This is a genomic window from Mesorhizobium argentiipisi (SeqCode), from assembly GCF_037179585.1.
GTDB classification, from domain to species: domain Bacteria; phylum Pseudomonadota; class Alphaproteobacteria; order Rhizobiales; family Rhizobiaceae; genus Mesorhizobium; species Mesorhizobium argentiipisi.
Genome location: NZ_JAPYKO010000018.1, coordinates 1 through 115,343, shown reverse-complemented (window position 1 = coordinate 115,343; position 115,343 = coordinate 1). Strand labels below are relative to the sequence as shown.

The window sequence follows — 115,343 nt, the reverse complement described above, 5'->3', positions numbered from 1 at the left end:
CGCGCAGATCATTGCGCTCAGTGAACAGCAGGCAGCGCTTTACCGCGGCTTCTGGCGAACCGAGGAATCGCGCGTTCACGTCGTCGGGCCGACGCTCGATCCGAAACGCCGCAGGCCGGACCTGCTGACTGTCGACCGCAATGAGATCCGCGATCGTTTCGGGCTTTCCCGCGAGGCGGTCATCGCCTTGACCATCGCCAATCGATTGAAGGTGAAGGGTCTCGACCGGGCGGTAAAGGCCCTTCAGCCGTTTCCGGATATCCATTGGCTGATTGCCGGCCTTCGAAAGAACAGCGAGGAAGAGACGCGGCTTCGTGGCCTGATTGCCAAATCCGGCATGTCGGAACGGGTTACGCTCCTGGGCATCCAGGAAGATATCCCGGCGATCGTGGTTGTGAGCGATTTCATGCTCCACGCGGCTCGCCTGGAAAATACCGGGACGGTGATCCTCGAGGCGCTCGCGAATGGCCTGCCGGTCGTCGCCTCGGACGCTTGCGGGTATGCAAAATACGTCGAGGCCAGCGGGGCGGGACTGGTCGTGGCCAATCGCGACGATCCCGAAATATGGCAGCAGGCAATCCGGAAAGCCGGCGATCCGGCGACCCGTGCGCAATGGCGCGAGGCGGCCATTGCCTATGGCGCGTCAAACCCGCTTACCGGCGGACTGGAAACGGCCTGCGACCTGATAGAGACGTCGCGCCGGAACCGGCGCGCCGCGTAGCATGAAATCTACACTGGCGGTTACCGTTTGCCAAAGGCCATGCCGCTGAAGAGCATCATCACCTAAAGACGATCGCCGCCGGCCGATCCGTCCGACATGGCCGCGCCGTGGTCGGACTTCTCTCCACATGTGGCCAGCGCATCCTGTCGTTGGGAAGGTATCCCCAAATGGCACCACGATCCTCGCTGCTATTGCAAAGATACGCTGAAGCTGGTGTCATCCCATTTTGCACGACTGTGAGGTACGGTGATGACGCGCTCCTCTGGGATTGCCCTGTTTTCCTCAACTTTCGTTCTGTGCGCTGCCGCTTCAGCGTCCGCTTCCGCAGCCCAGCCCGGCGATCCCCCGGACGGCATGTCAAAAATAGAAACGGTGGTTGTCATCTTCGCGGAGAACCGCGCCTTCGACAATCTTTACGGCCATTTTCCCGGTGCCGATGGCATCGACAAGGCAAGCAAGGAAAGTCTTGAGCAGCGTGACCGTGACGGTTCGGTGCTCTCCGAGCTTCCGCCGGTATGGGACGGGCTGACTGCCAAGGGCGTCACGCCGCCGGTGACGCAGGCGATGACCGAGCACCTTCCGAACGCGCCGTTCACTGTGAACGACGCGAAAGGTTTCAATGTGCCGCTCAACGCCACAACGCACGATCTCTGGCATCGCTATTACCAGAACCAGATGCAGATCAACGGCGGCAAGAATGACATGTTCGTCGCATGGGGCGATTCAGGCGCCATGCCGATGAGCAATTGGGACACTTCCAAGGGGGATATGTGGGCCGTTGCGCAGAAGTACGTCCTGGCCGACCATTTCTTCATGGGTGGCTTCGGCGGCTCTTTTTTCAACCATCAGTGGCTGATCTGCGCCTGCGCGCCTTACTACGCGGATGCCGACAAGAACCCGGCCAAGCCCTCGATCGCGGTGACGGATGACAGCGGCACGGCGCTGAAGGTCGCCGACAATTCACCGAAATCGGCGCGCGACGGCATCCCGAAATTCGTCTCCGATGGCAATCTGACGCCGGATTTCTACGCGGTGAACACGATGCAGCCGCCTTACCAGCCGAGCGGCAACGATCCGGCGCCGGGCGGCGATCCGCGCCTGGCGGATCCGGCCAAGCCGACGACCCTGCCACCGCAGACCGAGCCGACCATCGGCGACATGCTGAGCCTCAAGCACGTCAGCTGGGCCTGGTATTCGGGTGCCTGGCAGTACACGCTTGAACACGGCAACCATACGCCGATCCCGAATTTTCAGTACCACCACCAGCCGTTCAACTATTACGCCAGCTTCGCGCCGGGCACCGAAGCCAGGCGCGAACATCTGCGCGATGCCGGACTGGGCGGCGTGAGCTTCATCCAGGCGATCGACGATGGCGTCCTGCCGCAGGTTTCTTTCTACAAGCCTCAGGGCAATCTCAACGAGCATTCCGGCTATGCCGACATCCAGGCCGGCGACCGCCATATCGCCGATGTCATCGCGCATCTGGAGAGGAGCCCGCAATGGCCGCATATGCTGGTCGTCGTCACCTATGACGAGAATGGCGGCATCTGGGATCACGTCGCGCCGCCCAAGGGCGATCGCTGGGGTCCGGGCACGCGCATCCCGGCAATCATCGTTTCGCCCTTCGCCAAACACGACTATGTCGATCATACGCCCTATGACACGACCTCGATCCTTCGCCTCATTACCGAGCGCTTCGAACTGCCCGTGCTGCACGGCATAGTGGTTCGCGACCGAGCCGTTGCCGCGCATGGCGAGCCACCGCTCGGCGACCTTACCGGCGGGCTCGACCTGAATTGATGGCCCGTATCCGGAGGTCGAGGATGGACGCTGACAAGATTGTCGCGCTGGTCACCGCCGGCGGTATCGAACTCACCGACCGCCGGCGCAACGTCAGGAACGACGGCTGGTCACTGAGCTTCGCAAACGGTGCCACGGTGGAGGTGGGCGACGACGGCTCTGCGCGTATTGGCGGAAAGGGCACCAAGGCTGTAGCGAGGCTGCTGGATCTTCCGGTCGCGCCGCGCAGCACCTGATCCGGTAGCCGTTCTCATATTCGCAGCTGCCGTCCATGTTGCGGATTTTAAGTCAAATTTTACCGAGCGCACGGCATGGCTTGAGCGCTGGCGAGTGGTGCTGCCGGCGCGTTTCGCGTAAGGGGTGACGATGCGTATTGTCGGGAAGATTCCATTGGCTCTCGCCGTAGGTCTGTCCACCGCGCCTGTCGCTCAGGCAGGCGAAGGCGGCTGGATCTCCGGCGACTGGTATCTCACCCTCGGCGCCACGGGGCTCGTCGCGCCGAATTTCGAGGGTGGCAGGAAATACATGCTCAGCGCCCAGCCGATCATCTCGCTCGGAAAGGTCGGCCCCGAGGCGCGCTTCGCCTCGCGCAACGACAACATCTCGCTGGCGCTGATCGATGACGGTTCCGTTCGCGCCGGCTTGACCGGCAAGTTCCTATTCTCGCGCGAGAGTGACGACGAGCTGAAAGGCCTCGATCCGGTGCGCTGGGGCGGCGAGGTGGGTGGCTTCTTCGAATTCTATCCGCTCGACTGGGTGAGGGCACGGGCGGAGCTGCGGCACGGCATTCGAGCCCATAACGGTTTCGTCGCGGACATCGCCGCGGACGCCTTCTACGACGTCACGCCAACGGTCCGCATTTCTGGCGGCCCGCGCGTCTCCTTCGCCTCGTCCGACTATTTCGACGCCTATTACGGCGTCAACGCCAAGGAAGCGGCGGCTTCGGGCTTGAGCGAATACCATCCGGGCGGTGGTGTGAAGTCGACAGGCCTCGGCGGCGCGATCACCTGGAAGGTGACCGAGCCGATGACGGCGAGCGTCTTCACCGAATATTCGCGCCTGATGGGGCCGGCTGCCGATTCCAGCCTGGTCAAGGAACGGGGCGACCGCAACCAGTGGAACTTCGGTGTCTCGACCACTTATCGCTTCAATTTCACGATGTAGGTCGCGAAAGCGGCCTCATGCCTTGAAATCCGCGCTTTATTCCTGCCGCGCCATCCGCTAAAAGCCACGCCATGACGAGCTTTTCGCGCCTTTTCGCGATCGCGATACGAATTACGGGCCCGGTGTTCCGGGCGGCCTGAGCGCCGCTGGAGCCGCCGGGAGTTTTCGCGCGCGCCCCTCGCGTTTTTCATGAACATCAACGCATATCACCCGAAGGTGGCTTCGGTTTCGGGAAAACGATATGCGTCAAAGCAAGACTTGACGCCCCGGCTTTTATCGTCGGGTACCCTGAGATGGCAGATCAATGACCGACACCGTTGAAACGATCGACTATTCCAAAACGCTCTATTTGCCGCAGACGGATTTCCCCATGCGCGCCGGGCTGCCCGAGAAGGAGCCTGGCCTGGTCAAGCGCTGGCAGGACATGGATCTTTACAAAAAGCTGCGCGAGGAGGCCGCCGGCCGAGAGAAATTCGTGCTGCATGACGGCCCGCCCTACGCCAACGGCAACATCCATATCGGCCATGCGCTGAACAAGATCCTCAAGGATGTCATCAACCGCTCCTTCCAGATGCGCGGCTACGACGCCAACTACGTGCCGGGCTGGGACTGCCACGGTTTGCCGATCGAATGGAAGATCGAGGAGCAGTACCGCGCCAAGGGCAAGAACAAGGACGAGGTGCCGGTCAACGAGTTCCGCAGGGAATGCCGCGACTTCGCGGCTCATTGGATCAAGGTGCAGGGCGGCGAGTTCCAGCGCCTCGGCGTCATCGGCGATTTCGACAATCCCTATACGACCATGGCTTACCATGCCGAGTCGCGCATCGCCGGCGAGCTGTTGAAATTCGCCATGTCCGGTCAGCTCTACCGCGGCTCGAAGCCGGTGATGTGGAGCGTGGTCGAGCGCACCGCGCTCGCCGAGGCCGAGGTCGAGTATCAGGATTATGAGAGCGACACGGTCTGGGTGAAGTTTCCGGTCGCGAGCCTCGCCCGGCCGGTCGCCGGCGCCGCGCCGGCGCTGGACGAGGCCGCGCTCGATCTGGTCGAGGCCCACGTCGTCATCTGGACGACCACGCCCTGGACCATCCCCGGCAACCGCGCCGTGAGCTATTCGCCGCGCATCGCCTATGGCCTCTATGAGGTGACGGCGGCCGAGAACGCCTTTGGCCCGCAGCCCGGCGAGAAGCTGATCTTTGCCGACGCGCTGGCTGAGGAATGCGCCGCCAAGGCCAAGGTCACGTTCAACAGGCTTCACAGCGTCTCGGCCGAACAGCTTGGGAAGCTTACGCTTTCGCATCCTTTCAAGGGCTTCGGCGGCGGCTACGAATTCCCGGTGCCGATGGTTGCCGGCGAGCATGTCACTGACGATGCCGGCACGGGCTTCGTGCACACCGCGCCCGGCCATGGCCGCGAGGACTTCGACGCCTGGATGGAAGCTGCCGCTGACCTTCGGGCGCGCGGCGTCGACACCACGATCCCCTTCACGGTCGACGATGCCGGTTTCTTCACCAAGGACGCGCCTGGCTTCGGCCCAGGACGCGAAGGTGGACCGGCGCGCGTCATCGACGACAACGGCAAGAAGGGCAACGCCAACCAGGCGGTCATCGACGAGCTGATCAAGCGCAACGCGCTCTTCGCGCGCGGCCGGCTGAAGCACAGCTATCCGCATTCCTGGCGCTCCAAGAAGCCGGTCATCTTCCGCAACACGCCGCAATGGTTCGTCTACATGGACAAGGACCTTGGTGACGGCACGACGCTGCGCAGCCGCGCGCTGAAGGCGATCGACGACACGCGTTTCGTGCCGGCGGCGGGCCAGAACCGCATCCGCGCCATGATCGAGGAGCGCCCCGACTGGGTGCTGTCGCGCCAGCGCGCCTGGGGCGTGCCGATCGCCGTCTTTGCCGACGAAGACGGCAATGTGCTCAAGGACGAGGCGGTCAACCAGCGCATCATGGACGCTTTCGAGAAGGAAGGCGCCGACGCCTGGTTCGCCGAGGGCGCCAAGGCGCGCTTCCTTGGCAATCACGATGCCTCGAAATGGCACCAGGTGATGGATATCCTCGACGTCTGGTTCGATTCCGGCTCGACGCATGTGTTCACGCTGGAAGACCGTCCGGACCTCAAATGGCCGGCCGACGTCTATCTCGAAGGCTCGGACCAGCACCGCGGCTGGTTCCATTCCTCGCTGCTCGAAAGCTGCGGCACCAGGGGCAGGGCGCCCTACGACACGGTCATCACCCATGGCTTCACCATGGACGAGGAAGGCCGCAAAATGTCGAAGTCGCTCGGCAACACCGTCGTGCCGCAGGACGTCATCAAACAGTCCGGCGCCGATATCCTGCGGCTCTGGGTGGTGACGACCGATTATTGGGAAGACCAGCGCCTCGGCAAGAACGTGCTGCAGACCAATATCGACGCCTATCGCAAACTCAGGAACACCATCCGCTGGATGCTGGGCACGCTTGCCCATGACGACGGCCAGGATGTGCCGGTCGAGGCCATGCCGGAACTGGAGCGGCTGATGCTGCACCGGTTGTCGGAGCTGGACGAGGTGGTGCGCCAGGGCTACGACGCATTCGAGTTCAAGCGCATCACCCGTGCGCTGCTCGACTTCATGGTGGTGGAGCTTTCGGCCTTCTATTTCGACATCCGCAAGGACGCGCTTTACTGCGACGGACCGTCGAGCCTGCGCCGCAGAGCGGCCGTGCAGGTGGTGCGCCACCTCTTCGAATGCCTGGTGAAATGGCTCGCGCCGATGCTGCCCTTTACCACCGAGGAAGCCTGGCTCGACCGCCATCCGGAAGCCGTCTCGGTGCATCTCGATCAATTCCCGGCGATCCCGCAGAACTGGCGCGACGAGGCGCTGGCCGAGAAATGGCGCAAGGTGAGACAGGTGCGCCGCGTCGTCACCGGCGCGCTGGAGATCGCGCGCGCCGAGAAGCTGATCGGTTCGTCGCTCGAGGCCGTGCCGGTGGTCACCATTGACGACGCCGCGCTGGAGGCGGCGATCGCCGATGTCGACATGGCCGAGATGGCGATCACCAGCGATCTCGTCATCAGCCGCGGCAAGGCGCCGGAAGGCGCCTTCACGCTCGACGACGTCAAGGGCGTGGCGGTGGTGGTGGAGAAAGCCGAGGATCGCGGTCTGGTCAAATGCGCGCGCTCCTGGCGCTACACCGCCGATGTCGGCCAGGACCCGGAATTCCCGGACGTTTCGGCCCGCGATGCGGCGGTGCTGCACGAGCTGAAGGCGCTTGGCCGTTTATAAGCCGGTGCAAAAGTGCCACGCCGGGCGGCCCATAATCGCCCGCGCGTTGCCCTTAATAAGTGGTTGAGGTAAACACGCGACACTCCGGCAGACAAATTGTCGCCGGATTTCCATCGCAAGTGCGGGGAAGAAGGGGATCGTGCCGTTGGCCGGTGGCGACCGAAAGGCTGTTAGAGTGGGACTTTTTGGCATGACCGACAGAACGTTTGCGCGCGCCGCGCTGGTGGCGCCGCTGGTGGTATCGGCCATTGCAATGTCCGGCTGTGTGAGCTCGCCCACCTACGGGACCGGCAAGACCGCTGCCGCGCAGCTCTTCGATGATGTTTCCGGCGCGGCCGCGATCACGCCGAAGCGTCGCGATCCGATCGACTACAAGCCGCGTCCTGAACTGGTGAAGCCGGCTCCTGGGCAGAAGGAAAATCTGCCGGCGCCGCAGCAGAGCATCCAGACGGCGAGCGCCGACTGGCCCGAATCGCCGGAGGCGCGCCGCGCCCGCATCCGTGCCGACGCCACCGCACACCAGAACGATCCGAACTACCAGCCTGAAGCGGCCGAGGACGTGCAGACCGATCCCGAAGCGGTGAAGAGGGCGATGGCGGACTCGGGTTCCAGCCACCCACCACGTTGGTCGCCGGACGATTCCAGCGCCACGCGCCGCGCCGAGGTTCAGCGCCGGCTGGCCGAACAGAAGCAGGGCGATCCGACCACTCGCAAATATCTGAGCGAGCCGCCGCTTGCCTATCGCCAGGCGGCCGCCACCGCGCCGCAGAACGAACTCGGCGAAGACGAGTACAAGAAGGAGCGCCGCCTCAAGGCGCAGGCCGAAGGCAAGAAGGGCGGCTGGTTCGACTGGCTCGGCCTGTGAGTAGTCAGTAGTCAGTAGTCAGTAGTCAGTAGTCAGTAGTCAGTAGTCAGTAGTCAGTAGTCAGTAGTCAGTAGTCAGTAGTCAGTAGTCAGTAGTCAGTAGTCAGTAGTCAGTAGTGACCTGCTTCACTACTCACTACTCACTTCACCCGCCATTCCGTCTCTCGCGAAAAAAGTCCTTGAGTATGAGGGCGGCGTCGCTCTCGCCCATTCCCGGATAGATGTCTGGCGTGTGGTGGCAGGTGGGCGAAGCGAAGAAGCGCACGCCGTTTATCACCGCGCCGCCTTTCTCGTCGGCGGCGCCGAAATAGAGCCGCCGCAGCCGGGCGAAGGAGATCGCGCCGGCGCACATCATGCAAGGCTCTAGCGTCACATAGAGGTCGTGGCCCGTCAGCCGCTCGCTGGCGAGCTTCCGGCAGGCCTCGCGGATCGCCAGCATCTCGGCATGCGCGGTCGGGTCCGAGAGTTCGCGCGTGCGGTTTCCGGCTTTCGCGATCACCGTGCCGCCATCGGCGATCACGGCGCCGACCGGCACTTCGCCGCGGCCGGCGGCCGCCACGGCCTCTTCAAGCGCCATGGCCATGAAATCCGGTCGTTTCACGCGGTCTCCATTCCGATTACTTCTCGCCACCCGAGAGTGATCCTGTTATCTAGCGCGAGACCCTGAAAACCGGAATCGGTTTTTGCCGCGCAGCTGGATGCGCAAAATCAAGAATGACACTGCCTGCGTTGGGCGTCCGCAAGGGCGCGCGGCGTCGTAGCAGGCGAAGACGAGCAAAGTAATGAACGACGACAAGAAATCTCCACGCGGGCCGCGCAAAGGCGGCTCGAAACCGGCGGGCCAGCGAAGCCGCGGCGGCAAGCCGGGCTTTGGTCCCAAGAAACCGTTCGTGAAGCGCGAGCGTCCTATGGCCGCCGAAGGCGAGCGCCGCGATGCCGACGGCCAACGCCGCGACTTCAAGCGCAGCTACAAGCCACGCGGAGCGGGCGAGGGCGCCGAGCGCGGCGAAAGGCCTTTCCGCAAAGGCCCGCGCCCGGAAGGCAAGCCGTTTGAGAAGCGCGAGGGCCACAAGCCCTACGCACCGCGCGGCGACCGGCCGGCGGCTGCCGACGGCGAGCGCCCGGCCCGGGATTTCAAGCGCAGCCACAGGCCGCGTGAAATGGGGGAAGGCGGGGAGCGCGGCGACAGGCCGTTCCGCAAAGGTCCGCCGCGCGACGGCAAGCCCTTCGAGAAGAGCCGCAAGCCTTCCACACCGCGTGGCGAGCGGCCGATGGCCGCCGACAGCGAGCGGGGCGAAAGACGTTTCGACCGTCCCAAGCGCGAATTCGGTGATCGCCCGGCACGCGAGTTCGCCGACCGGCCGAAGCGCGACTTCAGCGATCGCCCGCCGCGCGACGGCACCGCAAGAAAGCCGGAAGGCGGCTTCAAGCCGCGGCCGCGTCCCTCGGAAGCCGCGCCGGAGAGCGGCGAGCGCATCGCCAAGCGGCTGGCGCGCGCCGGCATCGCTTCGCGCCGCGACGCCGAGGAATTGATCGCCGCCGGCCGCGTCAAGGTGAACGGTCAGGTGCTGGACTCGCCGGCCTTCAATGTCGGCGCCAACGATGTCATCCATCTCGACGGCACCGAGATCCCGCCGATCGAGCGCACGCGCCTCTTCCTGTTCCACAAGCCGGCGGGCGTCGTCACCACCAACCGCGATCCGGAAGGCCGCAAGACCGTCTTCGACGTGCTGCCGTCCGACCTGCCGCGGCTGATGACGATCGGCCGGCTCGACATCAACACCGAGGGCCTTTTGCTGCTCACCAATGACGGCGGTCTGTCGCGCGTGCTCGAATTGCCGGCCACCGGATGGCTGCGGCGCTATCGTGTGCGCGTTCACGGCAAGGTCGAGGAGAGTGCGCTCGCCGGCCTGCGCGAAGGCATCGCCGTCGACGGCGTCTTCTACGGTTCCATCGAGGCCTCGCTCGACCGCGAGCAGGGCACCAATGCCTGGCTGACCATTGGGCTCCGCGAAGGCAAGAATCGCGAGGTGAAGAACATCCTCGGCGCGCTCGGCCTCGATGTGACGCGGCTGATCCGCATCTCCTACGGGCCGTTCCAGCTCGAGGATCTGCCGGAGGGCCATGTGCTCGAGATCAAGGGCCGTGTGCTGCGCGAACAGCTCGGCGAACGGCTGATCGAGGAATCCGGCGCCAATTTCGATGCCGAGATCCAAAAGCCGTTTTCCAACAAGCCGGTGCGCGGCGGCGGGCCGCGCCGCGAAGAGGCCGACCGGCCAAAATTCACGCGCGACGGCGACCGCCGGCCGATCGGCGAGGGCGGGCTGATCAAGGCGCGCAAGCGCCGCGAAGGCAGCCGCGACGAGGCGCTGAGCAAGCTCTCGACGAAACCGGACCGGCCGTTTGGCGAGCGTGGCGCGCAGCCTGACCGCGGCGGTTTCGGCGACAAGCCTCGCGGTGGGTTCGGCGACAAGCCTCGTTTCGGCGGCAAGAAATCCGAACGCGAGCAGCGGCCGATCGAACCGCCGGGCCAGCGCAAGGCCAATGTCTGGATGGCGCCGGGCGCCAGGCCGATCGGCAAGGGCAGGGCAGAAGCCGATGCCGCCAAGGCCGCCGACGCCAAGGCGCGCAAGGCGTCGTTCAAACCGGGCGGCAAGGGCAAGCCAGGCGCAAAACCGTTCGGCAAGCCCCGCGGCGAGCGCCCTGAAGGCGATGGCGGCGACAGGCCGCGCGGTCCGAAGAGGGGCGGCGATGCGGATCGTCGGCGGTGAGTTTCGCGGGCGTCCGCTGGCGACACCGAAAAGCAATGCCATCCGCCCGACCACCGACCGCACCCGCGAGGCGGTATTCAACGTCCTGGCGCATCGCTACGCGGAAAGACTCGAAGGCGGCCGCGTGCTCGATCTCTTCGCCGGCACGGGCGCGCTCGGGCTTGAGGCGCTGTCGCGCGGCGCCTCCTACTGCGTCTTCATCGAGGAATCGACGGAAGGGCGAGGCCTGATCCGCGAAAACGTCGAGGCCTATGGGCTCACCGGTCGCACCAAGATCTTCCGCCGCGACGCCACGCATCTCGGCGAAGCCGGCACGATCTCGCCCTTCGGGCTGGTCTTTGCCGATCCGCCCTATGGCAAAGGGCTCGGCGAGCGCGCGCTACGCTCGGCCAAGGGCGGCGGCTGGCTTCTGCCTGGCGCGCTCTGCGTCGTCGAGGAGGCGGCGTCGGCGCCATTCGAACCGGGCGCCGGTTTTTCGGTGATGGATGAGCGCAATTACGGCGAAACCGTTATTCGGTTTATCGTCGTTGGCTGAGCCTGACGCTTGCTCTTCTTCCGCGGGGGAAGAAGGAAATGGTGCAAGCGCCTCGAAAATGCCGAACAATTCACTTTGCCTCGCCGGCGAACCTTGCCTATCGTCGCGCAACCGGAACCGGAGACCTTGATGACAGCAACGGGGATTGGGCTGCGAGCGGCGCTTCTCGCCGGTACGCTGGCGCTCGCGGCAGTTCCGGCCCGCGCGGCCGATGACGGCGCGGTCAAGGATTTCCTGCTCGACAACGGCATGGAAGTGGTCGTCATCCCGGACCACCGCGCCCCGATCGTCACCCACATGGTCTGGTACAAGATCGGCAGCGCTGACGAGCCGCCCGGCAAATCCGGCATCGCGCATTTCTTCGAGCACTTGATGTTCAAGGCCACGACCAAACACGCCGCCGGCGAGTTCGATCGTGCCGTGGCTGAAATCGGCGGCTCAAACAACGCCTTCACCTCCTACGATTACACCGCCTTCCACGAGACGGTGCCGCCTTCCGCTCTCGAAGAGATGATGGGCTTCGAGGCCGATCGCATGCGCAACCTCATCCTGACCGATGATGTCATCAAGACCGAACGCGACGTGATCCTGGAGGAGCGCCGCTCGCGCATCGACGGCAGTCCGCAGGCGGTGCTCGACGAGGAGGTCGATGCGACGCTCTGGCAGAACCAGCCATACCGCATTCCGGTCATTGGCTGGATGCAGGAGATGGAGCAGTTGAACCGTCCGGACGCGAAAGCCTTCTACGACGCCTATTATCGGCCGAACAACGCCGTGCTGGTGGTGGTGGGCGACGTCGATCCCGACGCGGTGAAGGCGATGGCCGAAAGGACCTATGGCAAGGTCGCCCGCGGCCCGGACCTGCGGCCGCGCATCCGTCCCGTCGAGCCCGAGCAGAACACGAAGCGCACGGTGACGCTCACCGACGCGCGCGTTTCGGTGCCGAGCTTTTCGACGCAATGGGTGGTGCCATCCTATCATACGGCCAAGCCCGGCGAAGCCGAGGCGCTCGACCTGCTTGCCGAGATCCTCGGCGGCGACAACCGCAGCAGGTTGTACCAGCAGCTCGTCGTCAAGCAGGGTATCGCTTCCGAGGCCGGCGCCTACTTCCAGGGCACCATGCTCGACGCCACCAACTTCACGGTCTATGGCGCCCCGCTCGGCGACGCCAAGCTTGTCGATATCGAGGCGGCGGTCGATGCCGAGATCGCCCGAATCGTCAAGGACGGCGTGAGCGAGGATGAGCTGGAGCGGGCCAAGACCCGCTATGTGCGCTCCATGATCTTTGCGCGCGACAAGCAGGAAGACATGGCCAACATGTACGGCTCGACGCTTGCCACGGGCGGCAATGTCAAGGACGTCCAGGAATGGCCGGACCGCATCCGCAAGGTAACCGCCGCTGAGGTCAAGGCGGTCGCCGCCCGCTATCTGGTGCTCGATCGCTCCACCAGCGGCTATCTCTTGCCGCAGCAGCAGGCGGGGAATTGATGATGAGCATGGTTCTTGGCCGTACGATCGCTTCTCCTTCCCTGGCGAGAGAGGAAGGCAAGCTCTACCGCGCCGTCGCCACCCTTTGCTTTGCCCTGTTCTTCCTGCTTTTGCCGGTGCTTGCCGCGCGCGCCGAGATGAACATCCAGGAGGTGAAGTCGAAGAAGGGCGTCACCGCCTGGCTGGTGGAAGACCATTCGATCCCGCTGATTGCGATCCGTTTCGTCTTCGACGGCGGCACGGCGCAGGACCCTGCCGGCAAGGAAGGCCTGGTCAACCTGATGACCGGGCTGTTCGACGAGGGCGCCGGCGGCCTCGACAGCGAGGCTTTCCAGGTGAAGCTCGACGATGCCGGCGCCGAGATGAGTTTTCAGGCCGCCCGCGATGGCACCTATGGCTCGATGCGCATGCTGTCCGATCAGAAGGACGAGGCTTTTGGCCTGCTGAAGCTGGCGGTGAACAGCCCGCGCTTCGATCAGGCGCCGATCGACCGCATCCGCGCCCAGATACTGTCCGGCATCCTCGCCAATGAGCGGGACCCCAACACGATCGGCCAGCAGCGCTGGCTGCGCGCGATTTATGGCCAGCATCCCTATGCGCGGCCGGACGAGGGCGACAAAGACAGCCTCGCCACCATCACTGCCGACGACCTCAGGGCCTTCCACAAAGCGAATTTCGCCCGCGGCGGCCTGCATGTGGCCGTGGTGGGCGATATCGACGCCGCGACGTTAAGCAGCAGGCTTGACGAGGTGTTCGGCGACCTGCCGGACAGGCAGACGCTGGCGCCGGTTGCCGACGTCAAGCCCAAGCTCGGCCAGCAGCTCGAAGTGAATTACGACTTGCCGCAGACCTCCCTGCAGCTTGCCTGGCCGGGCGTGAAGCGCAGCGATCCCGATTTCTACGCCGCCGTGCTGATGAACGAGATTCTCGGCGGCTCGACATTCACCTCGCGGCTTTACGAGCAGGTGCGCGAGAAGCGCGGCCTTGCCTATAGCGTCAGCTCCGATCTCGTCGATCACGAGCATTCAAATGCGCTGCTGGTGACGACGGCGACGCGTTCGGACCGCGCGGCCGAAACGCTTGTCATCGTGCGCCAGGTGGTAAAGGACATGGCTGAGAACGGCCCGACCGAGGAGGAGCTCGCGGCGACCAAGAAATATATGGTCGGCGCCTACGCCATAAACAATCTGGATTCCTCCAGTTCCATCGCCACGACGCTGGTGGAACTGCAGATCGATCATCTCGGCATCGACTATATCAAGCGGCGCGCGGCTCTCATCAACGCGGTGACGCTGGCCGACGTCAAGGCGGCGGCGAAAAAGCTCCTGTCGTCCGACCCCGCGGTGATGGTCATCGGGCCGCCGCTGGTTCAGGTGGCGGGAGGCCGCAAGGGATGAGCCCAACCTTCGGGGTGGCCTTCGGCGGCGGTGGCGCGCGCGGTCTTGCGCACATCCATATCATCGAGGCCCTCGACGAGCTTGGCATCAAACCGGCGGCGATTGCCGGCTCGTCGATCGGCGCCATCATGGGCGCCGGCATGGCGTCGGGCACGAAGGGTGCCGAGATTCACGATTACGCCCGGTCGGTCCTCGGCAGCCGGGCCGAAGTGGCGGCGCGCATGTGGCGCTCGCGGCCGGGCACGATCGCCGAGGCCATGCAGGGCGGCATCCGCGTCAGCCAGTTCAACATCGAGCGCATCCTGAAAGCTTTCCTGCCCGAGGCGATCCCGCAGACATTCGAGGCGCTGAAAATCCCGCTCAAGGTGACGGCGACCGATTATTTTGGGCACAGCCTTGCGGTGTTCACCGAAGGCGACCTGCATTCGGCGCTTGCCGCTTCGGCGGCCATCCCGGCGGTCTTCCGTCCGGTGACGCGCGAGGGCCGCGTGCTGATCGATGGCGGCATCTACAACCCCGTGCCTTTCGACCTCATCGAAAATGACGCTGACATCATTATCGCCGTCGACGTCGTCGGCGCGCCGAGCGAGGCCGAGCGCAGGCATCCGACCACCGTCGACCTGATGTATGGCGCCACGCAACTGATGATGCAGTCGATCATCGCCAACAAGCTCAGGCAGCACCCGCCGGACATTCTGATCCGGCCGAATGTCTCGAAATACCGCGTGCTCGAATTCCTCAAGATCGAGGCGCTGATGGCCGAGACGGCGGAGATCAAGGACGAGCTGAAGCGCGCCGTGGAGAAGGCCGTGGAAGCGCATGACGGCCGGCGGGGCAAGAAGGTGGTGAAGACGTTCTAGGCCCGTGCATCGCGGTACCCCATGGCTCCCCGTGACTTTTGGGGAAGCTCCTTTTTGCCCACTAGCCCGGAGCTGGCCACACATCATATTGTCGCGACCCGTTGGAAACGCGCGAATCCGCATGAGCAAACTCCTGTTTACCCGAGTTCCTTTCAACCCGGTCTCTCTCGGGCTCGTCTGCAATTTCATTGCGCACTATCCGCCCTTTGACGGCTACGAGTTTGGACAGATGGTGAAGTCCTTGCGCTACCAGATCGAGCAGCAGACGCACCTTATCGGTTCCATCGACGATGCGATCGTCGCTTACGTCGGCTGGATCGTGACCAACCGCGAAATTGCCGAAACGTGGGTTGCAAACAAGGGGCCGCTCAATCCCGACCCCGGCGGCACCGCCATTGCCGCGACGATTATGGCCACGCGCTCGTCCTCGCACATCCTGCCGCTGATCAAGGAGGCGAAACTGCTCAACCTCGATAAGTCGGTCTACTGGAAGCGCGATTTCATCGACGCCCGTGGTGCGATGAAACGCGCCGTCCGCAAGCGGGACGCCTGATGGACAAGGCCAGCCACGCCAAGGTGTTGACGCAGGAAATCCTCATCCGTCTTGGCGATCGTTATGCCTCGATGTTTGTGCGCATCTGGCAGCCGACCGGACCATCGCGCGGCACCGTGTTCTGCCTGCATGGCTTTGCCGGCAATGGCTCCGATTTCGATTATCTCGCGGCGTTCCTTTGCCGCAACGGCTATCTGGTGATCTGCCCCGACCTGCTCGGACGGGGTCGCAGCGCCTATCTCGGCTCCGGCTACGATATTGATATCTATTCCAGGTGCCTGCGCGCGCTCAGTCAGTTTTCCGGCAAGGAGAACCATTTCGTCGGCACGTCATGGGGCGGGCTGATCCTCGTTCTGTTCCTTTATGCGAACCGCAGCCGCGTCGACAGGATTGTCCTCAACGATGTTCCCCTGGTTGGCGGGCCGAAGGTCGATGCTTTGCGAAACGAGGCCATCCGCGAAGCAGCGCTTGTATTCCAGACGCGCGCCCAGGCAGGGGAATATCTGCGTGCGGCAAATCCGGGCATGGGGCGGGTGGAGACGCGGGTCCTCGACCGGTTTATCGATAGCAGAATTACCGCGGGGGCTGGCGGGTTTCGTTTGGCTTACGATCCGGCCACGACCGGGAATTTCGAAGCCATGACCGGCCGCAAATATGACCTGTTCCCAATGGTCGCCAAGCTCGAGGCCCACGTCATGCTCATGTACGACCGCGAGAGCGGGTTCATCGACAGGCAGGCCTTCGAACAATCACGCCGCGCCCGACCCGATCTTTGTATCGTCGACAACATCGGTGCCGGCAACCCGCCGTCGCTGATGACGCCCGATCAGGCTTTCCTGATCCTCGGCTTTCTATCCGCCATATGAGCAGTCCGTCACGGCGGGATCGCACTTCGATAAAAATATATGCTCCCAGCCGATCTCGTCCCAACGAGGCGGCCGGGAGATTGATATAGCGGCTTTCGGACTTGGTTGAATATCGGTCGAAACAGGCAAGCGCCCGTTAGCGTCTTGATACCGTGACCGACATGCCGCTCGCCGGGCGCAGCGCCAGCCCATAGTCGAAGCGGATAACGTCGTCGGCGCGGGTAAAGGCGAACTGGCGCACGACCGCGCGAACCGCCTGCTCCACCTCGAGTCGGCCCAGGCGTGCGCCTCCGCACATACGCGGCCCAGTCAGGAAGGGGATGAAGGCGCGGCGGTCGAAACTGTTGTTGATGAACTCCTTGCGGCTGGCATCGAAAGTCCTCGGGTTTTCCCAGAAGGCCGGATGTTGGTGAACGCCGACGATCGACAGCATGATAAGCTGTCCGGCCCTCAGTGCGGTGCCATCGATGACCGTATCGGTGCCCACCTCGCGGGTCAGGAACGGGATCGGCGGAAAATAGCGCATCGTCTCGTTGATGAAGCAGTCGGTGAACGGTGTTTCTTTTTCGTCCCCCGCGATCTCCTCATGGACGCGCTCCTGGGCCTTATGGTTGGCGCCGAGCCGGTCGATAACCCATAGCACCGTCGTCACGGTGGTCTCGACGCCGGCAAAGAGGTTCATCACAAACTCTTCGATTGGCGAAAAACCGCCAATCCCGCCAGCCTTCTCCGAGAAGCGGGCCATTTCGGCCACCGTGCGTGGGTCTGCCGTAAGCTGCGAGCCGAAATCGGCGATGATCGCGCGGGCATCGTGAATGGCGCTGTTGCGCTCGGCATCGGTGGGCGTAACCCAGGAATAATATTGCAGGCGCCGCAGCACCTCGCGCGTGCGGTCAAGCAGCGTGGCCGTCGGCCCCGCCTGCGCGACAAGGCCGAACGCCTGGTAAAAAATCGTCATGGCACCAGCGAAAAGCGCCTGCTGGATGCCGGCGAGCGAGGTCTCGCAACCGGCAAGACAGTTGCCGAAGACTTCAGCCACGCCTTGCTCATGGGCGGGCTTCGCCGCCGCCAGGTAGCGGTCTTGGGTGATCGCGCGCCTGGTAGCCCATTCCTCGTCATTGGTGTTGAAGCGGCTGAAGCCGAGCGCCGAGATCAGAGAGAAATTCTTGCGAAAAAGGGCGGGAGTCTTGGCGATCCTGTCCACGGCCTCCGGGTGGTCGAAGACGACGAGATTGCCGATTTCTCTGGGAACTTTCCCAAGCTCGCCCTCGTCTTGCAGGCCGCTCCGCGTGAACAGAGCGTACACGAGGTTATTGAGCATGCCGTCGATTTGCGCCGGGCTGTTCACCCTACCCCCCATGTCGGAAAACACCCGACGCTTGCAACGTTCAAATACACGTGCCGGTTACTGTTGCAAAGACGTGACACCGGTCCGGCAAAGTTGCTGACACGGCGTAGCGGCAATATGCCTTTATGAAAGCGTCTGCAATATTGCGCCGGGCTGGATTCTAGGGCGGGGCAGGAAATGCAAGGCAAGGGTAAACTATTGGCGACCGTGGCGGCCTCGGCCGCCTCGGTTACTTCCGTCGGCGTGGCGACAGCTCACGCGACAGAGGCGCAGCCTTCGGATCAGACGGTCATCGATTCGCGCGTCAAGCTCGCATTTGAAGGCGCGTACTTTTGGAACAATGTCCACAACGACGACAAGCTCAGCAGCGATAAGCTGGGCAACAGCAACGGCGATATCTCCGGATCGGTAGCGCTGACCAAGCAGATTTCTCCGGACCTCGATTGGCGACTTGCCGGCGCCTTCCATGTCGGCAAGGACCGGTCGGTCCTTCTCGGCGAGGAACCTGTGACTAGTCCTTCAAACGGTATGGTGAGCTTTAATTTCGGCGACGGTTACAGCTTCCAGGCTTTCGATTTCGACATCGGCAAGCACGTCAAGGTGCAACAGACCGATATCCGTTTCTTCGGCGGCCTGCGGCTTGTGCATTCCGACGAAACATTGGGCGAGTTTTCAGAGAAGTTCACGCCTACCAATCCTGCCGACAAGGGCATCGCCGCTGACAAGATCGGTACGGCCGAGTACTGGGGCATCGGCCCGCGCGTTGGTGCGGAAGCTTACTATCCGGTCGGCGAAAACTGGGGCCTGACGGGTTCGGCTTCAGGCGCCGTCATGTGGGGCCGCCGCACCGAGCGTCTCGGTTTCAATATCTCCTCCACAAACCCTGACGAACACTTTTCCGAATCGCTGGCCAGTCAGGGCTCGAACGAGACGGTCTCGAATCTCGACGCATCGCTCGGCCTGAGCTGGACGCCGATAACGAACACTACCTTCACCGCTGGTTACAAGGTCGAAGCGTGGCACAATCTGCTTGTGAACGCAGACCACAAGAATCAGGTGTTCCAAGGCCCGTTCCTGCGCCTCGAAGTCAAGATGTGATCGCGGCGGCCGGTCAGGGTGACTCCGAAGACAGGTTTCGAGACCAGGTTCGCATCGAACAGAAACGTCAAACTGCACTACGTCGCGGCGGGCTCCGGCCCGCCGCTTCTTTTCCTGCACGGCTTTCCCGATCATAGCCTTGGTTGGCGCCGGCAGATGGAGGCTCTGTGCGGCAGTTTCAGGGTGCTGGCGCCGGATTTGCGCGGGTTCGGGCGAAGCGACGCGCCGCGGGGGCATGCCCACTACACACTGCTGCCGCATCTGGTCGAGGACGTGCTTTCAGTGCTCGTGGCCGAACAACTCTCCCAGGCCTCGATCGTCGGTCACGACTGGGGTGGTACCATTGCCTGGTGGCTGGCTATGCGGGTGCCGCAGGTGGTTCGCCATCTGGTCGTCCTTTCCACCCCTCATCCGCGCAACTACCTGCGCGCCATCGCCGATCCGACCAACGCCCGGTATTTCGCCTATATGCGCCTCTTCCAGGAGGCAGGAGCGTCCGCCATGCCCGCGCCGGAGAAGCTTGCTGAATGGGTCGACGATGAAGCCGACAGGCAGGCGCTTGCAGAGTCGCTCCGGCTTTCCGATCCGGAGGCGATGCTGGGTTACTACAGAGCCAACATTCCGCTCGGCAGGGTGCCGGATATCGGCCAATTGCCCCTGGTCAAGGCGCCGACTTTGGTCATGTTCGGCGCCCACGATCCCTATGTTCCGACCAACGCCTATGACGGCACCTTCCGTGAAGTCGATAACGTCACGTCGTTTGTAGTCATCCCTGACGCGGGGCATTTCATCCATCACCAAGCCGCCGGTTTGGTAAGCCGCGAGATAGAGGCGTGGGTGTCGCGGCCGCCGTCCAGCTTTCGCTCTTTGGGGTAGGCCTGTCCGGTTGGAAGGTGCGCGCTAGCTATCGCGGGTGCGTCAGTCGTTTGCCCATTCTGTTCAAAGTGGTTGATCTGCGACGTTCCGGAGCCCCGTCCGCCTGATGCCCTTCGCGGGACCGATTGTCACAAAAAATTCTTGCCTTCATGCTCATCTTCGCCCTACTCTCCGCTTGAGAAAACCTTTTCCCAAACGGTTGCTTTGGACATCCGCCCACGGTTCGAATGCTGCAGGCCGTTGTGAGCAAAGGTTTTCTCAACTGGGAGGTCCTGCGCCGAAAAATGGTTTCTGACGCCGAATTAGCGCCTGTCTTTGCCAAGCCGCCGGTCACCCTGCGCGAGGTCGCCGCCGCGGCCGGCGTCAGCGTGGCGACGGCGTCCAAGGCGCTGAACGGGCAGGGCCGCATGACGGCGGAGACGCGCGAGCGCATCCGCGAGACGGCGCGGCTGCTCGGCTTCCGGCCGAATAACCTGGCGCAGAGCCTGTTGCGCAAGCGCTCCTTCACCGTCGGCCTGCTCACCAACGATACCTATGGCCGCTTCTCGCTGCCGCTGATGGCCGGCGTTTCGGATGCGCTGGTCGACAAGGGCGTGTCGGTCTTCCTATGCAATGTCGAGGACGACCAGCGGCTCGCTCAGCTGCATGTCGAGGCCATGCTCGACAAGCGCGTCGACGGCATCGTCGCCACCGGAAAACGCATCGACCGCCACCTGCCGGTCGATCTCTCCAACCTGCGCATTCCGGTCGTCTACGCCTTCACTCAGCCGGATCCCGGCGCGGTCGGGCTCGTTTCCGATGACGCCGGCGGCGCGCGGCTGGCGGTGGAGCAGTTCTTGCGGCTCGGGCGCCGCCGCATCGCCCATGTCAGCGGCCCGGCGAGTTTCGCCGTGGTGCACACGCGGGCAGGGGCCTACCGCGACGTCCTGAGGGAGAACGGCTTGCCCGCAGCCGAGCCGCTGCTCGGCGCCTGGTCGGAAGCCTGGGGCCACGATGCGGTGGCAAAATTGTTCGACAAGGCGGGCAGGGAAGGATGGCCGGACTGCGTCTTCTGCGGCAACGACCAGATCGCCCGCGGCGTCATTGACGCGCTGCGCGAGCGCGGCATCCGCGTGCCCGACGATGTCGGCGTCATCGGCTTCGACAATTGGGAGATCGTGGCCGAGGCGACGCGCCCGCCGCTGACCTCGATCGACATGAACCTGGCAAGCCTCGGCCGCGAGGCCGGGCTTGCCCTGCTTTCGCTCGTCGACGGCCAGCCGGCCGCGCCGGGCATCAGGAAACTGCCGTGCCGGCTGGTGGTGCGTCAGTCGTGCGGCAGTCCGCCGCAATGAAGCAACAAGGCTACGCGCCCGAACAAGCCGGGCGGCGTGGCCAAAACAGGGAGGAGAACCATGAGGAGGAGTAAAATGAAGACCATGTTTGCCAAGCTGGCTTTAGCCGCGGCCGTCATCGGCGGCGGCCTGCAGGCGGCGTCCGCCGAGACCGCCAACATCTGGGTGCGCGCCGACGGCTCGAACTTCATGCCGCGCATCGTCGACGCCTTCAACAAGGCGCACAAGGACCAGATCAAGCTCGACATCATTCCCAACGCCGAGATCATCCCGAAATATGGCGCGGCAGCGGCCGGCGGCACCGCGCCCGACGCGCTCTCGCTCGACCTGATTTACGCGCCGTCCTTCGCCGCCGCCGGCCAGTTGGAGGACATCACCGACTGGGCGAAATCCTTGCCCTATTTCGCCAGCCTGTCGCCGGCGCATGTGAAGACCGGCACCTACAAGGACCGCATCTACGGCCTGCCGTTCTCGGCGGACGCCTCGGTGCTGATCTGGAACAAGAAGCTGTTCAAGCAGGCTGGGCTCGATCCTGAGAAGGGCCCGGCCAACTGGGCCGAGATCGAGGCCGACGCCGAAAAGGTCAACGCGCTCGGCGGCGACATCAAGGGCTTCTACTTCTCCGGCAATTGCGGCGGCTGCAACATCTTCACTTTCACGCCGCTGATCTGGGCCTCGGGCGGCGACATCCTCTCGGAGGACGGCTCGAAGGCGACGCTGGACAGCCCGCAGCTGCGCGGCGCCATCGACCTTTACCGCTCGATGATCAAGAAGGGACTGGTGCCCGAGGGTGCGCAGACCGATACCGGCGCCAACTTCTTCGCCGCCTTTGCCGGCGGCAAGATCGGTCTCTCGCCGTCCGGCGCTTTCGCCATCGGCGCGCTCAACACGCAGTATCCCGATATCGACTACGGCATCACCTTCCTGCCGGGCAAGGATGGCGGCTGGTCGTCCTTCGCCGGCGGCGACAATTTTGTCGTCACCAAGGGCACCAAGAAGATTGCTGTGGTGAAGGAGTTTTTGGACTTCGCCTATTCGCTCGAGGGCCAGACCATCCTCGCCAAATATGGCAGCCTGCCGGTGCGCAACGACATCGCCAAGGACGCGTTGAAGGACCTCGACCCGCGCTACCAGGTGGCTGCCGAGGCGATGGCCAAGGGCAAGACGCCCTATTCGGTGGTGTTCAACGACCTGATCAACTCGGCCAACGGTCCCTGGACGCAGATGATCAACGAGGTGTTCTTCGGCGACGACGTCGACGGCGCCATCAAGAACGCGCAGGACACGATGCAGTCGATCATCGACCAGGCGCCGAACAAGTAGATACCAGGGCCAGCCGGCTGCGAGGATCGCGCAACGCCTCGCCGCCAAGGCTCTGACCGGCCGCCCGCCCCGTCTCCCTGGCCGGGCGGCCGGGGACCGTATCGCTGAATAGACTGGGACTGACGCGTTGAGAAAAGACCCCCTCATCCGGCCGCTACGCGGCCACCTTCTCCCCGGTGGGGAGAAGAGGTTAGCGCCGACGCTGGCGATCTCCTCTCCCCTTGGGGAGAGGTCGGATTGCCCCGGATTGCCCTTCGCAATCCGGTCGGCAATCCGGGTGAGGGGGCGCCGGCGAGCTGGCTCCTCCTTCTCCCCTTGTGGGAGAAGGTGGCCGAGCGAAGCTCGGTCGGATGAGGGGTGTTCCAGCGGAGTGAGGCGTTGGCGTTCCCTGGAACACCCCTCATCCGTCTCGGCGCTACGCGCCGATCCATCCCCGGCCGGGTCCCCGCTTCGCAGCGTCCCGGCGTTCGCCGGCCTTTCATCGTGCCACTGGCACGATGAATTCACCTACGGTGAACCGGCTGCTCACCCCACAAGGGGAGAAGGGGGAGCCAAGCCATGACCGCCATCACAGCCGCCTCCCCACCCGCCCGCTCGCGCACCGGCGTCAACCGCCGGCAATTGGTGGGGCTGCTCTATGTCCTGCCGGCCGTCGCCCTGGTCACCGTCTTCTTCGTCATTCCGCTCGGCATGACCGCCTGGATGTCACTGCACAATTGGCCGCTGATGGGCGAGCATGCCTTCATCGGCCTCGATAACTACTTTGCTATCCTGCGCGACACGCGATTCTGGAACGCGCTGAAATTCACCTTCTACTACACGGTCATGGTCACGATCGCGATCTTCGCCGTCGCCTTTCCGCTGGCGATCTTCATCGAAAAGCCGCGCCCGCTCACCAATTTCTACCGCACCGCCTTCTTCATGCCGGCCGTGGTCGGCTTCGCCTCGGCGAGCCTGCTCTGGTCCTGGCTCTTGAATGTCGATTCCGGCCTGTTCAGCCCGGCCGCTTACGACCTCGGCCTGACCGAAAAGAAGGTCAATCTTCTCGCCACCTTCCAGCCGGCCTTCTGGTCGATCATCGCCATGGTGGTGTGGAAGGTCGCCGGCTTCACAATGGTCATCCTGATGACCGGCCTGCAGTCAATCCCGCAGGACCTACAGGAGGCCGCCGTCATCGATGGCGCCGGCCCGTTCGCCAGGTTCCGGGCCATCACCTTGCCGCTGATGCGCCGCACGCTGGCGCTGGCGCTGATCCTGTCGGTCGCGGGCTCGATCCTTGCCTTCGACCAATTCTACATCATCCTGCGCGGCGGCCCGCGCAACCAGACGCTGACGGCGGTCTACTGGATCTTCAACCAGTCCTTCGTCTCGTTCAAGCTCGGCTACGGCGCGGCGCTCTCCATGGTGCTGCTGGTGATCCTGGTGGCGCTCAGCCTCATCCAGCTCTGGCTGCTGCGCAAACCCGAGGGGCTGGACTGATGGCCGGCGCGATGTCGCAAAAGCGGAAAGTCGGCTTCAGCCTGGCCAGGCATTCCACCGGCATCATCGCCTCGATGTTGTTCCTGGCGCCGATCGTGTGGACGGTGCTGTCGACCTTCAAGCCGGCGCAGGAAGCGCGCCAGCCGCCGCTGCCGCCTTGGCCGACCACCGGCTTCTCGATCGAGAATTATGAGACGCTGAACTCCTTTGGCGACGGGCTCTGGGCCTCGGCGCAGAACAGCATCTATGTCTCGGTGATGACGGTGCTGCTCTCGGTGCTGGTCAGCGTGCTCGCCGGCTACGGCTTCTCGCGCTTCCGCTTTCCCTTCCGGGATTTCTTCTTCGTCCTGATCCTGTCGACGATCATGATCCCGTTCCAGTCGATCCTGACGCCAATCTTCCTTGTGCTGACGAAGCTCGGCCTGCACAACACGCTGACCGGCCTGGTCTGCGTCTATGTCACGCTGCAGCTGCCGTTCTCGATCTTCATGATGCGCAACGCGTTCGACGCCGTGCCGCGCGAGATCGAGGAAGCCGCGCGCATGGACGGCGCCAACAACGTCACCATGCTCGTCAAGGTGATGCTGCCGCTGGTCTGGCCCGGCGTCGTCACCATTGCGCTGTTCGCCTTCCTCGGCGCCTGGAACGAGTTCCTGGCGGCGCTGGTGCTGATGACCGACCAGTCCAAATTCACCCTGCCGGTGATGATGACGGCGCTTCAGTCCGGCCGCTTCGGCGCCATCGACTGGGGCGCCGTGCAGGCCGGCGTCACGGTGATGATGGTGCCCTGCCTGATCCTGTTCCTGGCGCTGCAGCGCTTCTACATCCGCGGCCTCATGGCCGGGGCCGTCAAATGATTTCGAATGGAGTGAAGTTCATGACCGCATCGCGACCCGCCGCGCAGACCGGCACCTCCGCCAGGCCGAAGCTCGCCTTTCGCCCGCTGCCCGTGCCGCAGGTCGATGTCCGCGGCTTCTGGGGCGACCGTGTCGACGCGGTCGCCGCCAAGACCGCCGGCATCCTCTACGACCGTTGCGTCGAGGCGCGCATGCTGGAGCAGATCGATCCGGACGTGCCGTCGCCGGGCGTGGTCATCCCCTTCCACGTCAGCGACGGCTTCACCGCGCGCACCGTGACGACGCAGATGTTCTGGGATTCCGATTGGGGCAAGACCATCGAAACCGCGGCCTATTCGCTCTACCGCCGCCGCAATCCCGATCTGGAAAAGAAGATCGACACCGTCATCGGCATGTACGAAAAACTGCAGCAGGAGGACGGCTACCTCTCCAGCTGGTACCAGCGCATTCAGCCCGGTCTGCGCTGGACCAATCTGCGCGACTGCCACGAGCTCTATTGCGCCGGCCATCTGATCGAGGGCGCGGTCGCCTACTACCAAGCGACCGGTAAGCGCAAGCTGCTCGACATCATGAGCCGCTATGCCGACCACATCGCCGACACTTTCGGTCCCGAGCCCGGCAAGCGGAAGGGCTATTGCGGCCATGAGGAGATCGAGCTGGCGCTGGTGAGGCTCGCGCGTGCGACCGGCAACGACAAATATATGAAGCTGGCTAAGTATTTCATCGACCAGCGCGGCCAGCAGCCGCATTATTTCGACGAGGAGGCGCTGGCGCGCGGCGCCGACCCCAAGGATTTCCACTTCAAGACCTATGAATACAACCAGTCGCACAAGCCGGTGCGCGAGCAGGACAAGGTCGTCGGCCATGCGGTGAGAGCCATGTATCTCTATTCCGGCATGGCCGATATCGCGACGGAGTATGGCGACGACACGCTCAAGCTGGCGCTCGAGCGGCTCTGGGACGATCTCACCACCAAAAGCCTCTACGTCACCGGCGGCCTTGGCCCATCGGCCGACAATGAAGGCTTCACCAACGACTACGACCTGCCCAACGAGACCGCCTATGCCGAGACCTGCGCCTCGGTCGGCCTGGTGTTCTGGGCAAGCCGCATGCTGGGCATGGGCCCGAACGCCCGGTACGCCGACATGATGGAGCGCGCTTTATACAACGGCTCGATCTCGGGCCTATCGCTCGACGGCTCGCTGTTCTTCTACGAGAACCCGCTGGAGAGCCGCGGCGGCCATCACCGCTGGAAATGGCACCGCTGCCCGTGCTGCCCGCCCAATATCGGCCGCATGGTGGCCTCCATCGGCAGCTATTTCTACGGCCTCGCCGAGGATGCGCTGGCGGTGCACCTCTATGGCGATTCGACTGCGCGCTTCGAGATCGCCGGCCGGCAGGTGACGCTCGTCCAGACCAGCAGCTATCCCTGGGACGGCGCGATTGCGATCGAGATCGGGCCGGAGGCGCCCGTAGAGTTCACGCTTCACTTGCGCATACCCGCCTGGTGCCGCAAGGCGGCTTTGCGTGTCAACGGCAAGCTCGTCGATCTGGAAGCGGCGACGGTCGACGGCTATGCCGCGATCCGCCGCGAATGGCGCCAGGGCGACAAGGTTGAGCTCGACCTCGAAATGTCGATGGCCCGTCTCTTCGCCAACCCGCAGGTGCGCCAGGACATCGGCCGCGTGGCGCTCGCGCGCGGCCCGCTGATCTACTGCGTCGAGGAGACCGACAATGGCGGCGGGCTGCATCGCATCGCCCTGCCGCGCGAGGCAAGGCTCGAGGCGCACAAAGAGCCGAACCTGCTCGGCGGCGTCGTCACCCTTTCGGCCATCGGCAACAGGGCCGATGCGGAAAACTGGGGCGCCGATCTCTACCGCCCCGAACCTCCGGCGACGCGGGAATCGAAACTCAAGGCCGTTCCCTATTTCGCTTGGGACAATCGCGATCCCGGCGAGATGCTGGTCTGGCTGCGGGAAGGGTGAGGGCGGCCTGTCTCAAAGATGCACGAAGGCCGTCAGCGGGAGGTGGTCGGAAGCAACGCGCGACAGCGGCGTGTCATGCGCCTCGACGCCTGAAACCAGATCGTGCCGGTTGCCCATGATGCGGTCGAGCGCCAGCACTGGCAGGCCGGATGGGAAAGTTGGCACCGCCGGCGTCGGGCCGAAGGTCGTGTGCAGCGTGTTCAGCGCCGAGCGGTTGCCGAGCCGCCATTCGTTGAGGTCGCCCAGAAGCAGCGTCGGCCTTTCGTCGGCGCTGCTCATGATGTCGAGCACGACCCGGGCCTGTTCCGAACGCGAGCGACGCAGCAAGCCGAGATGGGCGGCAATGACGCGCAGCGATCGTTTCTCGTCGAGATCGATCTCGGCGACCAGCGCGCCGCGCGGCTCCAGCCCCGGCAGCTTGATCTGGTGGACGTCGCGCACGGTGCCGCGCTTGAACAACAGCACATTGCCGCGCCAGCCATGCCCCTTGCCGTTGCCCCTGACCGGCACCGGCACCAGCCCCGTCTCCAGCTCCAGGCGGGCAAGGTCGAGCAGCCCGGCGCGGTCCCCGAAGCGGTTGTCGGCCTCCTGCAGCGCGATCACGTCGGGGCTGATTTCGCGGATGACGCGCGCCGTCCTTTCAGGGTCGAATTTGCGGTCGGTGCCGATGCATTTGTGGACGTTGTAGGAGGCAACGACGATTTCCGTGTCGTTGACGCGCTTGCGCGGCGTCGCCTTCGCCTTGCGCGCGCTTCTGCTGCGGATCGAGAGCAGCACGGTCTCGGGTAGGCTGCGTCCTTTGATGTCGTCTATCTCCATGATCCCGATGCTCGATTTCCTGCTCTAAAGATAGGGCGATCCCAGCCACAGCAAACGGTCGAAGACGCGGATCGCGAACGGCCTTGCCTTCAGCGTCTGCAGCGTCACCGGCTGAGCGGTCGAGATGGCGGCCGCGATGCGGGCGTCGATCTCAGCGGCGAAGTTTATATCCAGGACTTCCAGGTCGATCTCGAAATTCAGCCTCAGCGAGCGGGCGTCCAGATTGGAAGAGCCGACATAGGCCCACACGCCGTCGATTGCCATCAGCTTCGAATGGTCGAACGAGCCTTCATGGCGCCAGACGCGGCAATAGTGCTTCAAAACCTGGTCGAACTGCGCCGTCATCGCATGGTCGACGAGGAAAAGATTGTTCACCGCCGGCACGACGATGTCGATTTCGACGCCGCGCCGGCCGGCGGTGGTCAATGCGCTGATGAACTCCCGGTCCGGCAGGAAATAGGGCGACATGATGCGGATCGACTTGCGGGCGACCGAGAACGCGCCCATCAGCAGCTTCAGGTTGGTTTCGTTGGCCGCGTCCGGCCCGGTCGCCACCGCGCGCACCAGCATCGGCTGCCCTGGCGGCGGCACCATGCGCTCGACCTGCCAGGGTCCGTCCTTCAGGGCCTCGTTGCCGGCGAAGCGCCAATCCTCGGCGGCAACCGAGAACAGATCGGCCACCACCGGCCCGGTGACCTCGAAATGGGTGTCGCGCGAACTGTCGGAACCGGCGAATTCGGCCGAGAAACCCTTGCGGATGTTCATGCCTCCCGTGAACGCCACCGTGCCGTCGACGATCAGGATCTTCCTGTGGGTCCTGAGATTGGCATAGGGAAGTCTCAGGCCCATGACGATGTTGCCGTTGAAGAGATCAACGGTGACGTCGGCTTCCCTGAGCTGTTTCAGGATGCTAGGCACCGAGTAGCGCACGCCGACGGCGTCGATCAGCACGCGCACGGTGACGCCGCGCTTGACGGCATTGCCGAGCGACTGGACGAAAAGCGCCCCGACCGCGTCGTTGTCGAAGATATAGGTTTCCAGAAGCACGCTCCGTTGCGCCGCGTCGATCGCACGGCACATCGCCATATAGGCCTCGTCGCCGGTCTTGAGCACGGCGATGGTGTTTCCCGAGGTGAGCGGGCGCCGCGTGACCCTGTCGCCAAGCGTCTTCAGCCCGGTGAAACGCTGGCCGAATTCGGCGTTGATCAAGGCTTCCAGCGCGACGTCCCGGTCATGCCTGGCGGCGGCGGCCTCGGACGAGACCGGCCGCATGGCGCTGATCGTCGCACGGCGGATGCGGTTGATCCCGGCAATGGCGTAGATGATCGCGCCGAGGAAAGGCGACAAGAGCATCACGCCGACCCAGCCGGTGGCAGCGCGCACGTCTTCCTTCGTCATGATGGCATGCACGATGCCCACCGCCGCCATCGCCAGCGACAGGATCAGGATAAGCGTCGACCAGTGACTCGCAATCGCCTCGAACATTGGCCCGACTATTGTGCGAGCCGGCGCGGAAGGCAATGCGGACGGATCATTCCCGCGCTCATTCGGAGGTCTGAAATCGGGCGGCAAGAACCGCCGTCATCCGTTCGGCCAATTCCGCGACCGGCCTCGTCGTTCCCAGGCGTAGAGGGAGACACCATAGAGGGCGCGGCGCCAAACCGCGTATAGGGTCTCACTGGACGTAGGGTTTGACCCAACCGTCCAACTCCGGCTTTGCCGTTTGTGGATATGCTGTCAGCCATCGGTCGAGATGGTCACAGCCCTCCAGGCTTCGATCTCTTGCTGGAGGCGCTCGATACGCTCGGACACGAGCTTGAGAGCGTCGCTGCCAAGCAGGAGCTGCGGCGGCGGAGCTTCGGATTCCACCAGAGCCAATACGGCCGTCGCGAGCTTGTCCGGGTCGCCAAGCTGCTTGCCGCTTTTCGCCTGCCGGGCTTCCCGGATCGGATCGAACAGCGCATCGTAATCCGCGATGGACCTTTCGGTTCGAACCATGGAGCGCCCGGCCCAGGCCGTCCGGAAGGAGCCGGGGCATATCGCCGTAACGCGTACGCCGAACGGGGCCATTTCCGAACGCATCACTTCCGATATGCCCTGGAGCGCGAACTTGCTGCCGCAATAGTAAGCAATGCCCGGCATCGTGATCATGCCGCCCATCGAGGTGACATTGACGATGAAGCCACGGCATCGCTCGCGGAACCTCGGAAGAAATGCCTTGGCGACCGCCACGGCGCCGAAGACGTTCACGTCGAACTGACGCCGCATCTCTTCGAGCGGCGACTCTTCAAGCACGCCTTCGTGGCCATAGCCGGCATTGTTGATCAGGACATCGACGGGCCCGTGCTCTTCTTCTGCCTGCGCGACGACGTCCGGCACGCGGTCGAACTCCGTGACATCGCACATGACCGTCCGGATCGCGGGGAGGGATCTGCCGAGTGCCGCGCGTGACGTCTCGGACCGTACGGTGCCAATGACCGTATGGCCTGCTTGGATGGCGGCGGAAGCGATGGCGAGGCCAAAGCCGGAATTGGCGCCGGTGATGAAAAAGGTCTTTTTCGCCATGGTCTGCGGTCCTTTGTTGATGGAGTGCGCCTTGGCAAATAGTATGGGGCGATGGGTGTCTTCGATTGCGATTTCTATGAATGGCTTGCCAAATCCTATTGGAACCGACGCCGGACGAAGACGGGAACTGGTCAATCTGGCCGGAGCTCTCGCCGAACGCATTGGATACAACGCGACCGCGCTTGAGAGCGTGCGGGTGCTCCGGACGGAGGCCGTGTTCCATGACGTCCCAGTGCTCTATGAACCGGGCGCGGTGTTCGTCCTGCAGGGGAGCAAGCGAGGCATCCTCGAACGGGAGGTCTATCTCTACGATGAAGACCATTATCTGGCGGTGTCGGTCCCTGTTCCGTTTCGAATGGAGTCGACGGCCAGCCCCGATCGTCCTCTGCTTGCGGTCTATGTCGAGTTCGACATGCGGATGGCGGCCGACATTGCCGCGCAGCTGGAGATGCATTCGGCTGTGAGAAGCGACCGGCCGCGAAGTCTCGTATCGAGCAGAATGGGCTCCGATGTCGAGGATGTCCTGCTGCGCCTGCTGACGGCGCTTCGCAATCCTGCCGAGACCGCTATTCTTGGATCAAGCCTTCTGCGCGAGCTGCATTACCGTGTCCTGATTGGCCCGCAAGGCGGCGCAATGATCGCGGCCTTGCGGCAAAGAGGCAGATCGGGAAGGATCGTGCGGAGCCTCGCATGGCTGCGGGAAAACTACAGCGCTGAAATCTCGGTCGCCGATCTCGCGGGAGAAGCAGGCATGAGCGTGCCTTCTTACCACGTTCACTTCAAGGAAATGACCGGAAGCAGCCCGATGCAGTACGTGAAAGCCATGCGGCTGCACGAGGCAAGACTGATGATCGCACGCAAGGGAACGATCGCTCAGGTCGCGGCTTCGGTCGGATATGCGAGCGCGGCTCAGTTCAGCCGCGACTTCAAGCGGCATTTTGGACGCACGGCTTCTGAGGAGATGAGCTGGGTCCGTCGCCATCTGGGCGAGCTCGCCTCGGAAGAGTAGTCCGCTATTGCCGCTCAGCGGGTCACGCGTCGGCACAGTGTCGCGGCGAGCTAGAGCCGATCGGCAGGGCCGCCGGCCTACGGCTTCCTGAAGAAGCCCGACAGAACGTTCGGACCCGCTTCGCCGGGCCGCAGTCTGATCCCGTCCTCGAAGCAATTCAGCGTCACGCATTCGAAGCCGCTATGCGCCAGGAGCGCTACCAGCGAGTCACGGTCGAAATGGTGCAGATGCTCGTTGGGCAGGCGCATGCGCCACGTCCGGAACCACGCGTCGCCGTCGGCGCCGAGCTCGCGCCAACGGCAATAAGGAACGGCGACAGCCAGGTGGCGGGTCCGAAGGCTGGAAAGGAAACTGAGGTCCGGGATGTGCTCCAGCACGTCGAACATGGCGACGAGGTCCCAGGTGCCGGCGAGCGCCTCATCCCAATCGACAAAGCGGACACCCTTGGGCAGGGGAAATTCGGCGATATCGCAGCCGGCGCAGTCGGCGACTCCGGTTATTTTCGCCGCTTCGATGAACGTGCCCGTGCCGTATCCGATTTCCAGTACCGAGCGAGGAATCTCGCCGGTGATGCCGAGTACCCAGCCAAGCCGCTGATAGCCGAGCTTGATGGTCCGATCGCTCAGGTCCTCATAATAGGATATGTATTTCTTGTCGTATTTGATCGGTGTGAAGTCGATCTGGTGGATCACGCCGAACCTGTCCACCTCGTAATTGTCCAACATTTGCCCGAGCGGCCTCCGGTGCCGAATCCCTTACATGGTCAATAACAAGCAGCCACGGTCCTAAGCGCTTCGGCGCGGGAAGGTGCGGGCAAATTCCCGATCCGCCGAACGGAAGCATAGAATCTTGGATAATCGCCGGAGCATAGGCTGAACAAGCGGAGAAACGTCGGAACCTCTTCGCCGTAGACAGCAGTCGCCGCGAGCTTCGCGTTGTTGATGGGGCTGTCGAACCAGGCGTCGTATCCACGGTATCCCGCCCATCGCCTATCGCGCATTTGCCGATAGCGCACCCGCAGCCTGTCGATCGTGGCTGCCTTGGCCGCGGCCATCTGTTCCGGACTGCGCGGGCTCCCGTAGACCTGCCTCAGTTCGTCCCGGGTTTTCGATATCAGTTCGAGAAAATCTGCCTTGCGCTTGCGGTCAATTTCGTAGCTGCGCAATCCGGGGCGGTTGCCGGTGGCGCGGAGCCATTTCCTCGTACCGGTGGTTTCGACGGAAACCGCGAAAGCCTCGTTGAACGCGGAGTCGCCGTTCACATAGACTTTCTGATGCGCCAGCTCGTGGAAGATAAGACTTGCGAGATAGGTGTCGTTCTGACGCAGCATGGTGCTGAGCAGCGGATCGCTGAACCAGCCCAGCGTGGAATAGGCTGTTATGCCCGTCACATAGACGTCCAGCCCCTGCCGCTGCAGCTCAGCGGCATTGTCGAGCGCGTCTTTGCGCGAAAAATAACCCTTGTAGGGAACGCAGCCGAACACCGGAAAGCACCATGTTATCGGCGCGAGCGAGAATTGCGGCGCGGCGAAGACCGCCAACGTCACATCGTTCCGACCGACGTCGACATAACTGCGGTAGCTATTGTTATCGGGCAGCGCCAGTTCGTCCGTGGCAAAGCGGCGTATGGCGCTGGCCGACGTCAACTTGGCGCGCAATGGTTCCGGCGTCGAAGGATCACGGATCAGTTTTCCGACATTCTTGCGCGCCGCCATGATCTCAACATGGCCCTCCAATGACTGCGCATAATAGGAAATGCTCGTGCATCCGGTCACGCCGGACGCCAGGATCGCCGCGGCAAGCAATCGAAAAACGCGCTTCACAGCCTGCCCACCGCCTGCTCGTCTCCCATGGAGCAAATGTCTCCATTTGCTCCATGTCTCAAACAGGCGCGCCTATTTTCGTCAAGACCCGGAGGGGGCGGCGGCCTGACTTTCGATTTGGCAGGATCGGCACCCGCCTATTCGTCATGCGGCGCTCAACGAAGATATCGCCGCCCATTAATTGGAACCGAAATACGGTTCGCGCGTTGTGGCCCTCGCGGGAGTGTGTCCGCGAGGGGAATCTTTCATTCGCGATAAAGTCTTCATCGTTATCAGCCAGGGCTGTGAGGGGGCGCTGTGACTACGTTGAAATCCAAGCCGCAGTTGGACCGCCGCCAGATTTTGAATGCCCTCAAGGCCTTCCGGCGGGGCGACTTCTCTGTACGCATCGACAATGTCTATGAAGGGCTCGATTCCGATATCGCAGACACCTTCAACCAGATCGTGGAGATCAACGATCAGGTCACGCGCGAGTTCGAGCGGCTGAGCAGGATGGTCGGCAAGGATGGGCGGATCGGTGAGCGCGGCCATGTACGCAATGCCACAGGCAGCTGGGAAAAAAGCGTCCGCTCCGTCAACGATCTGATCGAGGACATGGTCCAACCGACCACGGAGGTGGCTCGCGTCATTGGTGCGGTTGCCAAGGGCGATCTGTCGCAAACCATGATGGTGGAGATCGACGGTCGGCCTCTGCGAGGCGAGTTTCTCCGTATCGGCAAGGTCGTCAACACGATGGTCGGGCAGTTGGGATCCTTCGCTTCGGAGGTTACGCGCGTTGCCCGCGAGGTGGGTACCGAAGGCAAGCTGGGCGGCCAGGCACGGGTGAAGGGCGTGGCCGGCACCTGGAAAGACCTGACCGACAACGTCAATGCCATGGCGACCAATCTCACAGGGCAGGTCCGCAATATCGCCGAGGTCACCACGGCTGTCGCCTCGGGCGACTTGTCGAAGAAAATCACCGTCGACGTGAAGGGCGAGATCCTGGAGCTCAAGAACACCATCAACACCATGGTGGACCAGCTCAATTCATTCGCCTCGGAAGTGACGCGCGTGGCGCGCGAGGTCGGCACCGAAGGCAAGCTCGGCGGCCAGGCGCGCGTGGAGGGTGTCGGTGGCACCTGGAAGGACCTTACCGACAACGTCAATTCGATGGCCGAAAATCTGACCGGACAGGTTCGCAACATTGCCGAGGTGACGACGGCCGTCGCTCTCGGCGACCTGTCGAAGAAGATCGCCGTCGATGTGAAGGGTGAAATTCTCGAACTGAAGAACACCATCAACACGATGGTGGACCAGCTCAACTCGTTTGCTTCGGAAGTGACGCGCGTGGCGCGCGAAGTCGGTTCCGAGGGCAAGCTGGGCGGCCAGGCCCAGGTACGTGGCGTCGCCGGCACGTGGAAGGATCTGACGGACAATGTGAACTCGATGGCCGAAAATCTGACCGGGCAGGTTCGCAACATCGCCGAAGTGACGACGGCGGTCGCGTCTGGTGATTTGTCGAAGAAGATCACCGTGGCCGTCCAGGGCGAGATCCTGGAGCTCAAGGACACCATCAACACCATGGTGGATCAGCTCAATTCTTTTGCATCGGAGGTGACGCGCGTTGCCCGCGAAGTTGGCACCGAAGGCAAGCTTGGCGGCCAAGCCGACGTGAAAGGCGTCGGCGGTACCTGGAAGGACCTGACCGACAGCGTCAACCTGATGGCTGCCAATCTTACAGGCCAGGTGCGCAATATCGCCGAAGTGACCACGGCCGTCGCGCGCGGCGACCTGTCGAAGAAGATCACCGTCGACGTCAAGGGCGAAATTCTGGAATTGAAAGACACCGTCAACACGATGGTGGATCAGCTCAACTCATTCGCCTCGGAAGTGACGCGCGTGGCGCGCGAAGTCGGCTCGGAAGGCAAGCTTGGCGGACAGGCCCACGTCGAAGGCGTCGGCGGCACCTGGAAGGATTTGACCGACAATGTGAATGCAATGGCCGGCAATCTGACGGTCCAACTGCGTGACGTCTCCAAGGTCGCGACCGCGATCGCCACCGGCGACCTGACTCAGAAGATCACGGTCGATGCGCTGGGCGAGATCCTGCAGATCAAGGACGTCATCAACACGATGGTCGACCAGCTCAACTCGTTTGCGTCGGAAGTGACGCGTGTTGCGCGCGAGGTCGGCTCGGATGGCAAGCTGGGCGGGCAAGCGCAGGTTCGCGGCGTAGCCGGCACCTGGAAGGATCTGACCGACAATGTGAATGCCATGGCCGCGAATTTGACCGGTCAGGTGCGCAACATCGCCGAGGTGACCACCGCCGTCGCCCTTGGTGATCTTTCCAAGAAGATCACGGTCGACGTCAAAGGCGAAATCCTGGAGCTGAAGTCGACGATCAACACCATGGTCGACCAGTTGAACTCATTCGCCGGAGAGGTGACCCGCGTCGCCCGAGAGGTCGGCACCGAGGGCAAATTGGGCGGCCAGGCCCAGGTCCGCGGCGTCGCCGGCACATGGAAAGACCTTACCGATAACGTGAATTCCATGGCCGAAAACCTCACCGGCCAGGTGCGTAACATCGCTGAAGTGACCACGGCCGTCGCGCGCGGCGATCTGTCGAAAAAGATTACCGTGGACGTCAAGGGCGAGATTTTGGAGCTGAAGTCGACGATCAACACCATGGTCGATCAGCTGAACTCTTTCGCCGGGGAGGTGACGCGCGTGGCGCGCGAGGTCGGCACCGAGGGCAAGCTCGGCGGCCAGGCTCGCGTCGAGGGCGTTGCCGGCACCTGGAAGGACCTTACCGACAACGTCAACCTGATGGCCACTAACCTCACGAACCAGGTGCGCGGCATCGCGGATGTCGTGACCGCGGTGGCGCAGGGAAATCTGCGCCGCAAGCTCACTGTCGATGCCAAGGGCGAGATCGCCTCGCTGGCCGATACCATAAACGGCATGATCGAGACGCTCGCTACCTTTGCCGACCAGGTGACCAACGTCGCGCGTGAGGTCGGCATCGAAGGCAAGCTTGGCGGCCAGGCCCGCGTGCCGGGCGCGGCCGGCCTCTGGCGCGACCTGACGGACAATGTCAATCAGCTCGCAGCCAATCTCACGACCCAGGTGCGTGCCATCGCTGAAGTGTCGACCGCCGTGACCAAGGGTGATCTGACGCGCTCGATCAGCGTCCAGGCGTCAGGCGAGGTGGCGGCGCTTAAGGACAACATCAACGAGATGATCCGCAACCTCAAGGATCAGACGCTCAAGAATGCCGAACAGGACTGGCTGAAGACCAATCTGGCGCGGTTCTCGCGCATGCTGCAGGGCGAGCGCGATCTGGCGACGGTGTCGCGTCTGATCATGTCGGAGCTGGCGCCATTGGTGAATGCGCAATACGGCGTGTTCTACGTAACCAATCGGGAAGAAGACGAGTCCTATCTCGAGCTTGCGGCGTCCTATGGCGCCGAGAGCAAGGCCTCGATGAAACAGCGGCTTGACCTGCGCGAGGGGCTTATCGGCCAAAGCGCCGCCGACAAGCGTGCGATCGTCCTCGACAATGTGCCGCCGGAATTCCTGCGCATCACAACCGGCCTCGGCAACGCCGCGCCGGCCAATGTCATCATCCTGCCCGCGCTCTTCGAAGACGAGGTCAAGGCGGTGATCGAGCTCGCCTCCTTCAGCGAATTTCGCGACACGCACCAGTCGTTCCTCAATCAGCTGATGGAATCGGTCGGCATCGTGCTCAACACGATCGCGGCGACGATGCGCACCGAAGGTCTGCTCAAACAGTCGCAGCTTCTGACCTCCGAATTGCAGGCGCGCCAGACGGAATTGACCAAGAAGCAGGAGGAACTGCACGCCACCAACGAAGAGCTCCAGGAAAAGGCCCAGCTGCTCGAAAACGAAAAGAAGCAGGTGGAAAACAAGAATCTGGAAATCGAAATGGCTCGGCGGGCGCTCGAGGAGAAAGCCGAACAGCTCGCGCTGACCTCCAAGTACAAATCCGAATTTCTGGCCAATATGAGCCACGAGCTGCGCACGCCGCTGAACTCGCTGCTCATCCTCTCGAATCTGCTGGCCAGCAATCAGCAGGGCAATCTCAACGACAAGCAAGTCGAATTTGCCCGGACCATCAATTCGGCAGGGACAGACCTGCTCAGCCTCATCAACGACATTCTCGATCTGTCGAAGATCGAGTCCGGTACTGTTTCCGTCGAGATCAATGATATGCCGCTGGCGCATCTTCGCCAGCACATGGAACGCACATTCCGTCAGTTGGCGGCCGACAAGGGACTGGGCTTCACCATAGAACTTGACCCGGGCCTTCCGGAGACGGTGCGCACCGACGAAAAGCGGCTGCAGCAAATCGTGCTCAACCTGTTGTCGAACGCATTCAAATTCACGTCGATGGGCGAGGTCAGCCTCACCTTCAGGCCCGAGAGGACCGGGCGGCGCAACGGTGTCCATGCGCCCAAGGCAGTGGCCATCGCGGTCACGGATACCGGCATCGGCATTCCCGAGGACAAGCAGAAGCTGATTTTCGAGGCTTTCCAACAAGCCGACGGCACCACCAGCCGAAAATACGGCGGTACCGGGCTCGGCCTGTCCATCAGCCGTGAGATCGCGCGGCTGCTGGGAGGCGAACTGAGGGTTGAGAGCACGCCCGGCAAGGGTTCGACATTCACGCTCGTGATCCCCATCGAAGGTCCGCGGGCGGTTCCGCAACCCGTGATCATCGAACAGGACGTGATGGTTCCCACGGGCGGTGTTTCGGTTCCCGAACTGATCGACGACCGGGATGCGCTCTCTCCCGAAGACCGGGTCGTGCTGATCGTCGAGGACGATCCCACCTTTGCGGGATTGCTATTGGGCATGGCGCGCTCGGCAGGTCTCAAGGGCGTCTTGTCCACCGCGGGATCCGGGACGGTGGCGCTGGCGAGGAAGCTGGTTCCGGACGCAATCACTCTGGATCTCGGCCTTTCGGATATAGATGGCTGGGTGCTGTTCGATCTTCTGCGGCACGACCCCAAGACCGCAGGCATCCCGATACATGTCATCTCGGGCGCGGAAGATACGGCTGGCCTGTTGCGCAATGGCGCCGCCAGCGTCTCAACAAAGCCGGCATCGTCGGACGACCTCATGAAGGTGTTCGAGGACATTCATTCGAGCAAGTTGCGCCTGCAGCGCAATGTCCTGATCGTGGATGCCGATCCCGAGCGGCGGCTTGCCTTGGTCGAAGCGATCCGCGATGGCGTCACTTCCGTCACGCCTGTCGGTCGGATCGCCGCAAATGGCCGCGGAATAGACTTCGACACCTATGACGCGATCGTGCTGGGCTTCGGGAGATCGGGCAAGGACAACGCCAAGATGATCGAGGAGATCGCGGCCTCGCTCGAGAGCCTGTCATCCAAGCTTGTGTTCTTCGCACCCTATCCGGAGGCACTGGAGCAACTGATCGGGCTGAGACCGGAGTTGGCGGATCTTGCCCGTGCCGAGAATTTTGGCCAGTTGGCGCTGCTGATGTCGGCAACCCTGCCGCGGGATAGTCGTACCAACGGGGCCGGGGTCTCCGAACGATCGGATAAGTCCGATCTTGCCGGCGCCAAAGTTCTCATCGTCGACGACGACATTCGCAACATCTATTCGCTGACCAGCGTGCTCGAAACGTATGGCATCCAGGTTTTGCATGCCGAGCGGGGTCGCGACGGCATCGCGCTGCTCGAGCAAAATCCAGACATGGACGTTGCGCTCATCGACATCATGATGCCTGAGATGGACGGTTATGAAACCATGCGGCAGATACGCGGCATGCCGCCAATCGCGCACGTTCCCCTGATCTCGGTGACTGCCAAGGCCATGAAGGGCGACCGGCAAAAGTGCCTTGATGCGGGTGCTTCAGATTACATAGCCAAGCCCGTGGATCTTGACCTTCTGCTCGCGCTGCTCCGGGTCTGGATCGGGCGGTCGAGACAACACGCGCAGCCTTCAGAAAAGCTCCTGGCGGTCATGTGACGGTTCGTCGATGCAAAGAATTCTGAAGACCGAACCCGAGCACCAGCCAGGCTTGCCGGAGGTCACAGAAGGCGCCCGGATCCTCGCCGTTGACGATGACGATCGCAATCTCATGGCGATCAGCGAAGTCTTGGCCGGTGTGGGCGAAGTCGTCTGTGCGCACACTGGCGAGGAGGCGCTGCGGTTTCTTCTGAAAGAAGACTTCGCCGTCATTCTGCTGGATGTGCTGATGCCGGGGCTGGACGGATACGAGACTGCCTCATTGATCCGCCAACGAGAGCAGTCGAGACGCACCCCCATCATCTTCCTGACCGCGATCAACAAGGAAGAAGCGCACATGCTGCGCGGCTATGGCGCCGGTGCGGTCGACTTCGTCTTCAAGCCCTTCGATTCGGTCATGCTGCGCTCGAAGGTGGCCGTGTTCGTCGAGTTGCACGAGAAGACCCTCGAAATCCAGCGCAAGGCGATTGTGGAGCAGAAACTGCTGGAGCGGGCCCTGGAGTCGCAAAAGTCGAGGCTCGAGGCGGAACGAGCCTTGCGCGCCGCCGAGCAGCGCCAGGAGGCCATCCTGCAATCGGTGCCGGTATGTTTTCATGCGCGGTCGCTCGAACCGCCTTTTGACGCCCGCTTCGTCACCAGCGGGATCGAGCGGTTGACCGGATTTTCTCCCGAGCGGCTAACATCGGAACCCGGCTTTGGTCTTAGCCGTGTGCATCCGGACGACTTGCCCGATGTCGAGGCCGCGCTGCTTGGCGCCAAAGTGGCCGGCTCCTATAGCTGCGAATTCCGATGGCAGTGCGCGGATGGCAAATACCGAAGCTTCCTGGACCAGGGCGTAATCTTGCATAATCCCGTGGAAAATACGGACGAAATTGTTGGCACGCTGCTCGACATCACCGAGCGGCGCGAGCTTGAAGACAGGCTGCTCAAGGCGCAGCGTCTTGACGCCATCGGCAAGCTTACCGGCGGACTTGCCCATGATTTCAACAACCTGCTTGCGGCAATCCTCAGCGGGCTCGGGCTGCTCGAGCGCAGCACCGCGCTCGACGAGCAGGGAAAAAAAGTGCTTGACCTTACAAGGCGTTCGGCCAAACAAGGCGCCGACCTGGTCAATCGCATGCTCGCCTTTTCCCGGCGTCAGCATCTGAAGCCCGAACCATTGCAACTGGCAACGCTGGTAGAGCCGCTGTACGGGCTCGTCGGGCCGGTGCTAGGAGGCCTGGTTCGTTTCGAATGGCAAATCGACAATTCGGTTTGGCCGGTGCTGGTGGACGCAGGCCAGCTCGAGCTCGCCCTCATGAACCTAGTTTTCAACGCGCGCGACGCGATGCCCACAGGTGGCTCGATCACGATACGCGCTGAAAATCGCACGACCGACGGTCGCTCCGACGAACTGGGGGCGGGCGACTATGTCGTCATCTCGGTCATCGATACCGGCTCGGGCATTCCGGCCGATCTCGTGGCGAAGGTCATTGAGCCCTTCTTCACGACGAAAGCCGTCGGCAAGGGCACCGGCCTTGGCCTGAGTACCGTCTACGGGTTTGCGAAGCAGTCGGGCGGCACGCTTCGGATCGAGAGCGTTGTCGGGCGAGGCACGGCGATGCACCTGTGGTTGCCGCGATCATTGAAGCAACCGGTCCGATCGGTCGAGCAGGGCCAGGTCAGCCAACCTCGCATGAACGGCAACGGCGCCCAGCCGTCTATCCTGTTGGTCGACGACAGCGATGCCTTGCGCGAGTTGACCGCGGCGTCGTTGAGGCAAAGCGGCTTCGATGTGACATGCGCAGCCGGCGGCGCCGAGGCGCTGGCCAGGATCGAGAAGGCGCCGCAGGATTTCGACGTGATCGTCACCGATTTTGCCATGCCGCTCGTTTCAGGTCTGGACGTGATCCGATTTGCGCGCAACCTGAAGGCGGATTGGCCAGCGGTCATCATTACCGGTTACGCCGACACCAAGGCAATCGGCGACCTGCCGGCGGATGTTCCTTTGCTCGCGAAACCCTACAAAGACCAGGAGCTGGTCAACTCTATCCTACTGGCGAAACAGACGTTTGGCCGGAGCTGAGATGGAGACCCGCGATATCGTCGATTTCACCCCCGCCTCGCCACCAGCCGCAGCCATGGCGCAAGATGAAAGGCCGCCATCAACAGATACATCGGTGCCATGCCGCTGAGCACCGAGGCGCCCGGCATGCACATCATGTCGTGGCCGTCATAGGCAACTGTCAGCAGGGCCATCGCTGCGAAGGTCGGCGCCGCGGCGAGGCAAAGCCAGTCGGCGAGGCGGAAGCCGCTCAGGCGAGGGGCGGGATTGTCGATGCTCATGGTGTCCACCTTCTGAAGCGGTCAGGTTTGCAAGCGCCGGAGAGAGGGAAGGGCTTGGCGAGATCGGCTCCGGCGGCGCGGGTCGCGCCACCGGAGTCGCTTCACGCTCAGGCGTTCTTGTTGCGGAACGCCGCTTCGCCGACATCCGATACCTCGACCCACCTCTGGTCGGGCGCGGCGCCTTCCTCGTAATTGTCGTGCCAATTCCACCATTTGTAGGTCTGGGTCTGCGGATAGCCCTCGGGCGAATCCTCCCACACCTCCTGGCGGCCGAGCGGCGTGACGTCGAGATAGCTCCAGACGGTGCCAAAGGCTTCGTCGCCGCGGTTGTTGACGAAATAGGTGCGGAAGATGCGCTTGCCGTCATGGATGAAGACGTTGTGGCCGTGCCATTCGTCGACGCCGAAATCCTTATCCCAGCTGTCGGTGATGGTGTACCAGGGCATCTTCCAGTCCATCCGCTGCTTCAGCCGCTGGATGTCGGCCTGCGGCGCACGCGAGGCATAGGCAAGCGTGGTGTCGCGGGCATTGAGATGGGCGAGGTTGCCGACCTGGTCGGCGCCGAGCGAGCAGCCGCGGCAGGCGTGTTCGGGCCAGCCATAGACGCCCGGCTCGAAAAAGGCGCGGTAGACGACGAGCTGGCGGCGGCCTTCGAAGAGGTCGAGCAGGCTCGCCTTGCCGTTCGGGCCTTCGAACACATAGTCCTTCTTGACTTCCATCCACGGCATGCGGCGGCGTTCGGCGGCCAAAGCGTCGCGGGCGCGGGTGAGCGCCTTTTCCTTCACCAGCATCTCTTCATAGGCGCCTTCCCACGCTTCCTGCGAAACGACCGGCGGTGTCTTCATGTGTTGGGTCATTGCTCTTGTCCCGTTCTTGGGTTTGGTTGGGGGTGACGAGGACAGACATAGGGCCGCATCCGGCGATGGTGAGAGTTACAAGTGTGACGCGATTTGCTGCGGCGGGCGCTGAGGCGATGGCATGGATTCGCTGATCAACGCCGCCGGCCGCGCGCTTGCGGCGGGCGATCCGCTCGGCGCCTTGAAGCGCGTCGCGCTGCGCGACGATGCGCCGGCGCTGGCCCTGCGCGGCATAGCGATGGCGCAGCTCGGCGATTTCGCCAAGGCCAAGGCGCTGCTGAAGGACGCCGCCCGCGCCTTTAGTTCGAGGGAGACTGTCGCCCGCGCGCGCTGCGTCGTCGCCGAGGCCGAGATCGCGCTGGTCTCGCGCGACCTTGGCTGGCCGGAGAAGGCGCTGCGGTCCGCAAGGGCGACGCTTCAATCGCATGGTGATCGCTTGAATGCCGCTTATGCGGGCAGCCTCGAGGCGCGCCGCCTCATCCTGATCGGCCGCCTCGACGAGGCCGAGCGTCTGCTGGCGGACTTCGATCCGGCGCCGCTGCCGCCGGTGGCGCGCGTCGCGCATGAACTGGCCGCGGCCGGTATCGCCGTCCGGCGCCTCAGGACAAAGGCGGCGCGCTCGGCGTTCGGCCGGGCGTCGCTTGCCGCCTATCAAGCCAACATCCCGGCATTGAAGGCCGAAGTCGAAGCGGCGTCCCTGGTGCTGAACACGCCGGTGGGCCGGCTGATCGCGCGCGGCATCGAAAAAGAGCTGCTGCTCGATGAGGTGGAGGCGCTGCTGCGTTCGGGCGCGCTGGTCATCGATGCTTGCCGCCACGTCGTGCGTGAAGGCGGCACCTTGGTCTCGCTGGCGACCCGGCCGGTGCTGTTCGCGCTGGCGCGCACGCTCGCCGAAACCTGGCCGGCGGATGCCTCGCGCGAGACATTGCTTCGGCGCGCCTTCCGAGCGAGGCATGCCGACGAGTCGCACCGCGCGCGGCTCAGGGTCGAAATGGGGCGGCTTCGCGCCGAGCTCGCCGGGTTGGTCGAGATCAATGCGACAACGGGTGGCTTTGCGTTGACGCCGCTGAACGCCGCCGAGATCGTCGTGCTGGCGCCGCCGGTCGAGGACGAGCATGGCGCGGTACTTGCCTTCCTGACCGATGGCGAATCCTGGTCGAGCTCGGCGCTGGCGATCGCGCTTGGCGCCAGCGCGCGCACCGTGCAGCGGGCGCTGGAGCAGTTGTCGGCCGAGCACAAGGTGCAGGCGGTCGGCCGCGGCCGGGCGCGCCGCTGGATGATGCCGCCGGTCACCGGATTCCCGACTGTCTTGTTACTCCCTGGTCCGTTGCCGAGCGACTAGTCTGCCGGTACTCGGAATCGAGGGACAGACGTCATGAAACTGATCAGATTAAGAGCGCCTGGCGGCCTGGAAAAACTCTCGCTGGTCGAGGAGGATCGGCCCGAGCCCGGACCGGGCGAGTTGCTGGTCCGAATACGGGCATGCTCGCTGAATTTCCACGACAGCATGGTTGCAACGGGCAAGAAGCCCTGCGCCGACGGCCGCATTCCGCTGTCCGATGGTGCTGGCGAGGTGATTGCTGTCGGGGAGGGCGTCGACGCATTCGAGACCGGCGATGCTGTCGTCAGCTGCTATTGGCCCAATTGGCTGGGAGGCGAGGCTACGCCCGCCACCAAGCAGGGCGAACTGGGCGATGATGTCGATGGCTATGCAAGGGAATATGCCTCGATGCCGCTGTATGCTTTCACGAAAGCGCCGGCGGGTTACACCCATGTGGAGGCGGCTACACTCGGTTGCGCCGGGGTAACCGCCTGGAGGGCTCTGGTGGTGTGCGGTCAGGTGAGGCCTGGCGATACGGTGCTGGTCCTCGGCGCGGGCAGCGTGTCGTTGTTCGCGCTGCAGTTCGCCAAGATGGCGGGCGCCCATGTCATCGCGACATCTTCGTCCGATGACAAGCTCGAAAAGCTCAGACGGCTCGGTGCCGATCATCTTATCAACTACAAGGCCGTACCCGACTGGGGGCGGAAGGCCAGGGACCTGACCGATGGGCGCGGTGTCGATCACGTGGTCGAGGTCGGCGGCCCCGGCACGCTGGCGCAGTCGATAACGGCCTGCAGGATGGGCGGCCACATCGCGCTGATCGGGGTGTTGACCGGCTTTGCCGCAGAAGTGTCGATCCCGGCGCTGTTTTCCAATCAGATACGCATCAATGCAATTTCCATCGGCAGCAGAACTGACCAGGAAAATATGATCCGGGCGATAACGGCCAAGGGCCTGAGGCCCGTTATCGGCCGTAGCTTTCCGCTGCGCGAGATTGCCTCGGCTTTCAGGGCGTATGAGAGCCGGAAGCATTTCGGCAAGGTCTGCATCGAGCTTTGAGGCGCCAATAAATTCCCGACTGCGTTGTTGCTCCCAGGTTTGCGGCAGAGCGGCTAAAGTCGAAGCTGACACAAGAGACCGATGAGGATTGGAAGATGAAAAGAGCCGCCGCCGAGATCCTGCGCGAATATGGACCCTTTCCGGACGCCGAGCGCGTCAATGGCGTCACCTATGATGGCAAGAATGTGTGGTTCGCCACCGGCGACAAGCTGAAGGCCCTCGACCCGGAGAGCGGCACGATCGTGCAATCGATCGACGTCGCCTCGCATGCCGGAACCGCTTTCGACGGCGAGCACCTCTACCAGATCGCTGAGGACCGCATTCACAAGGTTGATCCAAAGACCGGCAAGGTCGTCGCCACCATTCCCGCGCCGGGCAATGGCGGCGATTCAGGCATGGCCTGGGCCGAAGGTTCGCTCTGGGTCGGCGAATACAGGGCACATAAGATCCACCAGATCGATCCTGAAACGGGCAGGGTGATCCGCAGTATTGAGTCGAAACGCGTCGTCACCGGTGTCACCTGGATCGACGGCGAACTCTGGCATGCCACCTGGGAAAGTGAGGAGGGCGATCTGCTGCGCATCGATCCCGAGACGGGCGATGTGCTGCAGGAGATAGCGATGCCCTCCGGTGTGTCGGGACTGGAATCCGATGGTGAGGGCTGCTTCTTCTGCGGCGGCGGCAGCAGCGGCAAGATCAGGGCCGTACGTCGGCCGGGATATCGCGCTGGCAAATAACGGATAACCGGAACGGGCGGCCCGATCAGGCCGCCTCGCGTGCCGGCCGCGTCATAGGCTTGCTGGAGGCCTTCGCGGCGTTCGGCCCGTCGACATGCGCCCAGGCCGGCCGCTCGAACAGGAAGGTGCCGAAGCCGATGCGCTTGACGATGAAGTAGAGCACCACCGGGCTGATGACCGAGACGAGCAGCACTGCAAGGCTTAGCATGCCGGTGTCGGTCAGAAGGCCGCTCGCCAGCATGAGCCCGCGGAAGATCGACATCGGGATGGTGAAGGCGACATAGACGACCAGCGAATGCTCGCCGAGCCAGCGCAGCCATTCCATCGAGGCGAATCTCGACAGGAAACCGCCGGCAACGCAGAGCGCCACGGCGCCGGCGACGGCCAGCGCCAGATGCAGCGGCGGCCATGCCGCCAGACCCATCTGCATGCCGACCGGTTGCATCGCATAGCCCGGCGAATAGACGAGCAGACCGTTGACGAGGGCCCAGGCGAGCAGGCCCGCCACGGCGATCGCCGGCCGCGCCTGCGTCCATTCCACCAACCGGAAGATCAGCGGCGCCAGCACGAAGCCGAGATAGAAGAACACGAAATACGCCGCGAACTGCTCGAGCGCGTAGCTGTCCGGCTTCGGCGCCCACATTTGCAGCGCGGCGGCAGCCAAGATGACGATCCAGTGCGGCACGCGAAGCTCGCGCAGCACGCGGATGGCGATCCCGAAGACCGCAAGCATGTAGATGAACCACAAGACGCCATAGGGCTGGACGACAGCCATTGCGAGGTCGTGCAGCATGCCGGCGGGATCGCCGCTGAAGATGCCGATCTTCAGCCCGATCGAGATGACCGCCCAAAGCACGTAGAAATAGAGGTAATGGACGACGCGCCGGTCGACATAGCGCCGCCATGGCCGGTCGATCACCTGCGACAGGAACAGGCCCGAGATCAGGAAGAATTCCGGCATGCGGAAAGGCGTCGCGAAGCCGATGACATAATGCAGGAAGCCAACGCCGCCGGTATATTCGCCGGTGTTGTAGGCCGAATACATCATCACCACCAGGATGATGGAAAGGCCTTTTGCCATGTCCACCCACGGCATGCGGTTCGGATTGCTCATGAACGATCTCGAGGAAATGTACCTGTCAGACTGTAGCCGACAGGCACATCCCGCGCAGCATCAAGCTTCGGATATCGTAAACGCGGCGCTGCCAGTGGTGAACGCCTGACGCTTGGTACCGAAGGCGAATCCCTGCAATGGGCGGCGAACTGCCGTTGCGTGCCGCTGCCCCAACGACTTGGTAGCGCCGAGTGCCGTCAAAGATGTTCGATGACCGGTGACCCGTTCATCGGCCTGCGATGCTCGCTGGGCCGGTGGCCTTCCTGGGACACCAAAGGGCGGCTATTTGAACAAATCTGAGTTGGGGCACGAGACGACGCAGCCCAGTAGCGGTGGTTGCGCAAGAGATTATCGACTCAAGGTAGCGCGGTCGGCTTGTCACTGAGTGTGCGCAAGTACGCGATCAGGTCGACTCGTTCGGTCTCGTCCGGAACACCAGGCATCTCCATCTTAACACCCGGCGTGGTGAGCATAGGCCCAAAGAGAAATCTGTTCAGGTCCTCGTACGTCCACACGCCTTCCCAGCTCAGCAAGGCGTCAGAATAATCCATATTTGCCATAGCTGCCTTGTCGCGGCCGACGACGCCCCACAAGTTCGGTCCCGCTTTGGTACCTCCCTTTGGCTTGGCGTTGTGGCAACCGTCACACGCGTGGGTGAAGTATGTTCGGCCTTTCTCGACATCGGCAGAAGCCAACTTCATCGAGATTGGGGCTGGTGTTGGCAAGACGACGCCGTGCGACATGAGATAGTCGGCAACTTCGCGCTGGCCCTTGCGTTTTGCCAGATGGAGCGGCGTCTTGCCGTCCTTTGTCTTCGCATTTACGTCCGCGCCTGCCTCGACCAGTGCCTTCACGCAGTCGAGACAACCGAGAGTGACGGCGACATGAAGGGCGGGTTAGCCGCCACGGTCGGAATTTGGATTTGCGCCCGCGTCCAGCAACAGATTGATCAAATCGATCCTGCGTTTTGCCAAAGCTGGCATGAGGGCAGGACCTAAGAGCGATGTCGGGGTGGCGTTGACGTCGGCACCGCGTTCTATGAGCAGTTTTGCCGCCGCAAGATGCCCACCCCTGATTGCAAGATAGAGTGGTGTCGCCTGCCCATCGCTCTCATCGACGCCGGCACCTGCGTCGAGCGCTGCTGTAATCGCCGCGACATCGCCGTTCTTCGCGGCGTCGTGAATGGCGGCGGCGCGCAATTCAATTGGGAAATATACAGGCAGCAGCGCGATAAAAAGCAGGAGCCCGCGCATTTGGCACCTCCTCAAGGCAAACCGGAGGATGCAGCACGCGTTTAAGGTGACAAGCATACCTCAAATGCCCCGTGAGAACGAGAGTTTTCAGGGCGACCGGCCATGGGCCTTGCTGGCCGTCTGTCTACGGGCTGTGAGGCCCCATCCGGGTCAACTCGTGCCGTGGCGCCAGCAAAGGTGGGCTCTTCTACGCGGGTCCAAGCGTCAGGCTTTCGCTACTAGCCGTCGCTGCGCGCCGGCGTCGACGCTGTCGTTTCCCGCATCGCCACCGCCACGATCGCGCCGGACAGGAAGGTCAGCGCCGCGATTGATCCGATCGCCGCGACGAAGCCGAAGAAGTCGGCGATCAGGCCGGCGGACAGCGCCCCAATCGCGTAGCCGAGGTCGCGCCAGAAGCGATAGACGCTGAGCGAGCGCGCCCGCCAGGAGGGATGCGATGCGTCCGACACGGCCGCGATCAGGCTCGGATAGACCATCGCCGTGCCGAGACCGAGCAGAAGGCTGGCCAGCAGCCACCAGCCGAATTCGCTCGTCATGGCGGTGGTGAGAAGCCCCGCCGCCTGCACCCACATGCCGGCGACGATCAGCCCTTTGCGGCCCCAGCGGTCGCTCAATGGCCCGGTGGCGACCTGGAAGATGCCCCACACCGCCGGATAGACCGCCTTGAGGACACCGATGCGCTCGATGCCGAGGCCGTTGGCAACGAAGAAGAGCGGCAACAGGCCCCAACTCATGCCGTCGTTCAGGTTGTTGACCAGGCCGGCCTGCGAGGCTGCGAACAAATTGCGGTCGCTGAACGAGGTCAGCATGAAGATCTCTCGGAAGCTCAGCGGCGAGGTTGCTTTCGGATGGTTCGCCAGCTCCAGCCGCACATGCTCGCGCGTGTCGCGCACGAGCAGGATCGACAGCGCCGCACCTAGGATCGCATAGCCGACACCGAGATAGATCGGCACGGGGCGCAGACCGTAGCGGCTCGCCAGATAGCCGGTGAGGAAGGCCGTGATGCCGACGGCGAGGTAGCCCGCGAACTCGTTGAGGCCGATGGCGAGCCCGCGCGACTTCGGCCCGACCAGATCGACCTTCATGATCACGGTCATCGACCAGGCGAAGCCCTGGTTGATGCCGAGCAGCGCGTTGGCGGCGACGATCCAGCCCCAGCTCGGCGCCCAGATGATGATGAACGGCACCGGCAGGCCGAACAGCCAGCCGAGGATCAGCACGCGCTTGCGGCCCCATCTGTCGGCAAGCTGGCCGGAGACGAGATTGGCGCAGGCCTTCACCACGCCGAAGCTCACGATGAAGGACACGACCAGCGTGGTGGAAGCGACCCCGAATTCCTCCGCGCCGATCAGCGGCACGACGGTCCGTTCGGTTCCGACCATGCCGCCGACGAAGGCGTTGATCAGCACGAGGAGCGAAAACTGCTTCCAGTTGGCCTTGAGGCCGAGCGCGACGGCGGACGCCGCTGTGCTCAAGGTTTCGCTCCGGCGTTGACGGACCGGGTCCGGGCGGCCTCCGGCGGCGGGGGAGGGACGTCGGCGGTCATGGCGTCGACGAACTCACCCTCATCCTCGATCCGGAAGGCCTTGTTGAAGCGCCGCTCGAAACCGATGGTCGATGTCGGCTTGCCGCTTAGCGAACGACCGCACACGGAGCCTGAATAGGCGCCGGGCAGCACCTCGATATGGTCGGGCAATTCCTTCAGCCGCCGCACGCTGGCATAGAGCGCACGTGCCCCGTCCTCGGCGCTTGACGCAAGCTCGGTGCGGCCGAGATCGCCGACCATCAGCGTGTGTCCGGTGAGCACGAACCAGGGTTCGGCCGACCGCGTGCGATCGGTGACCAAAAGGCTCAGGTGCTCAGGCGTATGGCCGGGCGTGTGCATCACCGTCGCCGTGACATTGCCGAGCTCCAGCACCTCGCCGTCCCTGACACGCCGGAACGGGAAGTCGGCTTCGGCGCCCTCGAACAGCACGTATTCGGCACCGGTCGCCTCGGCAAGCGCACGCCCCGCCGAGATATGGTCGGCATGGATATGTGTGTCGACGACATAGAGGATGCGCATGCCGGTCGAACGCGTCGCATCGACATAGGGCGCGATGTCGCCGAGCGGATCGACGACTGCCGCGGACGCCTTGCCGCCGCAGCCGAACAGATAGGAAGCCGCCACCGGGTCGGTGTGCAGGAACTGCCTGAGAATCATCGCTTTTCCTCCCCGCAGGCTCGGCTTGACAGCAATGGTCGAAACCGTCATTCAATTATTCCATTGAATGACGGCAGAAAGGCCGATGTCAATCCGCAATCCGAAACAGGCGCTGTACGAACAGTTCGCGATCGTCGCCAAGGCGCTCGGTCACCCGCTGCGCCTGGAGTTGATCGAGCACATCGCGCAAGGTGCCCGCAGCGTCGAGGCGCTCGCCGCGAAGCTCAGCCAGCCGGTCGCCAACATCTCCCAGCATCTGCAGGCGCTTCGCCGCGCCGGCATCGTCTCGGCCGAGCGCGGCGGCAAATTCGTGCACTATTCGCTCGCCGATGCGAGCGTGCTTTCCGCCTTCGCCGCCGTGCGCGGCGTCGCCGAGCGGCAACTCGCCGAGGTCGACCGCATCGTGCGCGGCTATTTCGACGCGCGCGACGATATGCGACCGGTCACGCGCGAGGAGCTTCAGACGCTGATGCGCGATGGGCTGGTGACGCTGATCGACGTCCGCCCGGCGGACGAGTTCGCGCTCGGCCATGTGCCGGGCGCCATCAATGTTCCACTGGGAGAAATCAAGGTCTGGTCGGCCGACATCGCTGTCGGCCGTGAAATCGTCGCCTATTGCCGTGGACCGTGGTGCGTGATGTCCTTCGAAGCGGTGGCCGCGCTGCGCTCAGTTGGACTCGCCGCACGTCGGTTAGAGGACGGCATGCCGGAATGGAAGGCCGCCGGCCTGCCGGTGGAAATGGCGGGCTGATGGTGTGGCTGATTAGGCGGGCGGAACGGAAAGGCCGGTGAGCGCCATTGCAGGCGCTTGGTGACAATATGATGTCGTGGGCGGGGCCGAAGCGGACCGGCGGCTCCGAGGGTGGAATGTGGGAAGCGGACATTTAGGCGCCCCCGTGCATCGACGTGAACTGACCCAACTCCGACGATGGGACCGCTCACATCGAACGACCGTTTGACGTCGCTAAAGAGTCCTTCCGTCACAGCAGAAATGCCATCTCGAATCCTTGCCACTTGCAGGTTTGACCTTACGGAAGCCGAGAGCTACAGATAGATTTATATTAGTGGATCATATATTAGAGGTACGAGGGACGCGAGGGGTCGCTAGTGTACTCGGATGGCCGTCCTTTCCTTAGATTGATTGGGCCATTCGCGATTGAGCGCGCGGATGGCGCGGACGTTACGCCGCATGGCAGACGGTCCAAGGCGCTCTTGGCCATGCTCGCCCTGGCACCCAACGGTAAGCGGAGCAGAAAATGGCTGCAAAGCAAGCTCTGGAGCACTCGCGGCGAGGAGCAGGGTGCAGCAAGCTTGCGGCAGGAACTGTCCGAGGTTCGGAAGTCGCTCCGCAACGCTGGCCTTGATCTAATCTCGACCGATCGTGATGTGGTTCGACTCGACGTCGCTTCGATCGGCATCGATTTGAACGATCCGCCCGAAGGCTCTGCCACGCGTGATCTGCTTGAGGGCCTCGATATTCGCGACCCAGAGTTCGAGGATTGGCTTCGTGAGCAAAGAAGCCAATGGCCCCGACCTCGCACAGTGCCAGCAAACGTCTATCCTGTTGGCGCGGCAGATCAGTTGTCCGGACAGCGAAGCGCCTCACTTCTGAATTCGTCGCGGCTATGCTTGGGCCTGGTTCGCGACGCCAGGTGGACGGAGGGCTCCGCTAACAGGGCCGTCGGCGACCTTGTCCTGGATCTGGTGGTTCGATCGATCCTGAATTTCGAAGTGGTCGACGTCGTGGATTTTCAAGCGCAGGGACCGCTGACCCAAGCGCCTGACACTGCGTTACCGGACTGGCTGTTGCAAACCAGGGCAACGGTGGTGGGCGACAGAGTAGGCCTGACATTTGGATTAATTGCGCCCGGTGACAGCCGGCTCTTGTGGTCGCATACGGATTTTCTCGAGCTTGCCGACCTGACTGGCCCGGCGAGCCTGAAGCTGATGTCGCTGGTCAATCAGACCGTGTTTTCGATCCTCGAATTCGTTCTCAATCCTAAGTCCATCCGCGACGAGCCCCGACACCGGGCGTCTCGGCTTGCATTGACAGCGCTGCGACAGGTGTTCCGTATGCGCGATACGGACCTGGATTCGGCGGAGCGCATGCTCGCCGAAGCATATGAGCTCGACCCGCGTAGCACATATCTGGGGTGGCAGCTGTTTGTGTTTGTCACCCGCTTTGGCGAGAGACGGGTCGGCCGTTCGGGCACCTTTCACGATCAGGTTCGGGAATGCGCCAGTCGCGCCGTCGAAGTGGCCCCCTTCAATCCTATCACGCTGGCGTTGGCCGCTCATGCCCATTCGTTCGTCTTTCGTGAATACGCACAGGCACTGGAACTCGCCGATCGAGCGATAGCCGCTAACCCGCTGCAAGCCATTTGCTGGGACATGCGGGCCTTGACGCTCGGCTATCTCGGCGAGGTGAAGCGTGGATATGAGGATGCGATGCGCGCACGTGCACTGGGCGGGCCTCCCCTGTATCGTTACTGCATCGATACCACGTGCTGCATCTTGGCAACTTTGAACGGGCGCTTCGAGGAGGGGATACGTCACGGCGAGCGTGTCCTTGCGCAGCAACCCACATACCTACCCGCTTTGAGATACTCGGCTGCCTGCCACGGGCATCTGGGGCAGACTGTGGAAGCAGTTAGAACTGTCGAACGTCTGCGCGCCTCGGAGCCGGATTTCTCGCTCGAGCTGCTTTCGGACGAGAATTATCCAATTGCAGGCATACTCGGAGTTTCGGTTATCCAGAGCGGGCTGTCGCGGATAACGCTGCCAAGGTACGCGCCCTAGCGTTGCGCACCGCAGGCGTTACGTCGAGGCTCCGACCACCAGGTGGCGCGGATCGAATTTAGAAGCTTTAGTTGAGGGGTGGACATGATGTCGATAATTGATCTTGACAAAAAGTTGTTTAACGCCCGCTTCCTGGTCAGAGGATCGGACATAAGACAATATCCGCTGATATTGGGTGACGCAAAACCTGAAAAGGCTCTTGAGGAATACATCAAAAATAGAGGCGGCGAAAAACTGCATCCTTTCGTGTCTATGATGACCAAGAGCAGCGTTCTTTCGATTCAAGAAGAGCAGATCGTGATAACGATTTCTGACGACCCTATGGAGGGTGTCATGCGCCTTTCGCCGGCCTTCCGGGCGGGGCCGAGCGCAGGTCGAGGTCGAGGCAGGGGCAGAGGACGCGGACGAGGACGGGGACGCGGCAGGGGGCAAACGGCTTTCGAAACTGGCGAGGAGGCTTTGCCGGCGTGGCACGACAAGCGTGCCTTGCACACGATCGGACTAAGCGTCGCCAACAAATATCTCGGCGCGATCTGGGAGGACATTCTTATCGATCCCCCGCCCGGACCTTCAGAGAGCCTCAGGGAGACAGAAGCGCTTCTCGATCTGCAGAAGAGGAGGGAAGGTGACCCGGTGCGGCGCGAGGAGATCGTCGGCCAGGCATCGTTCGGGATTTTGGACTACACGGCACCGCTCGGAATAGACACTCTCGCGGGCTTCGAGGGGACATGCGCATTGATTGTTGCGATCCTCGAACTTACGGAGGAGATCGGGCTCAACTACAAAGATCGATTCAACCGGCCGCGACCCAACATCATTGAGCAGAGGCTGCGGCCGGCGCTTCCGGTTCCTTCGCACGCTTCCTACCCGTCCAACCATTCATTTCAGTCATTTGCGGTGGCGAACGTTCTGCAACGGATGTTGCCCGAGCACGCAGGTGTAACCGCGCTTTATGCGCGCGCCCGCCGGGTGGCCGAGAACAGGGAATGGGCCGGGCTGCACTATGCCAGCGACACCGATGCCGGCGAGGAACTGGCTGCGCGCATTTCTCCGTACTTGGTGGACGCGATGGATGAAACGATCCGGCGCGCCCAGAGCGAATGGTAGGAGGGTGCCATGACGGACGACATCAAGAAGGGCGAAGGCCATCTTTGTTATGACTGGTATCACTACCTGTGGCACCTGATTGCAATCGGCGCCTTGCGCGATCGTCCGCGCATCCCTGAAACGCGGTTGCCGCACGAGGCCGCATACCTGCTGGAGGCCGACGCCTGGGATTTGTTGGGTACTGACAAGCCCGGTTACGGCGAGGTCATTGCCCAGATCGATACGGGGGTGAACTCAAGCCATCCCAATCTCGACCCTCGTATCCGTCCTGCGGTCAGCTTCGCCGCTCACCCATTCGGGTTGAATTACGTCATACCCAAGCAGCAACCGCTCGTCTTGCGAGGGCCGGAAAAAAAGCAGAGCAAGAGCTTTGTGGGCGACGATACCTGGGCATGGGCGGCAGGCCTGATCAAATCGAGAAACAATGCGCAGGAAGTCGAGGTTCAGAAATCGCTGCTTCGAGCACTGAAAGATGGGCGCGGCGTAATTCAGGAGACTGCTGAGACCTCGCGTATGCGCTACTCAGCGCACGGGACCGCCTGCGCCGGGCTGATGGTCGGCGCCCCTGCGGCCTCGCCCGTGAAGTTGAGGCAATTTAGCAACGGTGAAGGGGCAATACCTTATTGGGGCGTCGCCCCAGGCGCTGAACTCCTGCCGATCGAGATTTCCGCACGGCCCGACGCAGCGCAGCTCATTATGGCGTTCCTCTATGCCCGCGACCAGAAGGTTTCAGTCATACACTTTCCCCGGGAAGTACCCGATCCATGGCGAGCGCACCGTTCCTATCCCGGATATGGCGACAGCAGATATACTTCGGTCGAACAGGCAAAGCCAATTTGGGATTATTTCGAGAAGCTTTTCGAGGCGATCAGCGAGGAAATCCCCATCATCTGCGCAGCCGGTAACGATGGCTACGACCATCTGATTTACCCGGCGAGCAAGGCCGGCGAAAGCAACGGCGTGATTGCGGTGGCGGCCGTCACTTATCGGGCGATACGTTCAGCATATTCCAACTACAGCGGCGATCCGACCGACAATTCCGTCACCATTTCCGCGCCATCCGACGACCAGGAGGTGTGCACGCGCTGCCAAATACGACTGGACAGGGAGTCGCCGCGTTCACGTGACCACAATTTCGATATCTACGAGAAGCTCCCCCAGGTTGAATACGCGCCGCAGGGCGTGCTCACCACCGACATCCCGGGCTACCACGGCTATTCCGGCGGACAGCTGGAAGGAATCCAGCCCCCGAGCGTCGAAAGCAGAGACCGCGCCGGGCTCTACACGGTATTTGGCGGCACATCTGCAGCCTCGGCCATCGTCGCGGGAGCAGCCGCTTTGTTGCAGTCGAAACATCGCTCCACCGGTAGGCCGCTCAACGGCATAGAGGTTAAGGCGAAGATGACCCAGTCGGGCGCAAAGGAGGTTTCATGGCCTTGGCTTGAAAAAGCTAATGTTCCGATTCTACCGGACAGCCCTAATTGCGAGAGCAGGGTGCCTTCGTTCGATCAGCAGTTTGGAGCGGGGCTGCTTGACCTCCGTAAGTTGCTACGCTGAGGGTCCCGCCGAATTTGACTAAAAAGGTCAGCTGCAAGCCGCTAAAGCCGGCCCGAATGGATTTCTGACGTAATTCTGACGTGCCCCCCACGGCGGGCTTACGATCCGCCTACGCCGTCCAGTCATATTCGAGCGACGTTTGAAACCGCTCGGGGCCGGACTCGAATGCATCCGATCACTGCCTATACGAATTCACAGACTGACCGCGCGCTCCCGTCATTCGGCATGGGTGACACGAAATTCCAGCGCGCCATCGCCACCATCATGTTTACCGACGTGGAGGACTCGACCGGCTTGGCGAACGCGCTTGGCCTCGTCGAAACCACGCGGTTCATGATCGAGCACTTCACGTTGACCCGCCAGGTCGTGATGGCCCATGGGGGGATCGTTCAAAACTTTACCGGCGACGGCGTGCTAGCTCTCTGGCCGGGGAGCGAAATGACGCCTAGCGAAACGGCGCTAAAGGCGCTGGCCGCCGTCGCGGAACTGGTACCGGAAATCTCCCTCGGCAACGCTTGGAAGCGTTCAATGGGCTCCCTGTCACGCCGCATTAGGATCGGCTTACACTCCGGCGAGGTGATGTTCATCAACGATCGCCAGTGGGATTTCTCATTTCTGGTCGGTTCGGAGGTAAATTTCGCCCGCCGCGTCGAGCAGGCTGGCAAGAGGGAGAATGGTGCAGGCGTCGACGCGTTGGTGATGGTCAGCGGTGCGACCCTCCATCTTGCTGGCCTGGCGACTGCATCGATCGACCCCTACGAGCTTGTGCGGCTAACCCCCGCCGAACTGGCTCATCGCCAGTCGGTCGACTGGCGTCGACCGTGTTCGCGAAGCAGAATTATTATGGCGCGTGCAAATGTCGGCCTTTGAGGCGTTAGCTAACGTTTGAACCTACTTCGACCAAATGCGGCTCCTGGCGCACCTGCGACCTCCAGCGCCGTCGCCGGCAATGTCCGCTTTAAGGCAGTGGCACCGCTAACTTTAATGACCGAGATGCGGCGCAAAGCAGACCAGCAAAACATGCCGATCATCGTCCCGCCTGGTCGCAGACGAGCCGTGTCAACCGGAGTGATGTGGAAACGTCAGTCCTTGGCGCGCTCGACATAGGAGCCGTCGGCGGTCATCACCACCACGCGCGTGCCGGCGGAGATGTGCGGCGGCACGGCGGTACGCACGCCGTTGGAGAGCACGGCCGGCTTGTAGGAAGAAGATGCCGTCTGGCCCTTGGTGACCGGCTCGGTCTCCACCACCTCGAAGGTGGCGCGCTGCGGCAGCACCAGCGAGATCGGCACGCCGTTGAACTGCGCGAGCTGCACGGCCATGCCTTCCTGGAGATAGGGCGCCATGTCGCCGACCACGGCTTCGGAAGCCACGACCTGGTCGTAGCTTTCCGGGTTCATGAAGTGAAAACCTTCGCCGTCGGAATAGAGGAAGGTGTGCTCGCGTTCCTCGACATAGGCGCGCTCGACCATTTCGGTCGTGCGGTAGCGTTCCGACACTTTCACCCCGTCGCCGATGCGGCGCATGTCGAGCTGGGTCACCGGCGTGCCCTTGCCAGGGTGGATGTTTTCGGCAAAGAGGATGACATAGAGCTTGCCGTCCTTATCGACGACGTTGCCTTTGCGTAAGGAACTGGCGATGACCTTGACCACGATATTCGATCCCGTTCGAGTTTTTTGGCCTGCAAGCGTCGATTTCCGCGAAGCGGCGACGGCGGCCATCGCGTGCGCCCTAGCGCATCTTGCGCCGTACCGCCAGCCTTCGGCGCGATTTTCCCGCTCATGACAGCCGCTTCGCCCTGGTGGACGCCTGATATCCATGCCGACCGCCGGCCCCGGCTGATGGCGCGCAACGCCATCGCCGCCGCGCTTCGCGGCTGGTTCGGGGAGCGCGATTTCATCGAGGTGACGACCTCGGCGCTGCAGGTTTCGCCGGGCAACGAGGCACATCTCGCCGCCTTCGCCACCGAAGCGATCGGACCCGACGCGTCGCGCCGGCCGCTCTATCTCCACACCTCGCCGGAATTCGCCTGCAAGAAACTGCTTGCCGCCGGCGAGGAGCGTATCTTCAGCCTCGGCCCCGTCTGGCGCAACCGCGAGCGCGGGCCGCTGCATCATCCTGAATTCACCATGCTCGAATGGTATCGCGTCGGCGAGAGCTATGAACGCCTGATGGACGACTGCGCCGAATTCCTGGCGCTCGCTGCGGAAAAGGCAGGCGCCAAGAGTTTCCGCTTCCGCAGCCGCGAGGCCGATCCGTTTGCCGAGCCGGAGCGGCTGAGCGTGGCCGAAGCCTTCGCCCGCCATGCCGGTATCGATCTGCTCGCGACAGTTTCAGTCGACGGCAGCACCGACCGGGACGCGCTTCACGAGGCGCTGGCCGGAGCCGGCCTGCGCACCGCGCCCGACGACAGCTGGGCCGACCTGTTCAGCCGGGTGATGGTGGAAAAGATCGAGCCGGCGCTGGGGCAGGGCCGGGCCACCATCCTTTACGGCTATCCGATCTCGGAGGCGGCGCTCGCCCGGCCGAGCGCTGAAGATCCGCGCATCGCCGAGCGCTTCGAGCTTTATTGCTGCGGTGTTGAGCTCGCCAACGCCTTCGGCGAACTCACCGACGCGGCTGAGCAGCGCCGCCGCTTTGCAGCCGAGATGGACGAGAAAGAGCGCGTCTATGGCGAGCGCTATCCGCTGGACGAGGATTTCCTCGCGGCTTTGGCCGTCATGCCGCAGGCAAGCGGCTCGGCCCTGGGCTTCGACCGGTTGGTGATGCTGGCGACGGGGGCAACCAGGATCGATGACGTGATCTGGGCGCCGGTGGCCGGCCGACGCTCTTCGTGACGCTGCGGCAAAGCATCCCGCGTGAACCACGGCGCGATTGCCTTGAGATTGCCGCATCCGCCATTGCACAAGCGCCGGTGGAACAATAGATGGTGCAAATGCATCCATGATGGTGCGCAAGCATCCATAGCCGGCGGGGTTCGCCTGACGGATTGCGTGAACAAACAGGAACAACCTTATGACCGATAAGCTCGACGCAGCGAAATTGACCGATCGTGTCGCGGCGCTCGTCGAGGCGGCCAAGCGCGCCGGCGCTGACGCCGCCGACGCGGTAGCGGTGCGCGGCCGCTCGACCGGCGTCTCGGTTCGGTTGGGCAAGGTCGAAGGCACCGAATCGTCGGAGAGCGAGGATGTCTCGCTGCGCGTCTTCGTCGGCCAGCGCGTGGCGAGCGTCTCGGCGACCGCCGCATCCGATCCGAAGGCGCTTGCCGAACGCGCGGTGGCGATGGCGAAGGTCTCGCCTGAGGACCCATTCCAGGGTCTTGCCGATCCCGCGCTGCTCGCCCGGAATTTGCGCGATCTCGACCTTTTCGACCCGACCGAGGTGTCGGCAGATCAGCTGAAGGAGGCAGCGCTTGCCGCCGAGGCGGCGGCATTGGCGGTCAAAGGCGTCACCAATTCCGCCGGCAGCAGCGCCAGTGCCGGTTTTGGCGGTATGGTTCTCGCCACCTCGCATGGCTTTGTCGGCCAGTATGTCGCCTCGCGTTTCTCGCGTTCGACCAGCGTCATTGCGGGTGAGGGAACCGCAATGGAACGTGACTACGAGTTTTCGTCACGCCAGCATTTCGCCGACCTCGACGCGCCGGAAGAGATCGGCCGCAAGGCGGGCGAACGCGCGGTGCGCCGCCTCGGCGCCCGTAAGGCGGCGACCGGCCCAGTCGACGTGGTGTTCGATCCACGCGTGGCGCGCGGCATAGCCGGCCATCTCGCCGGCGCCATCAATGGCGCCGCGGTCGCCCGCAAGACCAGCTTCCTGCGCGACATGATGGGCAAGCAGGTGGCGACGGCCGGAATCACCGTCACCGACGAGCCTTTGCGGCGGCGCGGCCAGGCCTCGCGCCCCTTCGATGGCGAAGGCGTGGAGGGCGAAAAGCTGCTGATGGTCGAGAAGGGCATCTTGAATCACTGGTTCCTGTCGACCTCGGCCGCGCGTGAGCTCGGCCTTGTCACCAATGGACGCGGCTCGCGCAGCGGCTCGTCCGTATCACCGTCTTCGACCAACCTTGCCATCGAGCCCGGCGAGCGTTCGCCGGAAGATTTGATCGCGTCGTTGAAGCGCGGCTTCTATGTCACCGAGGTGTTCGGCCAGGGCGTCGACATGGTGACCGGCGAATACAGCCGGGGCGCCTCCGGCTACTGGATCGAGAACGGCGCGGTGGCCTATCCGGTAGCCGAGGTGACGATCGCGTCGAACTTGAAAACCATGTTCCTCAACATGGTGCCTGCGAACGATCTCGACCGCAATTTCGGCACGGCGGCGCCGACGCTCCTGATCGAAGGGATGACCCTTGCCGGCGCTTGACCAATGGACCTCGAGCGCTGCCCGCGACGATCTCGCTTTGCTGCGCGAGGCCGCCCGCGAAGCCGGCGCCATCGCCATGCGCTATTTCGGCAACAACCCGCAGGTGTGGATGAAGGGCGGCACCTCGCCGGTCAGCGAGGCCGACCATGCGGCGGACGCCTATCTGCGCGAGACCCTGCTCAGGGCGCGGCCGGATTATGGCTGGCTGTCGGAGGAGACCGCCGACGATCATGCCAGGCTGTCGGCCCGCCGCACCTTCGTCGTCGACCCGATCGACGGCACGCGCGGCTTTCTCGATGGCCTGCATGCCTGGTGTGTCAGCGTCGCCGTGGTCGAGGACGGGCGCTCGCTTGCCGGCGTGCTCGAATGCCCGGCCAAACGCGAGACCTATTGGGCGCTGCCGGGCGAGGGCGCCTATCTCAACGACAAGCGCATCCATGTGCGTCCGCTGGGCGAAAGCGTCGATATCGGCGGACCCAAGCCGCTGGTCGACCTGATGCCGCAAGCCTGGCACGGCAGGCTGCGGCGGACGGCCTACATTCCCTCGCTTGCCTATCGGCTGGCGATGATCGCCGCCGGCAAGCTCGACGCGACCTTCGTCAAGCCTAACGCGCATGACTGGGACATCGCCGCCGCCGATCTCATCCTCACCGAGGCCGGCGGCGCATTGCTCGACCGCACCGGCAAGCCGCCGCGCTATGCCGGCGAGGTGATCAACCATGGTGCGCTTGCCGCCGGCAGCGGCGAACTGCTCGGCGTGCTCGCCAGGGTCATCGCGGGGATTGACCACGGGTGAGTCGGCCCGCAGTTCCAAAATCGGCTGCTTTGGGCTAAACGTTTCACAAAACTCATGAATCTGCGAAGGATCGGCATGGCCGCGGAAGACGGAAAGAAGCAGCTTTTGCACCTGGTGTTCGGTGGCGAGCTGAAAAAGCTGGGTGGAACCGAGTTTCGCGACCTGGACGCGCTCGACATCGTCGGCATCTACCCCGACTATCAATCGGCGCACGCCGCTTGGAAGGCGAAGGCGCAAGCCAGTGTCGACAATGCCCACATGCGTTATTTCGTTGTTCATCTGCACCGTTTGCTCGATCCAGAATCGAAGGTCGGCATTTGACGTCGATGGAGCATGAAGCGGTGAAAGGGACGACCGGGCGGCGCGCCGCCAGGCGCGGCGGAACGCGCACGCTGTGGCGGCGCATCCGCGAGCCATTGGCGCAGTCGAGTTTCGTCAAGAACTTCATCGCCAGCCTGTTCGCCTGGTTCGTTCGTCTGATTCGCGTCACCAGCCCGCTGGTCGAGGGCTCGACCCAGGTTGCGGGCGGGGCTTATGCGCATCTTGAGCCCGGCATCATCGCGCTCTGGCACGGTCAGCATCTTCTCACCCCTGCCTATTATCCCAAGGGCCGGCCGCTGGTCGCCATGGTCTCGCGCAGCGCCGATGCGGAGCTCCAGGCGCTGATGATCGAGAAATTCGGCATCGAGGCGGTGCGCGGTTCCGGCGGCCGCGACAGTTCGAGGCATCTCGACAAGGGCGGCGCCAAGGCCCTGATCGCGCTGAAGAGGTCCCTCGTGGCCGGCAAGAACGTCGCCATGATCGCCGACATTCCGAACGGCACGCCGCGCGATGCCGGGCTCGGCGTCGTCCTTCTGGCAAGGCTTTCCGGTCGGCCGATCCTGCCCTCGGCCATCGCCACCAGCCGCCGCAAGGTGCTGGAGAAGAGCTGGGACAAGACCACCATCAACCTGCCTTTCGGCCGCTCGGCGGTCATCGTGGGCCCGCCTGTCTTCGTGCCGGCCGATGCCGATGATGCCGAGATGGAGCGCAAGCGGCAGGAGGTCACGGCCTCCCTCAACGCCGCGACGGCCGAGGCCTATCGCCTCGTGGATGGCGGCAAATGAGCGAGCGTTGGGCGCGCGCTGCCCTCACGGCCTACCGCTATGCGGGGGCGGTCGCCTATCCGCTGATCGGTCCCTATGTCGCTTGGCGCGCCTCGCGCGGCAAGGAGGATCGCGCCCGCCGGCGCGAGCGCTATGGTGTTGCCGGCCGTCCGCGGCCGGAAGGGCCGGTGATCTGGATCCATGCGGCAAGCGTCGGTGAGACGATCGCGGTGGTGCCGCTGGTCGAGAGCATCCTCGACTATGGCGTCAACATCGTTCTGACCACCGGCACCGTGACCTCGGCCAAGGTTGCCGAAGAGCGCCTCGGCAGCCGCATCATCCACCAATATGTACCGCTCGATCTCAAGCCCGCGGTAAGCCGTTTTCTTGATCACTGGCGGCCGGAACTGGCGATCATCGCCGAATCGGAAATCTGGCCGATGACCATCCTGGAACTTGGCGCCCGCAACGTGCCGCAGGTTCTGGTCAACGGCCGGCTGTCGGACCGCTCCTTCATGTCCTGGAAGAAGCGCGCCGGCGTTGCCGAGGCGCTGTTCGAGAATCTCGCCCATGTCATCGCCCAGTCGGATGTCGACGGCGAGCGGTTCCGCGCGCTGGGCGCCCGGCCGGTCACCGTTTCTGGCAACCTCAAGGTGGACACCAACCCGCCTCCGGTCGACGAGCGGGCCTTAGCCACCCTGCAGCGCCAGATCGGCGGCCGTCCGACCTGGGCTGCGATCTCGACCCATGATGGCGAGGAGGTCGTGGCCGCGGAGGTCCATGCAAGCCTGCATAGGCGCCATCATGGTCTCTTGACCATCATCGTGCCGCGTCACCCCGATCGCGCCGATGCGCTGGCCGCGCAGATTTCCGGCATGGGCCTGTCCGTGGCACGGCGCAGCAAGGGCGACCGCATCTCCCACGATACCGACATCCTTCTTGGCGACACGATCGGTGAAATGGGTCTTTACCTGAGGCTGACCGAGATCGCTTTCGTCGGCCGCTCGCTGACTTCGCAAGGCGGCCAGAACCCTCTCGAGCCGGCGATGCTCGAAACCGCCGTGCTGGCCGGCCGCAACGTGCAGAATTTCCGCGAGGCCTATCAGCGCCTGCTCGACAGCGGCGGCGCGAAGCTGGTGCGCGACCGCGACATGTTGACCGGCGCCGTCAATTTCCTTTTGACCAACGAAGCGGCGCGCCACGAAATGATGGCGGCGGGTGCCGCCACCGTCGACGAGATGCGCGGCGCGCTCGCCCGCACCCTGAAATCGCTGGAGCCTTATATCCAGCCGCTGGTCGTCAAGGCGCGCCTGAAAGGCGCAAACGGGCGTTAGCGTATGACCAAAGGATCATGCGCAAAATCAAATTGCGCGGAACCCACGCGATGACCAGCGAAGCGCCACCCTTCTGGTGGGAAAAGCCGGACTGGCGGGTGCTTGCGCTGTCACCCGCATCGGCGATCTATGGGCTGGTCGCCGGCCGCCGCATGCGCCATGCTCCGCGCGAGAAGGTCGCAGCACCGGTGCTGTGCGTCGGCAACCTTACCGTCGGCGGCAGCGGCAAGACGCCGGTCGCCATCGCCTTGGCCAAGCAGGCCAAGCGCATGCAGCTCACGCCAGGCTTCCTGTCGCGCGGCCATGGCGGCTCGTTTGCCAAGCCGCATGTCGTCGACGCGCATCACGACGCCGCCAAGCATGTCGGCGACGAGCCGCTGCTTCTGGCCGAACATGCCCCGGTTGCGGTGACGGCGAACCGCGCTGCCGGCGCGAAGCTGCTCATCGAAAAACATGGCTGCGACTTTCTGATCATGGATGACGGCTTCCAGTCTGCGCGCGTCCATATCGACTACGCGCTGGTGGTGGTCGACGCCCGCTTCGGCATCGGCAACGGCCGCGTCATCCCGGGCGGGCCGCTGCGCGCCAAGGTCGTCGACCAATTGGTGTTCACCAGCGGCTTGCTGAAGATGGGCGAGGGGGCCGCCGCCGACGGCGTCGTGCGCCAGGCGGCGCGCGCCGGGCGGCCGATATTCCTGGCGCATGTCGAGCCGGCGAACCCGTCGCGCTTCGCAGGTGGCCGCTTCCTTGCCTTCGCCGGCATCGGCCATCCGGAGAAATTCTTCGACACGGTGCGCGGCGCGGGCGGCGAAGTGGCTCAGTCGCGCGCCTTTCCGGACCATCATTTCTACGCCCAGGACGAGCTAGCCGATCTCCTGACGCTTGCCCGGCAGGAGGGGCTGCGGCTCGTCACCACGGCCAAGGACGCAGCACGGCTTCGCCACGGCGAGACGCCCGCCGGTTTCCTTGATCGACTGGATGTGCTCGATATCGAGGCCGTCTTCGAGCTCGATCATGTGCCCGAACGCATCGTCGACGAGACGCTCGACGCCTGGCGCCAGCGCAAGATGCGGGGCTGAGTTTCGAGAATGATGGGGGCGAAGAGGCGGCCGCGGCTATCCTGCGCGCTGCATAGCCTTCAGGATCGCGTCGTCGCTCTCGACATTGAGCTTGCTTTCGAAGGCGACATGCCAATCCCTGTCGCGTAGAGCGGACGTCGAGGCGTCGCCGCGCCGGATTTTCTGGTCGAGGTCGGCGAGCGATCGCGACCAATAGTGATTGATCCTCAATATATCGAGCTTGGGGGGCATGCCGGGGACAATGGTCCGTCGATGGGTGTCCAATCCTTCCCCTGACAGGAATTTCGACTGATGGACGCCCACCCTGTAGACCATGCGGGGGTTGAGGATTGTCTTGACCGTCGTGATGTCTGCCCCGGCTCGCATCGTATAGGCCTCGACCACCGGCCGTTCCGGTCGCTCGACATGGCCGGAGGATCCATAGAAAGCTTGCCAGACGCAAACGCCTGGCAGGTCGCGATAGTCGCTCAGAACCGACGGTACGTCACGTCCGTCGGGCGCGAAAAGAAACTCATCGATGTCGAAGAATCCGATCCACAACGCTTCACGCCAGCGCCTGCGGATGCAGTCCCTATAAGCCGACAGTTGCCCCACCGGCCGCGGCCAGTCGACCAGCGTAACCAGCCCCTCCTGGATGAACGGGTTCAATACGGCTTTGAAGTCGTCGGTCGAGAAGTTGTTGTAGAGATAGAAATGCTCAAATCCCACATTCTGGTGGAACCTGATCCATTCGGCCAGGAACGGCGCTTCCTCGCGGAAGATGGCGCAGGCCGTCAGCTTGAATCTGGGCGACCTCGACACCGCCCGATCACGCCATCTCGCGCGCATGATAAGCGGCATGCGAATAAGAGTCTTGAGAGATTTCCTGAATTTTTTCAACGCAGTACCCTAAGCGGTCGAGCTTGGCCGCCACGGCGCCATGGGCTCGCAAGGCCTATCCCCGCTTGCGCAGTTCCGGATGCATCTCGATCTCGCGGGCAAGCGAGACCGCCGCGTTCACATAGGGCTCCTGCCGGGCGACGCTCCAATATTTGAGCTCGTCGAGCGGAATGTTCTCGCCCGTCACCGCGCAGCGCACGAAGGAACCGGGACTGGTGACCTGGAAGTCGCCGTCGAGATAGCGGATCCGGGCTTCCCTGCCGCCCGGGCCTTCGAAACGGTTCATCATGAAAGGGCGCTTGCGTTCATCGGGTTTCAATCGCCACAAATCGCCGACAACGTCAAGCTTGACGCAATGCTCATGCAGTATGGCTGAAGCGGAAAATTGGTTTCCGGAAGCCGGCATGGATATCACCTCGACCCGCTTGAATGCACTGATCGGTGAAGCGCTCACCCCGCAGCCGGTGCCATCGCCCAAGGCCGATCGGGCGACGGCGGCTTTGATCAGGACGCTGATCCAGCCGCCGGCACCCTCGACGGGGCAGGCGGCGCAAATCGCGGCCCAGTCGCTGCAAAGTGCGCAGCCGCGCCCTGCCGCCCAAGCATCGCAACGCCTGTCGTCCTCCGAGGTCGAGGATGCCTACCGCGCCGTCATGGAGCTCGATGCCGCCCCCGACGACGCGTCGGCAAGACCCTCGACGGGCAGGGCGGCGACGGATATCGATCAGGCTCCGCGCGGCTTCGCCTCACCGCATGCAGCGGTCGCCGACAATACGCCCAGGCCCGCCGTTGCGCCGGCATTGTCCACATTTTCGCCGGCCGTCGCTTCCGCCGCTATGCTGATCGCGGCCAACGCCAATGCCCCGCAGCCTCGTGGTGCCGCCGTTCCTCCGGCTGGTCACGCGCCGCGCTCCGATTCCGTCGCGGTGTCGCTCTGGACGATATCGGTCGTCACGGCAATCGTCTCGGCCGTGACCGCGACGATCATGGTGCTGTTGCTTCGCTAATTCCGCTCAGAGGTCGTCCTGAAGGAAAGCCTCGAGCTTTTCCGGAGCAAGCCCAGCCTGTTCTGCGATGCGCCTAGCAAGGTCAGCCGCCGCCGCGCGCGGCCGGCCGACCGGGCGGTCCATCCAGTAAGACACCGGATTGAGCGTAACGCGCTCATCGACGCCAACGATACGGCCGGATTGAAGCTGATCTGCCGTCAGCGGCGGCCGCGCCAGCGCGATGCCCAGCCCGTGCGCCGCTGCGTCCAACACCAGATTGTAGTCTTCGAAACGCCTGTCCTGCGGACGGGGGCGGTAATCGACGTCTTGTGCGGCGAACCAGGCGCGCCATGCGGACGCGTCGGAATCGTTGATCAGCGAGAACTTCAGCAGCCGTGCAGGATCGCCTCGTCCGATCTCCTTCGCCAACTCGGGCGAGGCGATCGGGAAAATATGCTCCTCGAAAAGCTGTACCGAGATGCGGCCGGGAATACGGCCGCGCCCGCAGCGCACCGAAAGATCTATCCCTTCGTCGGCGAGATCGGCCTGGCGGTTGTCGACGTCGAGCACGATGCGCAGCTTGGTCGGATGGTTCTCCAGCGCGGCCATGCGCGGCATCAGCCACAGCCCGCTGACCGATGGGATGGAGGCCAGCCGCACCACGGCGGTGCCGCGCGGCTCGATCCAGCGGTCGGAGTTGAACGAGATCAGCGCGAAGGCCTCGGCGGTCCTCAAATGCAGGCGGTTGCCCTCGATCGTCAGCGTCACGCCGCGCGCGTTGCGCTCGAACACTTTCAAGCCAAGCCAGTCCTCCAGCTTGGCGATCTGGCGGCTCACCGCGCCATGGGTGAGGTTGAGCTTTTCAGCCGCCGCGGAAAAACTCCCCGTGCGCGCCGCCGCGTCGAAGGCGCGCAGGGTTTCCAGCGGCAGTATCTGGTCAGAGCTGTGATCCATGCTCACAGCTGACCCTCGAATTGGTCGTTTGTCAATTGGCCCGCGATGGCGTTCTCTGCATCCATGACGCAGAAGGACGACGCTACGGCAATGAGCGCGTACACCGGCACGTTGAATGAGACACAGCGCATGGACACGACCGCTGCGGTCGCGGTGACGTTGACGGTCATCGGCTGGGCCTCGGCTTTCCCGGCAATCCGCGCCGGCCTTGCCGCCTTCCAGCCGCTGGAGCTCGGCGCGCTGCGCTTTGCCATTGCGGCGCTCCCAGCCGCCATCTTCCTCGCCGTGAAGCGCCCGGCGCTGCCCAGGATCGACGAGCTGTGGCGCTTTGGCTTCGGCGGCGCCATCTTCGTCGCGCTCTATACCGCCATGCTCAATTTCGGCGAGCTGACCGTCTCGGCGGGCGCGGCCGGCTTTATCATCAATGTCAGCCCGATCTTCACCGCCATCATGGCGATGGCGCTGCTTGGCGAGCGCTTCTCGGTGCTTGCCTGGCTGGGCACCGTCATTTCCTTCGCCGGCATCGGCATCATCGCGGTCGCCGACGGGAACGGCCTGCATTTCAACGCCGGCGCACTGCTGGTGCTGGGCTCAGCGCTTTGTTCCGCCGTCAACACCATCGTCCAGAAGCCGCTCTTTGCCCGCCATCATCCGCTGACGATCTCCGCTTCCAACATGGTGCTCGGCGCGCTCTGCCTGTCGCCCTTTCTGCCGGAAGCGTTTTCGCAGGCGGCGGTCGCCGACACCGCCGGTCTCGGCGCCGTCATCTACCTCGGCATCGTTCCCTCGTTGATCGCTTATGCCGCCTGGGCGACCGCACTGTCCCGCCTGCCTGCCGCGCGCGCCTCGAACTTCCTCTACCTCGTCTCGCCGACCTCCGCCTTGATCGGCTTCTTCTGGCTGGGCGAAGTGCCGTCGCTGCTCGGCATCCTCGGCGGCGCGCTGGCGCTGGGTGGCGTGATCGTTGTGAATTTGAAACGCTAAATCAACGGGTTGCGATCGTTTCCAGACTTGAATTGACAAGTTGGGCTCGGTAACCGGGCGCCCCCCTGTGATGCGGACGTGAGGCAAGCTATCCTGATCCGCCTTTGATGGAGGGGATCGGGATGGGAAGAGGCTTCATTGCCACGGTTTTCTGCTTGCTGATGCTGAGCGGGAAAGCCTTCGCGGGCTGGTACCAGGTGGAAAACTACGAAGGCTCCATCGGACCGAACCCGGTTCACGTCTCCCTGCAGCGCTATGCCAGCTTCGGCAGCGGCATCAGTGTCAAGGGAAGCTATTTCTACGACGCCAAGCAAAGCCCAATCGCGATCTACGGCAAGGCGGAGGGCTCAAAGCTCACGCTGTGCGAGATCGCGGACGACCAGGAATTTCAACGCGTCCTCGTCATGGGGTCGAAAACACCCGTCGACACCACCGGATGTCCTTTCTCTATCGAGATCAGTGAAAGCGGCGCGGCGGGAAGCTGGAGCAAAGGCGTGGACAAATTTCCCGTTACGCTCAGGAAGGTCGCGAGTCTTGACAATACAGGCGACCTGAAGATCGACGGGACCGTCGAAATTCCCTTTTGGGCTGAGACGACCCGCGACAGATTTGCGGGGATTTACACGAAGTCCGACGCCGGCATCTGCATGACGAAAATGCTGGTGATCAACAAGAAGAAAAAGACGGCCGTTCAGGAGATCGGCTTCGACGATGAGGACTGCAACGCCGGTATGTCGACGACGCCCATTTATATGAACGTGCAAAAATGGGTGGAGGCAGGCAAGGATATCATTTCGGTGGAATTTGGAGGCGGCAAATTCGCAGGCGCGAACGACTATGTTCTCAACCCGAAGACAGGAAAATACCACCTCAAGAAATGATATTCAGCGTATGGCGCCGACCCTTGCTGTTGCAACGAGCCAGGGGACGCTCACCGCCGCCCGAACAGCCTTTCGATATCGGCGAGCTTGAGCTCGATATAGGTCGGGCGGCCGTGGTTGCAGGTGCCGGATCCGGGCGTCGCCTCCATCTGGCGCAGCAGCGCGTTCATCTCCTCGGCCTTGAGCAGCCGGCCCGAGCGCACGGAACCATGGCAGGCCATGGTCGCCGCGATCTTGTCCAGCCGCTCCTTCAGCGTCTCGACCGTGTCGTTGTCGGCGATCTCGTCAGCTAGGTCGCGCACCAGTTGCTGCACATTGGTCTCGCCCAGCATCGACGGCGTCTCGCGCACCGCCACCGCGCCGGGACCGAAGCGCTCGAGGCCTAGGCCGAATTTGGCGAGCGTCTCGGAATGCATCGCCAACCGCTCGGCATCCTCTTCCGGCAGGTCGACGATCTCGGGCAAAAGCAGCATCTGCGACGGCACGGCGCGCGAGTGCAGCGCATTCTTCAGCGCCTCGTAGACCAGCCGCTCATGCGCGGCATGCTGGTCGACGATGACGAGCGAATCCCTCGTCTGGGCGACGATATAGTTCTCATGCACCTGCGCGCGCGCCGCGCCCAGCACCATGCCGAGCAGCGCCTCGGTCGGCTCGGCCATGCCGGCGCGGACATCGGCGCTGGCGAGCGGGCCGGTGTCGAAGGCCGCCTGCTCGTTCTCGTCGAAGCCGTTTCGTGGCGCCAGTGCTTCGCCCATGTCGAGCGGCCGCTGCGCCGAGCGCAACGGATCGAAGCCTCCCGGGCCGGAAGCGTGATAAGCGGCCTCGTAGCTGCGATGGCCGTTGGCCGGGCCGGGATGCAAGTAGGGCGCCGCGCCCGGCCGGAATGCCGCCATCATGCCGGCGGCACCCGTCGTCGCCGCGCGGATGCCGGCGCCGGCCAGCGCCTCGCGGATGGCGCCGACGATCAGCCCGCGCACCAGGCCGGGATCCCGGAAACGCACATCGGCCTTGGCGGGATGGACGTTGACGTCGACCGTCGAGGGGTCGAGCGACAGGAAGAGCGCTGTCACCGCATGGCGGTCTCGCGGCAGCACGTCGGCGAAGGCGCCGCGGATCGCGCCGGCGATCAGCTTGTCGCGCACCGGCCGTCCATTGACATAGGCATATTGCTGCAGCGCATTGGCGCGCGTGTAGGACGGGATCGAGACGTGGCCGGCAAGGTGCACGCCATCGCGCATGGCATCGATGGCGATGGCATTCTCCGGGAAATCCTTGCCCATCACCTGCGCGACGCGGGCGAGCCGGCCTTCCGGCGTGTCGCTGGTTGCCGGCAGTTCCAGCGTCGAGCGGTCGGCGCCGGCCAGCGTGAAGCGGACAGCAGGAAAGGCGATGGCGATGCGCTTCACCACGTCGCTGGTGGCCGAGCTTTCGGCGCGCTCGCCCTTCATGAATTTCAGCCTGGCCGGCGTGGCGAAGAAGAGGTCGCGCACCTCGACCGTGGTGCCGCGGTTCGCCGCCGCCGGCTTCACCGCCGAGACGCGGCCGCCATCGATGCCGATCTCGGCCGCGCTGTCGCCGCCGGCCGTGCGCGACCGGATCGACAGCCGCGCCACCGAACCGATCGAGGGCAGCGCCTCGCCGCGGAAGCCGAGGGAACGGATATCGTGGATGTCGTCGGAGAGCTTCGAGGTGCAGTGCCGCGCGATCGCCAGTGCAAGTTCAGGCTCGGGAATGCCCGAGCCGTCATCGGTGACGCGGATCAGGTTCAGCCCGCCGCCGGCGGTGACGATCTCCACGCGCGATGCGCCGGCATCAAGCGCATTCTCGACCAGTTCCTTCACCACGCTCGCCGGACGCTCGATGACTTCGCCGGCGGCGATCTGGTTGATCATCGTTTCGGAAAGCTGGCGGATGGGCATGAGGCGATTATAGGCGGATTCGAACGGCGTAGGGGAGGGGTCAGTTCACGCCTGCGCCACCAGCCAGTCCCTGACCCTGCGGGCATTCTCGCTCAGATCGCGGTTCTTAGGCCAGATGACATGGAAGCCGATGCCGGTCCGCATCACATGATCGGTCACCGGCACCAGCAGTCCTGATGCCACCAGACGCTCCACCAGGTGCCGCCACCCGAGCGAGATGCCTTGTCCCTCCATTACCGCCTGGATCACCAGGGCATAGTCGTTGATGCGCAGGCCGCGCTCGGCATTGCGCAGGCTGGTTCCGGCGGATGCGAACCATTCGTCCCAGTTCGGCGCCTCGCGATAGGGCTCCTCGAGATGGATCAGCCGGTGCGTCGCCAGTTCCTCGACCGTCTTCGGCTTGCCGAATTTGGCGAGATAGCTCGGGCCTGCGACCGGGAAGATCTCTTCGTCGGAAAGCGACAGCGAGTGATAATCCGGCCAGTCGCGCGGCACGCCGCCGCGCACGCCGAGCGGAATCCCCTCGGCGATGATGTCGAGGTCGCGGTCGGCGGTCTGGATACGCAGGTCGATACCCGGCAGTTCGTCGCGGAACTGCTGCAGGCGCGGCATCATCCAGAACGACCCGAAGGCGGTCGAGGCGGCTAACGTCACATGCCCGCCGGTCGCCTGCAGGCGCAGGTCCTCCGCCGACTTGCGGATATGCGACAGGCCGAGCGAGACGTCGGCATGGAAGCGCTCGCCGGCTTCCGTCAGAAGCACCTGGCGGTGGCGCCGCTGGAAGAGCTTGGCGCCGAGCTGCTCCTCCAGCCCGCGCACGGCATAGGAAACGGCGGCCTGTGTCATGCCGAGCTCGCGCCCGGCGGCGGTGAAGCTCGACAGCCGTCCGGCGGCTTCGAAGACGATGAGGCTGCCGGCGGAGGGCAGGAGGTGGCGCAAGCTTCGCATAAGGTGAACTTATACAGAAGATCAGGATTTTCCAGCGTCACAGCCATATTTTGCCTCGCTAACGTGAGTGGCGGGAAGAAGGAGCCTCCATGAACGCACCGGCCGTTGAATTGACCGAACAGACCCACCGCCGCGGCGGTGGCCGTCTTGGCCGCAAGGCGCTGAGAAGCGCGCCGATCGCGTCCTTCCCGACCCTCGTGCGCAAGATCCCCGCTTACGAGATCGTGCCCGACGAGGCGGTGGAGCTGATCCACGAGGAATCGCTCAAGATCCTCGAGGAGGTGGGTTGCGAATTCCGCGACGACGGGGCGATCGAGCTCTGGAAGGCCGCCGGCGCCGATGTCAGGCAAACGCGCGTCCGCATCGACCGCGCGCTCTTGATGGAACTCGTCTCGAAAGTTCCGCCTGAGTTCACGCTCAACGCGCGCAATCCGGAGCGCACCGTGCGGGTCGGCGGCAAGAACTCGATTTTCGTGCCGATGTATGGCGCGCCCTATGTCCGCGACCTCGACAACAAGCGGCGTTACGGTACGCTCGCCGACCTCAACAATTTCCACAAGCTCGCCTACATGGCGCCGGCGCTGCATTCGTCGAGCTCGGTCATCTGCGAGCCGATGGAAATCGCGGTGCCGAAGCGGCACCTACATATCATCCACTCGGCGCTGAAACATTCAGACAAGCCGTTCATGGGCATCGTGACGTCCAAGGAGCGCGCCGAGGACACGATGGCGATGGCCGGCATCGTCTTCGGCGAGGAGTTCGTGCGCGACAACCCCGTGCTGGTGGCGATTACCAACTGCAATTCGCCGCTGGTGTGGGATGCCACCATGATCGACGCCATGCGGGTCTATGCGAGCCACAACCAGCCGTTGATCCTGGCGCCTTTCGCGCTCTGCGGCGCCTCGACCTCAGCCTCCGCCGTCGGCGCGGTGGCGCAGGTCAACGCCGAGGCGCTCGCCGGCGTGGCTTTGACCCAGCTCATCCGGCCCGGCTCGCCGCAGCTCTACGGCCAGTTCATGGTCACCGTCGACATGAAGACCGGCGCGCCGATGGGCGGCACGCCCGAAGCGGCACAGATGATGTATCTGATGGGCGCGCTGGCCAGGAAATACAAGCTCCCGTGGCGCACCTCCGGCTTCCATGTCGGCTCCAAGCTCAACGACGCCCAGGCCGGCTATGAGGCGAACATGCTGATGCATGCCGCGATCCTTTCCGGCGCCAATTACATCTGGCATTCGGCCGGCTGGCTGGAGGCGGGCCTCACCTGCGGCTATTCGAAATTCGCCACCGACAGCGAGCAGCTGGTCGGCTGGTACAAATATGCCGGCGGCGTTCCCTTCGACGATTTCAAGGAAGCGATGGCGGCAATCCGCGAGGTCGGCCCGCAAGGGCATTTCCTCGGCACACAGCATACGCTCGAGCATTTCGAGAGCGCCTTCTTCATGCCCAACATCATGGACTTCAATTCCTTCGAGCAGTGGAGCGCCGAAGGCGCCAAGGACCACGACACGCGCGGCCTCGAAAAGGCGCGCGCCATGCTCGCCGACTACCAGGAGCCGAAGCTCGACGAGGGCATCGCCGAAGGTCTAAGGGATTTGATCGCCCGGCGTGAGGAAAAGCTGCCGGACAGCGTTAGTTAATAGACGATAGTTCAAGCAAAAGGGCAAAAGACCCGCTCAAACCAATGGGAGAAAGAGAATGACACTGTTCAGAAGCAATGGCGACCGGGTTCCGGCCGCTATCGAAGCAATGGCCGAGGAGGCGCGGGCAGGGCGTGTCGACCGGCGCGAATTCCTGGCTCTGGCAAGCGCTTTCGGTGCATCGACGGCTTTCGCCTATGGCATGCTCGGCCTTGCCGCGCCGACCAAGGCGCTGGCCGACGAGCCCAAGAAGGGCGGAACGCTGCATGTCGCGATGTCGGTCAAGGCGCAGAAGGACCCGCGCACCTATGACTGGACGGAGATGGCGAACGTCACCCGCACGTGGCTGGAGCCGCTGGTGCGCTACACGCACCAGTTCACTTTCGAGCCGGTGCTGCTCGAAAGCTGGGACGTCAATGACGACGCCACCGAATACACGCTGCATCTGCGCAAGGGCGTCACCTGGAACAATGGCGATGCCTTCAACGCCGATGATGTGGTCGCCAATCTGAACCGCTGGTGCGAGAAGGGGGCTTCCGGCAACTCCATGGCCGCCCGTGTCGGCGCGCTGATCGACACCAAGACCGGCAAGGCCAAGGACGGCGCGATCACCAAGGTCGATGACCACACGGTCAAGCTGAAGCTCAACGAAGCCGATATCGCCATCATCCCCAGCTTCACGGACTATCCGGCCCTGGTCGTGCACCGCGACTTCGACAAGGATGGCGCCGATCCGATCAAGAAGCCGATCGGCACCGGAGCTTTCGAGCTGGTGTCCTATTCGGTTGGTCAGAAGGCGGTCGTCAAGCGTCGCGAGAACGGCAAGTGGTGGGGCGGCGAAGCGCCGCTCGACGGGGTCGAATTCATCGACTACGGCACCGACTTCAACGCCACGCTGAATGCCTTCGATTCCGGCGAGATCGACCTCGATTTCGAAACGCCGGCCGATTTCATCGACCCGCTCGACAAGATGGACCTGGTGAAGTCGGAGGTCGCGACGGCGACCACGCTCGTTGCCCGCACCAACATCACGCATAAGCCCTATGACGACAAGCGGGTGCGCAACGCGCTGCAGATGGCAGTCGACAACAACCAGGTGATGCAGCTCGGCTATAGTGGCCGCGGCACAGTCGGCGAGAACCATCATGTCGCCCCGATCCATCCCGAATACTACCCGCTGCCCAAGAAGGAGCGCGATGCCGCCGGCGCCAAGAAGCTGATGGCGGAGGCAGGCCAAGCCGACTTCGAGCATGAGCTGATCACCGTCGAGGACGAATGGCAGAAGAACACCGGCGATGCGATTGCCGGCCAGTTGCGCGACGCCGGTATCAAGGTGAAGCGCACGGTGCTGCCGGGTTCGACCTTCTGGAACGACTGGACGAAATATCCCTATTCCATGACCATCTGGTACATGCGCCCGCTCGGCGTGCAGGTGCTGGCGCTCGGTTACCGCACCGGCGAGGCCTGGAACGAGACGGCCTACTCCAACCCGGAGTTCGACGCCAAGCTCAAGGAGGCGCTGTCGCAGATCGATGTCGCCAAGCGCAAGGAGGTGATGAAGGACGTCGAGGCGATCCTGCAGGACTCCGGCGTCATCGTCCAGCCCTTCTGGCAGAAGCTCTACTGCCACATGAACAAGAAGGTGAAGAACTATTCGATGCACCAGACCTACGAAATGGACTTCCAGAACGTCTGGCTGGATGCCTGAGCGCGCCTGGACTTCATGAGCCGCAAAAAAGGCGATATGCAGGATGCATGGCGGCGAGCTTGCCGCCACGCACCGAACCCCGGAGATCCTGCATGAAGCTGGTAGTGCTTGCCGCTGTCCTTTCGATTGCCTTGCCCGGCGCCGCGCTTGCCGGGCCGGCTTCCAACACCGTGAAGTTCTTCTATGTGCCTGCAGTGAAGTTCGAGGCGGACGCCAAATACCGTGACCGTTTCACTGAGCCGGTCACCAGGCTGTTCGAAGCCAACGACAAGGCGCAGAAGGAGAAGCCCGACGAGGTGTCCTGCATCGACTTCGACCCCGGCCTCGACGCGCAAGATTTCGATCAGAAGACCCTATCGAAGACGCTGAAGCTCACCGAGGCCGTCAATGGCGACACCGCGGAGGTGACGGCAAGCTTCAATCTTTTCCCGGAAGGCGATGACTCCAAACGCGAAATGGTGTGGTCGCTGAAGAAAGTGGACGGCAAGTGGAAGATCGCCGACATCAGCTCCAAGACCAACGACTGGAAGCTCAGCGCGCTGGAATGCGGCGCCTCGACGGAGTGATGCCGTGCTTCGCCTTCTCGTCCTCGCGCTGTCGAGCTTGTCGATGCTGGCCGCGGGGCTGAGCGGCGGAGCCTCGGCGCAGCTCTTCGGCCCGCCGCCGCCAAAAGCCTCACCCGACGACAATGCGCCGGCGGATGGTGCGGCGCCGCCTGCCACAACACCGGCGCCGCAAACCGCGCCGGCCGAACCGGTGCCTGCCGCGCCCGTCCTGCCCGGATCGCCGACAGCGGTGGTCAAGCCGTTCTACGAGCATCTTGGTCTCGAAGTCGATCCCGCGCAGCGTAAGAACTTCATCGATCCGGCGAAAACCGTGATCGACAAAAGCGATGCGCTGCGCGTCTCGGGGCAGGGCGAGTGCCTCGACCCCAACATGGCGCTCGACAATGCAGATTACGACAAGCTCGCCATCGACCGGAGCCTGCGCACCATCGAGGCGGTCAATGGCGACGAGGCCAAGGTGGTGGTCGCCTTTGTCGTGGAGGGCCACCAGCACCGGCTGGAATGGAAGCTGAAGAAGGTCGGCGGCGCCTGGAAGGTCTCCGATCTTCTGTCGGTCACCGGCGAATGGGCGCTCAGCCAGTATCAGTGCGAGTGATGGTGGTGATTGAAGATCAGGGCTGGCGATCTTTCGCGCCCCCCTCTGTCCTGCCGGCCATCTCCCCCGCTTGGGGGGAGATCAGATGCCGCGCCGGCTTTCGCCAATCTCCGACGTTGCAGGATAGACCGGGCGCCGAAGCTGCCAATCTCCCCCCTTGCGGGGGAGATGTCCGGCAGGACAGAGGGGGGCGCTGTCCCGCCAGCCTTTCGCAACAAATCTCAACCGCGCCCGCGATAGGGCGCAACGCCGGTGTCGGGCAGCCATACATCCTTGGGCGGCGCGCCGGTCTGCCAGAAGACGTCGATCGGGATGCCGCCGCGCGGGAACCAGTAGCCGCCGACGCGCAGCCAGAGCGGTTTCGTGGCCTCCACGATGCGGCGGCCGATCATCACCGTGCACTCCTCATGGAAGGCGCCATGGTTGCGGAACGAGGTCATGAACAGCTTCAGCGACTTCGATTCCACCAGCGTCTTATCGGGCGCGTAGTCGATGACGATGTGGGCGAAATCCGGCTGGCCGGTGACCGGACACAGCGAGGTGAATTCCGGGCAGGTGAAGCGCACGATCGCCGGCGGGCCGTCACCGCGATTGAAAGGCACGGTTTCCAGGACCGCCTGTTCGGGGCTCTGTGGCGTCTCGACGTGCTTGCCGAGCTGGGTGAGGTTTTTGGCGTCGGTCATGGGCGGGCTCCTTGCTCCCGGCCGTTGGAAGCGCAGTTCAATGCGGCGGGCGCGAAACGAAGGTTGAAAGAAGCGTTGCAGTCCTCACGGGCGCAGCGCGTTTGACCGCTCATTAGCACAATTTGAAACGGCAGGAAGACAATGACCAGCAACGACCCGCTTCTCCAACCCTATCAGCTCAAGCACCTGACGCTGAAGAACCGGGTGATGTCGACCAGCCATGAGCCGGCCTATTCCGAGGACGGCATGCCGAAGGAGCGCTACCGGCTCTACCATGCCGAGAAGGCCAAGGGCGGCATGGCGCTGACCATGACGGCGGGCTCGGCGATCGTCTCGCGCGACAGCCCGGCCGCCTTCGGCAATCTGCATGTCTATGACGATCGCATCGTTCCGTGGCTCGCCGAACTGGCGGACGCCTGCCATGAACATGACTGCAAGGTGATGATCCAGATCACCCATCTCGGCCGCCGCACGGGCTGGAACAAGGCCGATTGGCTGCCGGTGCTTTCGGCCTCGCCGGTGCGCGAGTCGGCGCATCGCGCCTTCCCGAAGGCGATCGAGGAATGGGACATCGAGCGCATCGTCGCCGACTATGCGTCGGCCGCACAGCGCTGCCAGGCAGCCGGCCTCGACGGCATCGAGTTCGAATCCTACGGCCATCTGATGGATGGCTTCTGGTCGCCTTTGACCAACCACCGCGACGACGAGTTCGGCGGCTCGCTCGATAACCGGCTGCGCTTCACCGACATGGTGCTGGATGCGGTCCGCGCCGCCGTCGGCGAGAAATTCATCGTCGGCATCCGCATGGTCGCCGACGAGGATGTCGAAAATGGCATCTCGAAGGAAGTGGGCATCGAGATCGCCAGGCGCTTGGCCTCATCCGGCAAGGTCGATTTCCTGAACATCATCCGTGGCATGATCGAGACCGATGCGTCGCTGACCAAGGTGATCCCGGTTACCGGCATGCGGTCCTCGCCGCATCTCGATTTCGCCGGCGAGGTGAGGGCGGCGACGAAATTCCCGACCTTCCATGCGGCGCGCATTTCCGATGTCGCCACCGCCCGCCACGCCATCGCCACCGGCAAGCTCGACATGGTCGGCATGACCCGCGCCCATATCGCCGATCCGCATATCATCCGAAAAGTGATGGAGGGCCGCGAGCACGAGATCCGCCCCTGCGTCGGCGCCACCTATTGCCTTGACCGCATCTATGAAGGCGGTGAGGCGCTGTGCGTCCATAACGCCGCGACCGGCCGCGAGGCGACCATTCCGCACGTCATCGCGAAGAGCGAGGGACCGAAGAAGAAAGTCGTGGTGGTGGGCGCGGGCGCCGGCGGCCTGGAGGCCGCCCGCGTCGCGGCCGAGCGTGGCCATCAGGTGACGGTGCTCGAAGCCTCCAGCCAGGCCGGAGGACAGGTGCGCTTGGCGACCCAGAATCCGCGCCGCAAGGAACTGATCGGCATCATCGACTGGCGGTTGGCCGAGCTCGACCGGCTCGGCGTCGAGATCCGCTACGACACCTGGGCCGAGAAGGACGATGTGCTGGCGCTGTCGCCGGATGTGGTGATCGTGGCGACCGGCGGCATGCCGCAGAACCCGCCGCTGAGCGCTGGCGACAATCTCGTCACCTCGAGCTGGGATATCATGGCCGGCAGCGTCAAGCCGGCCGAGAACGTGCTGCTCTACGACGACAATGGCGGCCATCAGGGCATGGGCGCCGCCGAACTCATCGCGAACAGCGGCTCCAGGCTGGAGTTGGTCTCGCCGGAGCGTTTCTTCGCGCCGGAAATGGGCGGCATGAACCACGTGCCCTATATGCGCGCCTTCCACGAAAAGGGCGTCACCGTCACCATCAACACAAGGTTGCGTTCTGTGCGACGTGAGGGCAACCAACTCGTCGCTGAGCTGGCATCGGACTTTGCCGAAGGCTGGCGCGGCGAGCGCCGCATCGACCAGGTGGTGGTCGAGCACGGCACCGCGCCGCTCGACGATCTCTACCTTGCGCTTAAGCCTTTGTCGAAGAATGGCGGCGCGGTCGACTATGAGCGGCTGGTGAGTGGCGGCGACATCTTCCCCGTACGCCATCCCGAAGGTGGCTTCGTGCTGTTTCGCATCGGCGACGCGGTCGCGTCGCGCAACATCCACGCCGCCATCTATGACGGCATCCGGTTCGGGATCAGGATTTGAGGGTTGGTGACGCGCAACGGACCTTTGCAAGGAGAGCCACCTGCCGCTTCGGTCCGTTGCGCGCCGCGCCCGGTCGGCTTCGCCGGCCGTGCGATGTCAAAACAGCTTGGCTGTCGCCATGCAAAATACGGTGATGACCAGCAGCCCGCCCGCGATGCGTTCGCCTCTGGTCATCTTCGCCCGCAACTGGGTCTGAGTCGCAGCGTCGGCGCCAGCCAGCCGCCTGCTGGCCGAGGCGACAAGCGCGCCCTGCACGCCGGCGGCGATCAGCGCCGTCAAAATGCCCAGCGCCAACACCTTCTCCATCGACCCGAAAGCACCGTCGTGGAAGAAATACCAGAGCAGTATGCCGGTCAGGAACGCCAGGCCGGAGGCGCCGAGCTGCGGTCGGATGAAGTGCTCCGCCCTGATCCCCGGATCGCGGGCAACCGCAATGGTAGTGCCGGCCCAGAACACGCCGGCCATGACGTGCAGGCCGATGGTGACGATATAGACAAATTGCATGACCGCATTCCTCTCTGCCGCCCGCCGCGCGTCGCAGCATGTAGACGCCATCAATAAGACAAAGTTAGATATCTAACGGTTAGATGTCAATCATGAAGCTAAGTTTCGTGTGCCAATCGCTTTGCTCTACTGTCAAGTCATGACACCGTTTGATCGCCCGCCCGTCGGCATGAATCTCGCCCGCACCTCGAAAGTGGTGGCGCAGGCTTTCGATGCCGCCATGGCCGAGGTCGGCGGCACGCTGCCGGTCTGGCTGACCTTGCTGTCGGTCAAGTCGAAGGAACTCGCGAACCAGCGCGAGCTTGCCGGCATGATCGGCATCCAGGGCGCGACGCTCACCCATCACCTCAACGCCATGGAAGCGCAAGGCTTGCTGACGCGCCGCCGCGATCCGGAAAACCGCAGGGTCCATCAGGTGGCGCTGACCGAGGCCGGCGAAGCGCTGTTCGAAAAGCTGCGTCTCGCGGCCGTCGCCTTCGACAAGCGGCTGCGCGCTGGCATTCCCGACGACAGGCTTGCCGAATTCGCCGAGGTGCTTGCGGCGCTTAGGCGGAACGCTGAGCCGCCTCAGTCGTAACCCGGGATTGCGCCGAAGGCGTAGTGGCGCAGCCTGAGCGCCGCGATTAACGCCGTCAGTTTCGCCTTGCCGTCGAAGGCGTCCTGGAACATCTCTCATGCATGAGCAGGATCAGCTTGTTCGGCTTGGCGAAATGGCCATAGCCGAATAGATGGTCCATCTCGCTGACCAGATGGTCGACGCTCTGCAGCGGCTTGCCGCTGTCCTCATGCACCCGTTCGTGGTCCCAGCCATAGAGCCAGAAGCCCGACGCCGCGACGAATTCGTAGTCGGATCCTCGCGGCCGTCTTCAGCCAGCCCGAGTGAATTGTCGCACTTCGAGCAATTGGGCAGCCGGAACACGTCGCGTCCCGGCAGCCGCGCATGCACGGCCGGCTTCAGGCCAAGCACGGCGTTGGCCCTCGGCATATCGGCGACCACGCCTTCTGTGTCGCCGTAGAAATGCCGGTAGTGATTGTAGGCATGGCTGTAGCTGTGGTTGCCAAGTCACCAGCGGCATCGATTTCGCGCGCTGCAGCAGCGCCCGGTTGATAGCGTCGGCCTCGGCATGCATGCCGACCATGAACAGCGTCGCTGGCAATAGCAGCAGCGACAGGACGAAACGAAGCGGCATCCGTGAGATCCGGTTGCGATCACATAGGCCGCCATGCCCATACGGGCATGTCAAGTTTGTCCGCTATGCCAGGTTGCCCTGCAGTACTTTCAGCTTGGCCTTCTTCGGGCTGCGTGCCGTCAGCCATTCGCGTGCCTTGTCCTGCGGCATCGGGAAGGCGATGGAATAGCCCTGCACCTGGTCGCAGCCGATCGCCATCAGCGAGTCGAGCTCGGCCTCGGTTTCGGCGCCCTCGGCGACGATCGAGATGCCGAGCCCGCGGGCAAGCTCGGTGATGGCGCGCACGATCTTGCTGTTGTCGCCGTTCTCGTTGATGTTCTGGACGAAGCGGCGGTCGATCTTCAGCCGGTCGATCTCGTTCGGGTTGACGTGGCTGAGCGAGGCATAGCCGGTGCCGAAATCGTCGAGTTCAAGATGCACGCCCGCGGCGCGGATATGGCGGAGCTTCGCGGCGATCCCGGTCTTCTCGTCGTCGAGGATGACGGATTCGACGATCTCCAGGGCGAGCTTCTGCGGCGGCAGCCCCGCGCTCTCCAGCGTGCCGAACAGGAAGCTGTCGAAATCGGGCTCGCGCAGTTCCGTGCCCGAGACATTGACGGCGATGCGCCCGAAATCGATGCCGGCGCGGTCCCATTCGGCGGCCTCGTTGATCGCCTTGCCGATGACGATGCGGCCGATATCCGGCATGAAGCCGCATTTCTCGGCGACGGGAATGAACTCGCCGGGCGAAATCATGCCGCGTGTCGCGTGCTTCCAGCGCACCAGCGCCTCGATGCCGCTGATCTTGCCGCTGGTCAGCGACACTTGCGGCTGGAAATAGACCTCGAAGCTCCGATCGGCGATCGCCGTGCGGATGTCCTGTTCGAGCTGCTTGCGATAGTCGAGCTCGCGCCGCAGTTCCTCGGAGAAGAAGGAGAAATTGCCGCCACCGAGCTTCTTGGCCGAATAGAGCGCCAGGTCGGCATGGACGAGCAGGTCCTGCGCGTTGTCGGCGTCGACCGGATAGACCGCGATGCCGGCGCTGGCGCCGGGCAGGATGGTCGTGCCCTGGAAGGTGATCGGCTCGTTGATCTCGCCGAGAATGCGCTTGGCGAGCGCATGGATGTCCTCGGTCGTGCCGGCGCCGTTGAGGATCATGACGAACTCGTCGCCGCCGAGCCGCGCGCAGAGATCCGAGGCCCGGCAGGAATCGCGCATGCGCTGGGCGGTCACCACCAGCACATAGTCGCCGGCGGCATGGCCAAGCGTATCGTTGATCTGCTTGAAACGGTCGAGATCGAGCTGGATCACCGCCAGGCGCTCGCGGCGGCGGTGCGCTCCCTTGATCAGCGTATCGAAATGGTCGGTGAGGAAGGTGCGGTTGTGCAGCCCCGTCAGGCCGTCATGCACCGCGATGAAAGCCATCGAGTTGCGCGCGTCGACCAGCTCGCGCGTCTTGCGCAGGATGGCGTTGGACATCGGCCGGAAGATGAACAGCGCCACCAGAACGATCACCCCGAGCGTGGCGAAAAACAACGTGCGGTGCAAGTCGAGGATGTTGCTGGATTTTTCGTCGGCGAAGGCGCTGATGCGCTGGCCGAGCGCGGCATAGCCGGACATGGTGGCGTTGGCGACGGAAGCGTCGAGGCCGACGCGGTCGCCGCCGCCCTTATAGCCGTCGCTCTGCATGCCGAGTTGGGATCCGAAGGACGAGGCCAGTCGCTCTCCGTTGGCCACCAGGCCGACTGAGAAATAGTCGAGATGGAACGGCTTGCTGAACAGCACATATTCGATCGACCTGGGATCGTTGCGCGCCGGCGAGAGCGGATCGGCGCCTGTTTCCCTGAGCAGCCGATCGTAATTGGTCTCGAACTCGCCCGTCGCCTGCTTGAGCGCAGTGACCAGCGCCGGCTGCTTGTCGCGCGAGGCGGCACCCGTGGCGCTGGCCAGGAAGACGATGCGCTGCGACAGTGCCTTCTGTGTCTGGACGATGTCGAGCAGCGCATCATTGTGCTGTTGCTGCGCCATCAACTGCTGCAGAAGGATGAAGGAGGCGATCACCATGGCGGCGATGATCGTCAGCGCCAGCCAGTAGCCGGTCTTGATGAGCAGGATCAGCTTGCGCGAAACGCTCTGCACTGGCTGCTGCGACATAACTTGCTGACCCTCCGGTCGACCGATTTCCTGCCAAGGATTTCGTGGCGGGAAAACGATTACGTTGAAAGGGTTAACAGGTTGGCAAGGGAGAACTGCGGCCGTCACCGCGATTCGACAATGCTCGCAAGATGGTTATCACGTTCTTTCCCGCACCCCGCTTTTTTGATCGTATTGCCGTACCATCGCAGGGATCGCGACCGGGCTTTCGCAGCGCCACCGAAACGGTCGCTTTTGCGATGGATTTTTCGTGCCCGTAGCGCGACAGTCCGGCCTCGAACCGAACAGGGCCGGACCATGAGCAAAGCATTCCTTTCCCACATCGACAGCGAGCTTCAAGGCCTGAAATCGGCCGGACTCTACAAGTCCGAGCGGGTCATTTCCTCCATGCAATCCGCCGAGATCGAGGTCGGTGGCGAAAAGGTGCTTAACTTCTGCGCCAACAACTATCTCGGCCTCGCCGACAGCCCCGATTTGCGCGATGCGGCAAAACACGCGCTCGACCGCTACGGCTACGGCATGGCCTCGGTGCGCTTCATTTGCGGCACGCAGGAGGAACACAAGCAACTCGAAGCGACGATTTCGTCCTTTCTAGGCATGGAGGACACCATCCTCTATTCTTCCTGCTTCGACGCCAATGGCGGCCTGTTCGAAACGCTGCTCGGCGAGGAGGACGCCATCATCTCCGATGCGCTCAACCACGCCTCGATCATCGATGGTGTCCGGCTCTCCAAGGCCAAACGCTTCCGCTACGCCAACAACGACATGGCCGATCTCGAGGCCCGGCTGAAAGAGGCCAAGGACTGCCGCTTCCGGCTGATCACCACCGACGGCGTGTTCTCGATGGACGGCATCATCGCCAATCTCAAGGGCGTATGCGATCTCGCGGAGAAATACGATGCGATGGTGATGGTCGACGACAGCCATGCGGTCGGCTTCGTCGGCAAGAACGGCCGCGGCTCGGCCGAGCATTGCGGTGTCGAGGGTAGGGTGGACATCATTACCGGCACGCTTGGCAAGGCGCTGGGCGGTGCCTCCGGCGGCTATACGTCGGGCAAAAGCCAGGTGGTCGACTGGCTGCGCCAGCGCTCGCGGCCCTATCTCTTCTCCAACACGCTGATGCCGGCGATCGCCGGCGCCTCGATCAAGGTGTTCGACCTGATCCGTCATGGCGTCGCGCTGCGCGAGCGCCTATATGCCAATGCGGACCGGTTCCGCTCCAAGATGGGCAAGCTCGGCTTCACGCTGGCTGGCGCCGATCATCCGATCATCCCGGTGATGCTGGGCGACGCGGCGCTGGCGCAGGAGATGGCCGCGCGGATGCTGAAGCGCGGCATCTACGTCATCGGCTTCTCCTTCCCGGTGGTGCCGAAGGGCCAGGCCCGCATCCGCACGCAGATGTCGGCCGCCCATTCCAGCGCCGATATCGACAGGGCGGTCGCTGCCTTCGGCGACGTGGGAAAAGAACTGGGTGTAATCGCTTGACCCATGCTGAGGAAAACAGAAGTCGGCCATGACGATCGATGTCACGAGCAGGATCGAGATCGCCAGGCCACGCGCAGTCGTCGCCGCCTTTTCCGCCGATCCGGACAACGTGCCCCGCTGGTACGTCAATATCAAATCGGTCGAATGGAAGACGCCCCGACCGGCCCAGGTAGGATCGAGAATTGCATTCGTAGCGCAGTTCCTCGGACGGCGGCTTGTTTACACCTACGAAATTGTCGATCTCGTGCAGGGCGAGCGGCTGGTGATGCGAACCGCCGAAGGACCGTTTCCCATGGAAACGAGTTATGCATGGCGCGATACCCGAGAAGGCGCTACCCATATGGCGCTCCGGAACCGCGGCACCCCGACAGGCTTTTCCAGTCTCGTGGCACCGTTTATCGCCCTGACCGTTCGGCGTTCGACGGATCGAGACTTGCTCCGGCTGAAGAACATTCTGGAGGCGGCGCACTGATGAAACCGATCCATCAAGACAGGCAAGATTTTTGAGGAGCGTCTGATGTCCAACATGATGAAGGCGCTGGTGAAAGCCAAGGCCGAGCCGGGCATCTGGATGGAAGAGGTGCCGGTGCCGGAGATCGGCCCCAACGATGTGCTGATCAAAGTCAAGAAGACCGCGATCTGCGGCACCGACGTCCACATCTACAATTGGGATCAGTGGGCGCAGAAGACCGTGCCGGTGCCGATGGTGACGGGCCACGAATTCGTCGGCACCGTCGCCGACTACGGCGCCGCGGTCACTGAATACAAGGTCGGCCAGCGCGTCTCGGGCGAGGGTCATATCGTCTGCGGCCATTGCCGCAACTGCCGCGCGGGCAGGGGGCATCTCTGCCGCAACACGCTGGGCGTCGGCGTCAACCGGCCCGGCGCCTTCGGCGAGTATGTGGCCATCCCGCAGCACAATGTCGTGCCGATCCCCGACGACGTGCCGGACGAGATCGCCGCCATCTTCGATCCGCTGGGCAATGCCGTGCACACGGCATTGTCCTTTGATCTGGTCGGCGAGGACGTGCTGGTCACCGGCGCCGGCCCGATCGGCATTATGGGTGCGCTGGTGGCGCAATGCGTCGGTGCGCGAAAGGTCGTCATCACCGACATCAACCCGGTGCGACTGGATTTGGCGCGAAAACTCGGTGTCCAGCACGTCGTCGACGCCTCGAAGGAAAAGCTGCGCGACGTCATGCCGTCGATCGGCATGACTGAAGGTTTCGACGTCGGGCTGGAGATGTCGGGCGCCGCCCCCGCCTTCCGCGACATGATCGACACCATGAACAATGGCGGCAAGATCGCCATCCTCGGCATCGCGCCGACCGGCTTCGAGATCGACTGGAACAAGGTCATCTTCAAGATGCTGCATCTGAAGGGCATCTACGGCCGCGAGATGTTCGAGACCTGGTACAAGATGATCGCTTTGGTGCAGGGGCCGCTGGATGTTTCCGGGCTGATCACGCATCGGATCGGGATCGACGATTTCCAGGTCGGATTCGACGCGATGCGCAGCGGCAGTTCCGGCAAGGTGGTGATGGATTGGTAGGGGCCTCTGGAGAGATGTCGAGTTCCTTCGCCCCCTCTCTGTTCTGCCGGACATCTCCCCCTCAAGGGGGGAGATCAGCCGTCACGCCGGTCTTCGCCAATAACCAGTTGCAGAAAAGGCGCCGTTGCTGAAGCTGCTAATCTTCCGCCAAGAGGGGGAGATGGCCGGCAGGCCAGAGGGGGTGTGAAGGATCGCTACGTTGCGGATAACGCCCCTTCCAGCGCCGCCACTCCCCTGGTAATCGCCGTCCGCTCCTCCTCGCTCAGTCTCCCCAGCAACTCCCTTTCAAACGCCTTCGCCAGCGGCACCATCTCGCGATAGGCGGCGAGCCCCGCCTTCGTCAGGGCGAGGTGTTCGACGCGGCGATCGCTCTCATCCGGCGTGCGCGTCAACCACCGCCGCCGTTCCAACTCCGCCACCGCCCGCGACACCTTCGTCTTGTGCATGGCCGATTGTTCGCCGAGTTCCGTCGCCGTCATCGTGCCGCATTCACCCAGCCCGGACAGCGTGCGCCATTCCGGCCGCGTCAGGCCGTGGCGTTCGTTGTAGATGCGCGAGAACTCGCGGCTGACGGTGTCGGCAAGCCGGTAGAGCCGGTAGGGCAGGAAGCTTTCCAGCTCAAGGATATCCGGTTCCATGAAGCGCTCCCGGGATGCATCGTGGCCGTTGATAGTTACATTTTAGATGGTTACAAATGAAACCAGTTTTGGTCAACATCGCCGGCGGGCCGCGTCTCGGGACGCTCGCAAGTCGGGATCAGGGAGGATCGGATGGGCATTTCCTACATGCCGGGTTTCGGCAATGATTTCGAGACGGAGACGCTGCCCGGATCGCTGCCGCACGGCCGCAACTCGCCGCAGCGGCCGGCCTACGGGCTCTATGCCGAGCAGCTTTCGGGCTCGCCTTTCACCGCGCCGCGCGGCACCAACGAGCGCTCCTGGCTCTACCGCATCCGTCCTAGCGTAAAGCACACCGGCCGCTTCAAGGGCGCCAGCTATCCCTTGTGGAAGACCGGGCCCAATATCGGCGACCACGAGCTGGCGCTCGGCCAGTACCGCTGGAACCCGACGCCGATGCCGACCGAGCCGACCGACTTCATTTCCGGCATGCGCACCTTCACCACGGCCGGCGACGCGGTCGGCCAGTCCGGCATGGCCGCCCATGTCTATGTCGCCAACCGCTCGATGGTGGACGACCACTTCTTCAACGCCGACGGCGAGTTGCTAGTTGTGCCGCAGGTAGGCGCGCTGCGCTTGGTCACCGAGATGGGGGTGATCGAGCTTCGCCCCGGCGAGATCGCGGTGTTGCCGCGCGGCCTCGTCTTCAAAGTCGAGCTCGTCGACGCGGAGGCGCGCGGCTACGTCTGCGAGAATTACGGCGCCAAGTTCACCATGCCGGACCGTGGCCCGATCGGCGCCAATTGCCTGGCCAATCCGCGCGACTTCAAGACACCCTGCGCCTGGTTCGAGGAGAAGGAGACGCCCTGCCGGCTGATCGTCAAATGGTGCGGCGCCTTCCACGTTACCGAGCTCGGCCATTCGCCGCTCGACGTCGTCGCGTGGCACGGCAACTACGCGCCCTACAAATATGATCTGGCGACGTTTTCGCCCGTCGGCGCTATCCTGTTCGACCACCCCGATCCATCGATCTTCACCGTGCTGACCGCGCCGAGCGGCGAAGAGGGCACGGCCAATGTCGACTTCGTCATCTTCCCGCCGCGCTGGCTGGTGGCGGAAAATACCTTTCGGCCGCCTTGGTATCACCGCAACATCATGAGCGAGTTCATGGGCCTGATCCACGGCCAGTACGACGCCAAGGAGGAGGGTTTCGTGCCCGGCGGCATCAGCCTGCACAATCAGATGCTAGCGCATGGACCGGATGCGTCCGGCTTGGAGAAGGCGACGCGCGCGGACCTGAAGCCGGTCAAGCTCGACAACACCCTGGCCTTCATGTTCGAGACGCGCTTTCCCCAGATGCTGACGCGCTACGCCGCCGAGCTCGGCACCTTGCAGGAGAACTATATCGACTGCTGGGCCGACCTGAAGAAGCGCTTCAACGGCACCCCGAAAGGCGATTGGTCTTGAGGCATGCCCGATGAACGACCGGCTGGTGCTTCTGGGCTCCAAAGGCGGCCCGGCGTTGCGGCCGGGCGGTCCATGGCCGACCGCCTCGCTGCTGGAATTCGGTGGACGAACCATTGTCGTCGATTGCGGACTTGGCGTCACACGCGGCTTGGTCGATGCCGGCATAAGCCTGAAGGCGCTCGACCTGACCTTCATCACGCACCTTCATTCGGACCACGTTCTGGAACTCGGGTCGCTGATCCACACCGCCTGGACGGCGGGGCTGGCGACGCCGGTGACCGTTTTCGGCCCACCTGGCACGGGTCATTACTGGCAACGCTTCTGCCAGGCGATGGAGTTCGACATCGAAATCCGCATCGTCGACGAAGGCAGGCCGGACATCCGCGACCTGATCACGGTCGAGGAGTTCGGCGAAGGGTCTGTTCTGGACGAGCGGGGCCTCACGGTGACGGCGTTGCGCGTCGACCATCCGCCGGTGACCGACTGTTTTGCGCTGCGCGTCGAGAATGGCGGCAGGAGCGTGGTGTTTTCGGCCGACACCGCATTTTTTCCGCCGCTGGCCGGCTTTGCCAAAGGAGCCGACATCCTCGTCCATGAAGCCATGCTCGCGGAAGGCGTGGAAAGGCTGGTCGCCAGGACCGGCAACGGTGCGCGGCTGCGCGAGCATCTCTTAGCCAGCCACAGTTTTGCCGACGAAGCAGGCCGCATCGCCAGCGATGCCGGGGTGAAGCGGCTTGTGCTCAACCATCTCATTCCAGCCGACGATCCGGCTATCGGCGAAGCCGACTGGATCGACGCCGTCAGGAAAACTTGGTCCGGCGACTTGACGATTGCCCGCGACGGCCTTGTTGTACCGCTAAGCGGCGAACACGCCGCGTCAGGAGAGGAAACCGCATGAAGCTTGCCACACTGAAGAACGGGACGCGCGACGGGAAGCTGGTCGTGGTCTCGCGCGATCTGACGCGGTTCACGGATGCCTCCTTCCTGGTGCCGACACTGCAGGCCGCGCTAGACGACTGGCGCCGCATCGCGCCGCATTTGGCGGCCATGGCGGAATCGCTGGAGGCCAACGCGGTGCCTTCGGCGCGCTTTCATGAGCACGACGCGCATTCGCCGCTGCCGCGCGCCTATCAATGGGCGGACGGTTCGGCCTATGTGAACCATGTCGAGCTGGTGCGCAAAGCGCGCGGCGCCGAGATGCCGGCGAGCTTCTGGACCGATCCGCTGATCTACCAGGGCGGTTCGGACTCCTTCATTGCGCCGCGCGATCCGATCCGCATGGCCGACGAGGCATTCGGCATCGACCTGGAGGCGGAGGTCGCGGTCATCGTCGACGATGTGCCGATGGGCGCCAGTCTGGAACAAGCGAAGGAGGCAATCCGCCTAATTATGTTGGTCAACGACGTCACGCTTCGCGCCGTCACCGGCCCGGAACTGGCAAAAGGTTTCGGCTTCTTCCAATCGAAACCGTCTTCCGCTTTCTCGCCGGTCGCGGCCACGCCTGATGAATTGGGCGATGCCTGGGACGGTGGCAAGGTCAATCTCGCGCTGCTGGTCGACGTCAACGGGAAGCCGTTTGGCCGCGCCAATGCCAGCGTCGACATGACCTTCGATTTCCCGGCGCTGATCGTGCATGCCGCCAAGACGCGACCGCTCGCCGCCGGCGCCATCATCGGCTCGGGCACCGTCTCCAACAAGCTCGATGGCGGGCCTGGCAAGCCGGTCTCGGCGGGCGGCGCCGGCTATTCCTGCATCGCCGAGCTGCGCATGATCGAGACCATCGAGTCAGGCGAGCCGAAGACGCCCTTCCTGCGTTTCGGCGACACGGTGCGCATCGAGATGAAGGACAGAACCGGCCACTCGATCTTCGGCGCCATCGAGCAGAAGGTCGAAAAATACGAGGGGTGAGGGAGAACCCGAACGGTGACCCTGCTCGATCACCTGCGCCGCATGGCCCGCAACAATCTCTGGTCAAACGACCGGCTCTACCGCGCGGTGCTTGCGCTGAAGCCTGGCGAGTTCGAGGCCGGACGCACCAGCTTTTTTCCGTCGATCAGCGAAACCCTCAACCACATCCTCGCGGTCGACCTTCTCTATCTCGACTTCCTGACGGATGGAGGCCGGGGTGCCGCAGCCTACGACGACTACCTGCCGTTCGACGATGCGGCGACCCTGGCGACGGCGCAGGCCGATTTCGACCGCCGGCTGATTGCCTTCTGCGATCACTTGTCCGAAGCCGATCTCGACCGCCGCGTCATCACCGACCGGCGCGAGGACGGCATGGTCCCCGAGTGCATCGGCGATATCCTCGCCCATCTCTTCCTGCACGACATCCATCATCGCGGCCAGGTGCACGCCATGCTTTCCGGCACCTCCGTTCCGCCGCCGCAACTGGATGAGTTCCTGCTCGACTATGACCTGAAGCTCAGAAAGGATGAAGTCGAGCGGCTGGGGCTGCAGCCTTAAGCACTCGACCTATCCAACCGGGTTGAAACCGCACCGTCGCCGGGCGAAATGCCGTGCTTCGCCGGAGGCGGCAAAAGACGCGCTACAGCTTTCCCGCGCCGGGTGATCACGATCTCCTCGCCGGCGTTGGCGCGCCTGACGAGTTCCGACAGTTGGCCCCGGCTTCGGTTATAGAGACGTTCACGGCTCCACCCCTTGGGACCGGAGCTTAGATCAATGCCGGTCGAGCCGCAAACGAGCTTTCGGCCCTATGCCGCCTTGCCGTCCAGCTTGATAACGCCGCGCTTGATCTGATCCTGCTCGATCGATTCGAACAGCGCCCGGAAATTGCCCTCGCCAAAGCCTTCGTCGCCTTTCCTCTGGATGAACTCGAAGAAGATCGGCCCGATCACGGTTTTCGAGAAGATCTGCAGCAGGATCTTCGTCGTGCCGCCGTCGACCACGCCTTCGCCGTCGATCAGGATGCCGTGCTTCTTCATGCGCTCGATCGGCTCGTCATGGCCGTGCACGCGCTCATGCGACATCTCGTAATAGGTGTCGGGCGGGCCGGGCATGAATTTTAGCCCGTTGGCGGCGAGCTTGTCGGTCGCCTCATAGATGGCGTCGGTGCCGACGGCGATATGCTGGATGCCCTCGCCATTATACTTTTTGAGGTACTCGGCGATCTGGCTGGTCTCGTCCTTGGACTCATTCAGCGGAATGCGGATCTTGCCGCAGGGCGAGGTGATGGCGCGGCTGACAAGGCCGGTGATCTTACCGTCGATGTCGAAGAAATGGATCTGCTTGAAGCCGAACAGATCGCGGTAGAAATCCCACCATTTGTCCATGTTGCCGCGATAGACATTGTGGGTGAGATGGTCGAGATAGTAGAAGCCGACGCCCTCGGGCTTGGGGTCGCGCTCGCCCAGCCATTCGAACTCGGCGTCATAGGCCGAGCCCTTCTCGCCATAGGCTTCGATGAAATAAAGTAGCGAGCCGCCGATGCCGACGATGGCCGGCACGTCGAGCGCCTTGTCGGTGCCCTCATAGGGCGTGGCACCCTTTGAGACGGCATGGTCGAAGGCATGTTTGGCATCGACTACGCGCCACGCCATCGAGGCGGCGCAGGGGCCGTGCTTCTCGACGAACTTCATCGCATGCGAGCCGGGCTCGGCATTGACGACATAGTTGATGTCGCCCTGGCGCCAGACGGTGATATCCTTGCTGCGATGCTTGGCAACCGCGACATAGCCCATGCGGGCAAAGAGCTCGGCCAGTTTTGCCGGCTCTGAATGCGCGAACTCGACGAATTCGAAGCCGTCGGTGCCGGCGGGGTTTTGCTTGCTGATCCTGGCGGGCGGGGCGTCGTGCGGGAAGGGGCCCATGGCAGTCCTCCGAAAGCTGTTGCGGCCAAGCTTGGCCATCTTCACCATAATAGCGCGGAGCAGCCGCACGGTGCTTGCATTCAACCGCTTGAAATGGTCATCATGTGCGCAAATTGTGCATGAATGGAGGATTGTTCGTGGATGACACGCGTCTCGATCAATTTGACCGCAAGATAATGGCGCTTCTGCAGGAGGATGCACGCTATACCAACAATGACCTTGCGGAGCGCGTCAACCTCTCGCCCTCGCAATGCTCGCGCCGCCGCCAGCGGCTGGAGGATGATGGCTACATCAAAGGATACCGCGCCGTGCTCGACCGCGATCGTCTGGGCTTTTCGCTGGTCAACGTCATCTCGGTGACTTTAGCCACCCACAACCGCGACAATGCCCGCCGCTTCGGCGAGCTGGTGGCCCGCCTGCCCGAAGTGCAGGAGGCGCACGCGCTGACCGGCGAGATGGATTACATCCTGAAGGTGGTGACGCCCGACCTCAAGTCACTGTCCGAGTTCGTCAACGGCGTGCTCCTGCCGCACGAATCCGTGCAGCATGTGAAGACCGCGATCGTGCTGGAGACGCTGAAGGAAACCGGCGCGCTGCCGATTTAAAGTGTGCCGATATTCAGGTGAGGCCGGCCAAAATGGCGGCTTCCTGCGCTTCCGGTGCTCACGTACTTTAAGTACGCTCCGCTCCGGTTCTCGGAAGCCACCATTTTCGGCTCGGCCTGACCTGAATCTCAGCACACTTTCGCGGCAAATCCGTCACCCCCGCTGCTGCTGGATCAGCCCATAAAGATTGGTGCAGCGCGCGCCTGAGCGGCAGTAGGCAAACACCGGCCCTTCGAGTTCATCCAGCGCGGCGGCCTGGTCCTCGACATTGTCTAGGGTGATCTGGCCACTGATGACCGGAATGTAGCGGAAGCCAAGGCCGGCTGCCTCGGCCGCGGCCTGAACGCTCCCGGCCGAAGGCTGGCCGGACTGTTCGTCGTCCGGCCGGTTGCAGATCACGCTTTTGAAGCCTGCGTCCTTGATGGCGGCGATATCCTGCGGCTGGATCTGGCCGGAGACCGAATAGCCATCGCTAATCTGGCGGTATTCCATGATGTGGTCCTCGCAATCTCTTTGGCGGCAGTCTTGCCACTCCGGGAGAGGGGCGGCAATCCGCATTGAAGGAATTCCCTGCCAAATAGCGACGGCCGATCGAAAAATCCAACCGGGCCGATCCTGGTCCGGTTGGATGTTGGCCGCTCAGCTGCCGAGGATCGCGCCTTTGATCTGCGTGATGTTGTTGTGCATCATGTCGATATAGGTCGAGGCGGGACCATCGGGCTGAGACAGCGCGTCCGAATAGAGCGTGCCGCCAACCTTGATGCCGGTCTCGCCGGCGATCTGCTCGATCAGCCGCGGATTGGTGATGTTTTCCACGAAGATCGCCGCCGCCTTGTCCTGCTTGACCTGCCCGACCAGCTTGGCGACATCGGCGGCCGACGGTTCTGAATCGGTCGAGATGCCCTGCGGCGCCAGGAAGGTCAGGCCGTATTCGTGCTCGAAATAGCCGAAGGCGTCATGCGAGGTGATGACGACGCGCTTGGCTTCGGGGATCGACTGGATCGCCGCCTTCACTTCGCCCTCCAGCGCATCGAGCTTAGTGGTGTAGGCGGCGGCGTTGGCCTTGTAGCTGTCGCATCCCTCGCTGTCGGCCGTGCAGAACGCCTCGGCGATGTTCTTCACATAGATCTTGGCGTTGGCGATCGACTGGAAGGCGTGCGGATCGGTGACGGTCTTGCCGCCGCCGGTGCCAGCGCCTTCGGCGGCATCCGCATCGGCGAATTCCGGCTTGAAGTCGATCGGCGTGACGCCCTTGGTCAGCGTCACGATCGCGGCCTTGGTGGCGCTGGCATCGACCAGGCGCTGGAGGAAACCTTCGAAATGCAGGCCGTTGACCAGCACCACATCGGCTTTGGCCATCGCCACCGCGTCCGCCGGGCTCGGTTCATAGACATGCGCGTCGCCGTCCGGTCCGACAATGGTGGTGATGTTGACCCGGTCGCCGCCGACATTTTTCGCAAAGTCGGCAATGACGGTGAAGCTCGCCACCACTTTCAAGGGCGCCGCGAAAGCGGAGGAGGTTGCCAAAGCGCTTAATGTTATAACGCTCAACGCCAGCGCGGCACAGATGGATTTCAGCATTAGGTCGGTCTCCTTGCTTTGGGAATTGGGATCAGGCGGTGCGGTGGCGGTGATGCACGATGCGTGCGCGCAGCACGCCGCGCGTGCCGAACAGGATCGAGCAGAAATAGACGACGCCGGCCGAAAGGATGATTGCCGGGCCGGAGGGCAGCGAGGCGTGGTAGGACAGAAGCAGCCCGGCAATGCAGGAGGCAAAGCCGATCAGCACGGCGAGCACGCACATCGGTTCGACGCGCACCGTCCAGAAGCGGGCGGCGGCGGCAGGCAGCATCATCAACCCGACCGAGAGCAGCGTGCCCAGCGCCTGGAAACCGCCGACGAGGTTGAGCACGACAAGGCCTAAGAAGATGAAATGCACCGGGCTGCCCATGCGGCTCACCGAGCGCAGGAACAGCGGGTCGAGGCACTCGGCGACAAGCGCGCGCCAGAAGATGGCGAGACAGGCGAGCGTCACTACCACGATGCCGCCGATCAGGATCAGCGCCTCATTGTTGAGCGCCAGCACCGTGCCGAACAGCACATGCATGAGATCGACGCTGGAGCCGCGGATCGACACCATCAGCACGCCGACGGCAAGCGAGATGAGATAGAAGGCCGCCATCGACGCGTCCTCGCGCTGGATGGTGAAGCGAGAGACGGCGCCAGCGCCGAGCGCGACGATGATGCCGGCGATCAGCCCGCCGACGGTCATCGGCAGGATTTCGAGCCCATAGAGCAGGAAGCCGGCGGCGGCGCCCGGCAGGATGGCATGTGCCATTGCGTCGCCGGACAGGCTCATGCGCCTGAGCATCAGGAAGACGCCGACCGGGCAGGCGCCGAGCGACAGCATCAGCGAGCCGAACAGCGCCCGTTGCATGAAGGCGAAATCGGCAAAGGGCGCGATGAACAGGCCGTAGAGATCCATCACGCCGCCATCGGTCCGGAGCCATGCTGATGGTCATGGTGGTGATCATGCGCGTGATCGGGGTGCGCTTGATCATGGCCATGGTCGTGATCGTCCGGCTCGCACCACGGCGCGTTTTCTTCCCACGCCTCGTGGAAGCGCCTCGCCTTGAGCAGATTTTCTGGCCGCAGCGTTTCCTTGGTGTCGCCCCAGGCGACGGGCTGGCGGGCAAGCAGCAGCGTCTCCGGGAAATTCTGCCGCACCAGATCGAGGTCGTGAATCACGACCATGATCGTGCGCTCCTCGCCATGCCAGCGCTTTATCAACTGGATGAGATCGCCCACCGTCTTCGAGTCGACCGCATTGAACGGCTCGTCGAGCAGGATGAGGTCGGCGTCCTGCAACAGCACGCGGGCAAACAGCGTGCGCTGCAGCTGTCCGCCGGACAGCGTGTCGATCGGCCGCTTCTCGAAGCCGCCGAGCCCGACCGCCATCAGCGCCTTGCTGACGGATTCTCGGTCCTCTTTGGTGTAGCGCCCGAGCATGCCGCGCTTTGGCCATAGGCCGAGCGAGACCAGGTCGACGACGCGCGCCGGAAAGGAGCGGTCGAGCTCCGATTGCTGCGGCAGATAGGCGGTGCGCACGCCGGGCATGCGGACCACCGCGCCTTCCATCGGCTTCAGCACGCCTACGATGCCCTTCATCAGCGTCGACTTGCCCGAACCGTTGGCGCCCACCACGGCGGTCAGCGAGCCTTTGCGGACGATGCCGTTGAGATGATGGATCGCCGGATGGCTGCCGTAGCCAAGCGTCAGGTCGCGGAAGGTCAGGCAGGCATTGGTCATCAGACAGTCGGTCCGCGAAATCGAGTGTGTCGTCGATATGTGATGTTATTACATTAGTCAACATGGCGATCCGGCGGAATTGTGTCACGCCGGTCAACTCGCCGTGTAGGCGGATGGGCAGAAATCAGACATTTGGCTCAATTGGTTTCGTGGCCGCCGGCCTTGCTCCAGGCCGGCCCGGACTCTAAAGAGCAGCGACTCCCACAACGAAGGAACCTCCAATGAGCATTCGTCGCATCGATGTCGGCCCGCGCATGAGCCAGATCGTCATCCACGGCAACACCGTCTATCTGGCCGGCCAGGTCGGCGAGCCCGGCGGCAACGTCGCCTCGCAGACCCGCGACATCCTGAAGACCATCGACGAATTGCTGGCCAAGGCCGGCACCGACAAGACCAAGATCGTCCAGGCGATCATCTGGCTGGCCGACATGGGCACCTTCGCAGAAATGAATTCGGAATGGGACAAGTGGGTGCCGCAGGGCCACACCCCGGCGCGCGCCACCGGCGAAGCCAAGCTCGCCGCTCCGGAATATCTGGTCGAGATTATAGTGACGGCGGCGATCTGAGGCGGCACTCCCCCTCATCCGGCCGCTTCGCGGCCACCTTCTCCCCGGCGGGGAGAAGAGATTTGCGCCGGCGCTGACCGTTTCCTCTCCCCTTGGGGAGAGGTCAGCCGAGCGAAGTGGAGGCTGGGTGAGGGGGAGTCACCCCTGCGAAGGCGTAAACCGCGCCACCAGCGTGTGGCTCTCCGCCGGGTAGATGAACCGAACATGTGTCACCGGATACTCGGCGCTCCAGGTCCGGCGTTCGACCACCAGGCAGGGCGCGCCCGGATCGATGTCGAGCGCATCGGCGACTGTGTCGTCGGCGGCCATGGCGCGGATGCGGTGCTCGGCCTCGCTCCAGGGCACGCGGCCGATCAGCCAGGGGCCCGGCGCGATCTCGAGAAATTCCTCCTCGGCTGCCGCGGCCACCGCACAAAGATTGATCAGGCGCTGCTCTAGCGCGAACGGCCGTTCGCCGGCAAAATGCAGGCCCTCCAGCGCGAGCACCGGACCTGATTGGGAAAGCCCGAGCAGCGCGCGGTCCTCGGCGCCGCTGCGCCGCTTGAAGCGCTCCAGTCGCTCATAGCGATAGGGCAGGCCGAGCGCCTCGACCTCGATTCTGATGTCGTGCAGTTCCAGCACCGCCGCCTGCGACTGCGGCTGGCGCACGAAACTGCCGGAGCGGCGGCGGCGCTCGATCAATCCGGCTTTGGCGAGCTGCGACAGCGCCTTGTTCACCGTCATGCGCGAGCAATTATAGTGAGCCGTCAGCTCGTGCTCGAACGGGATGCGGTGTCCGGGCGCCCAGGCGCCCGACAGGATCTTCTCGCGGATGTCCGACAGGATGCGCTGATGCAGCGAGAGGATCCCGCCGCCTTCGATGTCATCTGTCTCTACAAGGCTCATTGGATGTTCCTGTTCAGCCCTGCGACAATGCGGTCATCACTTCGCGGAACCGTCCGGCGACCTGCTCACGCTTCGCATGCCTGCCGCCGCTGACCTGCTTCTTGCCATGTACCCAGACGCAATCGACCTTGGTGCCATTGGCAAAGATCCAGGCGTCGAGGATCGCGTCGCCCGCCTTGCCGGCAAGCGAGGGATGACCGGCGTCGAGCGAGACCAAATCGGCAGGGCCGCCGGCGGCAATCCGCGACTGGCCGGCGCCGAGCGCCCGGCTGCCCCCGTCGAGCGAGGCGTCGAACAGCGCGCGCCCGGTGGATCCGCCCGCGCGGGCCAGCACGTTGCGGGCGCGGTGGGCGAGGCGTTGCGAATATTCGAGCTGCCTCAGCTCGTCCGGCAGGCCGATTAGCACATTGGAATCGGAACCGATGCCGAAGCGCCCGCCATGCTCGATGAAGAGTGGGGCCGCGAAAGTGCCGTCGCCGAGATTGGCTTCGGTGATCGGACAGAGGCCGGCAATCGCGCCGCTCTTCGCCATCGCGGCTGTTTCCGCGTCGGTCATATGCGTGGCGTGGATCAGGCACCAGCGCTTGTCCACCGACGCCTGGCTAAGCAGGAACTCTACCGGCCGCTTGCCCGACCAGGCGACGCAGTCCTCGACTTCCTTCATCTGCTCGGCGACATGGATGTGGATCGGACCATCCGGCGCCATCGCCGCGACCGCATTGAGCTCATCCGGCGTTGCGGCGCGCAGGCTGTGCGGCGCGACGCCGACGACGGCCTGCTCCAACGAGCGAACGCCCTGGCGGCTTTTCTCAAGCAGGCGCCCGAAGCGCTCGACATCATTGATGAATCGCCGCTGGCCTTCGTTGGGAGCGGCGCCGCCGAAGGCGGAATGGGCATAGAAGACCGGCAGCAGTGTCAGGCCGATGCCGGTGTCTGCGGCGGCAGCCGCGATCCGCTCTGCCATTTCGGCGATATTCGCGTAAGGCTTTCCGTCGCGATCATGGTGGAGGTAGTGGAACTCGCCGACGCGCGAAAAGCCGGCCTCCAGCATTTCGACATAGAGCTGTGAGGCGACTGCCTCGACCTGGTCCGGCGTCATCGACAGCGCGAAACGGTACATCACCTCGCGCCAGCTCCAGAAACTGTCGGCCGAAGGGCCGCGCAATTCGGCCAAACCCGCCATGCCGCGCTGGAAGGCGTGGCTGTGCAGATTGGGCATGCCCGGCAGGACGATGGCGTGGCGTTCGTCGCCGGCCCAAGCGGCAGCGCCGGTCTCGACCTTCGAGATGCGGCCATCCTCGAAGGCGATCCTGACATTGCTTTGCCAGCCCTCGGGCAGAAGCGCCTGTTCCGCAAAGATCGCCGTCACGTCCATCTCCGAATCTGAATGCCCGTGCGACATTATCACTTGCGTCGCGTCCCAATATGTATATACATAATCGCCATCCAAGCAAATGGAAAAGATGATGGGTGGAGCAAACGGGAAGAGCGATCATCGGGTCTGGCGCAATGCGCGCCTGGCGACCACGGCCGAGGGTGCGGCCGGTCTCGGTATCGTCGAAAAAGGCGCGATCGCCGTGCGCGACGGGCTTATTCTCTATGCCGGCCCCGAGGCCGACATGCCGGCTTCGGTCGGGCAGGGCGCCGAGACCGTCGATTGCTCTGGACGCTGGATCACGCCCGGCCTGATCGACTGCCATACCCATCTTGTCTATGCCGGCAACCGCGCCAACGAATTCGAGATGCGTCTGGCCGGCGCCACCTATGAAGAAGTGGCGCGCGCCGGCGGTGGCATCGTCTCCTCGGTCAAGTCGCTGCGCGCCGCGAGCGAAGACGAGCTTGTTGCCCAGACGCTGCCGCGGCTCGATGCGCTGATCGCCGAAGGCGTCACCGCCGTCGAGGTCAAGTCCGGCTACGGCCTCGATGCCGAGAATGAGAAAAAGTCGCTGCGCGCCGCCCGCCGTCTGGCCAATGAGCGCCCCGTCACGGTCCGCACGACATGTCTTGCCGCGCACGCGCTGCCGCCGGAAGCCAAGGGTGACAAGGACGCCTTCATTGATCTCGTCGCCGGCACGATCCTCCCCGAGATTGCCGCTGAAAAACTCGCCGACGCGGTCGACGGCTTTTGCGAGGGCATCGCCTTCTCGCCGGAGCAAATGGCGCGCGTGTTCGACAAGGCGAAGGCGCTCGGCCTACCCGTAAAACTCCACGCCGACCAGCTTTCCAACCTGCATGGCGCGGCACTTGCCGCCCGCTATGGCGCGCTTTCTGCCGACCATCTTGAATATACGGACGAAGCCGGCGCCGAAGCGATGGCCAAGGCCGGCACCGTGGCGACCATCCTGCCCGGCGCCTACTACTTCATCCGCGAGACGAAGAAGCCGCCGGTCGATCTCTTTCGCCGCCACGGCGTAAAAATGGCTGTCGCCACCGACTCCAATCCCGGCACCTCGCCGCTCGCCTCGCTGCTGCTCACCATGAACATGGCCGCGACGCTGTTCGGCATGACTGTCGACGAATGCCTGGCTGGCGTCACCCGCGAGGCTGCGCGCGCCCTTGGCCTGTTGGGCCAGACCGGCACGTTGGAAGCCGGCAAATCGGCCGACCTCGCCATCTGGGAAATCGAGCGCCCGGCCGAACTCGTCTACCGCATGGGCTTCAACCCGCTCCATGCCCGTATCTGGAGAGGACAATGACGGAACTTACCCTGAAGCCCGGCAGCGCCACGCTTGCCGACTGGCGCGCCATCTATCGCGGCGCTGTGCCGAAGCTTGACGCCGCTTGCCGGCCGAAGATCAAGGCGAGCACCGAGGCCGTCGCCCGCATCGTCGCCAAGGGCGAGCCGGTCTATGGCATCAACACCGGCTTCGGCAAACTGGCCAGCGTCCGCATCCCGGCTGACGATCTCGAAACGCTCCAGCGCAACATCGTACTGTCGCATGCCGCCGGCGTCGGCGAGCCGATGCCCGTCGCCGTGGTGCGGCTGATGATGGCACTGAAGCTCGCCAGCCTTGCTCAGGGCGCTTCCGGCGTGCGCGCCGAGACCATCGACCTGCTTCAAGGGATGCTCGCCAACGACGTCATTCCGGTTGTGCCGGCGCAAGGTTCGGTCGGTGCTTCCGGCGACCTCGCGCCACTCGCGCATATGACCGCGGTCATGATCGGGGTCGGCGAATGCTTTACCCCGCATGGCCGGTTCCCGGCCAAGGTCGCCTTCGTCTCGCATGGACTGGAGCCGGTGACATTAGGCGCCAAGGAGGGGCTCGCGCTGCTCAACGGCACGCAGTTCTCGACCGCCTTCGCGCTCGCCGGCCTGTTCGAGGCCGAGGTGCTTTACCAGTCGGCGCTGGTCGCCGGCGCGCTGTCGACCGATGCCGCCCGAGGCTCCGACGCACCCTTCGACCCGCGCATCCATCTGCTGCGCAAGCATCGCGGCCAGATCGAAACCGCGGACGCGCTGCGCAACCTTATGGCCGGCAGCGCCATTCGTGAATCGCACCGTGTCGGCGACGAGCGCGTACAGGATCCGTACTGCCTGCGCTGCCAGCCGCAGGTGATGGGCGCCGCGCTCGACGTGCTGTGCAAGGCCGCCGATACGCTTGAGACGGAGGCCAATGGCGTCACCGATAATCCGCTGATTTTTGCCGAGGACGACACCGCGCTGTCAGGCGGCAATTTCCACGCCGAGCCGGTGGCCTTCGCCGCCGACATGATCGCGCTTGCGGTTTGCGAGATCGGCTCGCTGTCGGAGCGTCGCATCGCCATGCTGGTCGACCCGGCGCTGTCGGGCATGCCGGCCTTCCTGACGCCGAAGCCGGGTCTGAACTCCGGTTTCATGATCCCGCAGGTGACGGCGGCGGCGCTCGTTTCCGAAAACAAGCAGAAGGCCTATCCGGCGAGCGTCGATTCCATTCCGACCTCGGCCAACCAGGAAGATCATGTCTCGATGGCCGCCCATGGCGCACGCCGGCTGCTCGGCATGATCGAGAATGCGACCGCCGTTATCGGCATCGAATTGCTGGCCGCGGCGCAAGGCTGCGATTTTCACGCGCCCCTTGCGTCCAGCGAGGCGCTGGAGGCGGTGCGCAAGCTGGTGCGGGCCGAAGTCCCGCATCTCGACAATGACCGCCATTTCCATCCCGACATGGAAAAGGCGATCGCCATGGTCCGCAGCGGCGCCGCGGTGAAGGCGGCGGGTGCCGTGAAGCTGCCGTCGATCGCGGGAGCGGCATGATGGCCTCACCAAGCTGGCTCACCGTCACCCAGGGCACCGCACCGCTGCTGGTCTCGATCCCGCACACCGGCATTGACCTTGCCGGCCTCGACTCGCGCCTCGTCTCGCCTTGGCTCGGCCGGCGCGACTGCGACTGGTGGATCGACAAGCTCTATGATTTCGCCGCCGACCTCGGCGCCACGGTCGTCCACACCGCAATCTCGCGCACCGTTATCGACATCAATCGCGATCCATCGGGCGTTTCGCTCTATCCCGGCCAGGCGACGACAACCCTTTGCCCGACGGAAACTTTTGACGGCGATCCGCTCTATCGCATGGGCGAGGAGCCGACGCCGGCTGAGATCGACCAGCGTCGCGAGACCTATTTCGTTCCCTACCACGCCGCCCTCCAGGCCGAGATCGATCGGCTGCGCGGCATGCATGACCGGATCGTGCTCTACGACTGCCATTCGATCCGTTCGGTGCTGCCGCGCCTGTTCGAAGGCACGCTGCCGGTCTTCAACCTTGGCACCAATGACGGCAAGAGCACGGATCCCTTGCTGCAGGAAAAAGTGGCCGCCATCCTCGCTGCGACCGGCGAGACCTGGGTGGTCAACGGCCGCTTCAAGGGCGGCTGGATCACCCGCAGCTTCGGCCAGCCTCAAAACGGCGTCCACGCGCTGCAGATGGAGCTCTCCAACCGGGGCTACATGCGCGAGCCGGCCGGGAAGGGCTCGCCGGAAAATTGGCCGGTGCCTTACGATGCCACCTATGCCGCGCCGATCCGCGCCACGCTGAAAACAATCCTCGAAACCGCCATTGACTGGGCCGGGCGCTGACCCGCGCCGCCCGCCTTGCTTGAAAGGGACAATGATGACCGATCCCCGCCACAACATACGTGAAGTGCGCGCCCCGCGCGGCGACAAGCTCAACGCCCGCTACTGGACGACGGAAGCGCCGCTGCGCATGCTGATGAACAATCTCGACCCGGAGGTCGCTGAGAACCCGAACGAACTCGTAGTTTATGGCGGCATCGGCAGGGCGGCGCGCACTTGGAACGATTTCGACCGCATCGTCGCTTCGCTGAAGACGCTGGGCGAGGATGAGACGCTGCTGGTGCAGTCGGGCAAGCCCGTCGGCGTGTTCAAAACCCATTCCAACGCTCCGCGCGTGCTCATCGCCAACTCCAACATCGTGCCGCACTGGGCGACCTGGGAGAAGTTCAACGAGCTCGATAAGAAGGGCCTGATGATGTACGGCCAAATGACGGCCGGCTCCTGGATCTACATCGGCACACAGGGCATCGTTCAGGGCACCTATGAGACCTTCGTCGAGGCCGGTCGCCAGCACTACAACGGCGACCTCAAGGGCAAGTGGATCCTGACCGGCGGCCTCGGCGGTATGGGTGGCGCCCAGCCCTTGGCGGCCGTCATGGCCGGTGCTTCCTGCCTCGCGATCGAGTGCAATCCGGACTCGATCGATTTTCGCCTGCGCACCCGCTATCTCGACGAGAAGGCCGAGACGCTCGACGAAGCCATGGAGATGATTAATCGCTGGACCAAGGCCGGCGAAGCAAAATCGGTCGGACTGCTCGGCAACGCCGCCGAGATCGTGCCGGAGATGTTCAGGCGCGGCATCCGCCCCGACATCCTTACCGACCAGACTTCGGCGCATGACCCGATCAACGGCTATCTGCCGAAGGGCTGGACGATGGCCGAGTGGCGCGAGAAGCGCATCTCGGATCCGAAGGCCGTCGAAAAGGCCGCCCGCGCCTCGATGCGCGAGCATGTCGAGGCGATGGTGGCATTCTGGAACGCCGGAGTGCCGACGCTCGACTACGGCAACAACATCCGCCAGGTCGCCAAGGACGAGGGTTTCGAGAACGCCTTTGCATTCCCGGGCTTCGTGCCGGCCTATATCCGGCCGCTGTTCTGCCGCGGCATCGGCCCGTTCCGCTGGGCCGCGCTCTCGGGCGATCCGGAAGACATCTACAAGACCGACGCCAAGGTGCGCGAGCTCACCCCCGGCAACACCCATCTGCACAACTGGCTCGACATGGCGCGCGAGCGCATCTCGTTCCAAGGATTGCCGGCGCGCATCTGCTGGGTCGGCCTCGGCGACCGCCACCGGCTCGGCCTCGCCTTCAACGAAATGGTCGCCAAGGGCGAGCTCAAGGCGCCGGTCGTCATCGGCCGCGACCATCTCGATTCCGGCTCGGTCGCGTCGCCGAACCGCGAGACCGAAGCGATGAAGGATGGCTCCGACGCCGTTTCCGATTGGCCGCTGCTCAACGCGCTGCTCAACACCGCGTCCGGCGCCACCTGGGTGTCGCTGCACCATGGCGGCGGCGTCGGCATCGGCTTCTCGCAGCATGCCGGCATGGTGATCGTCGCCGACGGCACGCCCGAGGCAGCAAAGCGCTTGGAGCGCGTGCTGTGGAACGACCCGGCGACCGGCGTCATGCGCCATGCCGATGCCGGCTACGACATCGCCATCCAGTGCGCCAGGGAGCACCAGCTCAACCTGCCGGGCATCCTGGGCTGATCCAAATGCGCATCCTTCGTGCCGCCGATTACCGCGTCATGCCGTGGAAGAATGGAGGCGGCACGACCACCGAAATCGCCGTTTCGCCTGACGGAGCCGGACTCGACGATTTCGACTGGCGCATTTCCATGGCCCGCGTCGAGACCAGCGGGCCGTTCTCAAGCTTCGCAGGCGTAGACCGAACATTGTCGGTGCTGGAAGGCGAGGGGATTGTCCTTGACGTCGCCGGCCGGCCGCCGCTGCGGTTGACCTCGGCTTCGGCGCCGCTCGCCTTTCCGGGCGACATACCCACCGGTGCGGCGCTGATCGGCGGTCCGATCACCGATCTCAACATCATGACCCGCCGCGGCCGCGTGGCCCATGAGGTCGAGCGCCGGTCTTTCACCGCCGAGATTCGGATCACGCCGCGCGCCGACACCACGCTCGTTCTTGCCGTCGGCGCCGGCGCCACCCTCTTCACGGACGATGCGTCGAGCCTCGGACCGCTCGACACGCTGATCCTCCATCGCGACAGCCCGGAAATGCGGCTTCAGCCCAAGGGGCCGGGCCTGCTTTTCGTGATCGGGCTCCACCGCCTCGCGGCCAACCGTTAACGGCTGTTGCCAAACATGATCGCGGCTCGGGCGAATTATCGCCCGGCCCCTTGCATGTATCACGAAAAAGCCCGAATCCTTGCCCTGATCCAACCGGGGGCGGAGAGTGAGGGGCGTTCGCCCACGAGCTGTCGAAAGGGCACGCCCCGGTTGTGGTGCGCAAAACAAACTTTCGGCCGATCAGTGATGCAACCAATTGCAATTGAACCGGTTTTAGGGCCATTGCCGTGGCGGTGACGCCGCATTGCGCCCCCGCTTACGGAATTTTCAATGAACATTCAGACCAATCCCAACAAGATCGAACTGACAAGCGCCGGCTTCCCGGCGGCGACGGATGCGCCGATACGCTCCAATTTCCTGCCTGAGGATCGGCTGCGCGCCTTGGGCGTCGCGCTCGCCAAGGGCGAGGTCAAGGAATTGTTCGGCCTCGCTCCTTTCGAGTTCCAGGCCCGCATCCGCGACAGCGCCAAGAAGATTCTCGAAGTCTACCGCTCGACCAATGCCGCGCAGGCCAAGGGCGAGACCATCACGCCGGCCGCGCAATGGCTGCTCGACAACAATTATCTGGTCGAGGAGACCATCTTCCAGGTCAAGCGCGACCTGCCGCGCCGCTTCTACCGGCAGCTGCCGACGCTCACGCTCGGCGACGGCACGGTGCTGCCGCGCGCCTTCGTCGTCGCCTGGAGCTATGTCGAGCATTCCGACAGCTCCGTGTCGGCCAGCATGTTCAAGGCGATCGTCGAGGGCTTCCAGTCGGTCGAGCCGATGAAGATCGGCGAGCTCTGGGCGCTGCCGTCGCTGCTGCGCTTCGTGCTGATCGAGAATCTGCGCCGCATCGCCGTGCGCGTCGAGCGCACCAGGCAAATGCGCCAGACCGCCAACGAGGTCGCCGACCGGGTTCTGGCGACCGACGACAATGCCGACCGCACCAGGATCCTGTCGCACTACAGCGCGCATGCGCAGGACACCACTTTCGCCACCCAACTGCTCTACCGCCTGCGCGACGGGTCGCAGAACGCCGGCCGCGCGCTGGAATGGCTGGAAGGCGAGCTCGAAAAGACCGGCTCCGACGCCGAGGAGATCATCATCTCCGAGCATCAGACGCTGTCCTCGGGCAATGTCACCACCGGCAACATCATTCGCGGTTTGCGCCTCATCAACGACGTCGACTGGACGGTCTGGTTCGAGGGCGTCAGCCGCATCGACACGCTGCTGCGTGAAAAGACCGATTTCGCCAACCTCGATTTCTTCTCGCGCGACCAGTACCGCACCGCGATCGAACAGCTGGCGCGCCGCTCGCATCTCTCCGAGTACCGCGTCGCCGAAAAGGCGATCGAGCTCGCCGGTCACACCCCCGGCCTCACCGATGCGTCCGGCCTGCCGGAAACAGCGGACCCGGCCGTGCACACCGATGTCGGCTTTTTCCTGGTCGGCCCGCGCCGGCAGGAGCTGGAAAAGGCGATCGGCTACCGGCCGCCTTTCCATGTGACCTTCAAACGAGGCTTTGCCAGCGCCGGCTGGCTGGGCATTGTCGTGCCGGTCTTCCTGTTGACGGCGCTGCTGCTGGTGCTGTCGGGCAAAGCGCTCGTCAATCTCGGCCTGTCGGTGGAATCGATCACGCTGATGCTGGCGCTGTTCGCCGTGCCTGCCAGCGAGGGCGCGCTGGCCTTCTTCAACACCGTGGTGGCGCTGTTTCTCAAGCCGACCCGGCTTGTCGGCTACGACTACAACAAGCACGGCATACCGGCCGAGTCGCGCACGATGGTCGTGGTTCCGTCGCTGATCGGCTCGCGCGATGATGTCGAGGAAAACATCCGCAACATCGAGGTGCATCACCTCGCCAACACGGCCGAGGAAATCCATTTCGCGCTCTTGTCCGACTGGCCGGACTCCAAGACCGAGATCGACGCCGCCGATATCGAGATCCTGCAATATGCCCGCGACGAGATCGCCAGGCTCAATGCACGCTATCCGTCGGACGGCTCGCCCCGCTTCTACCTCCTGCACCGGCGCCGGCTCTACAATCAGGCGCAGGGCTGCTGGATGGGCTGGGAGCGCAAGCGCGGCAAGCTGCATGAGCTGAACCTTCTTTTGCGCGGTGACAGCGACACCACCTTCCTGCCGCTCGACGTGCCGCTGCCGGAAAAGGTCGTCTATGTGATGACGCTCGACGCCGACACGCGCACCACGCGCGATGCGGTTTCCAGCTTGGTCGGCAAGCTCGCCCATCCGCTCAACCGCCCGCATTTCGATCCGGTCAAGCACGTCGTCACAGCCGGCTACACCATCCTGCAGCCGCGCATCACGGCTTCGCTCACCAGCGGCGACGATGCCTCCTTCTTCCAGCGCGTCTTCTCGGCAAATCGCGGTCTCGACCCCTATGTGTTTGCCGTCTCCGACGTCTATCAGGACGTCTTCGGCGACGGGTCCTTCACCGGCAAGGGCCTTTACCATGTCGATGCCTTCGAGGCGGCGCTGAAGAACCGCATCGACGAGAACACCATCCTCAGCCACGATCTGCTCGAGGGCGCACTGGCGCGCGCCGCGCTGGTCACCGATGTCGAGCTGGTCGAGGATTATCCGACCCGCTACTCGGTCGACGCCTCGCGCCACCATCGCTGGGCGCGCGGTGACTGGCAGTTGCTCGGCCATATCTTCGACCCGCGCTCCGGCGTGCCTGCGCTGTCGCGCTGGAAGATGGTCGACAATCTGCGCCGCTCGGTTACCCCGATCTTCTGGGTCATGGCCTGCGTCGCCGGCTGGACGCTGCTGCCCTTCACCCAGGCCGCGCAGTGGCAGGCTCTTATGATCCTCAGCCTGTTCATGGCGCCGACCTTCGACATCGTGAACGGCATCCTGCCGAAGAGCGGCGACCAGACGCCGCGCGGCCACTTCTCCGCTTTGGCCCGCGACACCGTGTTCGGCACAGCACTAGTGGCGCTCAAGGTGCTTCTCATGGCGCATCTCGCCTGGATGATGGGCGATGCCATCATCCGCACCATCTACCGGCTATTCGTCAGCCGGCAAAATCTTCTGGAATGGCGCACCGCCTCGCAAGCCGCCAAGGGCGGCAACGATCTCGGCGCCTATTACGGCATGATGTACGGCGCGGTGATCATTGGCGTCGTCGGCCTCGCCATTCCCGTGCTGGCCGATTCCACCGGCGCCTTCGTCGCCTTCTTCTTCGCCATCTTCTGGATCGCCTCGCCCGCGGTCGCCTGCTGGATCAGCCGTTCGGCCGAGACCGAGGACAGGCTGCGCATCTCACCCGCCGACATCCACGCGCTGCGCACCTTCGCGCGCCGCACCTGGCACTATTTCGAGACCTTCGTGACGGCCGAGCAGCATCACCTGCCGCCGGACAATTTCCAGGAGAGCCCGGCGCCGGTGGTGGCGCCGCGCACCTCGCCGACCAATATCGGTGTCTATCTGCTTTCGGTGGTGTCGGCGCGCGATTTCGGCTGGATCAGCCTGTCGGACGCCATCACCCGCATCGACGCCACGATGACGACGATCGAGAACATGCCGCGCGATCGCGGTCATCTCTATAACTGGTACGACACGACGACACTGAAGCCGCTCTATCCACTCTACATCTCCGCGGTCGACAGCGGCAATCTCGCCGGACATCTGGTCGCGGTTGCGGCCTCCTGCGCCGAATGGGCCGAAGCCCCGTCCGTGCACCTGCAGGGCGATTTCGAAGGCATCATCGACACCGTCACCATTCTCGACGAAAGCCTGGACGAGCTGCCGGACGACCGCCGGCAGTTGCGGCCGCTGCGCCAGCGGCTGGCCGACCGTCTGGATGGCATGCGACGCGCGGTGGCGACCATCAAGGCCCAGCCTGAGATGGCATCGATCCGCACCATCAATCTTGCTGTGCTCGCGGGCGAGATCCGCAAGCTCGCCACCGCCATCCACACCGAGGCAACCTCTCCGAAAAGCGATATCATCGCCGATTGGGCGGCCAGGCTGGAGGCGACCTGCGAGGCGCATGTGCATGATTCGCACAATGACGAGAGCGCCGTCGCCGCTCTGCGCGCCAAGCTGCTCGCCTTGCGCGAGCGGTGCCGCCGCTATGCCTTCGAGATGGATTTCTCCTTCCTGATGCGGCAGGAGCGCAAGCTGCTCTCGATCGGCTACCGCGTCGAGGACCGCCAGCTCGACGAGAGCTGCTATGACCTTCTCGCTTCCGAGGCGCGGCTCACCAGCCTGTTCGCCATCGCCAAGGGCGACCTGCCGACCGAGCATTGGTTCCGTCTGGGACGCCCGATCGTCGAGATCGGCTTCCAGGGCGCCCTGATGTCCTGGTCGGGCTCGATGTTCGAGTATCTGATGCCGCCGCTGGTGATGAAGGAGCCGCAGGGCTCGATCCTCAACCAGACCAGCAAGCTCATCATCAAGCGCCAGATCCAGTATGCGCGTTCCAAGAACGTGCCCTGGGGCATTTCGGAAGCGGCCTACAATGCCCGCGATCGCGAACTCACCTATCAATACACCAATTTCGGCGTGCCCGGCCTCGGCCTGAAGCGCGGCCTTGGCCAGAACACCGTGATTGCGCCTTACGCGACGATCCTGGCTGCGCAGTTCAGCCCGCGCGAGGCGGTGCAGAACCTGCAGCGGCTGCGCTCGATCGGCGCGCTTGGCCGTCACGGCTTCTATGACGCCGTCGATTTCACCCCGCAGCGCGTGCCCGAAGGCGCCGACCACGCGGTGGTGCAGAACTACATGGCGCACCATTCCGGCATGTCGATCGCGGCGGTCGCCGACGCCATTTTCGAGGGCCGGCTGCGCGAGCGTTTCCACAGCGACCCGGTGATCGAGTCGGCCGAGCTGCTGTTGCAGGAGAAGGCGCCGCGCGACATTCCGACCGCAACCGTCAGGACGGAAGCCGACGAGCGCTCCAAGGACACGGCCGAGACAGAGAGCCCGGACAGCCGCATCATCCTCGACCCGATCAAGGCGCTGCGGGCGACCAACGTCATGTCCAATGGCCGCTATTCAGTCATGGTCACCGCGACCGGCTCCGGCTACAGCCGCTTCGGCGAACTTGCCGTGACCCGCTGGCAGCCGGATCCGAGCGAGGATCGCCTCGGCTACTATATCTTCCTGCGCGACACCGCGACCGGCGACTGGTGGTCGGCTACGGCCGAGCCGAAGCGCGCAGAGGGCGAGCGCGTGCAGACGCTGTTTGCCGACGACAAGGCGAGCTTCACCAAATCGGTCGGATCGCTGCGTTCCGAGGTCGAATGCATCGTCATTTCCGAGGGCAATGGCGAAGGCCGCCGCATCACGCTCTATAATGACGGCGCCACCGACCGGCATATCGAGGTGACGTCCTTCGCCGAGCTGGTGCTTGGCAACGAGGCCTCGGACAACGCGCATCCGGCGTTTTCCAAGATGTTCGTCGAGACCGAGATCGCGCCAAACAACGGCGCGATCTTCGCCACGCGGCGCAAGCGCGACAAGAACGACCCCGACCTCACCATGGTGCATTTCGTCACCGATCCCTCGGGCCCGTCGCGCGACGCCGAGGCCGAGACCGACCGGCGCGCCTTCATCGGCCGTGGCCGCACCATCGCCGATGCCGTCGCCTTCGATCCCGGCGTCAGGCTCTCCGGCAGCCAGGGTTTTACGCTCGACCCCGTGGCGGCGCTGCGCCGCCAAGTGCGCGTGCCGGCCAATAAGAAGATCTCGCTGACCTTCTGGACTGCCGTCGGCGCCACTCGCGAGGAGCTCGACCAGGCGATCGCCCGGCTAGACCACCAGGAAAGCTTCGCCCGCCAGGCCATGCTTGCCTGGACGCGCAGCCAGGTGCAGACACGCCATATGGGGCTCAGCCTCACCGATGCGGCCAATGTGCAGAAGCTGGCGCGCTACCTGATCTATCCCGATCCGTTCCTGCGCCTGCCGGCCGAATCCATCGCCTCGGGCCTCGGCCGCCAGTCGAGCCTGTGGCCGACCAGCATCTCCGGCGATTTCCCGATCTTCCTCGTGCGTATCGGCGACGTCGCCGATCTCGAGATCGTCGCCCAGGCGCTGCGCTTCCAGGAATACATGCGCGCTCGCGGTATGATGATCGACTTCGTCGTCGTCAACGAGCAGGCCTCGTCTTATGTGCAGGACCTGCAGCGCGCGGTGGAGACGCTGTGCGAGAACAGCCGCCTGCGCGGCCGCGAGCTGGGACCCCGCCAGCACATCTTCGCGGTGCGCCGCGACCTGATGGACGAGCCGACCTACAAGACCTTGCTGTCGGTCGCGCGCGTCGTCCTGCATACCCGCAACGGCACGATCTTCGACCAGCTCGAACGCGCCGAGACCGCGGCCCTCCAGGCCCGCGATGCCTTGCTGCAGGCGGAGGGCGGCTCGCCGCGCGAGCCCAGCCCGCCGCTGCCCCTGCCGGTGCCGGCAAGCCAGGGCGGAGGCGACATCGCCGCCGATGGCAGCGGTCTGCGCCTCTGGAACGGCTTTGGCGGCTTCGACGGCGACGGCCGCCACTATGTGACACGGCTGACCGGGCGGCGGTCGACGCCGCAGCCCTGGATCAACGTCATCTCGAACGCCTCCTTTGGCTTCCACGTCTCGGCGGAAGGCGCCGGTTTCACCTGGAGCCGCAACAGCCGCGACTACCAGTTGACGCCGTGGTCGAACGACCCGGTGTCGAACCGGCCGGGCGAGGGCTTCTATATCTATGACCAGCTGAGCGGGAAGGCCTTCTCGCCGATGGCCGCGATGGTGCGCGATCCGTCGATGACCTATGAGACCTGGCACGGACAGGGTTTCTCGACCTTCCGCTCCAAGCGCGGTTCGCTGTCGATGGACCTGACGCAGGTGGTCGATCCGGCCGATCCGGTGAAGATCACGCGGTTGCGCATCCAGAACGCCGGCCCGGCGCCGGCGCGGCTGCGCATTTACGCCTATGCCGAATGGGTGCTGGGCGGCCATCGCTCGCGCACGGCGGCGACCATCGTGCCGTCGCGCGACGCCGCCACCGGCGCCATGCTGGCGCAGAACCCCTATGGTCTGGACTTCGGCGAGCGTGTCGCCTTCCTGGCGGCCAGCCATCCTGTCCATTCGGTAACCGCCGACCGCAGCGAGTTCATCGGCAGGCACGGCACGACCGAATATCCGCAGTCCGTGCTTGGCGGGCTTGCGCTTTCCGGCCGTATCGAGGCCGGCGACGACCCTTGCGCGGTTGTCGCCAGCGATATCGACATTCCGGCCGGCGGCGACGTCACGCTGCTCTGGCTGCTTGGCGACGCGGCCACGCCCGCCGAGGCAAGCGCGCTGGTGCAGACCCATCGCGGCAAGGATTTCGATCAGCGCCTGGCCGACAACGAAAAGACCTGGCGCGGCTTCCTAGACACCATCCAGGTCGAGACGCCGGACGAGGCGATGAACGCCATGGTCAACCACTGGCTGCCTTACCAGAGCCTGGCCTGCCGCATCCGCGCGCGCTCGGCTTTCTACCAGGCGAGCGGCGCCTTCGGCTTCCGCGACCAGTTGCAGGATACGCTCTCCCTTCTGGCGCACGATCCGAAGCTGGCGCGCGACCAGATCCTGAATGCGGCACGCCGGCAGTTCCCGGAAGGTGACGTGCAGCACTGGTGGCTGCCGCGCACCGATGCCGGGGTGCGCACCATGATCTCGGACGACGTCGTCTGGCTGGCGCATGCGACGGCCCGCTACATCGAGGTGACGGGCGACGCCGGCATCCTCAAGGAGCAGTTGCCCTTCATCGACGGGCAGCAGCTCGGCGAGGGCGAGCATGACGCCTTCTTCACGCCCGAGATCACCAAGAACACCGCGCCGCTCTATGACCATTGCGCGCGGGCGCTCGATCTCGCGATCAAGCGCAGCAGCCCTGCCGGCCTGCCGCTGATCCTCGGCGGCGACTGGAACGACGGCATGAACCGTGTCGGCGACGGCGGCAAGGGCGAGAGCGTGTGGCTGGGCTGGTTCCTCTTGAAGACGCTCACCGACTTCGCGCCTGTCGCCAAGGGGCAGGGTGACACCAAACGGGCCCAGGCCTGGACCAAGCATGCGGACGCGCTGAAGCGGGCCCTGGAAAGCACCGCCTGGGACGGCCAGTGGTACCGGCGCGGCAGCTTCGACGACGGCACGCCGCTCGGCTCGCACAATTCGGACGAGTGCAAGATCGACTCCATCGCCCAATCCTGGAGCGTGCTGTCGGGCGAAGGCGATCCTGCCCGTTCGACGACGGCCATGGAACAGGCGACCAATATGCTGGTCGATGATGAGCTCAAGATCGTCAAGCTGTTCACGCCGCCCTTCTCGAAAAGCGAGAAGGATCCCGGCTATATCAAGAGCTATCCGCCGGGCGTGCGCGAGAATGGCGGCCAATACACCCATGCCGCGACCTGGTTCGTCATCGCGCTGGCCGAAATGGGCCGCACCGACGAGGCTTATCGCTGCTTCTCGATGCTGAACCCGGTCAACCACGCCTCGGACGAGGCGGCGGCCGAGCATTATCGCGTCGAACCCTATGTCGTGGCCGCCGACATCTATGCCGGCGAAGGCAAGGGCGGCCGTGGCGGCTGGACCTGGTACACGGGCTCGGCCGGCTGGCTTTACCGCGCCGCGGTGGAGGGCATTCTAGGTATCGAGCGGCGTGGCAAGGAGATCACGTTTAGGCCGAAGCTGCCCCGACACTGGGACGGCTACGCTGCGACGCTCAAGATGTTCGACGGCGAGGTCAAGCTTCGCGTTATCCGCGACAAAAAGACCAAGTCGATCTCGCTGGAAGTCGATGGTTCGAAGAAAAAATCGGCCTCTTTCGAGCCGAAAGCCGGCAACAAGGCCGAGGTCGTCGTCAGGATACCTGCGTAAAATCAAAGGTTTGGTTCATCGGCCGCGCATCCCTCGGGGTGCGCGGCCGATCTCCTTTTTTACTTGGCGCGGCTCTCGCGTCCGATCGTGCGCCTTCCTTTAGGGCAGCCTAAGCAAGCAGCTTGTGATTAAAAATGTGGCAGCGCGAGGCAAGTGCCATTATTTTGCCGCAAGCCTGACATTTCACCTTTTATCTCAAACCGTTAGGTGATCACGTCAGATTTCGTACCGTCGTCATCTTTTGTTCGCTAAATGGGAACGGAAGCGATAGACGACGCATTGTTTCGCGACACGTTAACCGATACGTGTCAAAAAATGGTGCGGTGCACAATTCGGGCATTGAGCACAGATAAGAGTTTGGCGGAGTAGCTGAAGTGTCACTTCTGCAGATCTACTTTAGAGCGCTGGGTTATCTGGCGTCCGACAAGAAGCGCGTTGCGCTGATTTGCGGCGCCAACGTCGCGCTCGCGGCGATCGCGATCCTCGAACCCATCCTGCTGGGCCGGGTGATCGGTGCCATCTCCGAAAAGGGCGCTGTGTTTTCGACGCTCGCCGTCTGGGCCGCTCTCGGTGCCTTCAACGTCGTCGCCTTCGTGCTGGTGGCGCGCGGCGCCGATCGCTTCGCCCATGCCCGCCGCTCCGAAGTGCTGTGCCAGTCCTTCGAGCGCGTCATCACCATGCCGCTTGCCTGGCACCATCAGCGCGGCACATCCAATTCCCTTCACACGCTGCTGCGCGCGGTCGAGACTCTGTTCAGCCTGTGGCTCGAATTCATGCGCGTGCATCTCTCGACGGCCATCGCGCTGGTGCTGCTGGTGCCGACCGCGCTGTCCATGGACATCCGCATGTCCGTCGTGCTGCTTGGCCTGGGCGTGCTCTACGTTGGCATCGGCCGCATCGTCATGCGCCGCACCAAGTCGGGGCAGACTGCCGTGGAACGCCACTACCACACCGTGTTTGCCCACGTGACCGACAGCGTCAGCAATGTCGCCGTGCTGCAGAGCTACAACCGCATCGGCCACGAGACCGCGACGCTGAAGCGCTATGTGAAGGATCTGCTCGACGCGCAGAACCCGGTGCTCGACTGGTGGGCAATCGCCAACGCGCTGAACCGCCTGTCCTCGACCATCTCGATGATGATCGTGCTCTCGATCGGCGCTTACCTCGTCACCCGTGGCCAGCTCCGCGTCGGCGACGTCGTCGCGTTCACCGGCTTTGCCGGAATGCTGATCGCCCGTCTCGACCAGATGTCGGCCTTCACCACGCAGATTTCCGAGGCCCGCGCCAAGCTCGAGGACTTCTATCATCTCGAGGATTCGGCTGCCGAGACCGCCGAGCCGGACGGATTGCGCGAATTGACCAACGTCACCGGCCATGTCCGCTTCGAGAATGTCAGCTTCGAGTTCGCCAATTCGGGCCACGGCATCGAGGACATCTCCTTCGAGGTCCAGGCCGGCCAGACGGTCGCCATCGTCGGCCCGACCGGCGCCGGCAAGACGACGCTGATCAATCTGTTGCAGCGGGTCTTCACGCCGGCCAGCGGCCGCATCCTGATCGACGGCATCGATACCCGCACGGTGACCCGCAAGTCGCTGCGCCATTCGATCGCCACCGTCTTCCAGGACGCCGGCCTGCTCAACCGCTCGATCGAGGACAACATCCGCGTCGGCCGCGCCGATGCGAGCAATGACGAAATCCACGCCGCCGCCAATGCCGCCGCCGCCCAGGACTTCATCCTGGCCAAGAGCGGCGGCTACGACACCGTCGTCGGCGAGCGCGGCGGCCAGCTCTCGGGCGGCGAGCGCCAGCGTATCGCCATCGCCCGCGCCGTGCTCAAGGATGCGCCGATCCTGGTGCTCGACGAGGCGACCAGCGCGCTCGACGTCGAAACCGAGGATCGCGTCAAGGAGGCGATCGACGAATTGCGCCGCAACCGCACGACCTTCATCATCGCCCACCGCCTGACCACGGTCCGCGACGCCGATCTCGTCGTCTTCATGGACAAGGGCAGGGTGGTCGAGATGGGCGGCTTCACCGAGCTGTCGCTGCGCAACGGCCGCTTCGCCGCCCTGCTGCGCGCCGGCGGCCTGCTCAACGACGAAGAGGTCCGCCGCCTCAGCCGTGCGGTGAACGAAGCAGCGTAAGTTCTCTCCTTCTCCCCCTGTGAGGGCTTTGCACAGAATCGGATCGGTGATTCCATGCGGATATCCGGCGAGGAGGGATTCGCGATGGTCGATCGAGTGCTTGGCCAATTGAGCCTAGCGGACGGTTTTGCGGCGTCGGATGAGA

The 115,343-nt window shown here is 63.8% G+C and carries 96 protein-coding genes and 1 pseudogene (1 of these 97 running past the window's edge); 63 read left to right on the top strand and 34 right to left on the bottom strand.

The window, feature by feature from the left end:
* The 6 genes from O7A05_RS23150 to O7A05_RS23125 form a co-directional block, all read left to right on the top strand.
* Positions 1-721, top strand: partial view of a glycosyltransferase family 4 protein gene (locus tag O7A05_RS23150; protein WP_337095259.1) — the 3' portion only. Its footprint begins 395 nt before the window's first position; 721 of the gene's 1,116 nt are visible here — the last part of the coding sequence; its start codon lies beyond the left edge, outside the window; its stop codon occupies positions 719-721.
* Between the two features lie 249 nt (positions 722-970).
* Positions 971-2,521: an acid phosphatase gene (locus tag O7A05_RS23145; protein WP_415927044.1), complete on the top strand. Its 1,551-nt coding sequence runs from the start codon at positions 971-973 to the stop codon at positions 2,519-2,521.
* A gap of 23 nt (positions 2,522-2,544) precedes the next feature.
* Positions 2,545-2,757, top strand: a complete 213-nt coding sequence (locus tag O7A05_RS23140) for a hypothetical protein (RefSeq protein ID WP_337095257.1) — start codon at positions 2,545-2,547, stop codon at positions 2,755-2,757.
* Between the two features lie 130 nt (positions 2,758-2,887).
* Positions 2,888-3,685, top strand: coding sequence for a MipA/OmpV family protein (locus O7A05_RS23135; protein ID WP_337095256.1), 798 nt, complete (start codon positions 2,888-2,890; stop codon positions 3,683-3,685).
* Between the two features lie 304 nt (positions 3,686-3,989).
* Positions 3,990-6,953 (top strand): isoleucine--tRNA ligase, encoded by a 2,964-nt coding sequence (gene ileS, locus O7A05_RS23130; RefSeq protein ID WP_337095255.1) that lies wholly within the window; start codon positions 3,990-3,992, stop codon positions 6,951-6,953.
* Positions 6,954-7,143: 190 nt separating this feature from the next.
* Positions 7,144-7,818 (top strand): hypothetical protein, encoded by a 675-nt coding sequence (locus O7A05_RS23125; RefSeq protein WP_337095254.1) that lies wholly within the window; start codon positions 7,144-7,146, stop codon positions 7,816-7,818.
* A gap of 144 nt (positions 7,819-7,962) precedes the next feature.
* Here O7A05_RS23125 and O7A05_RS23120 read toward each other — a convergent pair whose 3' ends face one another.
* Complete coding sequence (locus O7A05_RS23120) at positions 7,963-8,418, bottom strand: nucleoside deaminase (protein WP_337095253.1); 456 nt, start codon at positions 8,416-8,418, stop codon at positions 7,963-7,965.
* A gap of 181 nt (positions 8,419-8,599) precedes the next feature.
* Here O7A05_RS23120 and O7A05_RS23115 point away from each other — a divergent pair, with 181 nt between their 5' ends.
* The 7 genes from O7A05_RS23115 (at position 8,600) to O7A05_RS23085 (ending at position 16,287) form a co-directional block, all read left to right on the top strand.
* Entirely contained in the window at positions 8,600-10,588 is a 1,989-nt protein-coding gene (locus O7A05_RS23115; protein WP_337095252.1) for a pseudouridine synthase, read from the top strand.
* The gene (rsmD, locus tag O7A05_RS23110; RefSeq protein WP_337095251.1) at positions 10,569-11,123 is read left to right on the top strand and encodes a 16S rRNA (guanine(966)-N(2))-methyltransferase RsmD; all 555 of its coding nucleotides are present in this window, start codon (positions 10,569-10,571) and stop codon (positions 11,121-11,123) included. The genes O7A05_RS23115 and rsmD overlap by 20 nt, the downstream gene beginning before the upstream one ends.
* Positions 11,124-11,252: 129 nt before the next feature.
* Positions 11,253-12,611 carry a M16 family metallopeptidase gene (locus O7A05_RS23105; RefSeq protein WP_337095250.1) on the top strand — a complete coding sequence of 453 codons (1,359 nt, stop codon included), beginning with the start codon at positions 11,253-11,255 and terminating at the stop codon, positions 12,609-12,611.
* On the top strand, positions 12,611-14,008 hold the full coding sequence (locus tag O7A05_RS23100) for a M16 family metallopeptidase (protein ID WP_415927043.1): 1,398 nt from the start codon (positions 12,611-12,613) through the stop codon (positions 14,006-14,008). Before O7A05_RS23105 ends, O7A05_RS23100 begins: the two co-directional genes overlap by 1 nt.
* A complete protein-coding gene (locus tag O7A05_RS23095) occupies positions 14,005-14,868 on the top strand; it encodes a patatin-like phospholipase family protein (protein WP_337095248.1) in 864 nt (287 codons plus the stop codon). The genes O7A05_RS23100 and O7A05_RS23095 overlap by 4 nt, the downstream gene beginning before the upstream one ends.
* A gap of 121 nt (positions 14,869-14,989) precedes the next feature.
* Positions 14,990-15,421: a hypothetical protein gene (locus O7A05_RS23090; RefSeq protein WP_337095247.1), complete on the top strand. Its 432-nt coding sequence runs from the start codon at positions 14,990-14,992 to the stop codon at positions 15,419-15,421.
* Positions 15,421-16,287: an alpha/beta hydrolase gene (locus tag O7A05_RS23085; RefSeq protein WP_337095246.1), complete on the top strand. Its 867-nt coding sequence runs from the start codon at positions 15,421-15,423 to the stop codon at positions 16,285-16,287. Before O7A05_RS23090 ends, O7A05_RS23085 begins: the two co-directional genes overlap by 1 nt.
* Before the next feature lie 136 nt (positions 16,288-16,423).
* Here the strand turns inward: O7A05_RS23085 and O7A05_RS23080 are convergent, their stop codons facing one another.
* Positions 16,424-17,608: a cytochrome P450 gene (locus O7A05_RS23080; RefSeq protein WP_337095245.1), complete on the bottom strand. Its 1,185-nt coding sequence runs from the start codon at positions 17,606-17,608 to the stop codon at positions 16,424-16,426.
* 204 nt (positions 17,609-17,812) lie between these two features.
* On the opposite strand from O7A05_RS23080, the gene O7A05_RS23075 reads away from it, so the two are divergent.
* The 7 genes from O7A05_RS23075 to O7A05_RS23045 all read left to right on the top strand — a co-directional run bounded on the left by O7A05_RS23075 (position 17,813) and on the right by O7A05_RS23045 (position 26,587).
* Complete coding sequence (locus O7A05_RS23075; RefSeq protein ID WP_337095244.1) at positions 17,813-18,733, top strand: Lpg1974 family pore-forming outer membrane protein; 921 nt, start codon at positions 17,813-17,815, stop codon at positions 18,731-18,733.
* A gap of 18 nt (positions 18,734-18,751) precedes the next feature.
* Complete coding sequence (locus tag O7A05_RS23070; protein WP_337095243.1) at positions 18,752-19,609, top strand: alpha/beta fold hydrolase; 858 nt, start codon at positions 18,752-18,754, stop codon at positions 19,607-19,609.
* A 284-nt stretch (positions 19,610-19,893) separates the two neighbouring features.
* Positions 19,894-20,943, top strand: coding sequence for a LacI family DNA-binding transcriptional regulator (locus O7A05_RS23065; protein ID WP_337095242.1), 1,050 nt, complete (start codon positions 19,894-19,896; stop codon positions 20,941-20,943).
* Positions 20,944-21,018: 75 nt separating this feature from the next.
* Positions 21,019-22,266: an ABC transporter substrate-binding protein gene (locus O7A05_RS23060; RefSeq protein ID WP_337095241.1), complete on the top strand. Its 1,248-nt coding sequence runs from the start codon at positions 21,019-21,021 to the stop codon at positions 22,264-22,266.
* A 558-nt stretch (positions 22,267-22,824) separates the two neighbouring features.
* Entirely contained in the window at positions 22,825-23,745 is a 921-nt protein-coding gene (locus O7A05_RS23055) for a carbohydrate ABC transporter permease (protein ID WP_337095240.1), read from the top strand.
* A complete protein-coding gene (locus O7A05_RS23050) occupies positions 23,745-24,602 on the top strand; it encodes a carbohydrate ABC transporter permease (RefSeq protein WP_337095239.1) in 858 nt (285 codons plus the stop codon). Before O7A05_RS23055 ends, O7A05_RS23050 begins: the two co-directional genes overlap by 1 nt.
* Positions 24,603-24,622: 20 nt before the next feature.
* Positions 24,623-26,587 (top strand): glycoside hydrolase family 127 protein, encoded by a 1,965-nt coding sequence (locus tag O7A05_RS23045; RefSeq protein WP_337095238.1) that lies wholly within the window; start codon positions 24,623-24,625, stop codon positions 26,585-26,587.
* 12 nt (positions 26,588-26,599) lie between these two features.
* Here the strand turns inward: O7A05_RS23045 and O7A05_RS23040 are convergent, their stop codons facing one another.
* The 3 genes from O7A05_RS23040 to O7A05_RS23030 all read right to left on the bottom strand — a co-directional run bounded on the left by O7A05_RS23040 (position 26,600) and on the right by O7A05_RS23030 (position 29,971).
* Positions 26,600-27,406: an endonuclease/exonuclease/phosphatase family protein gene (locus O7A05_RS23040; RefSeq protein WP_337095237.1), complete on the bottom strand. Its 807-nt coding sequence runs from the start codon at positions 27,404-27,406 to the stop codon at positions 26,600-26,602.
* A 24-nt stretch (positions 27,407-27,430) separates the two neighbouring features.
* Entirely contained in the window at positions 27,431-28,891 is a 1,461-nt protein-coding gene (locus O7A05_RS23035) for a phospholipase D-like domain-containing protein (RefSeq protein WP_337095236.1), read from the bottom strand.
* A 252-nt stretch (positions 28,892-29,143) separates the two neighbouring features.
* Positions 29,144-29,971: an oxidoreductase gene (locus O7A05_RS23030; RefSeq protein ID WP_337095235.1), complete on the bottom strand. Its 828-nt coding sequence runs from the start codon at positions 29,969-29,971 to the stop codon at positions 29,144-29,146.
* 76 nt (positions 29,972-30,047) lie between these two features.
* Between O7A05_RS23030 and O7A05_RS23025 the strand changes: the two genes are divergently transcribed.
* Positions 30,048-30,980 (top strand): AraC family transcriptional regulator, encoded by a 933-nt coding sequence (locus O7A05_RS23025; protein ID WP_337095271.1) that lies wholly within the window; start codon positions 30,048-30,050, stop codon positions 30,978-30,980.
* Between the two features lie 77 nt (positions 30,981-31,057).
* Here O7A05_RS23025 and O7A05_RS23020 read toward each other — a convergent pair whose 3' ends face one another.
* Both O7A05_RS23020 and O7A05_RS23015 read right to left on the bottom strand, forming a co-directional pair.
* Complete coding sequence (locus O7A05_RS23020; RefSeq protein ID WP_337095234.1) at positions 31,058-31,705, bottom strand: class I SAM-dependent methyltransferase; 648 nt, start codon at positions 31,703-31,705, stop codon at positions 31,058-31,060.
* A gap of 38 nt (positions 31,706-31,743) precedes the next feature.
* Entirely contained in the window at positions 31,744-32,784 is a 1,041-nt protein-coding gene (locus tag O7A05_RS23015; RefSeq protein WP_337095233.1) for an aminopeptidase, read from the bottom strand.
* Positions 32,785-33,099: 315 nt separating this feature from the next.
* On the opposite strand from O7A05_RS23015, the gene O7A05_RS23010 reads away from it, so the two are divergent.
* Together O7A05_RS23010 and O7A05_RS23005 are read left to right on the top strand one after the other, a co-directional pair.
* Entirely contained in the window at positions 33,100-38,796 is a 5,697-nt protein-coding gene (locus O7A05_RS23010) for a HAMP domain-containing protein (RefSeq protein WP_337095232.1), read from the top strand.
* A 10-nt stretch (positions 38,797-38,806) separates the two neighbouring features.
* Positions 38,807-40,861: a response regulator gene (locus O7A05_RS23005; RefSeq protein WP_337095231.1), complete on the top strand. Its 2,055-nt coding sequence runs from the start codon at positions 38,807-38,809 to the stop codon at positions 40,859-40,861.
* Between the two features lie 26 nt (positions 40,862-40,887).
* On the opposite strand, the gene O7A05_RS23000 is transcribed toward O7A05_RS23005, so the two are convergent.
* Both O7A05_RS23000 and O7A05_RS22995 read right to left on the bottom strand, forming a co-directional pair.
* Complete coding sequence (locus tag O7A05_RS23000) at positions 40,888-41,121, bottom strand: hypothetical protein (protein WP_337095230.1); 234 nt, start codon at positions 41,119-41,121, stop codon at positions 40,888-40,890.
* Positions 41,122-41,228: 107 nt separating this feature from the next.
* Positions 41,229-41,978, bottom strand: coding sequence for a DUF899 domain-containing protein (locus O7A05_RS22995; RefSeq protein ID WP_337095229.1), 750 nt, complete (start codon positions 41,976-41,978; stop codon positions 41,229-41,231).
* Between the two features lie 121 nt (positions 41,979-42,099).
* Between O7A05_RS22995 and O7A05_RS22990 the strand changes: the two genes are divergently transcribed.
* From O7A05_RS22990 to O7A05_RS22980, 3 genes are all read left to right on the top strand, one after another.
* Complete coding sequence (locus O7A05_RS22990; protein WP_337095228.1) at positions 42,100-43,320, top strand: helix-turn-helix domain-containing protein; 1,221 nt, start codon at positions 42,100-42,102, stop codon at positions 43,318-43,320.
* Between the two features lie 33 nt (positions 43,321-43,353).
* A complete protein-coding gene (locus O7A05_RS22985) occupies positions 43,354-44,358 on the top strand; it encodes a zinc-dependent alcohol dehydrogenase family protein (protein WP_337095227.1) in 1,005 nt (334 codons plus the stop codon).
* Positions 44,359-44,453: 95 nt separating this feature from the next.
* Positions 44,454-45,095, top strand: coding sequence for a Vgb family protein (locus O7A05_RS22980; protein ID WP_337095226.1), 642 nt, complete (start codon positions 44,454-44,456; stop codon positions 45,093-45,095).
* Between the two features lie 25 nt (positions 45,096-45,120).
* Here O7A05_RS22980 and O7A05_RS22975 read toward each other — a convergent pair whose 3' ends face one another.
* The 6 genes and pseudogenes from O7A05_RS22975 to O7A05_RS22950 form a co-directional block, all read right to left on the bottom strand.
* On the bottom strand, positions 45,121-46,209 hold the full coding sequence (locus tag O7A05_RS22975) for an acyltransferase family protein (protein ID WP_337095225.1): 1,089 nt from the start codon (positions 46,207-46,209) through the stop codon (positions 45,121-45,123).
* Between the two features lie 356 nt (positions 46,210-46,565).
* On the bottom strand, positions 46,566-46,952 hold the full coding sequence (locus tag O7A05_RS22970; protein WP_337095270.1) for a c-type cytochrome: 387 nt from the start codon (positions 46,950-46,952) through the stop codon (positions 46,566-46,568).
* Positions 46,950-47,090, bottom strand: a pseudogene (locus O7A05_RS22965) (ankyrin repeat domain-containing protein); the annotation flags it as partial. The gene O7A05_RS22970 and the pseudogene O7A05_RS22965, both read right to left, overlap by 3 nt.
* A gap of 15 nt (positions 47,091-47,105) precedes the next feature.
* Positions 47,106-47,462 carry an ankyrin repeat domain-containing protein gene (locus tag O7A05_RS22960; RefSeq protein ID WP_337095224.1) on the bottom strand — a complete coding sequence of 119 codons (357 nt, stop codon included), beginning with the start codon at positions 47,460-47,462 and terminating at the stop codon, positions 47,106-47,108.
* A gap of 218 nt (positions 47,463-47,680) precedes the next feature.
* The gene (locus O7A05_RS22955; protein ID WP_337095223.1) at positions 47,681-48,937 is read right to left on the bottom strand and encodes an MFS transporter; all 1,257 of its coding nucleotides are present in this window, start codon (positions 48,935-48,937) and stop codon (positions 47,681-47,683) included.
* Positions 48,934-49,665, bottom strand: a complete 732-nt coding sequence (locus O7A05_RS22950) for an MBL fold metallo-hydrolase (RefSeq protein WP_337095222.1) — start codon at positions 49,663-49,665, stop codon at positions 48,934-48,936. Before O7A05_RS22950 ends, O7A05_RS22955 begins: the two co-directional genes overlap by 4 nt.
* 85 nt (positions 49,666-49,750) lie before the next feature.
* On the opposite strand from O7A05_RS22950, the gene O7A05_RS22945 reads away from it, so the two are divergent.
* The 5 genes from O7A05_RS22945 (at position 49,751) to O7A05_RS22925 (ending at position 55,998) form a co-directional block, all read left to right on the top strand.
* Positions 49,751-50,416: an ArsR/SmtB family transcription factor gene (locus tag O7A05_RS22945; RefSeq protein WP_337095221.1), complete on the top strand. Its 666-nt coding sequence runs from the start codon at positions 49,751-49,753 to the stop codon at positions 50,414-50,416.
* 467 nt (positions 50,417-50,883) lie between these two features.
* On the top strand, positions 50,884-52,464 hold the full coding sequence (locus O7A05_RS22940) for a hypothetical protein (RefSeq protein WP_337095220.1): 1,581 nt from the start codon (positions 50,884-50,886) through the stop codon (positions 52,462-52,464).
* 87 nt (positions 52,465-52,551) lie between these two features.
* Complete coding sequence (locus tag O7A05_RS22935) at positions 52,552-53,571, top strand: phosphatase PAP2 family protein (protein WP_337095219.1); 1,020 nt, start codon at positions 52,552-52,554, stop codon at positions 53,569-53,571.
* Positions 53,572-53,580: 9 nt separating this feature from the next.
* Positions 53,581-55,128: a S8 family peptidase gene (locus tag O7A05_RS22930; RefSeq protein ID WP_337095218.1), complete on the top strand. Its 1,548-nt coding sequence runs from the start codon at positions 53,581-53,583 to the stop codon at positions 55,126-55,128.
* A 165-nt stretch (positions 55,129-55,293) separates the two neighbouring features.
* Complete coding sequence (locus O7A05_RS22925; RefSeq protein WP_337095217.1) at positions 55,294-55,998, top strand: adenylate/guanylate cyclase domain-containing protein; 705 nt, start codon at positions 55,294-55,296, stop codon at positions 55,996-55,998.
* Positions 55,999-56,210: 212 nt separating this feature from the next.
* On the opposite strand, the gene efp is transcribed toward O7A05_RS22925, so the two are convergent.
* The gene (gene efp / locus O7A05_RS22920) at positions 56,211-56,780 is read right to left on the bottom strand and encodes an elongation factor P (protein ID WP_224582020.1); all 570 of its coding nucleotides are present in this window, start codon (positions 56,778-56,780) and stop codon (positions 56,211-56,213) included.
* 129 nt (positions 56,781-56,909) lie between these two features.
* On the opposite strand from efp, the gene epmA reads away from it, so the two are divergent.
* The 7 genes from epmA to lpxK all read left to right on the top strand — a co-directional run bounded on the left by epmA (position 56,910) and on the right by lpxK (position 63,781).
* On the top strand, positions 56,910-57,965 hold the full coding sequence (gene epmA / locus O7A05_RS22915; RefSeq protein WP_337095216.1) for an EF-P lysine aminoacylase EpmA: 1,056 nt from the start codon (positions 56,910-56,912) through the stop codon (positions 57,963-57,965).
* Between the two features lie 178 nt (positions 57,966-58,143).
* The gene (locus tag O7A05_RS22910; protein ID WP_337095215.1) at positions 58,144-59,487 is read left to right on the top strand and encodes a TldD/PmbA family protein; all 1,344 of its coding nucleotides are present in this window, start codon (positions 58,144-58,146) and stop codon (positions 59,485-59,487) included.
* The gene (locus O7A05_RS22905) at positions 59,474-60,283 is read left to right on the top strand and encodes a 3'(2'),5'-bisphosphate nucleotidase CysQ (RefSeq protein WP_337095214.1); all 810 of its coding nucleotides are present in this window, start codon (positions 59,474-59,476) and stop codon (positions 60,281-60,283) included. Before O7A05_RS22910 ends, O7A05_RS22905 begins: the two co-directional genes overlap by 14 nt.
* Before the next feature lie 75 nt (positions 60,284-60,358).
* Positions 60,359-60,604 (top strand): DUF4170 domain-containing protein, encoded by a 246-nt coding sequence (locus O7A05_RS22900; RefSeq protein WP_337095213.1) that lies wholly within the window; start codon positions 60,359-60,361, stop codon positions 60,602-60,604.
* 5 nt (positions 60,605-60,609) lie between these two features.
* Complete coding sequence (locus tag O7A05_RS22895) at positions 60,610-61,389, top strand: lysophospholipid acyltransferase family protein (protein WP_337095269.1); 780 nt, start codon at positions 60,610-60,612, stop codon at positions 61,387-61,389.
* Positions 61,386-62,702, top strand: a complete 1,317-nt coding sequence (gene waaA, locus O7A05_RS22890; protein ID WP_224582025.1) for a lipid IV(A) 3-deoxy-D-manno-octulosonic acid transferase — start codon at positions 61,386-61,388, stop codon at positions 62,700-62,702. Before O7A05_RS22895 ends, waaA begins: the two co-directional genes overlap by 4 nt.
* Before the next feature lie 50 nt (positions 62,703-62,752).
* Positions 62,753-63,781 carry a tetraacyldisaccharide 4'-kinase gene (lpxK, locus tag O7A05_RS22885; RefSeq protein WP_337095212.1) on the top strand — a complete coding sequence of 343 codons (1,029 nt, stop codon included), beginning with the start codon at positions 62,753-62,755 and terminating at the stop codon, positions 63,779-63,781.
* A 36-nt stretch (positions 63,782-63,817) separates the two neighbouring features.
* Here lpxK and O7A05_RS22880 read toward each other — a convergent pair whose 3' ends face one another.
* Positions 63,818-64,582: a glycosyltransferase family 92 protein gene (locus O7A05_RS22880; protein WP_337095211.1), complete on the bottom strand. Its 765-nt coding sequence runs from the start codon at positions 64,580-64,582 to the stop codon at positions 63,818-63,820.
* A 133-nt stretch (positions 64,583-64,715) separates the two neighbouring features.
* Positions 64,716-64,949, bottom strand: coding sequence for a DUF2093 domain-containing protein (locus tag O7A05_RS22875; RefSeq protein WP_040986608.1), 234 nt, complete (start codon positions 64,947-64,949; stop codon positions 64,716-64,718).
* Between the two features lie 115 nt (positions 64,950-65,064).
* Here O7A05_RS22875 and O7A05_RS22870 point away from each other — a divergent pair, with 115 nt between their 5' ends.
* Positions 65,065-65,667, top strand: a complete 603-nt coding sequence (locus tag O7A05_RS22870) for a hypothetical protein (protein WP_337095210.1) — start codon at positions 65,065-65,067, stop codon at positions 65,665-65,667.
* A gap of 6 nt (positions 65,668-65,673) precedes the next feature.
* Here O7A05_RS22870 and O7A05_RS22865 read toward each other — a convergent pair whose 3' ends face one another.
* Entirely contained in the window at positions 65,674-66,600 is a 927-nt protein-coding gene (locus O7A05_RS22865) for a LysR family transcriptional regulator (RefSeq protein ID WP_337095209.1), read from the bottom strand.
* 90 nt (positions 66,601-66,690) lie between these two features.
* Between O7A05_RS22865 and O7A05_RS22860 the strand changes: the two genes are divergently transcribed.
* The gene (locus O7A05_RS22860) at positions 66,691-67,584 is read left to right on the top strand and encodes a DMT family transporter (protein WP_337095208.1); all 894 of its coding nucleotides are present in this window, start codon (positions 66,691-66,693) and stop codon (positions 67,582-67,584) included.
* Positions 67,585-67,706: 122 nt separating this feature from the next.
* Positions 67,707-68,465: a hypothetical protein gene (locus O7A05_RS22855; protein WP_224601673.1), complete on the top strand. Its 759-nt coding sequence runs from the start codon at positions 67,707-67,709 to the stop codon at positions 68,463-68,465.
* 50 nt (positions 68,466-68,515) lie between these two features.
* Here O7A05_RS22855 and mutL read toward each other — a convergent pair whose 3' ends face one another.
* Both mutL and O7A05_RS22845 read right to left on the bottom strand, forming a co-directional pair.
* Complete coding sequence (gene mutL / locus O7A05_RS22850; RefSeq protein ID WP_337095207.1) at positions 68,516-70,384, bottom strand: DNA mismatch repair endonuclease MutL; 1,869 nt, start codon at positions 70,382-70,384, stop codon at positions 68,516-68,518.
* A 45-nt stretch (positions 70,385-70,429) separates the two neighbouring features.
* On the bottom strand, positions 70,430-71,332 hold the full coding sequence (locus O7A05_RS22845; protein WP_140634096.1) for a LysR substrate-binding domain-containing protein: 903 nt from the start codon (positions 71,330-71,332) through the stop codon (positions 70,430-70,432).
* Positions 71,333-71,421: 89 nt separating this feature from the next.
* On the opposite strand from O7A05_RS22845, the gene O7A05_RS22840 reads away from it, so the two are divergent.
* The 4 genes from O7A05_RS22840 to O7A05_RS22825 all read left to right on the top strand — a co-directional run bounded on the left by O7A05_RS22840 (position 71,422) and on the right by O7A05_RS22825 (position 75,841).
* The gene (locus tag O7A05_RS22840; RefSeq protein ID WP_337095206.1) at positions 71,422-72,972 is read left to right on the top strand and encodes a trimethylamine methyltransferase family protein; all 1,551 of its coding nucleotides are present in this window, start codon (positions 71,422-71,424) and stop codon (positions 72,970-72,972) included.
* Positions 72,973-73,030: 58 nt separating this feature from the next.
* On the top strand, positions 73,031-74,680 hold the full coding sequence (locus O7A05_RS22835; RefSeq protein ID WP_337095205.1) for an ABC transporter substrate-binding protein: 1,650 nt from the start codon (positions 73,031-73,033) through the stop codon (positions 74,678-74,680).
* Positions 74,681-74,772: 92 nt separating this feature from the next.
* Entirely contained in the window at positions 74,773-75,246 is a 474-nt protein-coding gene (locus O7A05_RS22830) for a DUF3828 domain-containing protein (RefSeq protein WP_337095204.1), read from the top strand.
* Between the two features lie 4 nt (positions 75,247-75,250).
* Positions 75,251-75,841, top strand: a complete 591-nt coding sequence (locus tag O7A05_RS22825) for a YqhG/Tai3 family protein (RefSeq protein ID WP_337095203.1) — start codon at positions 75,251-75,253, stop codon at positions 75,839-75,841.
* A 221-nt stretch (positions 75,842-76,062) separates the two neighbouring features.
* Here the strand turns inward: O7A05_RS22825 and queF are convergent, their stop codons facing one another.
* Complete coding sequence (gene queF / locus O7A05_RS22820) at positions 76,063-76,524, bottom strand: preQ(1) synthase (RefSeq protein WP_337095202.1); 462 nt, start codon at positions 76,522-76,524, stop codon at positions 76,063-76,065.
* 141 nt (positions 76,525-76,665) lie between these two features.
* On the opposite strand from queF, the gene O7A05_RS22815 reads away from it, so the two are divergent.
* A complete protein-coding gene (locus tag O7A05_RS22815) occupies positions 76,666-78,711 on the top strand; it encodes an NADH:flavin oxidoreductase (RefSeq protein ID WP_337095201.1) in 2,046 nt (681 codons plus the stop codon).
* Between the two features lie 96 nt (positions 78,712-78,807).
* Here the strand turns inward: O7A05_RS22815 and O7A05_RS22810 are convergent, their stop codons facing one another.
* Complete coding sequence (locus O7A05_RS22810; RefSeq protein ID WP_337095200.1) at positions 78,808-79,215, bottom strand: hypothetical protein; 408 nt, start codon at positions 79,213-79,215, stop codon at positions 78,808-78,810.
* Positions 79,216-79,354: 139 nt separating this feature from the next.
* On the opposite strand from O7A05_RS22810, the gene O7A05_RS22805 reads away from it, so the two are divergent.
* A complete protein-coding gene (locus tag O7A05_RS22805; protein WP_337095199.1) occupies positions 79,355-79,792 on the top strand; it encodes a MarR family winged helix-turn-helix transcriptional regulator in 438 nt (145 codons plus the stop codon).
* Positions 79,793-79,847: 55 nt separating this feature from the next.
* Here O7A05_RS22805 and O7A05_RS22800 read toward each other — a convergent pair whose 3' ends face one another.
* Positions 79,848-80,006 carry a hypothetical protein gene (locus tag O7A05_RS22800; protein WP_337095198.1) on the bottom strand — a complete coding sequence of 53 codons (159 nt, stop codon included), beginning with the start codon at positions 80,004-80,006 and terminating at the stop codon, positions 79,848-79,850.
* 462 nt (positions 80,007-80,468) lie between these two features.
* A complete protein-coding gene (locus O7A05_RS22795; RefSeq protein WP_337095197.1) occupies positions 80,469-82,538 on the bottom strand; it encodes a putative bifunctional diguanylate cyclase/phosphodiesterase in 2,070 nt (689 codons plus the stop codon).
* A 297-nt stretch (positions 82,539-82,835) separates the two neighbouring features.
* On the opposite strand from O7A05_RS22795, the gene O7A05_RS22790 reads away from it, so the two are divergent.
* Genes O7A05_RS22790 through tdh form a run of 3 tightly spaced genes read left to right on the top strand, consistent with a single transcriptional unit; the run spans position 82,836 to position 85,575 of the window.
* Positions 82,836-84,023 (top strand): glycine C-acetyltransferase, encoded by a 1,188-nt coding sequence (locus tag O7A05_RS22790; RefSeq protein WP_337095196.1) that lies wholly within the window; start codon positions 82,836-82,838, stop codon positions 84,021-84,023.
* A gap of 28 nt (positions 84,024-84,051) precedes the next feature.
* A complete protein-coding gene (locus tag O7A05_RS22785; protein WP_337095195.1) occupies positions 84,052-84,495 on the top strand; it encodes an SRPBCC family protein in 444 nt (147 codons plus the stop codon).
* Positions 84,496-84,540: 45 nt separating this feature from the next.
* On the top strand, positions 84,541-85,575 hold the full coding sequence (tdh, locus tag O7A05_RS22780) for an L-threonine 3-dehydrogenase (protein WP_337095194.1): 1,035 nt from the start codon (positions 84,541-84,543) through the stop codon (positions 85,573-85,575).
* Positions 85,576-85,769: 194 nt separating this feature from the next.
* Here tdh and O7A05_RS22775 read toward each other — a convergent pair whose 3' ends face one another.
* Positions 85,770-86,213, bottom strand: a complete 444-nt coding sequence (locus tag O7A05_RS22775; protein WP_337095193.1) for a MarR family winged helix-turn-helix transcriptional regulator — start codon at positions 86,211-86,213, stop codon at positions 85,770-85,772.
* A 132-nt stretch (positions 86,214-86,345) separates the two neighbouring features.
* Here O7A05_RS22775 and hmgA point away from each other — a divergent pair, with 132 nt between their 5' ends.
* From hmgA to O7A05_RS22755, 4 genes are read left to right on the top strand one after another with little or no spacing between them, the layout of a single operon-like run.
* Positions 86,346-87,659, top strand: coding sequence for a homogentisate 1,2-dioxygenase (hmgA, locus tag O7A05_RS22770; RefSeq protein ID WP_337095192.1), 1,314 nt, complete (start codon positions 86,346-86,348; stop codon positions 87,657-87,659).
* 10 nt (positions 87,660-87,669) lie between these two features.
* Complete coding sequence (locus tag O7A05_RS22765; protein WP_337095191.1) at positions 87,670-88,557, top strand: MBL fold metallo-hydrolase; 888 nt, start codon at positions 87,670-87,672, stop codon at positions 88,555-88,557.
* Positions 88,554-89,567 (top strand): fumarylacetoacetate hydrolase family protein, encoded by a 1,014-nt coding sequence (locus tag O7A05_RS22760; RefSeq protein ID WP_337095190.1) that lies wholly within the window; start codon positions 88,554-88,556, stop codon positions 89,565-89,567. Before O7A05_RS22765 ends, O7A05_RS22760 begins: the two co-directional genes overlap by 4 nt.
* Positions 89,568-89,582: 15 nt before the next feature.
* On the top strand, positions 89,583-90,125 hold the full coding sequence (locus tag O7A05_RS22755; protein ID WP_337095189.1) for a DinB family protein: 543 nt from the start codon (positions 89,583-89,585) through the stop codon (positions 90,123-90,125).
* Here O7A05_RS22755 and O7A05_RS22750 read toward each other — a convergent pair.
* Both O7A05_RS22750 and hppD read right to left on the bottom strand, forming a co-directional pair.
* On the bottom strand, positions 90,122-90,277 hold the full coding sequence (locus O7A05_RS22750) for a type II toxin-antitoxin system Phd/YefM family antitoxin (RefSeq protein WP_337095268.1): 156 nt from the start codon (positions 90,275-90,277) through the stop codon (positions 90,122-90,124). The two genes, O7A05_RS22755 and O7A05_RS22750, sit on opposite strands and share 4 nt — an antisense overlap.
* A 96-nt stretch (positions 90,278-90,373) precedes the next feature.
* Positions 90,374-91,489: a 4-hydroxyphenylpyruvate dioxygenase gene (hppD, locus tag O7A05_RS22745; protein WP_224709521.1), complete on the bottom strand. Its 1,116-nt coding sequence runs from the start codon at positions 91,487-91,489 to the stop codon at positions 90,374-90,376.
* Positions 91,490-91,626: 137 nt separating this feature from the next.
* On the opposite strand from hppD, the gene O7A05_RS22740 reads away from it, so the two are divergent.
* Complete coding sequence (locus O7A05_RS22740) at positions 91,627-92,094, top strand: Lrp/AsnC family transcriptional regulator (RefSeq protein WP_337095188.1); 468 nt, start codon at positions 91,627-91,629, stop codon at positions 92,092-92,094.
* Positions 92,095-92,247: 153 nt separating this feature from the next.
* On the opposite strand, the gene O7A05_RS22735 is transcribed toward O7A05_RS22740, so the two are convergent.
* The 4 genes from O7A05_RS22735 to aztA all read right to left on the bottom strand — a co-directional run bounded on the left by O7A05_RS22735 (position 92,248) and on the right by aztA (position 95,403).
* Positions 92,248-92,586 carry a protein tyrosine phosphatase family protein gene (locus O7A05_RS22735; protein ID WP_337095267.1) on the bottom strand — a complete coding sequence of 113 codons (339 nt, stop codon included), beginning with the start codon at positions 92,584-92,586 and terminating at the stop codon, positions 92,248-92,250.
* A 147-nt stretch (positions 92,587-92,733) separates the two neighbouring features.
* Positions 92,734-93,675, bottom strand: coding sequence for a zinc ABC transporter substrate-binding protein AztC (aztC, locus tag O7A05_RS22730; protein ID WP_337095187.1), 942 nt, complete (start codon positions 93,673-93,675; stop codon positions 92,734-92,736).
* Between the two features lie 31 nt (positions 93,676-93,706).
* Positions 93,707-94,579, bottom strand: coding sequence for a zinc ABC transporter permease AztB (gene aztB / locus O7A05_RS22725; protein WP_337095186.1), 873 nt, complete (start codon positions 94,577-94,579; stop codon positions 93,707-93,709).
* Positions 94,579-95,403, bottom strand: a complete 825-nt coding sequence (aztA, locus tag O7A05_RS22720) for a zinc ABC transporter ATP-binding protein AztA (RefSeq protein ID WP_337095185.1) — start codon at positions 95,401-95,403, stop codon at positions 94,579-94,581. Before aztA ends, aztB begins: the two co-directional genes overlap by 1 nt.
* A gap of 221 nt (positions 95,404-95,624) precedes the next feature.
* Between aztA and O7A05_RS22715 the strand changes: the two genes are divergently transcribed.
* Positions 95,625-95,969, top strand: coding sequence for a RidA family protein (locus O7A05_RS22715; protein WP_140697768.1), 345 nt, complete (start codon positions 95,625-95,627; stop codon positions 95,967-95,969).
* A 138-nt stretch (positions 95,970-96,107) separates the two neighbouring features.
* Here O7A05_RS22715 and hutC read toward each other — a convergent pair whose 3' ends face one another.
* Both hutC and O7A05_RS22705 read right to left on the bottom strand, forming a co-directional pair.
* Positions 96,108-96,854: a histidine utilization repressor gene (gene hutC / locus O7A05_RS22710; RefSeq protein WP_337095184.1), complete on the bottom strand. Its 747-nt coding sequence runs from the start codon at positions 96,852-96,854 to the stop codon at positions 96,108-96,110.
* Positions 96,855-96,867: 13 nt separating this feature from the next.
* Positions 96,868-98,223: a formimidoylglutamate deiminase gene (locus O7A05_RS22705; RefSeq protein WP_337095183.1), complete on the bottom strand. Its 1,356-nt coding sequence runs from the start codon at positions 98,221-98,223 to the stop codon at positions 96,868-96,870.
* A gap of 97 nt (positions 98,224-98,320) precedes the next feature.
* Here O7A05_RS22705 and hutI point away from each other — a divergent pair, with 97 nt between their 5' ends.
* From hutI to O7A05_RS22670, 7 genes are all read left to right on the top strand, one after another.
* Entirely contained in the window at positions 98,321-99,550 is a 1,230-nt protein-coding gene (gene hutI / locus O7A05_RS22700; protein ID WP_337095182.1) for an imidazolonepropionase, read from the top strand.
* Complete coding sequence (gene hutH, locus O7A05_RS22695; RefSeq protein WP_337095181.1) at positions 99,547-101,088, top strand: histidine ammonia-lyase; 1,542 nt, start codon at positions 99,547-99,549, stop codon at positions 101,086-101,088. Before hutI ends, hutH begins: the two co-directional genes overlap by 4 nt.
* On the top strand, positions 101,085-101,906 hold the full coding sequence (gene hutG / locus O7A05_RS22690) for an N-formylglutamate deformylase (RefSeq protein ID WP_337095180.1): 822 nt from the start codon (positions 101,085-101,087) through the stop codon (positions 101,904-101,906). The genes hutH and hutG overlap by 4 nt, the downstream gene beginning before the upstream one ends.
* A 31-nt stretch (positions 101,907-101,937) precedes the next feature.
* Complete coding sequence (gene hutU / locus O7A05_RS22685; protein ID WP_337095179.1) at positions 101,938-103,611, top strand: urocanate hydratase; 1,674 nt, start codon at positions 101,938-101,940, stop codon at positions 103,609-103,611.
* Between the two features lie 5 nt (positions 103,612-103,616).
* The gene (locus tag O7A05_RS22680) at positions 103,617-104,204 is read left to right on the top strand and encodes a HutD/Ves family protein (protein ID WP_337095178.1); all 588 of its coding nucleotides are present in this window, start codon (positions 103,617-103,619) and stop codon (positions 104,202-104,204) included.
* Between the two features lie 270 nt (positions 104,205-104,474).
* Positions 104,475-113,054, top strand: coding sequence for a glycoside hydrolase family 94 protein (locus tag O7A05_RS22675; protein WP_337095177.1), 8,580 nt, complete (start codon positions 104,475-104,477; stop codon positions 113,052-113,054).
* Between the two features lie 374 nt (positions 113,055-113,428).
* Positions 113,429-115,198 carry a glucan ABC transporter ATP-binding protein/ permease gene (locus O7A05_RS22670; RefSeq protein WP_337095176.1) on the top strand — a complete coding sequence of 590 codons (1,770 nt, stop codon included), beginning with the start codon at positions 113,429-113,431 and terminating at the stop codon, positions 115,196-115,198.
* Positions 115,199-115,343: the final 145 nt, after the last annotated feature.

Coding starts and splice junctions, on each gene's coding strand:
- O7A05_RS22960 (WP_337095224.1), bottom strand. CDS start 47,462: ATGCGCGGGCTCCTGCTTTTTATCGCGCTGCTGCCTGTATATTTCCCA.
- O7A05_RS22810 (WP_337095200.1), bottom strand. CDS start 79,215: ATGCAATTTGTCTATATCGTCACCATCGGCCTGCACGTCATGGCCGGC.
- O7A05_RS22675 (WP_337095177.1), top strand. CDS start 104,475: ATGAACATTCAGACCAATCCCAACAAGATCGAACTGACAAGCGCCGGC.
- O7A05_RS23085 (WP_337095246.1), top strand. CDS start 15,421: ATGGACAAGGCCAGCCACGCCAAGGTGTTGACGCAGGAAATCCTCATC.
- O7A05_RS22760 (WP_337095190.1), top strand. CDS start 88,554: ATGAAGCTTGCCACACTGAAGAACGGGACGCGCGACGGGAAGCTGGTC.
- O7A05_RS22805 (WP_337095199.1), top strand. CDS start 79,355: ATGACACCGTTTGATCGCCCGCCCGTCGGCATGAATCTCGCCCGCACC.
- hutI (WP_337095182.1), top strand. CDS start 98,321: ATGGGTGGAGCAAACGGGAAGAGCGATCATCGGGTCTGGCGCAATGCG.
- O7A05_RS22765 (WP_337095191.1), top strand. CDS start 87,670: ATGAACGACCGGCTGGTGCTTCTGGGCTCCAAAGGCGGCCCGGCGTTG.
- O7A05_RS22830 (WP_337095204.1), top strand. CDS start 74,773: ATGAAGCTGGTAGTGCTTGCCGCTGTCCTTTCGATTGCCTTGCCCGGC.
- O7A05_RS22715 (WP_140697768.1), top strand. CDS start 95,625: ATGAGCATTCGTCGCATCGATGTCGGCCCGCGCATGAGCCAGATCGTC.
- O7A05_RS23005 (WP_337095231.1), top strand. CDS start 38,807: ATGCAAAGAATTCTGAAGACCGAACCCGAGCACCAGCCAGGCTTGCCG.
- O7A05_RS22680 (WP_337095178.1), top strand. CDS start 103,617: ATGCGCATCCTTCGTGCCGCCGATTACCGCGTCATGCCGTGGAAGAAT.
- O7A05_RS23075 (WP_337095244.1), top strand. CDS start 17,813: ATGCAAGGCAAGGGTAAACTATTGGCGACCGTGGCGGCCTCGGCCGCC.
- O7A05_RS22845 (WP_140634096.1), bottom strand. CDS start 71,332: ATGCGAAGCTTGCGCCACCTCCTGCCCTCCGCCGGCAGCCTCATCGTC.
- ileS (WP_337095255.1), top strand. CDS start 3,990: ATGACCGACACCGTTGAAACGATCGACTATTCCAAAACGCTCTATTTG.
- tdh (WP_337095194.1), top strand. CDS start 84,541: ATGTCCAACATGATGAAGGCGCTGGTGAAAGCCAAGGCCGAGCCGGGC.
- aztB (WP_337095186.1), bottom strand. CDS start 94,579: ATGGATCTCTACGGCCTGTTCATCGCGCCCTTTGCCGATTTCGCCTTC.
- O7A05_RS23145 (WP_415927044.1), top strand. CDS start 971: ATGACGCGCTCCTCTGGGATTGCCCTGTTTTCCTCAACTTTCGTTCTG.
- aztA (WP_337095185.1), bottom strand. CDS start 95,403: ATGACCAATGCCTGCCTGACCTTCCGCGACCTGACGCTTGGCTACGGC.
- O7A05_RS22975 (WP_337095225.1), bottom strand. CDS start 46,209: ATGAGCAATCCGAACCGCATGCCGTGGGTGGACATGGCAAAAGGCCTT.
- O7A05_RS22855 (WP_224601673.1), top strand. CDS start 67,707: ATGGGAAGAGGCTTCATTGCCACGGTTTTCTGCTTGCTGATGCTGAGC.
- hutG (WP_337095180.1), top strand. CDS start 101,085: ATGATGGCCTCACCAAGCTGGCTCACCGTCACCCAGGGCACCGCACCG.
- O7A05_RS22930 (WP_337095218.1), top strand. CDS start 53,581: ATGACGGACGACATCAAGAAGGGCGAAGGCCATCTTTGTTATGACTGG.
- O7A05_RS22925 (WP_337095217.1), top strand. CDS start 55,294: ATGCATCCGATCACTGCCTATACGAATTCACAGACTGACCGCGCGCTC.
- mutL (WP_337095207.1), bottom strand. CDS start 70,384: ATGCCCATCCGCCAGCTTTCCGAAACGATGATCAACCAGATCGCCGCC.
- O7A05_RS22795 (WP_337095197.1), bottom strand. CDS start 82,538: ATGTCGCAGCAGCCAGTGCAGAGCGTTTCGCGCAAGCTGATCCTGCTC.
- O7A05_RS22900 (WP_337095213.1), top strand. CDS start 60,359: ATGGCCGCGGAAGACGGAAAGAAGCAGCTTTTGCACCTGGTGTTCGGT.
- O7A05_RS22895 (WP_337095269.1), top strand. CDS start 60,610: ATGGAGCATGAAGCGGTGAAAGGGACGACCGGGCGGCGCGCCGCCAGG.
- O7A05_RS22790 (WP_337095196.1), top strand. CDS start 82,836: ATGAGCAAAGCATTCCTTTCCCACATCGACAGCGAGCTTCAAGGCCTG.
- O7A05_RS22865 (WP_337095209.1), bottom strand. CDS start 66,600: ATGGATCACAGCTCTGACCAGATACTGCCGCTGGAAACCCTGCGCGCC.
- O7A05_RS22990 (WP_337095228.1), top strand. CDS start 42,100: ATGGATTCGCTGATCAACGCCGCCGGCCGCGCGCTTGCGGCGGGCGAT.
- O7A05_RS23100 (WP_415927043.1), top strand. CDS start 12,611: ATGATGAGCATGGTTCTTGGCCGTACGATCGCTTCTCCTTCCCTGGCG.
- O7A05_RS22815 (WP_337095201.1), top strand. CDS start 76,666: ATGACCAGCAACGACCCGCTTCTCCAACCCTATCAGCTCAAGCACCTG.
- O7A05_RS23035 (WP_337095236.1), bottom strand. CDS start 28,891: ATGTTCGAGGCGATTGCGAGTCACTGGTCGACGCTTATCCTGATCCTG.
- O7A05_RS22970 (WP_337095270.1), bottom strand. CDS start 46,952: ATGTCGCACGGCGTCGTCTTGCCAACACCAGCCCCAATCTCGATGAAG.
- O7A05_RS22840 (WP_337095206.1), top strand. CDS start 71,422: ATGAACGCACCGGCCGTTGAATTGACCGAACAGACCCACCGCCGCGGC.
- O7A05_RS23060 (WP_337095241.1), top strand. CDS start 21,019: ATGAAGACCATGTTTGCCAAGCTGGCTTTAGCCGCGGCCGTCATCGGC.
- O7A05_RS23055 (WP_337095240.1), top strand. CDS start 22,825: ATGACCGCCATCACAGCCGCCTCCCCACCCGCCCGCTCGCGCACCGGC.
- O7A05_RS23125 (WP_337095254.1), top strand. CDS start 7,144: ATGACCGACAGAACGTTTGCGCGCGCCGCGCTGGTGGCGCCGCTGGTG.
- hppD (WP_224709521.1), bottom strand. CDS start 91,489: ATGGGCCCCTTCCCGCACGACGCCCCGCCCGCCAGGATCAGCAAGCAA.
- hutC (WP_337095184.1), bottom strand. CDS start 96,854: ATGAGCCTTGTAGAGACAGATGACATCGAAGGCGGCGGGATCCTCTCG.
- O7A05_RS22995 (WP_337095229.1), bottom strand. CDS start 41,978: ATGACCCAACACATGAAGACACCGCCGGTCGTTTCGCAGGAAGCGTGG.
- O7A05_RS22940 (WP_337095220.1), top strand. CDS start 50,884: ATGCTCGCCCTGGCACCCAACGGTAAGCGGAGCAGAAAATGGCTGCAA.
- O7A05_RS23140 (WP_337095257.1), top strand. CDS start 2,545: ATGGACGCTGACAAGATTGTCGCGCTGGTCACCGCCGGCGGTATCGAA.
- hmgA (WP_337095192.1), top strand. CDS start 86,346: ATGGGCATTTCCTACATGCCGGGTTTCGGCAATGATTTCGAGACGGAG.
- O7A05_RS22945 (WP_337095221.1), top strand. CDS start 49,751: ATGTCAATCCGCAATCCGAAACAGGCGCTGTACGAACAGTTCGCGATC.
- O7A05_RS22935 (WP_337095219.1), top strand. CDS start 52,552: ATGTCGATAATTGATCTTGACAAAAAGTTGTTTAACGCCCGCTTCCTG.
- O7A05_RS23115 (WP_337095252.1), top strand. CDS start 8,600: ATGAACGACGACAAGAAATCTCCACGCGGGCCGCGCAAAGGCGGCTCG.
- O7A05_RS22860 (WP_337095208.1), top strand. CDS start 66,691: ATGAGCGCGTACACCGGCACGTTGAATGAGACACAGCGCATGGACACG.
- O7A05_RS23000 (WP_337095230.1), bottom strand. CDS start 41,121: ATGAGCATCGACAATCCCGCCCCTCGCCTGAGCGGCTTCCGCCTCGCC.
- aztC (WP_337095187.1), bottom strand. CDS start 93,675: ATGCTGAAATCCATCTGTGCCGCGCTGGCGTTGAGCGTTATAACATTA.
- O7A05_RS23095 (WP_337095248.1), top strand. CDS start 14,005: ATGAGCCCAACCTTCGGGGTGGCCTTCGGCGGCGGTGGCGCGCGCGGT.
- O7A05_RS23050 (WP_337095239.1), top strand. CDS start 23,745: ATGGCCGGCGCGATGTCGCAAAAGCGGAAAGTCGGCTTCAGCCTGGCC.
- lpxK (WP_337095212.1), top strand. CDS start 62,753: ATGACCAGCGAAGCGCCACCCTTCTGGTGGGAAAAGCCGGACTGGCGG.
- O7A05_RS22735 (WP_337095267.1), bottom strand. CDS start 92,586: ATGGAATACCGCCAGATTAGCGATGGCTATTCGGTCTCCGGCCAGATC.
- queF (WP_337095202.1), bottom strand. CDS start 76,524: ATGACCGACGCCAAAAACCTCACCCAGCTCGGCAAGCACGTCGAGACG.
- O7A05_RS22870 (WP_337095210.1), top strand. CDS start 65,065: ATGGATATCACCTCGACCCGCTTGAATGCACTGATCGGTGAAGCGCTC.
- O7A05_RS22985 (WP_337095227.1), top strand. CDS start 43,354: ATGAAACTGATCAGATTAAGAGCGCCTGGCGGCCTGGAAAAACTCTCG.
- waaA (WP_224582025.1), top strand. CDS start 61,386: ATGAGCGAGCGTTGGGCGCGCGCTGCCCTCACGGCCTACCGCTATGCG.
- O7A05_RS22835 (WP_337095205.1), top strand. CDS start 73,031: ATGACACTGTTCAGAAGCAATGGCGACCGGGTTCCGGCCGCTATCGAA.
- O7A05_RS22980 (WP_337095226.1), top strand. CDS start 44,454: ATGAAAAGAGCCGCCGCCGAGATCCTGCGCGAATATGGACCCTTTCCG.
- O7A05_RS23135 (WP_337095256.1), top strand. CDS start 2,888: ATGCGTATTGTCGGGAAGATTCCATTGGCTCTCGCCGTAGGTCTGTCC.
- O7A05_RS22910 (WP_337095215.1), top strand. CDS start 58,144: ATGACCGATAAGCTCGACGCAGCGAAATTGACCGATCGTGTCGCGGCG.
- rsmD (WP_337095251.1), top strand. CDS start 10,569: ATGCGGATCGTCGGCGGTGAGTTTCGCGGGCGTCCGCTGGCGACACCG.
- O7A05_RS23040 (WP_337095237.1), bottom strand. CDS start 27,406: ATGGAGATAGACGACATCAAAGGACGCAGCCTACCCGAGACCGTGCTG.
- O7A05_RS22785 (WP_337095195.1), top strand. CDS start 84,052: ATGACGATCGATGTCACGAGCAGGATCGAGATCGCCAGGCCACGCGCA.
- epmA (WP_337095216.1), top strand. CDS start 56,910: ATGACAGCCGCTTCGCCCTGGTGGACGCCTGATATCCATGCCGACCGC.
- O7A05_RS23080 (WP_337095245.1), bottom strand. CDS start 17,608: ATGCTCAATAACCTCGTGTACGCTCTGTTCACGCGGAGCGGCCTGCAA.
- O7A05_RS22875 (WP_040986608.1), bottom strand. CDS start 64,949: ATGATGAACCGTTTCGAAGGCCCGGGCGGCAGGGAAGCCCGGATCCGC.
- O7A05_RS23045 (WP_337095238.1), top strand. CDS start 24,623: ATGACCGCATCGCGACCCGCCGCGCAGACCGGCACCTCCGCCAGGCCG.
- O7A05_RS23105 (WP_337095250.1), top strand. CDS start 11,253: ATGACAGCAACGGGGATTGGGCTGCGAGCGGCGCTTCTCGCCGGTACG.
- O7A05_RS23065 (WP_337095242.1), top strand. CDS start 19,894: ATGGTTTCTGACGCCGAATTAGCGCCTGTCTTTGCCAAGCCGCCGGTC.
- O7A05_RS23090 (WP_337095247.1), top strand. CDS start 14,990: ATGAGCAAACTCCTGTTTACCCGAGTTCCTTTCAACCCGGTCTCTCTC.
- O7A05_RS23020 (WP_337095234.1), bottom strand. CDS start 31,705: ATGTTGGACAATTACGAGGTGGACAGGTTCGGCGTGATCCACCAGATC.
- hutU (WP_337095179.1), top strand. CDS start 101,938: ATGATGACCGATCCCCGCCACAACATACGTGAAGTGCGCGCCCCGCGC.
- O7A05_RS23025 (WP_337095271.1), top strand. CDS start 30,048: ATGAATGGCTTGCCAAATCCTATTGGAACCGACGCCGGACGAAGACGG.
- O7A05_RS22950 (WP_337095222.1), bottom strand. CDS start 49,665: ATGATTCTCAGGCAGTTCCTGCACACCGACCCGGTGGCGGCTTCCTAT.
- hutH (WP_337095181.1), top strand. CDS start 99,547: ATGACGGAACTTACCCTGAAGCCCGGCAGCGCCACGCTTGCCGACTGG.
- O7A05_RS22775 (WP_337095193.1), bottom strand. CDS start 86,213: ATGGAACCGGATATCCTTGAGCTGGAAAGCTTCCTGCCCTACCGGCTC.
- O7A05_RS23030 (WP_337095235.1), bottom strand. CDS start 29,971: ATGGCGAAAAAGACCTTTTTCATCACCGGCGCCAATTCCGGCTTTGGC.